The following is a 115343-nucleotide window of genomic DNA, read 5'->3' on the forward strand; positions in this document are numbered from 1 at the left end:
AGAAAGCCATAAACAACTGACGAAAGATATCAAAGCCGCTATTTTTGAAGGACGGCTTATCGCACTTTGCGGTGTCGTAGGGTGCGGTAAAACAGTCACATTGCGACGACTTCAGCAAATTCTCAAAGATGAAAACCGTGTGACGGTGGCCAAATCACTGTCGGTGGAGAAAAGCAGCATTAAGCTGGCTACGCTGATTTCTGCTCTGTTCTATGATTTGGTTCAGGATAAAGCGGTACAAATTCCCAAGCAAGGCGAACGTCGGGAACGAGAATTGCAGGAGTTGATTAAGAAAAGTAAGCGTCCCGTCGCTCTGTTTGTGGATGAAGCGCATGATCTTAATGGTCATACCCTCATCGGTTTAAAGCGTTTGATGGAAGTCGTGGAGGACGGTGGCGGGCGGTTATCCGTTATCCTGGCCGGTCATCCTAAATTGAGAAATGACTTACGCAGGCCGACGATGGAAGAAATCGGCTACCGGACAGAGATTTTCACTCTGGACGGCATTGCTGGTAGCCAGCGAGAGTATATCCAATGGTTGCTGAATATCTGTGCTTCCCCTGTGGCTGAAGGGGAGCCGATTTTGACAGAAGATGCTATTGATATCTTGGCAACAAAGTTACGTACACCACTACAGGTGCAACAACATCTGACATTGGCGCTAGAGGCTGGCTATCTTACCGGAGAACGTCCTGTTACAGCTCAATTGGTCGACAGTATCCTGTCGCGGAAACTGGATGATCTGGAACCTACATTGACACGCCACGGCTATCGTCTGAAAGATATGGTCGAACAGTTCGATGCCAAACCTGCCGAGATCAGGGCTTTATTTAATAATCAGTTGGATCCAACACGTACGGCAGAGTTACGTGATCGTATTTTGGCTGCCGGATTACCTATTTAGTATCAAAAGTTAACCATCTCATAACGAATGATTACCTTCGAGTGCATCTGGCGTTTAAAATTTTAGAGTTGCAGTTATTGTGGGTCCATGAAGATGGAATGCAGGTCAGCCCCATAAAATGCAGGTTCATTTGCAGATATTGTGGGTTTATATCTACCAATAGTTGCAGTTAGTGTGAGCCGAAAAACGCAATAAATGCAGGTTTGGCGGATTTCAAACGCAGGTTGCTACAAGTAGGGGAAAACAACTCACTACTTAAGCCCGTTTGCTCACTAGTCTAGTGGGGTGGGATTGAGGCGTCCAATCGAATACGTTAATCGTTGCAAATAGGGGGGCTGTGCATTAATGCTCCGGATAAACCTTCTCTTTATACTCACACAGGTCTTCAATAATGCACGAGCCGCAGCGGGGCTTACGCGCAATACAGGTGTAGCGACCATGGAGAATTAGCCAGTGGTGGCAATCGAGCTTAAATTCATCAGGCACCACTTTGAGTAACTTGGCTTCCACCTGATCAACATTGCTGCCGGGGGCAAAGCCAGTGCGATTACAAACACGGAATATATGGGTATCCACCGCGATCGTGGGCCAACCAAAAGCGGTATTCAGCACCACATTGGCGGTTTTCCGGCCCACACCGGGCAGGGCTTCTAGCGCTGCACGATCTTCTGGCACCTCACCTTGATGCTTCTCCAGCAATAGGCGGCAGGTTTTAATCACGTTTTCGGCTTTGGTGTTAAACAGACCTATAGTTTTGATGTATGACTTCAAGCCATCAACCCCAAGATCCAGTATGGCTTGTGGGGTGTTCGCCACAGGATAGAGTTTGGCGGTGGCTTTATTGACACTGACATCGGTTGCCTGTGCCGACAGCAGCACTGAAATCAGCAACTCAAAAGGGGTGGTGTAAACCAACTCAGTGGTCGGATGCGGGTCGTTATCCCGCAGACGGGTCAAAATGGCGACACGTTTCTCTTTGTTCATAAGGCTTTCTCTGCCGCAATATCCTGAGGTTGTGATGCCGTGATCATGGCGCTGGCTTTGCGCGCTTTCATCTTCTCATCAATGACGTATTTAGCGGCGAGCAACAATCCTAAACCAATAAAAGCCCCCGGTGGCAACATCGCCAGCAAGAACGGGCTATCCAGATGCATGACTTCAATTCGCAGCACTTTTGCCCAACTACCTAATAGCATATCGGCCCCATCAAATAGCGTGCCGTTGCCCAAAATTTCACGAAGTGAACCCAGCACGAAGAGTGCGCAGGTTGCCCCCAGCCCCATCGCCAAGCCATCGAGGGCCGACAGCCCCACCGGATTTTTTGCGGCATAAGCTTCCGCGCGACCAATCACGATGCAGTTGGTCACAATCAGCGGGATGAATATCCCAAGCGATTGGTATAAGCCAAAGGCATAGGCGTTAATCAGCATTTGCACGGTGCTGACCACTGACGCGATGATCATCACGTAGATAGGGATGCGGATTTCATTCGGTACCCAGCGGCGCAGGGCCGATACTGCCGTATTGGTACACACCAGCACCAGAGTGGTGGCTAGCCCTAAACCGAGGGCATTGGTGGCGGTAGACGACACGGCTAATAGGGGGCAGAGGCCCAGCAGTTGCACCAATGCCGAGTTATTTTTCCATAGCCCTTGGGCTAACAGGTTTTTTGCTTCACTCATTGACTCTCTCCACAGATTGGCAAACCCTCAAGATTGGCGGGCAAGGTTTCCAAATAGAGCGCGGTTTTTTTCACTGCCAGCACCACCGCCCTTGGGGTGATGGTGGCACCGGTAAACTGATCAAAATCACCGCCATCTTTTTTCACTGCCCAGCGCTTATCCTGCTCGCCATCGACGTGTTTGCCGCTGAAATGGCTAATCCAATCAGAGATTCGGATGTCAATTTTATCACCGAGGCCCGGCGTTTCGTGATGTTCCATCACGCGGCTACCCAGTACGTTACCCTGAAAATCGGCACCCACCAATAATTGGATCGCCCCAGAGTAGCCGTCCGGCGCAGTGGTCTCGATGGCGGCCGCCACCGGTTTATCGCCCTTACGCGCCAGATAGAGACGGTGAGGGGCTAGATTGCCCAGCGCAGTATTGGTGACAACGTAACATTCGGCTTGCATGTCATTATCGTAATTTTCAGCCGGAACGACCTGATCCAGCAGCGCTTTTTGTTGCAAGGCGGCCTGATGGGCGATAGTTGTCTCGGTCAAGGCATTAACCACTGCCGTCAATCCGGTGGCCCCTGCGGCAAACAGTGCCAGCGTGATACCGTGACGCTTCATTGTTTTTAGCATAATGGTGACTTATTTATCTGTACGGTTGCGTTTAGCGGCGTGATTGTGACCATAAACCCGTGGCTGGGTATAGTGGTCTATCAGCGGAACAGTAATATTCGCGAGCAGCACGGCAAAGGCAATGCCGTCGGGATAGCCGCCATAAACCCGGATTAGCCACACCAATATACCAATCAATGCGCCGAAAATCAGGCGGCCACGGGGGGTAGTCGAGGCACTGACCGGATCGGTGGCGATAAAGAAAGCGCCTAACATAGTCGCACCGGAAAACAGATGTAGCATGGGGGAGGCAAAACTTTGTGGGGCGATCATCCAGCTAATGGCGGCGCAGCCCGACAGAGCCAGCAGGAAGCTCACGGGGATGTGCCAGTGAATCGCTTTGCGCCATAATAGCAACAGTCCACCCGCCAAAAAACCGAGGTTAACCCACTGCCAACCCACGCCGGCTAAGGCTCCGCCGAAAATGGGCTGTTGCAAGATTTGCTCAGCCGGTTGTGAGCGCAAGGCGGTTTTAAAGTTATCAAGCGGTGTCGCCTGACTGATGCCATCAAAGCCAACCTGTAACTGATGAATGTCCGCACCGCTGTGGGTATAACCGGTAAAAATGGTTAAAAAACTGTCATAAAATCCGACCGAGGTGCCCTGTAGCGGCAAGGGGGGCAGCCAACTGGTCATTTGCACCGGGAATGAAATCAGCAGAACCACATAGCCGACCATGGCAGGGTTAAATGGGTTCTGCCCCAATCCTCCATAAAGTTGCTTGGCGATGACAATGGCAAACAGAGTGCCCAACACAATCATCCACCATGGGGCCAATGGTGGCAGGCTTATCCCCAATAGCAAGCCGGTCAACAGCGCGGAATTATCTTGCAGGCGAATCAGTATCGGTTGTTTGCGTAACTGCAAAACCGCCCCTTCAGCCAGTAGGGCGGTGGCCATGGCTAATGCCACCTGAATCAGGCTGCCATAACCAAAGAAGTAGGTCTGAGCGAAAATGCCCGGAATACAGGCCAGAATCACCAGTAGCATGATATTGCGGGTACTGCGTTGATTATGCGTAAAGGGGGAACTGGCAATCTGCAACCCTTTGTTCTGGGTCGGTGTTACTGGCCTGAATTTCATGAAGTTGCAACCATATGTCGAATGCTTAACTCGGCTCTTAAATGCGAGTGCTGTGCAAGCAAGTTGATCTTGCGGCATCGATACACTTAGCCGTCATGGGGGATAATATTGGTGCGCATTCTACCCTATTCAGGCGGCATGTAATACGCCTTAATCATAGGGTTATTACACCTCTAGCGAGGAAATATTAAGTTACCAACAGAAACTCATTAATAGCGCTAATTTTAAAATTTAACTTGCAATTTATATCGTGATAGTTACACGTATATAGCGGAAAACGGATTCATAGATGAGTGTGGCAATTAGTTCTTAGTATCAGAAAGATAACCCGCCCCGCTGTTTTGACGTGTTTTCTTCATCAGATCATATCTATTCAACTATCTGTAAATTAACGATTTATTAACTTTAAAAATGAGATTTAAGAAAAGCATTGGCATAATGATAGATTAATGTAGTATGCATTATAATTATATATTTTAAGAATAATGAAATGATTAACGAAGACATATTGTTTATAGAAGAGTTAATTGAGTGGATTGAAATCAATTTAGAAAAGAGACCCACATTGGATGATGTGGCGAAGATTTCGGGATATTCAAAATGGCATCTGCAACGCAAATTTAAAAGTATTGTGGGGTTACAATTAGCCTCCTATATCCGTGGGCGGGTACTGACCCGTGCTGCGGTTGTGCTGCGTATCTCGCGGCGGCCCATCATTGAGATCTCAGATGAGTTGGGTTTTGACTCACAGCAGACCTTCACCCGCACATTTAAGAAGCGTTTTGGTATTACACCCAATAGTTTTCGCCAAATGGAGCATTGGGATGTGCAGGGGATGATACCTCGCTTTGGTTTTTATCAGAATTATACGCCAGAAATCAAACGGATATCTTTGCCAGAGAAGGAGCTTGTGGGCTTTACACGGCGGTTGGGTTTTGATGAGCACAACCATTGCAGTGGTCATCATTCCTCTTGCATGGCGATGAAAGATGAAATTTTGCTCGATTTCTTTAAGGAAGTTAACTTCTCTTGCCAGCGAGTCTACTCCCTGTTTTCTGCCAAAGACAGTCAGCAAGGGCAGAATACCGTGCACTATTCGACGGCAATTGATAAAGAGAAGCGGCATGAAATTCAGGGACATCGCGAAATAGATCATATCTCTATCCCGGCGGGCGAGTTTTTGTCGATATCCCATCAGGGCAGTGCCAAAGAGTGCGTGAAATTCTCAATTTATCTGTTTAATGACGTGCTACCTAAACTGCGTGAAGAGTTTGGTGGTGGCGTTGAAATGGAAGTGATTGAGGTGGACAGTTGTCATGCCGAATCGAAAATGCGCGATATCTCTTGCAGTTACAACTATCTCATGTCGGTTAGCTGATACTCTGCCGCGCGAGCACGGCAGAGTGCGGTTCAGTCTTACATGTCATATGCGCTTTAATCTGGGTTAGCCGCTTGCGCCGCTTTCTTGGCTTTCACTCTGGCAATGGCCGCAGCTACAGCGGCTTTGCGTGGATCTTCTTCAGGCGTATCAGTGTCGAGCTTATCATCTACTGATGTTCGCTCTGCTTGCGCCGCTTTCTTGGCTTTCACTCTGGCAATAGCCGCAGCCACAGCGGCTTTACGCGGATCTTCTTCAGGCGCATCAGTGTCGAGCTTATCATCTACTGATGGTTGCTCTGCTTGCGCCGCTTTCTTGGCTTTCACTCTGGCGATGGCCGCAGCCACCGCAGCTTTGCGCGGATCTTCTACTGCTGCGTCAACCGAGATGGTGATCTGTTTTTCAGCCTGGCGCGCTCTGGCCTGAGCTTTACGGGCCTCACGGGCGGCAATCACGGCGCTGTTATCCGGTGTTTGCCCCGCTATTACACTGATCACTGCCTCTGCATTTTCAGGCTGGCGAGCTAGGCGGTTGACAGCTGCCTCGACAGTTTGCTGATCAGCATCGGTTAGTTTGACCGCCGCTTGCTTATGGCGCAACTCACGGGCTAATTTTTCCCGCGCAAGGCGGGCTTGTTTGGCCTCGAAACGGGCTTTCGCTTCAGCCGCTCGGGCGCTCTCTTGATCGAGGGCGCGTATCTCGGCCTTCTCCTGACGGTAATACTGCACCAGTGGAATATTACTTGGGCAAACATAAGCGCAAGCACCACATTCAATACAATCAAATAAATTATGATTGCGTGCCTTCTCATGCTCTTCGCCACGGCTAAACCAGTAAAGTTGTTGCGGCAATAAACCCGCCGGGCAGGCATCGACACATAAACCACAACGGATACAGGATTGCTCTGGTTCTGACAGCCCCATTTCCGCCTCAGCGGGGGCTAAAATACAGTTACTGATCTTAACAATGGGCACATCTAAACTGGGCAGGGTAAAGCCCATTAATGGCCCCCCCATAATCACCATCGGTTGGCTTTGCGGCTGAAATCCCGCCAATTTTAGCAAGTGCAGTACGGGGGTGCCAATTCTGGCCCAGAAATTCCCCGGCTTCGCTAGGGCATCGCCCGTTAATGTCACCACCCGCTCGATTAAAGGCTCATCGTCGATAATCGCCCTTTTGATCGCGACCACCGTCCCGACGTTCTGCATCAAGACGCCGATGGATGAGGAGTGCTTACCCATTGGCACTTCTTTGCCCGTCAGAATTTTGGTGAGCTGCTTGGCCCCACCGGACGGGTATTTGGTGGGCACAACCCGCAACTGAATATCATCATGGCCGAGCAGCGCCTGTTGCAGTGCTTCAATGGCTTGCGGTTTATTGTCTTCAATGCCAATCAACACCTGCTGAGGTTGCAGCAAGTGCCTTAAAATTTCGATGCCCGTGATCAGTTCATCAGCATGGTCTTGCATCAACCTATCATCGGCAGTGATGTAAGGTTCACATTCGGCGGCATTGATAATTAGTGTAGTGACGCTATTCAAGCCGCCCTGCAATTTGCTGGCGGTGGGGAAGCCCGCGCCACCTAAACCGGCAATTCCTGCCTGATGAATGCGATCCAGTAGGGCGATTTTGTCCCGCTGAAGGTAGTCTGCCCACGGCTGCTGCTTACGCCAGCGGTCTTCTCCATCGGGAGTGATATGCACGCACAATTCAGCCAGACCGGAGGGGTGCGCGGTGGTATGGGGAGCAATTGCGGTAATGATGCCGGAAGTGGGAGCATGGACTGGCACGGTGCGGCCACGGCCAACCGTCAGCGGCTGGCCCTTTAAGACGGCTTCACCCGTCCTGACACACAATTCCCCCTCAGGCCCGAGATGTTGCTGCAATGGAATGATCATTTGATCAGGCAGAGAGGCCACCCGCATCGGTACCGTGCTAGATTGCAACTTCATCTCAGGGGGATGAATACCGCCGTCGAAATCCCAAATATTGTCGCGTTGGCGGGCCGTAAACAGCTTAAACATGTTGCTCCACATCTATCATTTTCACCGGAATCATTTGCGAGGCAACTAACTGAGCAGGAATGTTCTTCACCGGGATGGTGTTCAAGTCCCACTTCCAGTTAGCGGTGGTGGTAGCAACCGGGATCATTTCAATACAATCGGTCGGGCAAGGGGCGACGCAAAGGTCACAGCCGGTGCAGAGATCCGGTAATACGGTATGCATGGCTCGGGTTGCACCGACAATGGCATCGACTGGGCACGCCTGAATACATTTAGTGCAACCGATACAGTTAGCTTCATCAATAAAAGCCACTTTACGCTGTGGATGGGCCGCCGCTTCATCGCCGTCTAAGGGGTGTGGCTCCACTGCTAGCAACTCAGCCAACTTAAGCATCACTTGCTCGCCACCGGGGGCGCATTTGTTGATCTTTTCACCATTACTGGAGACGGCTTCAGCATAGGGGCGACAACCGGGATAGCCGCATTGACCGCACTGGCTTTGAGGCAAGATGGCTTCGACCTGCTCAACCACCGGATCACTCTCAACCTGAAAACGGCGGGCAGCAAAACCCAGCACTGCACCAGAAATCAGCGCCAATGTACTTAATGCAGCAATGGCAATCCATAACGACATCATTAGAACTTCACCAATCCGGTAAAGCCCATAAAGGCCAGTGACATTAGCCCAGCAGTAATCAGCGCAATGGAGGAGCCACGGAAGGGCGCAGGAACGTCAGCCACCGCCAGCCGTTCACGAATTGCCGCGAACAGCACCATGACTAATGAGAAACCGGCAGCGGCACTGAAGCCATAAACCGCCGATTGCATGAAATTGTGAGATTGATTCACGTTGAGCAAGGCAACACCTAAAACAGCACAGTTGGTAGTGATCAGTGGCAAAAAGATGCCCAGCAAACGATAAAGCGCCGGACTGGTTTTGCGCACCACCAATTCAGTGAATTGAACCACGACAGCGATAACTAAAATGAATGCGAGTGTCCGCAAATAGACCAGCCCAAGGGGCAGCAAGATAAAACTGTTTACCATCCAGGCGCAAACCGAGGCCAGTGTCAGAACAAAAGTGGTTGCCAGCCCCATACCAATGGCGGTCTCCAGTTTTTTGGAGACACCCATAAACGGGCAGAGGCCAAGAAACTTGACCAGAACGAAGTTGTTTACCAACACAGTACCGACGAACAGGAGCAGGTATTCAGTCATTGCAGAACCTAAAAAAATAAAAGCCGCCTATTATCCAAAATTGGCGGCCTAACGACAACAGATGAAGTGCAGGGTTATTGCGATTTTAGGAGGGAAATGTGCTTAATTCCCTTATTGTTCGGTAAAAGTATGCTTCACCCGTTGCGATCGCTTGATGTAAGGGACGAAAACAGCCGCAGCTAACAGAGGCCATCCTAAAGTTCGTAATGCGATATCGTCGCTGATAGGTGAGAAAGCGAACGCTTTTAGCGCTAATAATACGGTGATGAGTAGCCAGAGAATAAACCATTTGACCAAGCGCCGCGAGCGGCTACAAAACAGCCAAATGACCCATAAAGTATAAACCCACATCAATACTGTAGTGATGACGGAGAAATACCATTGCAGCGTAAACGCTTGCGAGTTGGTCACCAGATACTCTCTCGATGCGGGCGTAAAAATCGCCATGGCATACAGCGCCAGCATTAACGTGGCACTGAGCAGAGTCACAATAAGATAGGCCAGAGGAGCCAATAACCAGCCCCCAATACGTTGATATTCTTGCGGTTGAGACATGGTAAGCCTTTTAATCTATTGACAAAAGCGATAGTCGCGCTGCGAATACCACCCATCTGAATGGGTCTAGCTTAACCCGCTAATGTGTCCTTCGTCATCTATATCAATATGGAAATACCCCGGTTGGGCACCCAAACCGGGCATGGTCATAATATTTCCGGCATAGACACGGACAAATCCAGCACCCGCTGATAGGGCGCAGGCAGTGATGGGCAGCACAAAATCATGTGGGACCCCTTTTAGGCTGGCGTCGGCGCTAATCGACAGCGGTGTTTTGGCGATACAAAGTGGCAAATGACCAAAACCGGCTGCGGTTATCTCATCCAGTTGCTGGCGTGCTTGCGAGGTGAAAGTGATTTCGCGTGCGCCATAGCCTTGAGCCAAAATGTGCAGTTTTTGCTCCAACGAGGCATCGTCTGGGTACGGCAAGCAAGGTTTAGTTGCCTTTTCGCAGGCATCGATCACCTGTTGGGACAGGGCCACTGTTCCGGCCCCACCCTCGGCAAAAGCATCACTGAGTTCGCAGGCCTGTGCACCTGCAGATAACGCATAGTCAGCTAAGAATTTCAGCTCTGCGGCGCTATCGTCAGGAAAACGGTTTACCGCCACCACCACCGGTAAACCGTAGCTTTTGGCGTTATTAATGTGCCATCTCAGATTGGTGCAACCTTCATTCAGTAGCGGAATGTTCTCGCTGAGGATCGCGGCAGGTAGCGGCTGACCGGGTTTGATATCAAAAGCCCCGCTATTGGCTTTCAGGCTGCGCAGTGTCGCCACCAATACCACGCAGGCGGGGGTTATGCCCGATTGGCGATATTTGATGTTAAAGAACTTCTCCATCCCCATATCAGAACCGAAACCGGCTTCCGTTACCACATAATCGGCTAATTGCAGCCCTAAACGGTCCGCCAGTACTGAAGAGTTGCCGTGCGCGATGTTCGCGAATGGCCCGGCGTGGATCAGTACTGGTGTCTGCTCGCTGGTTTGCATCAGTGTCGGGTGGATAGTCTCTTTCATGAGGGCTGCCATAGCCCCCGCGACACCCAGATCATCGGCGGTAATCGTCTGGCCAGTCATTGAGTGAGCCAAAATAATGCGGCCAATGCGCTGGCGCATATCTCGTCGACTTTCTGATAATGCCAAAATTGCCATCAATTCAGATGCGGCGGTTATCTCTACACGATCAGCGCGTTCAACCCCATTAGTACCACCGCCGATGCCTACCTGAATATGCCGCAACGCCCGATCATTATGATCAACCACTCGCGGCCAGAGAATCTGCTGCGGGTCAATATTGAGTAACGGCATACCCGTTTGTTGACTAAAAACTTGGCCCAAGCGCTGCTCATGATAGAGGCGCGCATCCAGCGCGGCGGCCGCCAGATTATGCGCGGCGCTGATGGCATGGATATCGCCCGTCATATGCAGGTTCAGTTTCTCCATTGGAACCACTTGCGCCGCACCGCCGCCAGCGGCTCCCCCTTTAACACCAAAAACAGGGCCGAGGCTGGGTTGACGGATACAGGCCACGCTGCGATAACCTAACCGATTGATTCCCTGACTTAAACCAATGGTCGTGACGGTTTTACCTTCCCCCAACGGGGTGGGCGTAATACTGGAGACCAAAATCAGCTTGCCCTGTGGCGCTTCAGGCCGTAGAGCACGGATATCGACTTTCGCCATATGATGACCATAAGGGATGAGATCATCAGCCGACAGCCCCAACTGCTGAGCAATCTGTTGGATCGGGAGCAAACGGGTGTCAGGGTTCACATCAGAAATAGGGGATAGGTCATCGGCAGTTGAAGGCATTGTCGGTGTCATGGCGAGAAAAAGTCCTGTTATCAGTGATAAAACGGCGGTAGCCACCACTATGGATATAAATCACCGCAAAATTATCACATAAAGAGACAGGTCATTGACGATATAAATCAATAAATGTGAAGTGACCCATGGCTAATAGAATGTTGACTTTCATTTGTTACATTTAATACTGAGCTATTAATATATGCACTTAATACTATCATCTTGCGTATTTACCAAGTGAATTGGCTGTTTCTTTTACAGTGCAAGCAAGATTTTTTTAATTATTAAAAATTACACTCTCTTACTTGATGCTGATCATATATAAAACCCCCTCTATGATACCTGCGTTATATATTATTTGACTGGTCCGGTGTTTATCTTTTTCAGCGGCCGACGTCCCTAATAATCTAGGTGGTAACGCAATTTATGGAAAACCATGTTCACTCCTCATTAGTCTGCGCAACCCGATTACTCCGTTTAGCGGGGTTAAATTCGCAAACTGTTGAGGATTTTGGTCAAAATGCTGCAATAGATCGTTCGACAATGGTGACATTAGCTTCATTGCAGCGGTATTTATCGCAATTTTCAAGTGTCACGGCGGCACGTTTTAAAGTCAGAAAACAACAATTAAATAAAATTAAGCCAGAACAGTTACCCCTCGCATTTCGTGATATGCAAGGCAACTTTATTTTATTAGCGCGATTTAATGAGCAGCAAGTATTGCTACAACACGCCCACAGCAATAAACCTGAAATCATTACTTATCAGGAGCTTGTTGAGTTGTGGAGTGGGGTGGTTATTCATTGCAGCCATTCACGTTTTAATATTCGCTGGTTTATTCCTGTTTTGCTCCAGCATCGAAAATCGCTGATCCAAGTGCTGGTGCTATCCATGTTGTTACAGTTTTTGGCACTGATTTCGCCGCTTTTCTTTCAGGTCATCATGGATAAGGTATTAGTACATAATGCGCTGACAACACTGGACGTATTAATTATTACGCTGCTGGTGGTTGGGGTATATGAGGTCGTTTTGAAATTCCTACGAGAATATATTTTTTCCCATACCACGACCCGCGTTGATATCTTATTAGGAGGTAAGCTATTTAAGCATTTAATCAAATTGCCACTCAGCTATTTTAAGCAGCGGCATGTCGGGAATATTGTCGCCAGAGTGCGGGAGTTAGATAATATTCGCGAATTCATTACCGGATCAGCCCTGACATTATGCGTGGATGTTGTTTTTACCCTCGTGCTATTTATTGTTATGTGGTGTATTTCTCCCTTGCTGAGTTCACTCATATTGGGCGTACTGCCGTTTTACTTGTTATTAGCGACGCTGACCACTCGGCCATTGCAAAAGAGAGTCGAAGTTTTGTGCGGTTGCGCGGCCCAAAATGGGGCATTTTTAACCGAAACGGTGTCTGGTGTTGAAACGGTAAAAAGTTTGGCGCTAGAGCCACAAATGCAGCAGCGCTGGGAGACGCAAACCCGTGATTATGCTGAAGCCAATTTTCGGGTTCAAAATCTGCAAAATTTCAGCAGCCAGACAGCACAGCTATTGCAAAAACTGGCGGGTGCGGGGGTCATTGTCGTTGGCGCGTATCAAGTTATGTCTGTTCAACTCAGTATCGGGCAACTGATCGCCTTCAACATGTTGGCGGTACAGGCATTAATGCCGATGAGCAAATTGGTCGATTTATGGCAACAGAGTATTCGGGCGCAAGTCGGGCTAAGGCTGATATCAGATATTTTAAGCTTACCGGTTGAGCAGGCCGTGGGTGCCGCACCGACTGATCGCCACATTCGTGGTGATATCTCTCTGCAAAATGTCCTATTCCGCTATCGCCCAGATTTAGATCCCGTACTGCGCAATTTTTCACTCTCTTTGCGGGCGGGTGAACATATTGGGTTGGTGGGGCCATCAGGTTCAGGTAAGAGCACCGTGGCCCGGCTATTACAGCGCCTCTATGTCGCGGAGCAAGGGGTCATCAGTTTTGATGGATACCCAATAGGCAATTTCTCTCCCGAATATTTAAGGCGGCAAGTGGGTGTCGTCATGCAAGAGAGCTACCTGTTCAATCGTACTGTGCGTGAAAATATTGCGCATTCACGGCCGACCGCGTCGCTCAGTGAGGTGGTGGAAGCGGCCTCTCTGGCGGGAGCGCACAACTTTATTTTGGCGCTGCCACTGGGTTACGACACCCTGCTGTCGGAGGGCGGCGCATCCCTTTCTGGCGGGCAACGTCAGCGGATTGCCATTGCCCGCACACTGCTCGCCAATCCCCGCATTCTCATTTTCGATGAGGCGACCAGCGCATTGGATGATGAGTCACAAGCCGAAGTTCAGAAAAACATGGCCCGGATTATTGCTAACCGCACGGTTATCACCATTGCTCACCGACTCTCGACCGTCAGGTATTGCCATCGTATCGGCGTCATAACCCAAGGCCAAGTCACTGAGCTGGCGAACCATGACGCACTGCTGGCGCACAACGGCGTCTATGCCCGGCTTTGGCAGCAACAGGCTGATTTTAGTCATGAGGAATCAAAATGAAGGTAATGCAAATTTTGGCTAAATCGTCGCTGATTAAGGCCATAAAACGCCGTTGGCAGCACTATTTCCCGGCTGATCGCCCCCGTGATGAATATGATTTTCTACCTGCTTATTTGGATATCGTCGAGCGGCCAATTGCACCGCTAGCACGGCGCACGGCATGGTTTCTGGTGATCACTTTGCTGCTGGTATTGATCTGGTCGATTGTTGGCAAGCTTGATATTCATGCCTCAGCCAATGGCAAAGTGATTGTTTCTGAACACTCGAAAGTTATTCAGCCATTAGAGTCAGGCGTGGTGGCGGCCATCAATGTCCGTGATGGCGACCGGGTTGACGTGGGGCAGGTGTTGATTGAGTTAAACCCGATAGGTATTGATGCGGAGCTGGAGAATATCAATAAGCAATTGATACATCGCCGATTAGAGGCAGCACGAATGGTTGCCATGCTGACTGATGATCCACAAACGCATTTTGCCGCGCCGCTTGATGCTCCTGATGATTTGCTCATGATGACTCAGGCGCTTTTACTGAAAGAGTATGACGAGGTGAATGCCGAGCTATCCCGTATGGAGAGCGAACAGGCGGTGAATCAAGCCCATATACAGGCAGGCATAGCTAACATCGCTAACCAAAAAGTATTGATGAAAAACATCCATCAACGGCTACAGGCACTGCGGACCTTAGCGAAATCCAAGTCGATCGCAGAAATTGAGCTACTGGTCCAAGAACGTGAATGGCTAAATGCGACCGCAGAAGCCAGCCGTTTTCACAGCGAGCAAGCTATTTTAGAGGCAAAAACGCTCAACTTGACGCAAACCCGCTTGCACTATTTGGCTGAAAAAAAACGGAGCTATCAAGAGCGCTTAAATAAAGCCCATGAAGTGATCAATCAATTGCAGCAGGAACAGATTAAGTTGATGGAAAAACAGCGCCAACAAAGTTTACGCGCCCCAGTAGCAGGTGTGATCCAGCAATTGGCAGTTCACACCTTGGGCGGCGTGGTGACAGCGGCTCAGCCGTTGATGGTCTTAGTGCCCGAAAACCACCAGCTAGAACTGGATGTGATGGTCCTCAATAAAGATGTGGGTTTTGTCCTGCCGGGCCAAGCAGTGGAAGTGAAGGTTGACAGTTTCCCCTATACCCGATTTGGCACACTCGCGGGTGAAGTCAAACATGTTTCGCGTGATGCAATGGAAGATCAACAGTTAGGGTTGGTCTTTCCCGCCCGCATCCGGTTGCATAGCGATACCTTAATGGTGGCGGGGAAACCCGTGCGGTTATCGGCAGGGATGGCGGTGAGCGTAGAGATTAAAACGGGTCAGCGGCGGGTTATCGACTATTTACTGAGTCCACTGCAAGAGTACCAATCAGAAGCAATGAGGGAGCGTTGATATGACGAATTCGACGTCAACTCAGGTTATTCAGCCACTTGCGGCATTAGCGCGTGCTGCGGCGTGTTTTGATCTGGCGGTTGAGCCATCCCAATTAGCCCATCAGCTGGGATTATCCCCCGAGAAGATAGATAGCATCGCGCTGTGCCGCTGCGCGGGTTGGATTGGTTTACGGGCTAGAAAGGTCTATCAACAGTTGGAGCGCTTGGGCAATCTGGCGCTGCCCATCCTGTTCAGTGATGGTGCGCAGTGGTATGTGTTGCTGGCGCTGAGTGATCACGGGGCGGTAATTTATTGTGCGACCAATGGTCAACAGCAGTCAATCAGTCAGCCGGAACTTGCCCGCTTGTGGTCTGGTGAAGCCATCTTACTGGCGAAAGCCGAGCGGCAGGAGCAGAAGAAAACCACGTTTGGTTTTGGCTGGTTTATCCCCGTGATTGCTAAGTATCGACACCAACTGCGCAACATTGTTTTGGTGTCATTGTTGCTACAGAGCATTTTGCTGGTGACACCGATGCTGTTTGAAACGGTGATCGACAAAGTCTTGGTGAGTCGGGGTGTCGGCAGCTTAATAGTGTTAGGCAGTGCGATGATTGCACTGGCGATCGCCGAACCCTGCTACACCTTTTTGCGTGGCTGGCTGTTCTCCCATCTCTCCAGTCGGGTGGGGGCAGAACTCAACACCCGCCTGTATCGCCACTTATTGGGGTTGCCGCTGGGTTACTTTGGTGCGCAACAAACCGGGCAAACGATCGCTAAAGTTCGTGAAATGGAGCAAATTCGCAGCTTTCTGACGGGATCAGCATTAACGATGCTGCTGGATCTGATTTTTGTCGGCACCTTTATCGCGGTGATGTTTTGCTACAGCAGCCAACTGACATGGATAGTGCTGTTTTCGCTAGTGTGTTATCTGCTGTTTTGGTGGGCGGTGGGCGGCGTATTACGTAAGCGGGTTGAGCGCCAATATGAAACCAGTGCACAAAACACCGCTTTTCTGACGGAAGCCATTAGCGGGCTGGAGACCATCAAAACCTCGGCAACGGAACGCCAGTTCAATCGAGGCTGGCGGCAATCATTAGCGGGCTATGTACGGGCTTCATTTGCCTGTGCACGGATGGCAAATATTGCTGAGCAAGGTATCACGCTTATCAATAAAATCACCTCGGCGATCCTGTTGTGGCATGGGGTGAAGTTGGTTTTAGCGGGGGAACTCACCCCAGGGCAATTTATCGCGTTTACCCTCTTTTCAGGCTATGTCACTCAACCTATCTTGCGTCTGGCGCAAATATGGCAAGATTTCCAGCACACGCAAGTGGCGCTGAAACGGATTGGCACTATTCTAGATTGCCCGACAGAGCCGGGGAGTGCCGGGTTGTCGTCTGGGAGTGAACGAACAGGGAGTTTGGCTTTTAAACAGGTGCGCTTTCGCTATCGACCTGACACTGCCGAAGTGTTGCAAAATCTCAATCTGGAGGTTGCGGGTGGCGAGTTTATTGGCATTACCGGGCCATCGGGTTGTGGCAAATCCACCTTAACCAAACTCCTACAGCGGCTCTATATCCCTCAGCATGGGCAGATTTTGGTTGATGGGCAGGATCTCGCCATTACGGATGCCACCTCATTACGCTGTCAAATGAGTGTGGTTTTACAAGATAGTGTGTTGTTCTCCGGCACCATCAGGGACAACATCTGTCAGTGCCGACCGACGGCAGATGAGGCTCAGGTAGAGCATATTGCCCGTCAGGCGGGCGCGCATGATTTTATTATGTCACTGCCGCAGGGGTATCAAACGCAGGTTGGGGAGCGAGGTTGTATGCTCTCTGGCGGGCAGCGGCAGCGGGTGGCACTGGCAAGGGCGTTGATGGCGGACCCTAAAATTCTGATTCTTGATGAGGCCACCAGTGCGCTGGATTATGAGTCAGAGGCGGCCATTATGCGCCAGTTGCCGGAGATCATCCGCAATCGTACTGTCATCTGTATAGCCCATCGGTTGAACACCCTGCGTCAATGTCACCGCATTGTGGTGATAAAAGAGGGGCAAGTTTTGGAGCAGGGCAGCCATCAGGCACTGCTGGATCAGGCGGGTGCTTATGCGCGATTGTGGCAATTGCAAACGGGGTGATCAACGGGGATGTTGATGGAGTCAAGTGTCCGCGCCAGAGATGGCGCGGATCTCGGCCCCAAGCTAAGCAAAGGGGCGTTTTGTTCACTCAGCGATTCAGGTGGTAATAGACTTCGTTCCAGCGAATCTCATTTTTAAATGCTGGAAGAGTGGTGTCGTTATCAATCAGCAAGAACTCAATGCCATGCATTTCAGCATACAGGCGCAGTTCATCGACACCGATGGCTTGCGAGAACACAGTATGATGCGCGCCACCCGCGATGATCCAAGCTTCGGCAGCGGTGGCCAGTGAGGGCTGTGCTTGCCAGATGGCGCGGGCCACCGGGAGTTTTGGCAAGGGGTGCGGTTGCTCAACGGTATCAACCACATTGACTAATAGGCGGAAACGATTCCCCATATCAATCAAACTGGCATTCAGCGCGGGGCCAGCTGGCGTCGAGAAGATCAGTCGCGCAGGGTCTGCTTTACCGCCGATACCCAGATGTTGCACGTCCAACAGCGGTTTCTCTTCTTTGGCAATAGAAGGGCAAACTTCCAGCATATGGGAGCCGACCACCAGATCATTACCCGGCTGGAAATTATAGGTGTAATCCTCCATAAATGAGGTGCCGCCTTTCAGGCCACTCCCCATCACTTTCAAAATACGTAGCAATGCCGCCGTTTTCCAGTCGCCTTCGCCACCAAAGCCGTAACCTTGTTGCATCAGGCGCTGCACTGCCAACCCCGGTAACTGCTTCAACCCATACAGATTTTCAAAGTTGGTGGTAAAGGCTTTAAAGCCGCCTTGCTCCAGAAAACGCTTCATGCCTAACTCAATTCGCGCCGCATCCAGCAAATTCTCGCGCTTATTGCCATTCAACTTCACCGCATCCGTCAAACGATAGGTGGCTTCATACTCCTCCACCAAGGTATCAATGTCGCCTTTGCTAATGGCATCGACCACCGCGACCAGATCACCAATACCGTAGGCATTAACGGAGTAGCCAAACTGGATTTGGGCTGCAACTTTATCGCCCTCTGTCACTGCCACTTCGCGCATATTGTCGCCAAAACGGGCCACTTTCAGCTGTTGGCTCTCCTGTTTGGCTGCCGCCACCCGCATCCATTGACCGATGCGCTGGTGGGCTTCTTTATCCTGCCAGTGGCCAGTAATTACACTGTGTTGCTGGCGCATACGGGCGCCGATAAAACCAAACTCACGGCCACCGTGGGCGGTTTGGTTGAGGTTCATAAAGTCCATGTCCATGGTTTCCCACGGAATTTGCGCATTAAATTGAGTGTGGAATTGCAGCAATGGCTTATTCAGAATCGTCAGACCACCAATCCACATTTTGGCTGGGGAGAAGGTATGCAGCCAAGTCATTATGCCGATACAGGCAGTATCGTAGTTTGCCTCACGACACAGGGCGGTAATTTCATCTGGCGTAGTGACCAAGGGTTTCAGCACCAACTTGATGGGCAGACCCGCTTCGCTGTTTAGGCTGTTGACCACCTGATGGGCATTATCCATCACTTGTTGTAGGGTTTTAGGGCCATACAGATTTTGGCTGCCGATGACGAACCACACTTCGGATTGTTTGAATACGTCCATCTGATACTCCAATTAATATATAGGGCATAAATAATATGCAGTTATAAATCAGGCCAACTATTAAAATCAGTGCGTCGCCTCAGTCACGGGGGCATAGTGCGGCTCGGCTGACAAACACCACTGCTGATAGCGCTGATAAAGCTGCTGATAGCGCACCACTTGCTCAGCATTTGGCGTCAAAGTGCGCTCAATCTGACAGGCCATATGGCGCTGCGCGGTGGGGACATCATCAAAAACGCCCGCCGCGACGGCGGCAAAAATCGCCGCACCCAGCGCACAACACTGATCCGATGCCACTATCTGTAGAGGGCGATTCATTACATCGGCACAAACCTGCATGATAACCGGTGATTTGCGGGCGATACCCCCCAATGCCAGCACGTTCTCCACCGGAATATCCTGCTGTTCAAAACACTCCATAATGGCACGGGCACCAAACGCCGTCGCAGCGATAAAGCCACCAAATAGCGTGGGGGCATCGGTGCCCAAATTCAGATCGGTAATCACCCCTTTTAAGCGCTGATTGGCATTGGGGGTGCGACGGCCATTGAACCAATCCAGCACCACGGGCAGATGGTCAAGAGAGGGATTTTTCGCCCACTCCGCCGTTAATGAGGCGAGCAGGGTGGACTCAATCTGTTTTAGCTGCGGTTGCAGTTCAGGCTGCGCCAACGCGGCTTGGCGTAGTGGCCAACTCAGCAAGCGGCTGAACCAAGCATACATGTCACCAAAAGCGGATTGACCCGCTTCCATCCCAATCCAGCCGGGGACCACGCTGCCCTCGACTTGACCACAAATACCCGCAATGGCGCGATCGCCCACCAACTTCTCATCAGCAATCAAAATATCGCAGGTGGAGGTGCCAATGACTTTGACCAAGGTATAAGGTTGAGCACCCGCGCCTACGGCCCCCATATGGCAGTCGAATGCACCACCGGAGAGGATCACGGTAGCCGGTAGCCCCAGACGTTCCGCCCATGCTGCCGTAATCAAGCCCACTGGCCGCTCGGCAGTATAGGTATCGGTAAACATGGGATAATCGAGGTCGTTAACCAGGCTGGAATCCAGCGCCGCCAAAAATTCGCGTGGCGGTAAGCCGCCCCAAGAGGGGTGCCATAAACTTTTGTGACCAGCGCTGCAACGGCCCCGCTGAATATCTTGTGGTGCTGTAGTGCCTGATAACAGAGCGGGCACCCAGTCGCACAGCTCAATCCAAGAGACAGCTGCCTCACGCACGGCTGCATCGGCGCGGGTGACATGCAAGATTTTTGCCCAGAACCACTCGGAAGAGTACACACCGCCGATATAGCGCGAATAGTCTGCGAACTCGCCGCTACGGCATAAGCGGTTGATCTCTTCGGCTTCTTCAATTGCCGTATGGTCTTTCCACAGCACAAACATGGCATTGGGATTGTTGGCAAATTCAGGGCGCAACGCCAAGACCTGACCTTGTGCATCAATGGGTGCAGGTGTTGAGCCGGTCGAGTCTACCCCGATCCCCACAATCTGCTGGCGTTGCTCGGCGGAGAGGCGACTCACCACCTGACGGATGGCTTGCTCCATTGCTTCTATATAGTCGAGAGGGTGATGGCGAAACTGGTTTTGGGCTGGCTGACAATAGAGACCTTGCTGCCAACGTGGGTAGTAGACCACTTCGGTATCGATCTCGGTGCCATGCTGACAATCAACCGCCAATACCCGGACGGAATCGCTGCCAAAATCCAGCCCGAGGGCGATGGCCTTATTTGCCGAGATGGCACTGTCTGCCGATATAACGTCGCCTGTCATAGTGGTTGCTCCTCAGATTGCAGAACACAAGGATGGATTGGCAATAGCCCATTAATTGCTAACCAAGATAGGAGCGAGCGTCCGCAAGCGGTGAGGAGTAGATAGCTGGAAGTATGCACTTTTCTGCTTCCTACAGCGTTTTTGTGATGTCAGTCAAAAGTTAGGGAGAGGTTAAATTTGCTGAATATATGGATAAATAAACTGTAATCCCTGGATGTGATAGCGCTCTACATTCTGAAGGTTAATTCACGTTAAAACTGTCATCGTCTTATCGGGTGTGGTGAGGTTAGGTGGCTTTAAATAGAGCACGTAGCCGCACTGAAGCTGAAAAACAGTATTGATAACGTTTCCACTAAAAATCGTGAGATCTGAGTGGGTGACGAATAAATAGACAAAAAATATCTCTTCCTACAAAAACAGTCCGGAGAACACTATGCATAAATTAACTAAGGCGCTGGCCGTGGTTGGGTTAGCAGCCGTTATGTCACATTCAGCTATTGCCGAGAGCATGAAGTTAGGCTTTCTGGTGAAGCAGCCTGAAGAGCCGTGGTTCCAGACCGAATGGAAATTCGCTGACAAAGCGGGCAAGGACTTGGGTTTCGAAGTGATAAAAATTGCGGTGCCCGATGGTGAGAAGACGCTGAATGCGATCGACAGTCTGGCGGCCAGTGGCGCGAAAGGTTTTGTTATCTGTACACCAGACCCGAAATTGGGGCCAGCCATTGAAGCCAAGGCCCGCAGCTATAACCTGAAAGTGATTGCTGTTGACGATCAATTTGTGAATGCCAAAGGCAAACCAATGGAGAGCGTGCCGTTAGTGATGATGGCTGCAACCAAAATTGGTGAGCGCCAAGGGCAGGAGCTGTGGAAAGAGATGAACAGTCGTGGCTGGCAGCCGGGCGAAACAGCGGTGATGGCGATCACTTCCGATGAGCTGGACACTGCACGCCGCCGTACCAGTGGGTCAATGGATGCACTGAAAGCAGCGGGCTTCCCAGAAAAACAGATCTACAAAGTCCCGACTAAATCCAATGATATCCCCGGCGCATTTGATGCGGCCAACTCGATGTTAGTGCAGCATCCTGAAGTGAAAAACTGGCTGATTGTCGGTATGAATGACAATACGGTGCTGGGTGGCGTGCGCGCAACAGAAGGTCAGGGCTTTAAAGCGCCGAATGTCATCGGCATTGGTATCAACGGGGTGGATGCGGTGAGCGAACTCTCCAAAGGTCAGGCGACGGGCTTCTATGGCTCCCTGCTACCTAGCCCAGATATTCATGGCTATAAGAGCATCCAGATGCTGCATGACTGGGTGACCAAAGATGTTGAACCGGCCAAATTTACCGAAGTGACTGATGTGGTGCTGATCACTCGGGATAACTTCAAGGTCGAGTTAGAGAAAAAAGGCTTGATGTAATTCCGTAACGCGCTATGGCGAACTGGGGGCAGGCTGCGGCTTGCCCCAATTCACTCAGCAAATCTGTCATTAATAACCATGTCATTAGCTGGGCAGTGCAACCCCACTTTATAAGGAAGCCATCATGTCAGCACTCCATTCTGCGTTACAAGCCGAGTTGGAAGCCGATCAGTCACCTTATCTGGCTTTTTGTGGCATCGGAAAAAGTTTCCCCGGTGTTCAGGCGCTGGATGATATTAGTTTTACCTGTCAAGCGGGCCAGATCCATGCCTTGATGGGCGAGAATGGTGCGGGAAAATCGACCCTGCTGAAAATTCTCAGTGGCAACTACACGCCGACGCAGGGCGAAATCCATATCCGAGGCAAAGCGGTTAACTTTACCAATACCACCGAAGCGCTCGACGCCGGTGTTGCCATTATTTATCAGGAGCTGCATCTGGTTCCTGAAATGACCGTGGCAGAAAATATCTATCTGGGCCAATTGCCGACCAAAATGGGCATGGTGGATCGCAAGTTACTGCGTTATGAATCCGCTATACAGCTCGCCCATCTGGGGCTGGACATTGATCCTGATACCCCACTGAAATATCTCTCCATCGGCCAATGGCAGATGGTAGAAATCGCCAAAGCGCTGGCCCGCAATGCCAAAATTATCGCTTTCGATGAGCCAACCAGTTCACTCTCCGCCCGCGAGATCGAACAACTGTTTCGGGTGATCCGCGAATTGCGCGCCGAAGGGCGGGTCATTTTGTATGTCTCTCACCGCATGGAAGAGATTTTTGCACTCAGCGATGCCATTACCGTGTTCAAAGATGGCCGCTATGTGCGCACCTTTGATGATATGGCCCAAGTCAATAACGACTCGTTGGTGCAAGCCATGGTCGGGCGCAATCTGGGGGATATCTACGGTTATCAGCCACGTGAACTTGGGCCTGAACGCCTCACACTGCAAGCGGTAAAAGCCATTGGCGTAAAAACACCTATCTCCCTTACCGTGCATCAAGGGGAGATTGTGGGTCTGTTTGGCTTGGTCGGTGCGGGCCGAAGTGAATTACTGAAAGGGGTGTTTGGCGGCACAAAATTGACCAGCGGGCAGGTTTTGCTGGATGGCAAACCGCTCACCATTCGTTCGCCGATTGACGCCATCACCGCCGGTATCATGCTCTGCCCAGAGGATCGCAAAGCTGACGGTATCATTCCGGTTCATTCTGTGCAGGACAATATCAACATCAGCGCCCGGCGCAAAACCTTGACGGCGGGCTGCCTGATCAACAACCGCTGGGAGCGGGAAAATGCGGCCTTACGCATTGAGTCGCTGAATATCAAAACCCCCGGTGCTCAACAGCTAATTATGAATCTCTCCGGGGGCAACCAGCAGAAAGCCATACTTGGCCGCTGGTTATCCGAAGATATGAAAGTGATCCTGCTGGATGAACCGACCCGAGGGATTGACGTCGGCGCTAAGCATGAGATCTATAACGTCATTTATCAACTGGCGAAGCAGGGCATTGCCGTGCTGTTTGCCTCCAGTGATTTGCCGGAAGTTCTCGGGTTGGCAGACCGGATCGTGGTGATGCGTGAAGGGGCGATCTCCGGTGAGTTAGACCACGGTGATGCCACTGAAGAGCAGGCGTTAAGTCTGGCGATGCTACGTACCCCCCATATTGCTACTGATGTTTATGCATCACAGAGCTGATGCCGCGCCTGCGGTTGCCTGATTGTAAAGGAGTGAACCATGTCCAGCGTTACTTTGAATTCTGATAAGAAGAGTCCGGCATCATCAAATCAGTCGCAGCCCCCACAGGATGCGCCCGCCAAAGGGGGATTCGGCTTATCCCGCATCTGGGATAGCTACGGCATGCTGGTGGTGTTCGCGGTGGTCTTTATTGGCTGCGTGATATTTGTGCCTAATTTTGGTTCTTTCATCAATATGAAAGGGCTGGGATTGGCTATCTCGATGTCAGGGATGGTGGCTTGTGGCATGCTGTTTTGTCTGGCCTCCGGCGACTTTGACTTATCCGTCGCCTCGGTGATTGCCTGCGCAGGTGTCACCACCGCGGTGGTGATCAATATGACCGAAAGCCTGTGGTTGGGGGTCGGTGCGGGTCTGCTGCTGGGGGCATTATGTGGTTTGATTAACGGCTTTGTGATTGCCCGCCTGAAAATCAACGCCTTGATCACGACTCTGGCGACCATGCAGATTGTCCGTGGCCTGGCCTACATCATCTCTGACGGTAAAGCCGTCGGGATCGAAGATGAACGTTTCTTCGCCCTCGGTTACACCAACTGGCTCGGTTTGCCAGCGCCCATCTGGATAACCATTGCCTGTCTGGCCCTGTTTGGTTTCCTGCTGAATAAAACCACTTTTGGCCGCAATACACTGGCGATTGGTGGCAATGAAGATGCGGCTCGTCTGGCGGGTGTTCCGGTGGTTCGCACCAAAATCATTATCTTTGTGTTGTCGGGGTTAGTGTCGGCAGCAGCAGGGATTATTTTGGCGTCGCGCATGACCAGTGGTCAGCCTATGACCTCGATTGGCTATGAGCTGATTGTAATCTCTGCCTGTGTACTGGGTGGGGTTTCACTGAAAGGCGGGATCGGCAAAATCTCCTACGTTATCGCCGGTATCCTAATTCTGGGGACAGTCGAAAATGCCATGAACCTGTTGAACATTTCGCCGTTCTCACAATATGTGGTGCGCGGCTTGATCCTGCTGGCAGCGGTGATCTTCGACCGTTACAAACAGCTGGCTAAGCGGACGGTATAAACCGTCGGATGGCAGAAAAATCCATAAAAATGCCCTCTGGCTCACAATTCTGTCATCACTATCGGGCGGCGTAAAATCCGCCCGATAAACTGAATAAGTAGGGTGAGTTTGCACACCAAAATCAGATCAAGGCACCAAGGAGGCTAAATGTATCATCGAATGGTTCAGGAACCGCAACCCAATCCATTGCTGCCGGGCTACACTTTTAACGCCTATCTGGTGGCCGGATTAACCCCGATTCTGGCAGACGGACCACTCGATTTCTTTATCGACAGACCGGGTGGCATGAAGGGCTATATTCTCAATCTGACCATCAAGGGTCAGGGCAAGATTTTTGACGGCGAAAATACCTTTTACAGCAATCCCGGCGACTTACTGCTCTTTCCCCCAAAAGCCTCGCACTATTATGGCCGCTCACCGAACAGTGACTGCTGGTATCACCGCTGGGTCTACTTCCGGCCACGGGCTTATTGGGCTGACTGGTTGGAGTGGCACAGTAAAACCCATGAAGTGGGGCGCTTATCATTACCCAACAATAACTTGCTGCTGGAGTTTGATCGCCTGTTTGCCAATATCGAACAGACGCAAAAGTCGGGTCGGCGTTTTGGTGAAGAGTTAGGGATGAATTTACTGGAGCGGTTGCTGTTACGGGCGATGGAGGAGGATCCCCTGAGTCCGCAGCGCATTATGGACCCGCGTGTCATTGAGGCCTGTCAGTTTATTACCGGTAATCTGGCGGGTGAGTTGCGCATTGACGAAGTAGCACGGCATGTCTGTTTGTCACCGTCGCGACTGGCGCACCTGTTCCGCGAGCAAGTGGGGATCAATATTCTGCGCTGGCGTGAAGATCAACGGGTGATTCGGGCGAAGTTGTTACTGCAAACCACGCAAGAACCCATTGCCACAATTGGCCGGGTGGTAGGGTATGACGATCAGCTCTATTTCTCCCGTGTTTTCCGCAAACGCGTAGGGGTCAGCCCCAGTGATTTCAGGCGTCGCAGCATTGAAACCAACTACCCGCAACGGAGTCTGCGCCAACCCGAATGGCGAGAAAATGGCGAGGCTATTGTGCGGGTTTAAGCCCGCGGGTCACGTTAAGCAAAAAATTACCTCTTGTCGCGGGAATCATCATGGTGTCAAATCGATTGAACGAGTGATATCAAGTAACAAAATCTCCTGAGATAAGAGGGAAACAATGGCTGAAAAAATAAAAGTGGGTCTACTGGGCTACGGCTACGCCAGTAAAACTTTCCATGCGCCGCTGATTATGGGCACACCGGGGCTAGAACTGGCAGGGGTGTCCAGCAGTGATGCCAGTAAAGTGCATGCTGACTGGCCCACAATGACGGTTGTTTCAGACCCGCAAGCACTATTTGATGATCCTTCCATCGACCTCATCGTGATTCCCACCCCCAATGACACCCATTTCCCGCTGGCCCAAAAAGCACTGGCGGCAGGCAAACATGTGGTGGTCGATAAACCTTTCACTGTGACACTGTCACAAGCGAATGAACTGAAACGGCAGGCCGAGGAGGCCGATTTACTGCTCTCGGTGTTCCACAATCGGCGCTGGGACAGTGATTTCCTGACACTCAAAACTCTACTGGCCGAAGGTGCGCTGGGAAAAGTGGTCTACTTTGAGTCTCATTTTGACCGCTATCGCCCAGAAATTCGCCAGCGCTGGCGTGAGCAAGCTGGGGCTGGCAGTGGTATTTGGTACGACTTGGGACCACATTTGCTGGATCAGGCACTGCAACTGTTTGGTCTACCAGAGACGCTGAATGTGGATTTGGGGATGTTGCGGCCCGGCGCGGAGTCCGTGGACTATTTCCATGCAGTTCTCAGCTATCCGGGACAGCGCGTTGTACTGCACGGCACGGTTCTGGCGGCAGCAGAAACGGCACGTTACATTGTGCACGGGATGCAGGGCAGCTACATCAAGTTTGGTCTGGACCCACAAGAGGATCGGCTGAAAGCGGGTGAGCGTTTACCGCAGGCGGACTGGGGTTATGATATGCGCGATGGTGTGGTGACACTGTCACATGATGGTGTTCTGGCTGAGAAGCCGCTGCTGACATTACCGGGTAATTATCCTGCTTATTATGCTGGTATCCGTGATGCTATTTTGGGCACTGCACCGAATCCTGTTCCGGCCTCAGAAGCAATTAAAGTGATGGAGCTGATTGAGCTGGGTATGGCTTCCGACCAACAGAAAAAAGCGCTGCCAGTTTCGTCAGCAAACTGAGTTTCGTCTCACCCTGAGCGCAGTTATGGAAAACTTTGGCATGTCATGGCTACAAAAATTAAAGATAGATAAATTCTTATTAGTGCTGATTTTGGTAGTGATTATCGCGTCGATCTTCCCGTGTGAAGGGGAAGTCAAAGTGTGGTTTGAGCATCTGACGACGGCAGCCATTGCGCTGTTGTTTTTTATGCACGGTGCCAAGTTATCCCGCGCGGCGATCGTCTCCGGCATGGGGCATTGGAAGTTACATCTGGTGGTGTTCCTCAGTACCTTTGCCTTATTCCCGCTGCTGGGTTTGGGCATGAATGTACTGGTCCCCGGTGTATTAACCCCGACGCTCTATCTGGGCTTCCTCTATCTTTGTGCGCTGCCCGCCACAGTGCAATCCGCCATCGCCTATACCTCGGTGGCGGGGGGCAATGTGGCTGCTGCAATATGCAGCGCATCGGCGTCCAGCATTCTCGGTGTGTTCCTATCACCGATTCTGGTGGGCATGTTGATGCAGACTCAGGGCGGTGACACCGATACCTTGCATGCGATTGGTTCCATCGTCATGCAATTGATGGTGCCATTTATTGTCGGCCATCTATCACGTCCGCTGATTGCCAAGTGGGTTGAACGCCATAAGAAGTTGGTTAATATCACTGACCGGTCATCGATACTGTTGGTGGTCTATGTGGCGTTCAGCGAAGCGGTGGTGCAGGGGATTTGGCATCAAATTGATGGTTGGTCGCTGTTGGCCATATTGGTCTGTTCGATGGTTCTGCTGACGGTAGTATTGGTAGTCAATACTTTGGCGGCACGTTGGCTGGGTTTCAATACTGCCGATGAAATCACCATTGTGTTTTGCGGCTCGAAGAAAAGTCTGGCGAATGGGATTCCGATGGCCAATGTCCTGTTCCCTGCCTCTGTGGTGGGGGTTATGGTATTGCCACTGATGATATTCCATCAGGTCCAATTGATGGTTTGTGCGGTGTTAGCACAACGCTATGCCAAGCGGGTTGCCCGAGAGCATGCTGAAAAAGAGCAAATGGCAACGAATCAGGCTGAAAGTCAGTAGTTAAGCCATAATCAAAGTAAAATGAAACAAAACGCCCGTACTTCTATGAAATACGGGCGTTTTTTATGGGGTCGTCTTAGTCATTTACCCACGAATTTTATCGCGCAGCGCCTGTTTCTCGGTTTCACTGATAAAGGCCAAGGTCAGCCCATTCTCCTGCGCCTGACGAATCTCTTGTGGCGTCAACCCCGCAGCGGGTGCCGCGACATGGTACTCATTAGCAATCTCGATACCTTGAACCGCAGGATCATCGGTATTGATTGAGGCAAGGACACCATGACGCAAGAAGGCTGCCAAAGGGTGTGTTGCCAAATCCGCGACTGTGCTGGTCTGAATATTGGAGGTCAGGCAGGACTCGATACCGATTTTGTGCTCAGCCAAATAATCCATCAATTTGATATCTTCTACCGCTTTAACTCCGTGACCAATACGTTCTGCGCCTAACTCGCGGATCGCCTGCCAGATACTTTCAGGGCCAGCAGCTTCACCTGCATGAACAGTAATGCGCAAACCCGCGTCCCGTGCACGATTGAAGTGGCTACGGAAAAGACCACCGGGGAAACCCAGCTCATCACCGGCCAGATCCAGCGCGGTAATACTGTCGCGATGCGCCAGTAAACCCTCCAGCTCCTGCAAACACGCCTGTTCACCAAAAGTGCGGCTAAGAATGCCGATCAGGCGAATATCAATATCAAAATCACGACAACCAGACGTAATACCATCAACCACCGCTTCAACGACACCCGCGACTGGCAATTGATGCTTCATTGCCATATAAAACGGTGAGAAGCGAAGCTCCGCATAGTGTAAACCCGCATTGGCGGCGTCTTCGACATTCTCATAAGCCACACGGCGGCAGGCATCGAGAGAGCCTAAAACGGCGACGCCCCAATCCAGTTTTTGCAGAAAGCTCACCAGATCAGGTTCAGTTTTGGTGATTTGTACATGCGGGCGCAGGGCATTGATCTCATCAGCAGGCAGCGACAGATTAAACTGGCGGCCTAAATCGAGAATAGTTTGCGCACGGATATTGCCATCAAGATGGCGATGAATGTCGGTCAGAGGGAGGCGGGGATCAATCATATGTGCACTCACTTTTTATCAGAAGTAGATTCTTGTGGGTAAAGTGCAGAACATTATAAAAACAAACCAATGAAAATATCCACTAAGTTGCATGAAAAAGTGACTCGTGTCACATGTGCTGATGGGGTAAAAGAGAATCAGATTCAGATGTTGCACCACTCATTAGCTGAATGGTGCTTGGAAAAATGAGGGTTACTGTGGTGGGAGAATGACCTTCACTATTTTTAACGTGCCATTTTTTTCGGCAGCGACAAAAGCTGCTTTAGCGCGTTTCATTCCTTCTTTCTTACGCTGCAGTATCATAAAATCGAGGTGTTTTGATGGCATATCCTCTTCCTCCTTCACCAATATCTATTTTGATTTCAACGGGAATGTCGAAGTCCTGATTTTCACATAATCGATCATAAAACATTTTTAGTCTTGTATTAATTGCCACGGACAAATATGCCCTAGGCTTAAACTTATTATAATGATTGGTAATTATAATATTTAATGCATTTCCTAATCGCATTAAACTTTGATAGCCTAGTTTACTGTATTCTGCTGTGGGTAATTCGAAATAGAGATCATTACGAAAATTTTCTGCCCGATCAAATTTTACCTCGTATGTATTTGCAGGAATTATAAATCCTACATCGTCATTAGAAAAACTAGATGTCCCCCCATTTTCTAACATGACAACTTCGGAGAAAATAATAATAAAATCATGATCATCAATTGAAAAATTTAGTCGGTGAAAAATGAAATCGCCATAGTTTGCAGTTATAAAATTCATGTTTTCTATTCTAGGCACAAATCCTTGTTTCCTATAAATAAATGTAACTCCTCCAAGAGAGAAGTCACATTTTATATTTATTTGATGCACAAACAGTTATAACCGACGAAACTCTGCTATTTCCCCTGCAAAAATCGGATTCCACTAATGAGTTTATCCATGCCTACTTCAACCTTACTGCGGGAGCAACCGACATTCAGCCGCAGAAAGCCTCGACCCTCTTCGCCATAGGTGAAACCGGGCATAATGGCGACTTTCTCTCTCTCGATTAGCACCTCTTGCAACTGATGATCGTCAATGTTCAGTGGCCGTAAATCTATCCATGCCAAATAGGTGGCTTGCGGTGGCTGCCAGTTTAAGCTTGGAAATGCAGTATTCAACCGCTGCGCTACATAAGCCAAATTCGCTTGCAGGTAACTGCGCAGTTCGTCTAACCAAGGAGCGGCTTGTTGATAAGCAGCAATATGCGCCACGATAGCCAGCACGGCGGGGGAAGAGAGACCATCACGGCCTTTCAACATTTGGCTGTAGGTTTCGCGGGTTTCAGTATCACTGATAAAGCCGTATGCGCCGGTTAAGGCGGGGATATTGAATGTCTTAGAGCCGGATGTAAGCAAGGCCCAAGGTGTCTGGCCCACCTCGCTCCAAGGCGTATGCACCTGATCCTCCCACGTCATATCCATATGAATTTCATCGCTAATCACTTTTACCTGATGGCGGTCACACAGCTCGGACATGTGCGCCAGCTCTTCAGGTGTCCAGACTTTACCCGTTGGATTGTGTGGGCTGCACAGTAACAATATTTTGGTCTGTGGCCGTGCCAGCAGTGCCTCCAGATGCGCCATATCACATTGCCACCGATTATCCACTTTATGCAGCGGGCAACTGAGCAACTGGCGCTGATTACCGAGAATGACTTTATAAAAAGCGTCGTAAGCGGGGGTGTGGGTAACAACATAATCGCCGGGTGCTGACCAGCAGCGAATCAACTGAGCCACCATGTAGATAACCGATGGGCCATAAACCGCCATGGAGGTATCGATGTGGCAATGAAAACGTTGCTGATACCAATGACGAATGGCACCCAGAAAATCTTCATGTTGCCAGCGGCTATAACCTAAAACACCATGTTCAATACGCTGATTAAGTGCTTGTAGAATCACGGGCGCAGTCGGGAAATCCATATCTGAAATAGTGAATGGCAGCAGATCCGCAGCGCCAAAACGGTCAGCAATATAGTCCCATTGGGTGCACCAAGTGCCGTGACGATCGACGGGGGTGGAGAAGTCAAACATGAGTATCTCGCTTATAAAATATACCCTTCGTACTTGACGCCGCTGGGGGTTAGCTGCAACGTCAATCACGTCGGGTATATCAGTATTTAAATAACTGCACTTAATGTGTGACAGCACTAGGGTGTGGCAAATTCACCATTGCTTATCAGTGAGTCTAATTCATCTTTCACCGATTGCACCTGTGGGCCAATAACAACTTGCAGGTTGTGATCATTCAATTGAATCACCCCGATCGCGCGATTGGCTTTCAATGCCTCTTTATCCACTAAATTCATGTCCTTGACTGACATCCGCAGGCGGGTAATGCAGTTATCCAGCGAGACAATATTATCCGCACCACCCAGTGCCGTTAAGATAGCCGGGGAGTTGTAGCCGGATTTGCCAGTCACTGTGCTTCCGGCCGCTTTCTCTGCATTGCTGCTGGCGGCGGTTTCATTCTCGCGGCCCGGTGTTTTGATATTGAAGTGCTGAATAGCAAAACGGAAGATCATATAGTAGGCAACAAACCAGATCCCCGCGACGACGGGCACCCAATACCACTTGGTGGCCGTACCATGCAGAATACCAAACACCACGAAATCAATGATATTGCCGTCAGTATTACCAATCGTCACTCCCAACAGCGCCATAACAGTAAAGCCCAGACCGGTCAGGATGGCATGGATTAAGTACAGGAATGGGGCGACGAACAGGAACAGGAACTCAATCGGTTCGGTTGTGCCGCCAACGACACAGGCAACCACACCAGAGATCAGCAACCCTTTAATCTTATGGCGATTTTCAGGTTTGGCACAGTGGTACATAGCCAGCGCCGCGCCCGGTAGTCCGCCGAGGAAAGCAGGCATTTTTCCCTGAGACAGGAAGCGAGTGGCACTTTCAGAGAAACCGGTGGTGGTCGGGCAAGATAATTGCGCTTGGAAGATGGTCAGCGCGCCGCTCACACTGTGACCACACACATCCATGGTGCCGCCTGCTTCAGTGAAACGAATCAGTGCGACCAATATATGGTGCAGACCGAATGGCAGCAGTAAGCGCTCGCCACTGCCGAATATCATTGGTCCAAACATACCCGCACCGTTAATCAATCGGCCTAACCCATTAATACCAGCGGCAAACCAAGGCCAGATCAGCGGGATCAACAGACCGACCAATCCGAGTACTACGGTGGTCACGATAGGAACAAAACGGGTGCCACCAAAGAAAGCCAAGGCATCCGGTAAGCGAATGGTATTGAAGCGCTCATGCAGTAAGTAAACAATGACCCCGACAATGACCGCGCCCAAAATACCTGTATCGATGGACTGAATACCTAATATATTCTGAATGTTATGGGTTTTCAGCACCAGTGAGTCGGTGGTGGGTAACACGCCGCTGGTGGTGAGGTAAAAGTTGGTTGCGAGGTTCAGCACAGCAAAACCGACGAAGCCGGAAAACGCCGCGACGCCTTTATTCTCGCGCGCCATTCCCAGCGGGATCGCGATGGCGAACATCACGGGTAGGAAGCTAAAGGCAAATGAACCTATCTTACTCATCCAGGTAAATAATAGCTGGAAGGCGGGGTGCCCAATAAAGGGCAATAGAGTGATGACATCTTTACTGCTAAGTGAACTGCCGATACCCAGCATGATCCCACAGAAGGAGAGCAATGCGACGGGCAGCATGAAGGTTTTCCCTAAACTTTGGAAAAACTCCCACAGCGTGATTTTTTGTTTTTTTACCGCTGACATAGTGGCTCCTGTTCTTAAAACACCGGATAGTGGCGATTTTTTCGTCTCCCTGTCTGGAGGTAAAATAAGATAAAACGTTTAACCCAGATAATATGAGCTGTAACTCACAATTATTGATCCTGTTTTTGTATTAGAGTAATTCATGGGATTAAACGTTTAACTTGGCTTATTTTGGGTATGACCATTAAAAAAATTACCATTACGGATGTGGCTAAATTTGCTGGCGTGTCAGTGGCGACAGTTTCGTTGGCGATCAGTGGCAAAGGACGTATCTCTCCGGCTACCGCCGATCGGGTCAATCAGGCAATTGAACAGCTAGGTTATGTGCGTAACCGTCAGGCGGCGCAATTACGCGGTGGGGAATCTGGCGTGATTGGTTTGATTGTGCGCGATATTGGCGATCCTTTTTATGCCGCCATGACTGCGGGTTTGAGTGAGGCGATTGAGGCGGAGGGAAAGCTCTTATTTCTGACGCAAAGTGGCCGGGAAGGCAAGGGGCTGCTGCGTTGTTTCGATACGCTGATTGATCAAGGGGTCGATGGGTTGGTCTTAGGCGGGGGGGCCAAACGGGAAATGGGGCTACAGGAAAAGGCCGCCGAGCATGATATCCCGCTGATTTGTGCAGCTCGTTCGAATGTGTTGGAAGGCGTAGATGTGGTGCGGCCGGACAATATGCAGGCGGCCAAAATGGCGACCGAGTTTTTGATTGGGCGTGGTCATCGGCAGATTGCCTATCTGGGTGGGCATTCACACTCATTGACACGGGCCGAGCGGCTCGGGGGCTTTTGTGCCACTCTGGTGCAGTACGGTCTGCCGTTTCGCTCTGAGTGGGTGGTTGAGTGTGATAGTCAGCAGCAAGCCGCTGCCGATGCCGCAGAGACATTATTACGCCATCATCCCAATGTGAGTGCCATTGTTTGTCATCAGGCGTCAGTTGCTCTCGGGGCCTATTTTGGTATTTTGCGCACGGGCAGAACTATTGGTAGTGCAGGGGTAGACACTTATCTCGACCAGCAAGTGGCCTTAATCGGATTTGGTGATGTACCGGAAGCGGAACTCACTGAGCCACCATTGACCTTTATCACCAGTTCCGCGCGAGAAATTGGGTACAGTGCAGGGCAACGATTGCTCCAGCGCATCGCGGGGGTTGATCTACAACTGCAAAATGTCATATTACCGCCGGTGCTGATCCGTCGAGGATCAGCTTGAAGGGCGGTGATCGCTGAGGCGCCTACTTACCTCATTATATATTTGTCGTTAATTTATCGAACCAGCGTTCTTATTCCTTAAATACATCACTTCAGTATTCTATTTGTTTGTTGAAATGATAATTTAATCTTTTTTGTTTTCACCTTTATATTAATAATGGTTGTTGGCATTAACTACCTGTGCTGATATAGAGTTTTTATAAAGTCTATTTCATTAGAAATAGTATTTCGGCCATCAATATATTTATGGGTGATATATGAAAAGAATATTATTCGCTATTGTTATCTCTTCGGTAGGAACAGTTTATGCTGCGTGTAAGCTACCTGATAATATTGGAAATAAAGATTTTATTATGGAAGTCTCGGACTCTTACGGCCCAAGTAACCCTATGGCAGGCAATGTCTATAAAATGCAATATCGCGGTGATGGTAAATATAATTACAAAGTGCTAAATAATGGGAGTAATTATACTGGTAAATATAAGTACGAAAAGGTCGCAGATAATATTGGGATTATTAGCTCAAAAGAGATGTTTGGTACTGACCTCACCCAATACACACTGACATTGATGTGTGACAACGCCAATTCAGGTGTCTATTTTTATCAGCAAAGTGATGGGGTTGCAGGGAGCCGCTCCAACACCTCACGCTACTTTTTATTAAATTGACGTGTAGCTCATTAAATTGATGTGCTATCAGCGATAGTCGCCGTTCGGTAAATTTCGGCAGGTATTGATCGGTGCAACAGGATAAAAAAACGGAGCCATCAGGCTCCGTTTAGTTGATAACTTAAAATGCTTACTGTGCCGGAACCGCTGGCGCAGGTGCATCTTGTGGCTCGTCGCCAGTATCTTCTTCAGCAGGTGCACCGCCGAACATACCGAACAGGCCAACAAACTCTTGTAGTGACATTTTCTGGCCATTCAAATCAACTTGGTTATCAGCAAAGTGAATGCTGCTGCTGATAACATCGTCTTTAGTGGTGGTCAGCTTAAACATCTGGCCCATGGCGGCAACACCTTGAACCTGCTGTTGTGCCAGTTTTTGTGCTTCTTCTGGGCTGTAGCCCTGCAACTTCGCGGCCTGAGTGGTCAATTCGGTCGCCATCGCCATCGGGATGGTCAGTGTTGCATCGACTTTTTTCACTGACTGAGCCAACAGGGGTTCGCTGCCAGCTTTAGCTTGTGATGGATCCATCAGATCAACATTCAGGGTGAAGGTACTTTCCCCTTTGGCATTTTTCCAGCTCAGTGGCGCAATGCTAAATGTTGGGCTGCCTTTCAGCAGAGCAGGGAGTTTAGCAATCAACATCTCAGTCATCTCTTGCTGATAAGCTTCAGCATCAAGATTCTCACCAGCTTGAACGGCTTTCAGCGCCTGCTGATTATAGGCGGCAGTAAATTGCTTCAGGCTTTGGCCATCCAAACGGTCAAAGGTAAAGGCCAATTTGCCAGAACCAAAATCACTGCCCTGAACTTTCAGCGCGTCTAAGGTATAGGTCAGCTTGCCGTTCAAGTCTTTATCGGTTTCACCTAATTGGGTGTTCAGGTTAAAGCCAACCAGTGTCGCGGTCTCTTTACCATCAAGACTGAAACTGATTTGTTTGATGCCCAGTTGCTGATCGCCAATGCTGAGATCAAACTTACCCATGCGGCTATCACTTTTCAGGACCAGACCTTGGACGCTGAACTGCTCAACTTGATCCCACTGATTTTTACTGGAGAAAACGATATTGTCGCTGTTACCGCTCATTTTCACATTGCGCAGATCACGGGAGACATCAGCATCAATCTTGGCACCAGAGAATTTCACGCTGGTGGTATTTTGCTGATAATCGATTGGAACAAAGGTAATGGCAGAAGAGGTATCACCGCCATAAGAGATGCGTGAGTCTGCAGTAAACGGTGATTGACCCTTGGTGACTTCAAACAGCTTTTTCAGCGCCGGGGTATTGGCAAGCTCGGTATGTACCGATGCCATGCTCGGAATCAGGTTGAATTTCTTCAATTGTGCTAACGGGAATGGGCCGTGATCGATAGTTTCGATGAAAGCGATTTCATCACCGTCTTTTAAGGCTTTTTCACCCTCGACGCTGCTATCTGCTTGCAACACATAACGAACCTGACTGGTGAACAGACCGCGCTGGTAATCTTTATACGCGAGTTTCACTCCGGCTTTCGGTAGCAAGGTACGGATCTGCCCGTTGGCATTGTTAACCAGTTCGCCCATACGCTGCTCAATCAGTTTGCCGGTATACCATGAGGCTCCAGTCCATGCTGCGCCAAGTACGACAATGACGCTGACAGCCACTAACGATTTTTTCATTGTTCTGTTCATCCTTTTCTAATACACCAAATTCACTGTGTTGATCACGGAAATGAGTTACTGGTTAAATATCACCAAAGATTAATATAGATCAAACTCACCGAGTACAAAGACTATTGATTCGATAACTCTCTAATGCGAGTTCGAAATCTAACTATCGAAACGGCAAAAAGCCAGTAATTGACAACAAAATGAGTAACTTTGTTCATTCTGCGTTGTAAACCCGCGCAATAGTGCCTGTTCCTTGCACAGTGACCGGTGATTCATTAGCCGGTATAAAACAGGATTCACCCGGTTGCAGAGTGATCTCCTGTTGTTGTTTTTGCAGCACGGCCTGCCCTTGAACACAGAATATAATAGCAGCACTGTTTTGCGCTAACGCCTGAGGAGCAGGGGTTAATGTGTGTAGAGAAAAGGCAAAATCGTCAACGGGAATGGGGAAGACTAACTCATTATCCTGCTGCTGGGGTGCTGTTAACAGGGTATCAGCTGGTTTTGGGATAAATTGCAGATTGGCCATTAACTCGGGAATATCGATAAATTTCGGTGTTAGTCCCGCACGTAACACGTTATCTGAGTTAGCCATGACCTCTAATGCCACACCGTCCAGATAAGCATGTGGGGTTTCTGCATACAGGAACATCGCTTCGCCAGGTTGCAACGTGACGACGTTCAGCAGCAGAGGGGAGAACAAGCCGCTGTCTTCAGGGTAAAAACGCGAAATACTGCGAATGGTATCCCATGGCTCACCCAATTGGTTATTTAATGCCGCTTTCAGGATGGCAAGTGCGCGCGTTTTCGGTTCTCCCGCCATACTCAGTAAGCTGGCAAAGAGTGTGGCAAGATGCTCAGTATCCGGTTCGCGCAAAAATGCGGCGATATCGGGATGTGCTGCGGCCAGCGGCGGGAGTAATTCCTGAATATCTTCCAGTGTACGGAAACCATTCATAGCCTGAAAAGGGGTTAGAGCATAGACCAGCTCAGGTTTATGGTTTGCATCTTTATAATTTCGTTCGGCTGCATCCAGCGGAATTCCAGCCTGATTCTCTTTTGCAAAACCAATTTCGGCGGCGGTTTTACTTGGGTGAACCTGAATTGACAACGGCTGAGCGGCACAGAGCACTTTAAACAGGAAGGGGAGTTCGCCAAAGTGCTTGAACACGTCATGACCCAAATTGGCTTCAGGATCTTGCTCGATCACCTCACGCAATGAATGCCATTGGCCACTTGCATCAGCCACCTCAGAGCTGCTCTTGGGATGAGCACCCATCCACAGTTCAGCCATCGGTTTACCTTGCGGATTGGCCATGCCATAAAGCTTTGTCAGCGCATCCGTACTGCCCCAAGCATAGTTTTGTACTGCATTCTTCATTTTTTGCATGTTTAAGATCTGCCACTCGTTAAGGGCCACAATTAGGGAGAAACCCATCAGCCATCTTGTATGACAATTTGGCAAATCCCCGTGCCCGAGAAAAATAGTCCCTTAGTAAACAATGGGGGTCAAGGGGTTGCAAGTAGTAATGCTATCCGTCTCGCAGGTTGGCATCACAAATGGTAGAAATGCGAATCAATCGCATAAAGGTGGCGATAAATATGTCATGATAAGGTTCATGTTGCCTAGGAGGCGACATAACAGACTTCAACCTTTCAGTGACAAATGCTAAGGAGGTAGTGATGGTGACGACTCGCAGTGAAAAAGACTCCATGGGGCCTATCGATGTACCGGCAAACCAGTTATGGGGCGCACAAACCCAACGCTCGTTAGAACATTTTCGCATCTCACAAGAGAAAATGCCGACGGCGTTGATCCATGCTTTGGCGTTGACCAAACGGGCTGCGGCGAAGGTCAATAGGGATCTGGGATTGTTACCTGCCGACCGAGCGGAGGCCATTATGCGTGCTGCCGATGAAGTGTTGGCTGATCGCCATTCTGGCGAATTCCCGCTATCTATCTGGCAGACTGGGTCTGGCACTCAGACCAACATGAACATGAATGAAGTGTTGGCTAACCGCGCCAGTGAGTTATTGGGGGGCGAACGGGGAAATAACCGCTTGGTGCATCCCAATGATGATGTTAACAAGAGCCAAAGTTCAAATGATGTATTTCCAACGGCAATGCATGTCGCGGCTGTTATTGGATTAAAAAAAGATCTGCTACCTGAGCTAAAGATATTGCAGGGCACGTTGGCGGAAAAAGCACTGGCCTATCGCGATATTGTGAAAATTGGCCGGACACATTTACAAGATGCGACACCATTAACATTGGGGCAGGAGATCTCAGGCTGGGTGGCGATGTTAGCCCACAGCACACAACATATTGAATCTGCGATCCCCCATCTCTGTGAGTTGGCGCTTGGGGGGACTGCCGTCGGCACTGGCCTGAATACGCATCCAGAGTATGCCGTGCGTGTGGCAAATGAGATTGCGGCGCTGACACATCAACCATTTATTACTGCACCGAATAAATTCGAGTCATTAGCCACTTGTGACGCATTGGTTCATGGTCATGGTGCATTAAAAGGCTTGGCGGCGTCGCTGATGAAAATTGCCAATGATGTGCGCTGGCTATCTTCTGGTCCTCGTTGCGGCATTGGTGAAATCGCTATTCCTGAGAATGAACCGGGCAGCTCCATCATGCCGGGTAAAGTGAACCCGACACAATGTGAAGCCATGACCATGCTGTGTGCTCAGGTGATGGGTAATGACGTGGCGGTCAATATAGGTGGGGCATCCGGTAACTTTGAGCTGAATGTGTTCCGCCCACTGGTTATCCATAACTTCCTGCAATCAATTCGCTTACTGGCCGATGGTATGCGGGGCTTTAATGAGCATTGTGCGGTAGGTATTGAGCCAAATCGAGATCGCATTACGCAGCTACTGAATGAGTCACTGATGCTAGTTACCGCCCTGAATACTCATATTGGTTATGACAAAGCGGCTGAGATTGCTAAAAAGGCCCATAAACAAGGATTAACACTTAAAGCCGCCGCCCTGGAGTTAGGTTATCTGACAAGTGAGCAGTTCGATGAATGGGTCAGGCCGGAAGATATGGTCGGAAGCATGAAGTAATGATCACTTTGGGAGCTTATAAGCGCCGGATTGGACCCGGCGTTTTTCATTTCGCTTCTTCAATATACAAATATAATCTTGGCACCAACAGCCGCAACGGCTTGGCATCTGGCTTGTATTTATGCTTAATTTGGCGGACATCGTAGTTGGTTAACTCACCTAATTTGGGCAATTCAACCATTGATTGAGACTGACAAAAAGCAATCAGTGGCATAGGGCAGGGGTGTTGTACCTGCTTTTGTTGCTCTTGATACCAAACTCGCGCGATAGGCTGCACTTTAACTGGCCGCTTTATCTTCAACTTTGTTTTTTCCGGCAAGCGATGAATATCGTTGATTTCGACGCTAATTGACTCTACCCATTGTTCTCGGGTGAAAGGTGGCACGGCCCGACCTGCATTCAGGCTTTTGTCTAACTGCACCAATATCTCTTCGCGGGTCACATTCTTTATAATATGTTTGTTAGCCCAACCAAAACGCACTGAACTGGGGTTTAATAGCGGCGTGATCGTGCGATAAGTATTCAGAGTGATCAGCCCATGCAAATGAGTATGCACAAATTCGAAACGCTGTTCACTGGGTAGCCCTGACTCGACCGTGATGATCTGTTCTAATTCGGTCTTTAACTGATTAATTTCACGAATGGTATTTTGGCATTCACTCAATTGATTATCTGTCACAGAGAAACAGAGTACACCGGGGAGGCGTAGGGCGGCTTTGCTACTGGTATTTTGCCCTTGGTGGTGAAGGAATAGCCGCTGATAATGTTGTAACCCCAGATCTCTGGCTTGATGGCCCACAGTCGCTGTTACAGCAATTTGCTCGATGGGGTTATGCTCGGTACCTTTCTCAATTTCAGGTAGCGAAAATACCCGGGCAGCAAGCAAAGGAAGATCAATGAGTTGCTGGTGGAGGAGCTGCAATTCAATCTCCAGTGAAGCAAATCGAGTATTTAAGCGTTCTATCAAATCATACTTGTTCATTGTCTTTTCTAATTAAAGTTATTTTAGTTACAACATACATTATGTGACGCCAATAAAAAAGCGACCTTTGAAAGCAAAGTGTTGCCATTAATGAATCGGACATATGCAGGATTGAAGGGTCTTAACAGGAACGTGGGGCAGGGATTGAACACAAAAAGGGCTTTGATTGACGTGAATTTTTCCAAGGAGAGTAGCGAAACACTCAAGACTAAATACCCAACAAATGACATTTAGCCTTGAGTGATGAATCAAATATTAGGCCAATGCTTTGGCTTTGAGTTGCATGTATTCACTTTCAGTGATCGTGCCTTCATCCCACAATTTTTTGGCGTCAGCAATCTGTTCTGCCGGTGATTTACCCGCAACATGACGAATATAATCATTGGTTTCAGCGACTGATTTTTGCACCGTCGCACGATAACGCTGTGCCATACCTTTGCCACGAGTGACCAGATAAATAAGCGAGGTCAGTAGTGGGATAAACAGCAAGAAGATAATCCAAATTGCTTTATAAAAACCATTTAGCTCATGGTCCCTGAAGAGGTCAGAAATGACCTGAAACAGGATCAGTAAGTAAGCAATGAAAAAGAAAATCGAAAAGGTGGTCGCCAGAATATCCCAAAGCGTAAGAAAGTGACTGGTCATAATGCTCTCCTGAAATGACATAAATTAAGGAAATGTTCACCGTGAAAAAATTCCTAGTTACATTATATACTTAATTTACATTTCGACATTTTTATTTAGAACATTAAATTCTCGCGGCTTCTGGCAATTTACGTAGCCGCTGCCCCACATATAACGCGAGTAATAACATCGTTGCGATAAAGGCGACAACCCCCGCCCAGCCTAAATTAAGCCAGAAAATACCGCCTAAAGTTCCCGCGACACTCGATCCGGCATAATAGCAAAACAGATAAAGTGACGACGCCTGTGCTTTCGCTCGGCGAGCGCGACGACCAATCCAGCTACTGGCAACCGAGTGAGCGGCAAAGAAGCCGGCCGTAAATATCATCATGCCAATAAAAATAGTGATGACGGGCGGGAAAGCGGTAATAGTAACGCCAATGAGCATCATCCCAATCGAGGCCAATAAAATCGGCCCACGACCATAACGGCTGGTGAGGGAGCCAGCTTTAGGCGAGCTATAAGATCCCGTCAGATAAACTATCGATAATAAGCCCACGACGGCTTGGCTAAGGTAATAAGAGGTGGGGCGGAAATGTTTCGACGCGGGAAGAATACGCCAAAACAGGCAAGCAGCAGCTAAAGCAAATAAGCCAATCACCGCCAGCGCGATACGCCATGAAAAGAAATCACTGAGTACCCCGGTGATCAGGCGACCACTCATCCCACCAATGGAGTTGCCGCTGATATATAAACCCATAGACAGTGCAACGAAACTCGGGTGAATCTCCTCACTGAGGTAGGTCATTGCTACGGCAGCCACCCCGCTGAGGGACAAACCAATCAATGCCCGCATCAGCAAAATACCGTGCCAACTGGTCATAAATGAGCAAATAAGGGTACAGATTGCCGCCAACATCAGCGCGATCACCATCACTGACTTGCGCCCGACCGCATCCGAAAGAGGACCGGTAAACATCAGCCCAAAAGCCAACATCCCCGTTGCCGCTGAAAGCGATAAACTGCTGGCAGCCGGTGAGATATTGAAATCCTGCGAGAGCAGCGGCAGGATTGGCTGCACGCAATAGAGCAGGGCAAAGGTGGCTAATCCGGCTGAAAAGAAAGCCAGTGTCACGCGAATAAACTGGGGCGTACCCCGTTGAATATAAGGGCGTTTCGATAAACGGGTCACATCGGGTGCCGATACTGAAGAGGTGGCATCATCATTTGCTGCGGGCGCTGGCGCTACGGTCGCCGTGGTGCGCGAAGAGGTGGTCACGGTATTTCCTTATCATTTACACAATCAAAGACACTTTTTCGCCAAACCATTTTGCAAAAAACAATTTTGCCAAAAAAACACGGGCGCTAACCACTAAACAGCTTAATAACGGGATCATAGAAATAGCTGAGTTTTTTGTCTAATATATTAATTATTACAAATAAGACGTTAAACATATCAATGGAACTCAATGAGCATTGAACTCAGGCACTTACGCTACTTCATTGCCGTGGCTGAAGAGCTGCACTTTGGTCGTGCGGCAGAACGGTTACGTATCTCTCAGCCGCCGCTGAGCCAGCAAATTCAAATTTTGGAGGAGCAAATTGGTGCGCGATTATTCGACCGCAACAACCGCAATGTCAGCTTAACTCAAGCCGGTACTCTGTTTTTAAAAGAGTCCTATCAAATTCTGGCGCAGGTAAACTCGGCATCAGAAAAGGCAGCACGGCTGCATCGTGGAGAGTCCGGCGAGCTGACCATCGGTTTTACCTCATCAGCCCCCTTTATTAGCGTGGTCTCTAAAAACTTACGCGCATTCCGCCAATTACACCCGCAAGTCCATATCAAGATGCAGGAGGTCAATACCAAGCAACAAATTGAACCGCTGCTGGATGGGCGACTGGATCTGGGTGTGATGCGAAATACACGGTTGCCAGATGCACTGCAATATCGATTGCTGCTGCGTGAGCCCTTGGTTGCGGTGGTCCACGAAGATCACCCATTAGCTTCACTGCCTCAGGGGAGTGTCAAATTTAGCTCACTGGCGGAACAGCCTTTTGTCTTCTTTTCGCGTGAGGTGGGGACTGCGCTGTATGACGAGATCCTCACGCTGTTAGCGCGGGCGGGCATCACACCTTATATTACGCAGGAAGTCGGGGAGGCGATGACCATCGTGGGATTGGTCTCTTCCGGTTTAGGGGTTTCAATCTTGCCCGCCTCATTTACTCGGGTAAAAGTGGATGGAGTGAAATACTTGCCCTTGGCAGAAGCCAGTGCGACGACCGAAGTCTGGTTAGTTAACCACAAACACCGACCTGTTACCGCCCCAGCAGAAGCACTGATTCGCCTGATGGTGGCTGACATCATTTAATGCACGGGCCATATACCGTCTAAATAACCCGCATTTCGTCACCGGAAATCGGTGATTATGTGCAGTAAATCACATAACTAATCAAATAGTTGACGTCATATGCCAAAAGCCCCAACATAGCCGATAATCTTTATTTAGAAGCGCGAAAAATACTCGGTTGGCAGAGAAGGAGCCGGTTTAGTGATTACGGATGGACAGCCTGGGCATATTGATCAAATCAAGCAGACCAATGCAGGGGCCGTTTATCGGCTAATTGATTTGTTCGGCCCAATATCACGCATTGAACTGTCTAAGCGGGCGCAATTGGCCCCCGCCAGTATCACTAAAATCGTGCGAGAGCTGGTTGAAGCGCATCTGGTTAAAGAGACTGAATATCAAGATGTGGGTAGCCGTGGGCGGCCTGCCATTGGTTTAGTTCTAGATACCGAAGCTTGGCATTACGTCTCTGGGCGTATCAGCCGTGACTTTATCACCCTCGCATTGCGCGACCTCAGTAGCAAACTGGTGGTTGAAGATCAGATTCCATTACCTAATAGCCACCCGGAACCGCTGCTAAATCGTATTCTCAACGAAGTGGATCGCTTCTTTATCCGGCATCAAGAAAAGCTTGAAAGGCTAACGGCTATCGCGATTACCATGCCGGGCATCATTGATGCGCCAGCCGGTATTGTGCATAAAATGCCGTTTTATGATGTGAATGAAATGCTCCTTGGCCCCGCGCTAGAGCAGCGAACGGGACTGCCGGTCTATCTGCAACACGATATTTGCGCCTGGACCATGGCAGAAGCGCTATATGGTGCTTCGCGAGGATGCCAGAATGTGATTCAGGTAGTGATTGACCATAATGTGGGTGCTGGGGTGATTACCGCTGGCAGGGTATTACATGCCGGCAGTCGCAGTGTGGTCGAGATTGGTCATACCCAAGTTGATCCCTATGGCAAACTTTGTTATTGCGGTAATCATGGGTGCCTTGAGACGGTCGCCAGTATTGAAAATATGCTGGAAATTGCGCAACAGCGATTAAACGGCTCCATGAGTTCTTTATTACATAGCACACCATTGAGTGTTGAATCTTTATGTGATGCTGCCTTGGCGGGCGATCAACTCGCTAAAGATATTATATTGGGCGTAGGCCACAGCGTTGGGCGAATTGTTGCCATTATGGTCAATTTATTTAATCCAGAAAAAATTCTAGTGGGTTCGCCACTCAATAAAGCGGCCTCTATTTTACATCCGGCAATTGCATCTTGTATTCGCCAACAAGCACTGCCTGCATACAGCGATAATATCCTTGTTGAACCAACCGCATTCTTTAATCAGGGCACTATGCCCGGTGCCGCATTAGTCAAAGAAGCACTGTATAACGGTTCATTATTAGTGAAACTGCTACAAGGCTAACCTATTAACACTAATAATTAAGAGTTAATTATTAGTGGGTATGTCTAATGTACCTCGCCTATTAATAGCTATTATTCGTTAAAAACCTCTCTCAGTTCGGCAAAACCTTGCGCTAACGCAAGCTGTCCGATGTCGGCATCGCCTAGACTTTTATCCATGTTGCCTATTTCGCTAATGTTAAGCGAAAAGATGTAAGTCTGCGTGGCCAGATTTCGGAGTATTGTTATGTTAACGCGAGTATTTGTGACGGGCACTGACACCGCTGTGGGTAAAACTGTGGTGTCACGGGCTTTACTTCAGGCCCTAAGCCAAAATGGCAGAACAGCGGCGGGCTATAAACCCGTCGCGACAGAGAGCAAAGAAACACCCGATGGATTGCGTAATCAGGATGCGCTGATTTTACAGGCGTCGTCATCCATTGAGCTTAATTATCAGGAAGTTAACCCATTCCCGTTGCAAGCGGATGTTATCCATGCTTGTTCGGATACGCTGATTAATTACGGCGATATGACGGAAGGGTTACAGCGCTTATCTGCTAAAGCGGATACTGTGGTAGTCGAAGGCTGTGGTGGCTGGAAAGTCATGATGAATGACCAACGTTTCTATTCTGACTGGGTAATACAGGAACAATTACCGGTTATTTTAGTTGTCGGCATTAAGTTGGGCTGCATCAACCATGCTTTATTAACGGCACAAGCTATTATCAATGATGGATTACCATTATTAGGCTGGGTCGCGAATCGTATTAATCCTGGATTAGCGCATTATGCTGAAACAATCGCCATGCTACGTGAGCGTTTACCAGCACCACAGTTAGGGCAATTACCTTATTTGCCACATCCGGAAGAAAAGCCATTGGCAAAATATTTAGATTTGTCCGTAATCAGTCAATAATTTAATTACCCCGTCGATTGGGGGGATTAAGTGAATAATAGTCTGACGTCAATGGCCTATTTTAACGTGAATGATATACCGATATTGGGCGTAGCCAGCGCGCAATGGTTGTCGAAATAACGCAAGATAATAGCAAACCGGGGAGTAGGGTATATTCACCGGTCATTTCGCAAACCATTAATGCGGCCATAATCGGGGCATGAGTGGTAGCCGCCAACAGAGTTGCCATTCCGGTCAATGCCATTAACAACGCAATGTTGTCGCCGAGAGCGGGCCACCAAGCAAACATCTGCCCACATAACATGCCTAAAGCGGCACCAACAAACAGTGTCGGGGTAAATACGCCGCCCGGCGCGCCCGAACCGCTGCTCGCAAGCACGGCCAATAACTTGCATATCAGTATTCCGCCAATCAATAAAACCCCCGGTGGTGCAGTCAAGAATGACTGGACGACACTGTAGCCATTGCCCCAGACCTGCGGAAAAATCAGCGATAATAGCCCGACGATGATTCCCCCTAGCGCCAGTTGCAACGGGGGGGACAGGTTAAGTGAGCGAAAAGCATGCCCACTGGCAGTCATGGCTTTGAGAAATAATGGCCCACAAAAACCGGCTAAGAGTCCCAAGAGTGCCATCAGGAAATATTGTATCGGCCAAGGCGATGGCAGGGCTTCCATTTGATAAAGCGTTTCCTGACCACCATGCAACAAATTGGTGGTGAGCAAAGCACTGACGGCCGCAATCACCACGGGTCCGAGGGAGGCCAGCATTAAGGTGCCAAATAAGATTTCGGCAATAAACAGACTGCCCGCTAATGGTGCATGATAGGCGCTCGCCATCCCCGCCGCCGCACCACAAGCAACCCAAAGTTTCCACTCACTCGGTTTGGCATAGCGCTGCGCAAAAACCGAGGCAAATAGGGCCGCTAATAGCACCATCGCGCCTTCGCGACCAATGGCACTGCCGCTAGAAACCACTAATAAGGAGGCGAAAGATTTGACCAAACTGGCAGAGACATCTAATCGCCCATCACCAATTTCAATGGCTTCCATATAATCCGTCGGCGCACTGGGCTTTTGCTGCTGATAGCGTTGATATGCCCACAGTAATGTCCCGGCGGCCAAACCACCCAATGCGGGGGTTAATGCCCGCCGCCAGCCAGAAATCGACGACGCTGCGGCCACCAAACTGCCATCGGTTCGAGCGAAGAGTAGCCACTCTAGCCCCAACATGGCCTGATGAAATAACCAGACGATCAATGCGGCAATCATGCCCAGCATGATTGAAATCAGCAGTCGGCGCAGCATGGCGCGATAGTAATAGAGATGAGCAGGCCGTTTCATGCGGCGTTGTTGACTGCCATAAAGTCACTGGCTGACATAACGAGACAAACCTCTTTTTTAGCGCGATGGACAAAGTGAGATAGACAGATTGTTACTGGCTATCAATTGAATGACCAGTGAATCTTTATCAATGTGGCGAATAATATCGACAAAACAGCGCTATCAATAAAACATGATTATCAATAAAACAAAAGGGCGCACCAAAAGGCACGCCCTGACGGGGGTACGACACGAGATTACTCGCCGTTATTTATACGGGTATAAATAATTTTCTGGGTATCATTCTCGCAATGCCCAACCACTTGACCACCCGCTTGCTCCACCTGATCATTCGGCACGATATCCAGTTTAAAACCAGATTCAGGGACGCCATTACTGATAATCTTCTGTGCGATCTCCGCCTTGACGCTTTCGCAAGATGCCAGCGCAGCCAGCGGCGCGAGAGAGAATAACAAGGTGCTAATAATAAGCGTTTTTTTCATCATAAAATCCTTATGTGGATGAACAGTTTGCCTAGCGAATTGATCCCTAAACTCACCTTAAATGATAACTCAGATCCCTATAACCTCAAGTAAATCTGAGTTATAGCTATCATTTACGGATTAATCTGACGACCGGATAAGCGGTCAAGGCAGCGCTCAGTATTCGGCTCCCAATAGGCGTTTAAATTCTCACTGCGATTGCAGCTATCTTTCGCATCTTCAGCACGATCAAATTTATCGAAATTCTTTTCTACCCGATTATTCACTTTGCCGCGCAGACGATGATTATCATCCCACTGCTGTTGGCTTTGGCGCGCTTGCTCTTTGGACATCGGATCATTGTTTCCACCCACAGAAACGCAAGTGCTGCCCTGAGTACAGTTTGCCGATTGTGCCAATGCAGGAGTTTGCCATGTCAGCGGCAATGCCAACAGGGCGACCGGTAGAAAAACGCGGATCAGGCGTGGCAGGCTATTTATTTTCATCGTCTTAAGTCCCTTATCAGTCGGTGATGTTAAATCATCATGTAATTTACTGGCACGCTATCAGCGAATAAAAATTATATCACTGCTTGTGGCAGATAAACTAGTCGGCGACAACCTGACTGCGGGTAGGTAAAGTAACCTAATGCTAATTGAGAATGTTTGTTTAAATAACAATACGTTGATTACGATATAAAGAGATCTGAGCATGTTAAAAACGTCGCTACTATTTTTTTTCACCGCTTTAGCTGAAATTATTGGCTGTTTTTTACCTTATTTATGGTTACGCAAAGGGGGCGCAATTTGGTTATTGTTGCCTGCAGCAGCGAGCTTGGCGATGTTTGTTTGGTTACTCACCCTGCATCCTGCCGCGAGTGGGCGAGTCTATGCCGCATACGGTGGGGTCTATGTGGCAACAGCATTAATTTGGTTACGCGTAGTCGATGGCGTGAAACTTTCGGTCTTCGATTGGATAGGTGCAGGTGTTGCGCTGGCAGGGATGTTGATTATTGTGGCAGGTTGGCGAGTCAATTAGGCCTAGTGGAAGCGAAGCTATAAAAACCGACATTTTACTCTTATCGAAAGTACTAATGAATACTGATTCAGTGATATCAGTCGTGTGAGAGAAACTATTAATAAATGGAGTTAACATTACAACAAATATTAAGGCGAACGATACTGAACACCGTTCGCCTTAGCCTACCTAAATATGGCGAATCGCTCCTCCGGTAAGGCAGGAACAACTCTATTTTATGGGTGAATCCCGATGTCTCCAATATCAACACATGTACCGTCTGTGAAACAAATTATCTCTGCGTTTGCGATGGTTGAGAAAGCACCTGCAGCTAAAATTAAAGCAAATAAAAAGTTCTTCATAAAAAATCCATTTAAGTAAGTTGCTATCCCAGCGACTAAGCTGAGGGTGGAAAAAAATAGTAGCACGTAAAAGTAACTCGAAGTGCTTTATTAATATTTATTTACACTATAACATTGGTTGGTAATATTTATTTGGAATTTGGTGTGATGGTTAAAAATTAAAGTTCTTTATGCCAGGAATTACTGATACGACCAGGTGTGAAATGCGACACATATAGAAAACTCTATTAAATCACAAAGTTAAAATTCATTAAACTCAGTAAGTTATTGCTGTCACACATATCTCAGTTGGGCTGAAAATATATTAATCTTACGGGTGCTATATCTGATTTTTTACCCGTCCATAACTGGGGGGATCAGGATTTTGGGGAGTAACGTTATAAATACAGTCAAAATCTCCAGTTATTCGATGCATTAAAATATTAACTTTTAGCGATCGACTTTTATTTGATAGTTGAAATATCATCCCCATCCAAGATGAGAAGATTCTTTTAATGCATTTACCACAGCACCTGATTGATTCGCAATCACTAAGATTTTGTATGACGGATACAATAAAAATCACTTAAAGACAGAACCAAATGATTTTATTTTGATGAAATGTCTCATCTTTTTTTATCTTCCGCCGATTAATTAAAGTGAGTCACCCATAAACAGAGAATAAAAATGGTTATAAGTACAGGTCTGCACAGTAGCTCGTTAAATACAGAAAATCGATCTGGTAAGTATCATTCCAGTAATGATATATCTTCGCAGATTCAGGACATACAAGACAAGATTTCAAAAATCATGGAGCGTATGAGCAAAGGAGAATCCCTGTCAAAAGAAGAGCAAAGAGAATTGCAAGATCAACTGACGATGCTCTATGAGCAACTTGTTCAGTTAATGCGAAAGCAGGCTGAAGAAGGCGAAGACAAAAAAAATCACGGAGCAGATAAAACTGATATCAAAATATCCGTTACGCCAAAACTAACAAATATTGATGTTTTTGCCTGACATTTCCCAAAACGTAGTCACTCAGTCGTCCTCCAGTATATTATATAAGTGGAAATACGGCACACAAGGCGAGGCTGAAATGCGTCACGGAAGGTGAGGGGAAGCGGTCGAGACAAAAATTTTGCAGCTTCGCTCCCATTAGGCCAATTAAGGGCGGGGTGGTGAACACCCCAGCCTGAATATCATCTCTATTTAACTTTCGCGGTGAATACTCAGCCCAGCAAAAGATTGGCTGACCGGCATCATTTCCAGCGAGTTAATATTGACGCGTGCGGGCAGCGTGGCAACCCAATATACCGCTTCAGCGATATCTTCGGGGATCAATGGATTAGCGCCATCGTAGGTTTTATTCACTTTGTCACCATCGCCTTTAAAGCGCACCGCTGAAAACTCCGTGCCACCTACCATACCTGGCTCAATATCCGTCACACGAATACGGGTGCCGTGCAGATCGGCGCGCAGGCCCAGACTGAATTGCTTAACGAAAGCTTTGGTCGCGCCGTAAACATTCCCCCCGGCATACGGCCAGTTAGCGGCGGTAGAGCCAATGTTAATCACGTGGCCCACATTACGCTCGACCATCGCGGGCAACAAGGCACGAGTCATATTCACCAAACCTTTGGTGTTGGTGTCAATCATGGTATCCCAATCGTCAACATTGGCTTTGTGGGCCGGTTCCAGCCCTAATGCCAGCCCCGCATTGTTCACCAGCAGATCAATATTTTTCAGCTCAGCAGGCAGTTCATCAATAACCTGTTGAATCGCCGCACGATTTCGTACATCTAACCGAACAATATGCAACTTATCGCCCAGCTCATCTTTTAGCTCATCCAGCCGCTCCTGACGACGACCCGAGGCGATAACCTGATGACCGTGGCTAATAAATTTGCGGGCGATAGCCTCACCAAATCCGGAGGTCGCACCTGTAACGAAAACGATCATATGCATTCCTTATTTTTCATTGCCAAAAATATCATTGATATGATTAACATACGCTTAATTTAAGATGGAAGCGCTTGCGGGTTTTCAACGTCTGGACGGCCGCTGACGTACCTCATCACCCGTATTAGGGTTAAGTGTTAATGTATCGATTATCGATAGTAATGCGACCACGCCAATCACCACAAACGCTATCTGGAAATTTTCCAGTGGGATGGTGCCCTCACGATAGGGGTGAAACCACTCGGCAACCCGTAGAGCCAGCGCCCCAATGGCGATTCCCAAGCCCATTGAGAGCTGCTGCGCCATGTTGGAGAAGGTGTTGGCGCCGGACATTTTCGGCGCTGGCACCTCGGAATAGGCCAAGGTATTGAGTGCAGTAAACTGCATAGATCGCGTTAATCCACTGATAAAAAGGAGCAGGACTATCAGCGCATGGGGTGTCTCAGGTGTCATCAATGCATAAGCAAAGATGGTGACGGCATTCAGTAAACCATTGACCAGCAGTGTAGGGCGGAAACCAAAGCGGTACAGGATTGCGGAGGTAAAAGGCTTCATCGCCAAGTTGCCCGCAAAAACCGCCAAGACCAGATTTTCCATAAAGAAAGCACCTGCCACCAACAGCGGCAGAGCCGAACCACGCATTGCTGACTGGCTCATAATTTACGCCTTGGGGAAGGCCGGTAATATATTGATTTAGATGGGAATGGCTGGAAAATATTGAGCAGTGGAATCACGTTTCAAATCCGGAAAATTCTCTCACATATTTTGAGCATACCGGATCGGGGCGGGATTAAAAAGAAGTTATTAGCCAGAGGGGATATCAATAGTGCTGAATAATGCCGGTGTGATATGGAAAGAAAAGGGCTGTAGAAATAACAGCCCATATTGATATCAACGTGCTCAATTTCATGATTATTTTTTCTTGTAGACATCGGCTGTAGCATGAATTTTTGTATTGGTATTGGCGGATGTTACAACAAAATAATCACCACCCAATTCATCGGCCTTTTTAGATAGCTCTTCTTTGGCATCACTTGGTGCCAGTTCACCAGCCGTGACAATAGTGCCAATTTTTTCATATTGGCCGGGACTTTTGCTCAGTTCATCTTTAGTTAACAATTCGGCGGCGATAGCGCCGGAAGAGAATGCACCCAACAGAACTAACATCGTCATTGCTTTAAATAGTTTCATAGTAATCCTCGGTTCAAAGATATTGATAACCATGTGGAGCCTATTTGTATAGAAGTATAAGTATTGTTGTCATCACTGGTTTTATCCAGTTTGTGGCGTATCTTTCGGATTGTTGAACATTGAGGGTTGAGATCGGGCGTTATCAAGATAAACCTGAACCAGTAATGACAGCGCCCAAAACCCCAGATTATGCCTATCGCCATGATGGTGCGCATAATGTATATTATGTTAAATTGAATATGGCGATACGCACCCCGCGTTTGGCCTGTGGTTCTGATGCTGCTCACCTCTTCTTTCTTCTTGTTTTGTTAGCAGTTTAAAACTAAATGATAAAATCGGCCGATCGCGCTACATGAATTCTGTGCTAATGGCAGCACCATAAGGCGCAGAATCCACCCAGCTTAACCGATACAAACACCCCATCTAACACTCGCACACCAACTAACTCTGCGATTTCACTCGCGGTGCATTATCAAGTTGCCTAATCGATGGTGTAAAACTGGTGGCAATAGTCGCTATCACCACAGCCATGGCTGAGGCCAGTAAAACTGTCGAGCTACCAAAACGCATAGCAAGTGGCCCCGCAGCCAGTTCGCCGACGGGAATGGCAATAAATGAGCCTAAAGCATCATAAGCATAAACACGCGCAAGTTTTTCGGGCGGAATATGCGTTTGTAGCGAATTCGCCCACACCACGCCAAATTGCCCAAAACCGACCCCAGCAATAAAAAATCCGCCCATGAGAATGGCTGTCGAAGAGATCATACTGAGGAGAATAATCGGGACAGCACTCAGTGAAACCAATACCACACCCACCAACAGATCCCGCCGTGGACGCCATCGCAGCGCAATAAATGATCCGAAAATCAGACCGATACTTTGCGCGGCCACAATCATTCCCCACCCTACTCGCCCAAATGAGGCGTCCGCCACGATGGGGCCAAGGATCATCACTACGCCGCTGAAAGCCGCATTAACAATGGTGAACTGGACAACGATTGACCAGACCCATGAGCGAGCAATGAACTCTTTCCAGCCATCACGCAGATCCTGCAAGATATTGGTGGTTGATTCGAGAGACAATGCCGGGTTGGTTCGAACAAAGAAATAGAGCGGCGCGGCGGCGGCAAATCCCAAAGCATCAACAGCCAAGCCCCATCCCGGCCCAATTGTGCTGGTCAAAACACCCCCTAGCGAAGCACCAATGATCGTGCCTGCATAGATTCCCACTTGGATAAAGGCATTCGCTGCTCGGAGGTGAAATGCGGGGACGGTCTGTGGAACCATTGCCGAAGAGGCTGGCAGTGCAATGCCAGCGGCGGCACCATTAATGGTGCCAAGGAGAGCCAATCCCATGATGGTGGCTGTTCCGTCGAGCACTAACCAAGCAACCACCCCTTGGGATAAGGCGGCAATGGTCGATGATGACAGCAGAACAAGACTTCGGGAATACCGATCCGCAAGTACGCCACCAATCAATAAGAAGGCGACATTGAAAATAGAACGGGCGGCGACAACCAGACCTAAATCCGCAGCGGAACCGCCGATATCCAGCACGGCAAAAGCCAAGGCAATCGGCGCGATGCCATTGCCCAACACGGTGAGAAGACGGGCAAAAAATAGGTTTCTAAAGGGCGCATAATGAAACAAATGTCGGGAGTATGGCGCTGTTGCAGGTGTATTCACTCACTTTTCTCCGAAAATAACTCAATTTTTGCTCGGCTATGAGTGCTACCTTTTAATGCCGCTCATTTATAAGCACTATTGTTTATAAAGACTATTATTTATAAATGCTATGTTACCTCGTATTTCTATGAATACACTCATTATTCATCTGGAACAAATTGAAACCGTTGTTTAGTATGTATGTATCCCGTCTTCGCCATTAGCCAATCCTAACTCTATGAAAAAAATAATTAAGCGGCTGGAGATCATTAAAAGCGCCATTGAGCTTGAAGATGATGACATTGTCCGCCAGCAACTTCCCTACCTTAAAAGTGAAGCTGAAGATGCCGCGCTGGTGTTTATTGTCATGGCGATTGAGCAGGGAAAATTCAGTGACGCGCTGAAAGCCATTTCGGCGTGGCTGAACAACAAACATGGCGTGACACAGTGGCAGGATCTCGAATTGGCTGCCTGCAAACTGGAGCTGAAAGCGCTGGAGGAGCAGTTACGCGAGTTAATCGATAAACGAAATGAGCGGATTCAGTTGCTCGATGACTTTAACGATCTCTACCATGTCCGCCTTGGCCCGATCACCAAACAGATCCTGAATTTACGCAAGCAGTTGGCGGAGAGCACCCTGCGCAAAGCCGAGGCAGAAGCCCGCCGCAAAGAGCGCGACTATCGCAACTGCCAGCAATATATTGCTCAGGCCATCGATGAGTTGGCGGCGTTAAAGCAGCGCTGGCTATCGCTCTCCCCTATTTCCAGCGAAACCATAGCGATACGTCAACAGATCCAACAACAAACCGAATTGGTGACCTCACTGCTGGCCGAAATCCAAGAGCTGGAAAACAGCTTTTATTCGCGCAATACCGAATCAACCCGCAAAGCCCGTGAAGAGGCAAAAGAGAAATACGAAAGCTATCAGGAGCAGCAATATGATGCTGAGCAGCGGCATGACAGTGATCGAAAACTCTCTTCTGATCAGCGCCTTGAGCTAAAACGCTTGTGGCGGCAAGCCAGTCGGCTATGCCACCCCGACTTAGTGGCGGATGAGTTTAAAGAGAGAGCGCATCAGTTGATGGTCCAGCTCAATCAAGCTCGCCAACGAGGTGATTTCGCGGCGATCCATACTTTGCTGGAGAGTTTGAAGCAGGGGCTTGAGCCGCTGATGGCGAGCGACTGTATTGATGATCTTGAGCGACTTCGCCGGAAAATCAATGAAGTGAGAGACCAAATTGATGCCATGCTGCGCGAACTGGCTGAGTTGGAAGGCCAAGAGTCTTGGCGACTCGTCACCTCCCATGCCAATAAAGATGAGTGGTTCAAATCACAAGAGAAAGTGTTATCCAAGATCCTCAACAGTCTGGAGCAACAACTCGAAGAGGCCGCCTCAGAGGTATTTCAATTCTGCGGGAGTATGAGATAGTAGAAATTGCCTAAACTCTGCGGCAATGATGCGCATGATTAAGTTCGTCTTCATTCTCAAATAAGGTCATCAATGATGAAAGATAACGAATACCAGCCCCCGAAGGTCTGGAGTGAAAACAGTGAAAGCGGTGGTGTGTGGTCTAAGATCAATCGGCCCACTGCTGGCGCTCGATATGAGGCCACCCTGCCCGTCGGCAAACATCCCCTCCAGCTCTACTCTATGGCAACCCCCAATGGGCAGAAAGTCACCATTCTGCTCGAGGAGCTACTGGCACTCGGCGAGAAAGGGGCAGAATACGATGCACACTTAATCCGCATCAGTGAAGGCGACCAGTTCTCAAGTGGCTTTGTTGCCGTCAACCCCAACTCAAAAATCCCTGCGCTGATGGACCATTCAACGCCCACGCCAGTTAGGGTGTTTGAGTCAGGTGCGATTCTGCTCTATCTGGCCGACAAATTTGGTCATTTCCTGCCGAAATCCCACGCGGGCAGAACGGAAGCCCTGAATTGGCTGTTTTGGCTACAGGGTGCAGCCCCCTATTTGGGCGGCGGTTTTGGTCATTTTTATCACTACGCGCCGGTGAAAATTGAGTACGCGATTGACCGCTTCACCATGGAAGCCAAGCGCCAACTCGACTTGCTCAACACCCTGCTGAAAGACCGCGAGTACATCGCCGGTGATGAGTATTCGATTGCCGATATCGCCATCTGGCCTTGGTACGGCAACTTGGTGCTGGGCCTGCAATATGAAGCGGGTGAGTTTTTGGATGTAAAATCCTACACCCATCTGCTGCGCTGGACCGAAAATATCGGCAAGCGCCCCGCGGTACAGCGCGGCCGCATTGTTAACCGCACGTGGGGTGCTCCCGAAGAGCAGTTGCCAGAACGGCACGACGCCTCAGACTTCGATCGTTTGAAGTAATCTCAGAAAAGTACGCTGGGGAAACTCACCAGCGTACTGACTCTCCGCTAATTCCTTCACTGACAATCTCTCGCGATGGCTATTGATTAGCTAGCCAGGGCGATGTTGTGCTCCAGAAAATGATATCAGCGCCGAGATAATCTTCTGCGAATTGAACAAACTCCTCCTTGCTGAATGGCTTACCTGTCTCTGGATTTTTGTAGGTCAAGGTTGGCTCCTGCACTGCCATGGCAACCAGAGCCAGCTTACTTTTATATTGGTTGAAGAACGGATATGAGTTCTTCATTTGTGCCTTGCGCTTGGGAACAATATCCGGGCCGCCAAGCCCAATGTTGTTGGCACTGGCGAACTCAAACAATCGCCCCATGTAGTTGTGGTCGTTGTTCCATTCACACGGCCAGAAATTAACATATTGCACCACATGTGATTTGGTGAAGACCTTACGTGCAAAGGCGAGATTTTCCATTTCACTGGCGAAATAGTTATCACAGGAAAATCCCTTAGGTAGCCTTTTTTCATCCAGATCAATAGCTGTTTCCGGTAGGTTGACACCATAGACTCGGCCATCGAAGCGCTCTGCAATCGCGGCCAATAGAGCCTGATAACGGTGGCGCACAGCGGGGTCCCACTGTTGTGCCACCCAACCGGAACCCATGGGTTTCCCTTCACCCGGATTGTCGAATTGAGGCGAAATTCCACCACCGTACTGGGCATCATTCATCAAATAATCAGGTACATATCTGGCATTTTGCTCGAAAAATCGATCCTGTATCTGGATGAAAAGTTTTTTGTTGGCTGTCTTGAGACGTGCCAGATCCTGCTCAATCTGTGAGAAGTCATATTGGTCCTTCTCCGGCTCGAGTGACCGCCAATTATAAACGATCTGTGCGCCGCCAATGTCGCTACGCGCTATAATGATTGAGGCCGACTCGAGGTCACCAGAACTGGTATAGACAAAATTTTCGGGCGTTTTAGCCAATACGGAGAGTGTCGTAGCAAGCAGTGTGACTGCAACAATGGACCTAATGTTTATGGTCACGAGATTTTTCCTTTTTGAAATTTGATCCCTAGCCGTTTAGCCAGACGATGGAGGTTGCCGGTATCCAGATTGAGCGCCCGCGCACAGGCCGACCAATTTTGGCCATTCGCTTCCAGTGTTTTGCTGATCAATTGCCGCTGAAAATCGCGGGTGGCTGAGGAGAGATCGATGGCCGTCAAATCCTGTTCATCACTTAACGTCATCAGGGTAACAGGCCGCGTCACGGTAGCGGAAATGTTAAATAAGTCAGCCCGGAGGGAATAAGATTCAGCCCCCTGCTGTGAGGCGCGGGCCAATACGGCGGCGCGATAAATGGCATGTTCCAGTTCTCGGACATTGCCCGGCCAACTGTAACTCTCCAGCATACCCAGTGTTTCGGCGGGTATTCCCAGTTGATTCAGCCCCAGTTTTTTTCGGATGCGCTCGACAAAAAAGCCCGCCAGCAGGACGACATCCCCTTTTCTCTCCCGCAATGGCGGAACATGGAGCGGAAACACGCTGAGCCGATGAAAGAGGTCAACACGAAACTGCCCTGCTATCACTGCCTGTTTCAGATCGCAATTGGTCGCCGCAATGATCCGCACATTAACTCGCTTGGAGCTGTCATCACCCACGCGTTGCAGATCACCATATTGGATCACCCGCAGTAATTTGGCCTGAAGCACCAGTGACAGCTCACCAATCTCATCCAGAAACAGTGTGCCGTGATCCGCAATTTCAAATTTACCGGTGCGGTCATGGATGGCCCCAGTAAAAGCGCCCTTCACATGACCAAACAGTTCACTCTCAGCCACATTTTCAGGTAAAGCGGCACAGTTTAAATAGATCAGTGGTTTGGCCGACCTTGGCGATAAGTGGTGAATGGCTTTGGCGACCAACTCCTTACCCACACCCGTCTCACCCGTAATCAGCACATTCAGCTCTGAACCCGCCACCACACCGATCTCATGCTTCAGTTGCGCTATCAATGGCGAGAGGCCAATCATTTCGTCTTCCGCGTGTGGCATCGGCGGTTTTGGGCTGTTGAGTGCAGACTCCGTCGGTAAAGCCTGCTTCTCTAATGCATCCACCAACAGCGCATTATTGAGTGCCGAGGAGGCCAATGCACCAATCAATTTCAGTTCTTCATCGCTAAAGCCATCAAATTGCTGCGGATTCATGCTGTCGAAAGTCAGTGCGCCAATCAGCTCCTGATCCGCAAACAGCGGCAGCCCAATGCAAGCATGGACTTTCAACTCATCGTGACCGGGGATCAGACCATCATAGGGATCAGGTAGATGGCTGTCGGTGGGAAAGCGCACCACATTTCCCGCGCGGGCAATGGCTTCAAGTCGGGGGTGAGATGAGAGCGAAAAACGCCGACCCAGCACATCCGGCGATAAACCATCAATCGCCAAGGGGCGAAATAACTGCTGTTCATAGCGCAGCAGCGCTGAGGCGTCACACTGCAATAATTGCCGCAGACTGCTAATCAGCGTCTGAAAACGATCCTGCCCGGATAGGCCGCTCTGAAGCTCAATGGCGATTTGTGCCAGAGACTGGATGGATAAGCTCATGGTGTGTCATTCCGACAGAGTGTTAGTCGATATGACAATACAGAGCTTGTGTCATAATGACTAATGTTAATTTTTTACTCAGTAAAATCAGTGTGATATGAGTTGGCATAGCCTTTGCATTCTAAGGTGAGGGAAATCATTCACTTTGAGTAAGGTACAGTTCATGGCAATTCAGGTTAAAAATAATATCAAATGGGTTGGGCAACGTGATTGGGAAGTTCGCGATTTTCATGGCACTGAATACAAAACTCTAAAGGGTACCAGCTACAACAGCTATTTGATCCGCGAAGGAAAAAACGTGCTGATTGATACTGTCGATCAGAAATTCGGGCGAGATTTTGTCGCCAATTTAGAGCGGGAAATCGACCTGAATGCGCTCGATTACATCATTATTAATCATGCGGAAGAGGACCATGCCGGTGCATTAACCGAGTTGATGGCCCGCATCCCCCAGACGCCCATCTACTGCACCACCAATGCAATCGACTCGATTAATGGCCATCACCACCACCCTGAGTGGAATTTCATTACCGTCAAAACCGGCGACACCTTGGATATCGGCAATGGCAAGCAACTGATTTTTGTTGAGACGCCGATGTTGCACTGGCCAGACAGCATGATGACCTACATCACAGGTGATGCAGTACTGTTCAGTAATGATGCTTTTGGTCAGCACTATTGCGATGAGCATTTGTTCAATGATGAAGTTGACCAGACCGAGCTTTATGAGCAGTGCGCCCGCTACTATGCCAATATTTTGACACCGTTTAGCCGACTGGTGACGCCCAAAATCAATGAAATTCTGGGGTTCAATCTGCCCGTGTCAATGATTGCCACCTCTCATGGCGTGGTTTGGCGTGATAATCCGACCCAAATCGTGGCGAAGTATCTCGAATGGGCGGCCGATTATCAGGAAGATCGCATCACGATTTTCTATGACACCATGTCAAACAATACCCGAATGATGGCCGATGCCATTGCTCAGGGCATCCACGAAACCGACCCCGGCGTGGCGGTTAAAATCTACAATATTGCTCGCCACGATAAGAATGAAATTCTGACGCAAGTGTTTCGGGCAAAAGGCGTGTTGGTCGGCTCCTCCACCATGAATAATGTGATGATGCCAAAAATTGCAGGCATGTTGGAAGAGCTGGCAGGGCTGCGTTTTCGCAATAAAAAAGCGGCGGCATTTGGCAGTTTTGGTTGGACTGGCGGCGCAGTTGACCGCATTCAAACCCGACTGATGGATGCCGGATTTGATATCTCCCTCTCACTAAAAATGAAGTGGCGGCCCGATATCGATGGGTTAGAAGAGTGCCGCGAGCATGGGCGTAAGATTGCCCGCGAATGGGCACTTCACCCGCTGGTTCCTCTCTCATCCCCTGAGTCCGAAGCCACAGTGATCACGCTACCCAAAAGTAACGCCGAGAGTAATGGTGCACAAACCGAGGTGGCGGTCTCTATGCAGTCAATGCAGTGCAGCGTTTGTCAGTGGATCTATGATCCCGCACTGGGCGAGCCGCTGCAAGATGTCGCGCCCGGTACAGGCTGGGAAAATGTCCCTGAATACTTCCTCTGCCCTGAGTGTGGGCTGGGAAAATCTGTGTTCGACCCACTGTGAGCGAGGCGGTTATGAGTGAAAGTATCACTATTATTGGATCAGGATTTGCCGCCCGTCAGGTGGTTAAAAACCTGCGTAAACTCGCGCCTCAAGTGCCTATCCAGATGATCGCCGCCGACAGTGGCGTGGATTATAACAAACCGGATTTGAGTCACGTGTTCAGTCACCAGCAGAGTGCGGACGATCTGACCCGTCTGTCAGCCGAACAGTTTGCGGCTGACAATAACCTCACTCTGCTCATTGACACCCCCGTGACCGCCATCGATCGGCAGGCAAAGCAGATTGTGTGCGGCGATCACACCTTTGGCTATCACCAACTGGTGCTGGCGATGGGGGCGGCCGCCATTGTCCCCACGATACCGGGTCATGAGTTGATATTCACTTTCAACAGCCAACATGAGTATCGGCAACATCAGGAGAGCTTGCAGCAAGCGCGGCGTATTTTGGTGTTAGGTGGCGGATTGATTGGCGCAGAGTTGGCGATGGACTTACAACGCGGCGGCAAGCAGGTAGTTCTGGTGGATAAAGCCCATCACCTGCTCGCCTCCGCCATGCCAGTGGAGATCAGCAGCCGATTGCAGCATCGCCTCAGCCAAATGGGTATGACTCTGGCGTTTAATCAGGAGTTACTCCGCGTGGAGCAATGCGCCGATGGGCTACGAGTGGTGTTGAGTGGCGGGCAAGTTTACCTCGTTGATGCGGTGATTGCGGCGATCGGCTTAGCCCCTGAAACCGCCCTCGCTGCTGCTGCGGGCCTTGAGACGCAGCGCGGTATTCGGGTTAATAATCAATTGCGCACCTCTGATCCCGCGATCTTTGCTCTGGGTGATTGTGCGGAGATTGAGGGGCGGGTTCTGCCCTTCTTGCAGCCCATCTTGGTGGGCGCGATGACACTGGCAAAAAATCTGTTGGGCGGCGCGGAGTGCCTGACTCTGCCGCCGATGTTAGTCAAAGTCAAAACACCGGATCTGCCACTCTATTTCGCCGGGGAAGCTAGCCGTGGTGATCTCCACTGGGCGATCACCCTAACACCACAGGGCATGGTGGCCCGTGGTGTCGATGACGCGCAGCAGTTACGGGCTTTCGTGGTGACTGAGGCACAAACGCAGCTCGCGTTTTCGCTGCTACGTGAACTGAGCGCTTAATATCCAACTCATTTACACCGCAGTGAAACTCACAATGCTATCCCTCCGCCCCCGTCATAGGGGGTTTTTCCTGCAATTTTCATCACTTCTGCACCAAGAGTCACAAAGGGCGCGCGTCGGCTGGCGTAGATAATCCCGCCCGCTTGGGCGCGTACCGCTTTGACGGTATCGGTGATCGGGTCAATGATTTCGGCCACCACTTCATTCTTGCCTACCCACTCACCCGGTTGACGTAACAGCAGCAGAATGCCACTGGCGGGCGCACTGACAATTTCACCCGCCGTAAACGGCAACATCACAATCTCCCGCTGCGGCATGGCAGGCGCTGGCCCCGTAATTGCGCCTCGGTGCTGCAAATAGTGATAAATGCGTTCGGCATCCGCACTGGCCAGTGCATGGCTCACATCCTGTTGCCCGCGCAATTCGACCGTCACCGCCATGCAGGCGGGGGCCAGTTGAGTGAGACTCGGGTGCTGCGCCGCCAGCCGATGCCACGGCAAACCGCAAGCTTCATCGAAAGAGCCGCCCCCACTGTCTTGTGACAACAGCACGGTGTCGATAGCCAAAAACTGTGCCAGTGTCTCCACCTGATCACGCCAAGCGGGATCGGCATACAGATGTAAGATGGCGTGATCGTCACAATGGAGATCCAGCACCAGATCAGCATCACAGGCCAACTGCAACAGATGTTGGCGGATGGCGACCACCTCACTCGGGGCTGGCAACTCATGCAGTGCCGCCACCATCGCGGCGCGGATTTGTTGCCGCAGCCATTTTTCGTCGCCCGGACGCTTTGCCTTATCTGACAGGATGGATGCCAGCCGAGGCTCTGCCAAGCGGGCCAGATCAGGAAAATCGCGGTTGAAGTTACGGCCACTGACCAGATCGAAACGGCCAATTCCACTGTTCAGCAGCACCTGCGCGATACCTGCCGGGTTTGCCAGCGGCACGATAATGATTTCACTCTGAATTTCGCCGCGCCGTTCCGCCTGACTCAGTAATCTTTTAAGATAATGTAAAACCAGCATGCCGGGCAGTTCATCGGCATGGAGACCGGCTTGCAGGTAAATTTTTCCGCCAAGACCCGGCTGGCCGAAATGAAAATGGGTTAATTGACGCTGCCCACTGAGGGCATGTTCAGGTAACTTATGATGATTGATTTTCATTGGACGTCCTATCTGTGGAAAAGAAAGCCCGGCTTGACCGAATTGACAAAAAAATCCTTGAAATACTGAGCCAGGATGGCCGCATCTCTTATCAGAAGCTGTCTGAACAGGTCAATCTGACCGCGCGCCCCTGTCTGGAGCGAGTGAGGCTACTGGAGCGCGCCGGTATTATTCGTGGCTACAGCGCTCTTATTGAGCTGCCGGAGCCGGAGCACGCCTTTGTGATTCAGGCACAAATTGCCCTTGCTGATCACGGTCAGTCTCAAGCCGCTTTCGAGCAAGAGGTGCGCAAAACACCCGAGGTGCTGGATTGCTGGCTGGTCGGCGGCAGCTTTGATTTTCTGCTGCGCATTGGCTGCCGCAACATGGAGCACTACCGCTTGCTGGCCGATAACTGGCTGACCAGCAAAAAATTTCGGGTCGATAAAATCGTCACCCTGACCGAGTTACAGGTGATCAAGCGATCTTGACTCTGGCTGTTCAATCGTGGCGGGCAAAGGCGAGCCAGCGCCGTTCTGCCCGCGAAAACAGAAAAATCAACATAAAAGTACAGAGCAGATAGAGCGCGGCGGCCATCAGAAATGGGATAAACGGCGAATAGGTCGAGGCATAGAAAGCCCGCGCCACACCGGTGATATCCAGCAAGGTGACGGTGCTGGCTAATGAGGTGGCATGGAGCAGAAAGACCATCTCGTTATTCAGCGCCGGAATACCACGCCGCAGTGTGGCGGGCAGCACCAGCCGACGAATAATCTGCCCCTGACTCATGCCAAACGCCTCGCCCGCGACCCACTCCTGACGTGGAAACGTCACCATCATGCCCGCCAGCAGTTCCGCGACATAGGCGCTGGTATTGAGCACCAGAGCTAGCGTGGCGCAGAAGGTGGCATCGCGGAACAGTAGCCAAAACGGTTGATCGTCCTGCCAGCCTAGCTGCACGATGTCAAATTGCGACAGGCCATAGTAGATCAGCATCAGTTGCAGATAGAGCGGCGTACTGCGGAAGAAGTAGGTGATGCTGCGGATCAGCCAAGAGAGTGGCCGTGGACCAAATGCCTGCCCGACTGCCATCAACAGCGCCAGCAACATGCCCGGCACCACTGAGAGTAAAAACAGTTTGGCGGTCATCGCCAAGCCAGTGGTATCAGAGCCGTCGCTGTATAAAAAGGTTGGCGCGGCTTCCAGCATAGTTTGCAAGTTCATCAGCGCGCCCTCGCCGCAGTGGAGGTCGATAGCGCATAGCGCCGCGCCAACAGGCTAAAGCCCCAGCTAGAGAGTGCAGTAATGACCATGTAGATCATCGCCACCAAGAAGTAGAACAAGAACGGTTTTTGTGTCGCGCGCCCTGCCTGCTCTGCCAGCCACACCATATCTTCCAATCCCAGAATGGAGATCAGTGCTGACGCCTTCATCAATCCCAGCCAGTTATTATTGATGCCCGGAATGGCAAAACTGAGCATCTGCGGCAGCATAATACGGCGGAACACCTGCGCTGGGCGCATTCCGTAGGCCACCGCCGCCTCTAGCTGGCCGCGATCCACCGTTTGAAATGCCCCCCGGAAGGTTTCGGTGTAATAAGCGCCGAACACAATACCAATCGCCAACACACCAGAGATAAAGGTGTTGAAGCGCACTGGCCCCAAGCCGAGTAAGCCGAGGAAACCATTCACCAGCATTTCGCCGCCAAAGAACAGCAGCAGCATAATCACCAGCTCAGGGATACCCCGCACCAGTGTGGTGTAGCCAGTCGATATCCAGCGCAGCCAGCGCGGGCCAAACAGTTTGATCACCGCATTCATCAGCCCGAGGGTGAGTGCCACCGCTAATGAAAGCAGCATCACACACAGTGATAACCCTGCGCCCTGAGCCAGTAATGGCAAATAGTCTATGACCATTATCGGCCTCCCGTCGGGTTTGGCTTGATCAGGCGACTCAGGTGACCATCACGCTGAGTCGCCATCAACATCTTGGTGGCGGTAAAAATCCTAGTCGCCGTAAATATCAAAGCTGAAATATTTCTTCTGGATAGCGTCATAGGTACCATCAGCGCGGATAGCTTTAATTGCGCCATTCAGGGCATCGCGCAGTGCCGGGTTCTCTTTGCCGACGGCAATACCCACGTCAGAGGAGATGGTTTCATCTTGGATAACCGGGCCAGCGAAAGCAAATTTCTGCCCGCGTGGCGTGTCGATAAAGCTACTGGCGGCCTGAATGTTATCTTGCAGCGACGCATTAATACGACCGGACAGCAGATCCAGATAGACATTATCCTGATTGGCGTAAGAGACGATTTTCACCCCCTGTCCACTCCAATGTTTTTTCGCGTAGGTTTCATGAATCGATCCGGTCTGCACGCCGACGGTTTTGCCTTTCAGGCTCGCCACCTCCGGTAACAGCGGGCTGCCTTTACGCGCAACTAACTGCGCCGCACTGCGATAGTAGCGGTCAGTAAAATCGACCTCTTTTTTGCGCTCATCCGTGATGCTGAGTGACGCAATAATGGCATCGAATTTGCGGGCGTTGAGAGCAGCAATCATACTTTCAAAGGGCTGCTTCACGAAGACACATTTGGCGTGCAGATTGTCACACAGCGCATTGGCGATATCGATATCAAATCCGGTGATCTCACCACTGGGGGAGAGCACGTCAAAAGGAGGATACCCCCCGTCGACACCAAAGCTGATGGTCTCAATCGTCTGAGCCGCCACCGGAGCAGAGAGCATCGGTGCAGAAAGTATCAGGCCAGTAAGCAGTGCCGCTAATGTCTTTTTCATGGTTAAGATCCCGGTGTTGGCAAGTGGTGATAAACGGAAAATCCTTAGAAACCGTCACTCATTAGAATCGAAGCGAGAGGCAGGTCAAGCCGCCATCCATTTTTTTAAATTCACTGGTATTGAGTTGGATGATGGGCATCCCCAGTTTTTCAATTTGCGCCAAGGTGTCAGGATAACCCTGCGGGGTAATCAGCGTATCATTGATCCATAAGGTATTACCGGCGTAGGACTCCGCTTCAGGAATCACAATGGTATCAAACGCGGCAAAGGCCGGATGGTGCTGGTAATCTTCCGTCAGCAGCAAAGTGTTGCGGCCTACATAGTTAACAATGGATTTCAGGTGCAGTCCGGCACTCACTTCAATGGCGGTCACCTGATAGCCATAGCGCGCTACCGCGCCAGTAAACTCATCAATGCCCGCCTGATCCGTGCGGGACGTTAGCCCAATGAAGAATTGCTTATCCACCAACAGCACATCGCCACCATCAAGGTGACCGCGCTGGCTCATACGAAACACCGGGCGATCCGTGAAGAGCGGCTCGATGGTGTCCACCTCCCCCTGACGACTCGGCGCACCGGGGTGAGTGATCACCGCCAGTTCTGGCATCACCACGGCGGTATCTTCAACAAAGTGCGCATCGGGGTAAGCGGGAGCCGCAGGTAAAATCGTCACTTTCAGCCCCAGTCGCAGCAAGGTATCCACATAAGCCAAAAACTGCTGACCGGTGGCCGCGATATCCGGTGCGCCCAGTTGGGAAGTGGTCTGGCCGCTACCACAGGTTTCTGCGGGGAGTCTGGCGATGGCTTGAGTAAAGTGCATAGGCGATTCTCTTGATTGGATGGGAGCAAAGGTGTTGATCTGATTATTAAACAGATAGTGTCACCAATCAGGTTGAATCAGCCCATTGCCGCTATACATTTACGCTGTATATGACTTTGAGGGCGACCTATTCCGCTGTTGCACATATAATGAGTTAATGAATGATTTAAATCGCGAAGGACGCTAAATGAAGAGATTACTGGTAGTAATGATTGCGCTGATCCTGTTTGGCTGCGCCAATAGCGGCCATGTCGGGGTCAGCGGCGGGTCGAGCGGGATCTCCAGTATCAGCATTGGCACGGGCGTGCGGCGCTAAAGAGGAGAACTCCGCCGCCTGTGCTTTGAGTACACGCTATCTGCCTGCGAACCTATTGATGTCCATCACCTTTCATCACCCGCCTCCCTTGCTGATCAATGACGATGTCCCCATCCTCTTTGCTAAATGGCCCCTGTTGCGGGTCAGGTAAAATGTCCAGCACCGCCTCCGAAGGTCGGCACAGTTTCGTGCCAACCGATGTCACGACAATCGGCCGATTGATCAACATGGGGTGCGCCAGCATGGCATCAATTAATTCATCATCAGTGAATGTCTCATCGGACAGACCCAGCGCCTCATAAGGCTCTACATTTTTACGCAACAGCGCACGGGCAGTGATCCCCATATTCAAAATCAAAGTCACCAGCTCATCCCGTGAAGGGGGTGTTTCAAGGTACAAAATCACGGTCGGTTCATTGCCGCTGTTACGGATAAGTTCCAGCGTATTACGCGATGTTCCACAGGCCGGATTGTGATAAATAGTGATAGCTGACATAACTCACTCTCTTATTTCAGGTGGCATTACACCACGCCAAAGGATAAACGGATCGCCAAAGCGGCCAGTGTGACAAAGAGCACTGGCAGCGTCATGATGATGCCGACACGGAAATAGTAGCCCCAAGTGATGGTGATATTTTTTTGTGCCAAAACATGCAGCCACAGCAAGGTTGCCAAACTGCCGATGGGGGTAATTTTCGGCCCAAGATCGCTGCCAATAATATTAGCGTAGATCATCGCCTCCTTGACGACGCCCGTGGCAGTGCTGGCATCAATCGACAGTGCGCCGATCAGTACTGTTGGCATGTTATTCATCACCGATGACAGTATCGCCGTCAGGAATCCCGTCCCCATCGTCGCTCCCCACACACCATAATGGGCAAAGGTATTGAGCACGTCGGATAAGATAACCGTAAGCCCGGCGTTGCGCAGGCCATACACCACCAAATACATCCCCAGCGAGAAAATCACGATTTGCCACGGCGCTTCTTTCAGCACTTTTCCGGTATCAATCACCTGACCCCGACGAGCAACCCACCAGAGAATCAGGGCGGCAACCGCAGCCACCGCACTGACGGGCACGCCAAGTGGCTCGAGAACAAAAAAGCCCACCAGTAACAGAGCCAAAACCACCCAACCCGTTTTGAAGGTGCGCATATCGCGGATAGCTTCACGGGGGCGTTTTAGCTTCGACACATCATAAGTTGCGGGAATATCTTTGCGAAAGAACAAATGGAGCATCGCCAGAGTGGCAATGATGGCGGCAATATCGACCGGCACCATAATAGAGGCATACGCGTTAAAGCCGAGCTGGAAAAAGTCGGCGGAGACGATATTCACCAGATTGGAGACAATCAGTGGCAAACTGGCGGTATCGGCAATAAACCCCGCCGCCATGACGAAGGCCAGCGTGGATCCTCGGCTGAAACCCAGTGCTAAAAGCATCGCAATAACAATGGGGGTCAGGATCAATGCGGCACCATCATTGGCGAACAGGGCTGCAACACAGGCACCCAGCAGGATGATGTAGGTGAAAAGCCAACGGCCTCGCCCCTTTCCCCAATGGGCAACATGCAAAGCCGCCCATTCAAAAAATCCTGATTTATCGAGTAACAGGCTAATGATGATCACCGCGATAAAGGTCGCGGTGGCATTCCAGACTATCTGCCAGACCACGGGAATGTCACCAACATGGACAACTCCGGTGAGCAAGGCCATTGCTGCCCCCATGGCTGCACTCCAACCGATGCCCAGCCCCTTGGGCTGCCAGATCACCAAGATTAAGGTCAAAATAAAAATTGCACCGGCCAGCCACATAACACGCTCCAAAAAAACATATCTGTAAAATCGAATATATTAAGGTAAATTTTTAACGTCTACTGACAGACACCGTGACTCTGTTGCAAGCGTTTCACGAGCTGGGCAACTTCGACAAACTGGCACTCTGACGCCTGCGCAAGGATATTGGCCGCCCAAACCGCCAGATGGGGGGATAGCCGATAGTAAATCCATTTCCCCTCACGGCGATCCAGCAAAACGCCGGACTCGCGGAGCATTGCTAGGTGGCGTGAGATCTTCGGTTGTGCTTCCTGAATCGCCGTGGTGATATCACACACACACAACTCGCCAGTTTCCCGCAGTAATAGCAGGATGCTCAGACGTGTCTCATCGGAGAGTAGTTTGAAAAATTGAAGCGGTGTTAGCTGAGGCATATAAGCTCCCTTTGTCAGGAAAAAATCATACTCTGTAAGGTGAGCATGTCAATAACACATTTGATTAAACGAATGTGTTCGCATCCCAAGGCGCGGTCGCCCCTTCACACAATGAGCTATCAATCGCTTGGTCATGATCCTCACAGGTGCCCAAGACACCTGTTTTACTTAATTCTGATGCACCCTACTCTTTACCTCCCCCAGTCTCCTCCATTGAGAACCTTGCTGAAATCGCATCTCGCTCGTAGCCTTGTCGCTGAGTCAAAATAGTGTACAGCTCTGGGCGACGGCCATAGATCCAGCGCCGCCCGGTGCTGAGTGGGATCAAACTGAGATCTAACTGCGCGGTGACCATCATGTCAGCCGCCGCCCATGTCTCCTCAATAATGCGGCCATAAGGGTCGAGAATCATGGCATTACCGGTGCGCACCTCATCATCATCCGCGCCAATACAATTGCTGAATAGGATAAATAGGCCATTATCATGGGCGCGCGCCGGTAACCAACGCATCAGCCATTCCCGACCATTGACGCCACGAATCGCAGCGGCCATCTCCTCTTCTCTTTCCGCACGTTGCTCCCACAGCAATACCGGAATGGGCTTCATCCCATACGGGCTACGCGAATTTGTCCCGCCAGTCTGATGTGGCGCTAATAGGATATCAGCCCCCAATAACGTGGTCGCACGAACATTCTCGACCAGATTATTATCCCAGCAAATGAGAATCCCCACTTTAACGCCCCACGGGGTGTCAAAAACCGTGTAAGCATCCCCGCTGCTGATCGCCGGATGCTCAAATGCATGTAATTTCCGATGCGTATGGAGAGAACCATCGGGCATACAGGCCACATAGGCATTATAGAGCCGCCCGTCGTCTGCCAACTCAATCAGCCCCACGCCAATCAACATCTGATGTTTCACCGCCAAAGCGCGGACCAAGGCAATCGAGGGGCTGCTGTCAATCGGTTCAGCTAAGGCGGTGACTTGATCCGCCGTCAGCTTAGGGACATGCCAATAGCCGGTAATGCACATCTCGGGAAAAGCCAATATTTGAATATGTTGCAAGGCCGCTTGCTCAATGTATTTTTCAATCACTAACAGATTATATTGCTTATTATTGGCTTGATGCTGGAACTGCACGGTTGCTGCTGCTATTAATTGTGACGTTGTCACGATAACCTCCAAAGAATATCACCCGCTGATTTTTATCATTGGTATTACAGCAGCCCTATTGATAACTTTATAATGAATGATTTTCCTTTATTGATTACCAATTGGAATGGAATGGGATGAACATCAAGCTGCTAAAAGCCTTTGTGATGCTGGCGAAAACGGGGAGCTATCGTGAGTCAGCGCAAGCGCTTTACATGACACAACCCGCACTGACCAAGCAGATTAATTTGCTGGAGTCGCGACTCAATATTCGCCTCTTTTCTCGTGGTCGCCATGGCGCGATGCTCACCCCCAGTGGTCAGCAATTGCTGGCGCAGGCGGAGAAAATGGTCAATCAATCTGAGTTGTTCTTGCAACAGGCGGCACGGGTGGCGAAGGGGATTGAGGGCTTTCTTGCCATCGGTTTTGGATTATCGACGTTCTATCTTGCCCCCCACTTTATCGCAAAATTTAGGCCGCAATTTCCCGACGTGGCGATCACGCTGGAGGATATTCCCTCTGCGCAGCAAATGGCGCTGTTAACCCAAGGTGAGTTGCAGATAGGTTTTGTTCGTCGCCCTCCTAGAACGCCCTTGCACTTTCATCCCCTATTCGAAGATCGTTTGGTGCTGGTGACACCGGAAAAAAACGCGCTAACGCCTGATGAGTGGTTAACCCGTCTGCCATTATTACGCCTCTATACTGAGCGAGGGCGTGGACTCAATACACAAATTGATCTCTACTTGCAGTCCAACCTGCTCGATATCGCGGTGATACAAGAAGTGGAAGATATCCAAACCATACTGGCGCTGGTGATTGCTGGCCTAGGGGTAGCCCTTTTGCCACAAAGTGTGGTGCATATCGCCCCGCCGACCATCAACCTCATGCCGCTCAAGGGGGATGCACTCAGTTGGCAAGTTGGTATTGCTTGGAATGACGCCATTTTGGATTTGGTACGCGATAATTTTATCAAAATGGCGATCAGTGAACGGTGCCCGCCCGTTAGCGGAACGGCGGCTCATTAAAGGTGCGTAATTTGCGCGAGTGCAGTTGATCCCCCTCTGCCCGCAGCAAATCTATAGCCCGAATACCAATCTGTAAGTGCTCAGAAATCGCCCCTTCATAGAAATGGTTGGCCTGCCCCGGCAACTTGATTTCACCATGCAGCGGTTTATCCGACACGCAGAGCAAGGTGCCATAGGGCACGCGGAAGCGATAGCCTTGTGCCGCAATGGTGGCACTCTCCATATCTACTGCCACGGCACGACTTAAACTGAAGCGTAGCGCGGAAGCAGAAAAACGCAGCTCCCAGTTACGATCGTCTGATGTCACCACGGTGCCCGTGCGCAGCCGCTGTTTGACCTCGACGCCCGGCATTCCGCTAACCGCTTTGGTGGCGTCATAGAGTGCCCGTTGCACCTCGGCGATACTGGGGATCGGAATGTCCGGCGGCAGCACCGCATCCAGCACATGGTCGTCACGCAGATAAGCATGGGCCAGCACATAATCACCAATGGCCTGACTTTCACGCAGCCCACCGCAGTGGCCGATCATCAACCACGCATGGGGCCGCAACACCGCCAGATGATCACAGATGGTTTTGGCATTCGATGGGCCAACACCAATATTCACCAGCGTGATGCCATGCCCACTCTCGGCGATTAAGTGATATGCCGGCATCTGATGTTTTTTCCACGCCAGATCAGAGGTGGTTCTTTCTGGATCGGCATTTTCCGCCGTGATGTAGCTGCCCCCGGCGCAGGATAACGCTTTGTAGGGGCTGGTCGGGTCTAGAATTTGCTCACAGGCCCAACTGACAAACTCATCAACGTAGCGGCTGTAATTGGTAAACAGAATATAGGGCTGAATATGTTCTGCTGGCGTGCCGGTATAGTGTTTCAGTCGCGCCAGTGAGAAATCGGTGCGCAGCGCATCAAAATGCGACAACGGAAAATCAGCAGAGTCGGTATCAATACCGTCGGTGATGGCATCGCCGATTTTCGCTAGATCGGTGATCGGGAAGTGCTGCGCCAGCCCTGCCGTCATTGAGCGGTCAAGAATCAGGTCGGAACCATCGATCACAAAGGGATACGGCATCTCTTGTTGTGACGGTGTCACTTCAAACACTGCACCATACTCACTCTCCAACAGAGTCAGTTGCTCGGTCAGGTACTCCCGAAACAGAGTTGGCCGCGTCACCGTGGTGCTGTATTGGCCGGTGCGCGAGAAACGACCATAGGCGCGAGTGCGTTGATGGTCGCGGAATCGCCCATCCCAACTGACACTCAGTTGCGGATAGGAAAACAGCCCCTTGGCTCGCTCGCCCACATCTGGCAGCGCGCCGTCACGGATAAAGGCGCTGATAGCATCACGTAATGCCGCCAGCGCCGACTCATATAACGTCTCCAGTCGATCAATCGCCTCGGTGGCCGAGAGATGAGTTGTCACTTGTGATTGATTCAAGATAACTCCTTTCAATTCAATACGCGTAATGGCGGTGATGAGTTTACCCAATAACCCTATACAGAAATACATCAAAATGCGCTATTTAGCCGCAAATTTATCAATCGCACCCCGCCGACTTTTATCACCCAAGGCGTTTTTTTGTCCATTTTGTCGCTATAAACAACGGGCGATTTTGCCACTTGTTCCGGCGTTTGATTTACCCGCATTAGCCCTAAAATAGAGGCTGTCGCAGATAACACATTATTTTCTGCCTTGAGCTTCATTACAAAGGTCTCTTTTGCGTGGCGAAATCATTTTTACGCAGTGGTAGTTTGGACGATATTCTGGCGTTGGGCGAAAACGGGCAACCGGTTTATGCTTCAGCGCTTCAGATCAGAGAGGCATTGCGCCTTAAAAAACAGCAGCATATTGCTGATTGCCTCGCCATTCCTCAGCTCAATGAGCAAGGCGACCGCATTGACTGGTATGCCCCCATTGAAGGTAAAGTGACCTCATGGATCGCGGCCAGTCATGCAGAACGTAAAGCCGCGATTAAGCAGCTCTCTGCCTGTCTCTCCAGCGCCAATGACTTGTGCCAACGCGCGCAAAAATCAGATAAAGCGGCTCAACGGCTCTTCGGTGTCCTGCTCGCCAAAACCCTGCAATTCCCTGATCAGAGTTATGTCTATTTAGTGGCGGGGAAGCCGGTGCTCACCTTCTGGGGCTTTGTCAGTCAGGATAAAAAGACGCGCACCGATCCACTCGATTGCTTACGTCAAACCGCCGACATTATCGAGCCGCCGATCACCACCCTGAGTGCCGCGCCGCTGGCGCCGGTTGCCCCGCCGGTAGCTGCTGTCGTCGAGTTGCCCCCTGAACCAGAGCTCCCTCCTGCGCCGCTGCCTACCCCTGTTGCAGAACCGACACCTCCGGTGGAACCAGTGAAAAAAACCGTTCGCTGGCTGCGATTCAGTTGGGTTCTGCCAGTATTGGCACTCATTATCGCATTGATAGTGCAATTCAGTGGCGGAATGACGGAAAAGGCCACGGCGGCCCCGGAGGTCAAAGCGGCGGTGGTTGAGTCGCCAGCGGCTGAAGAGCCAAAAACGGAAGAAAAAACCGCGCCCGCGGAGCCACCAATGCCTGCTAAGCCACCCATAAAAGTGGCCGCGCCCGCCGTCAAAATTATCCCACCGCTGCTGGAACCCCAGCTCCCGCTGGATAAAGCCACTGTGGCTCCTGCCCCCATCGCAGCTGAAGAGGCCGTCGCCCCTGAGCTAAGTGCTGCGGAGAGTAAAGGTGCGCTGATCTTACCTTCCGATGCGGTCAAAGTGGGTTCAACGGCCTTCCTGAATGGCAACTGGCGTGTCAGCCCAGACATTAAAGCCGCCCGGACAGGCAAAGCGCCGAGTCTGAGATATCAGATTAAAAACGGCAAAGGCACGGTAAAAATCACCCATGGCGATAATGTCACTTGCCGCGCAAACATTACTGCCGGACTGATGAAGTCAGGCAATTTGGTGATCAATAGCCGTTATAAGGCGCAGTGTAGTGATGGCTCTAAATATCAAATACCGGAGATCGTCTGTAAGCAAGGTTTGACCGGCGTTGCCGAGTGCAAAGGCCGTTACGACGCCAATACAACCCTTCCCATGACGATGAAGCGTGAGACTAAATAATATTATGCTGGCAACGATCACTGATTTTAAACAGAAAATCACGCTTATTCAGGACAGTGGCATCCAGTTTCTGGACTTCGCGTTAAAGCCCGAATTCGATACTGAGCTGCCGAATAAATTTGTGCGCAAAAGTGCCAACGGCCCACTGCTGCGCTTGAATTACCATGCCCATAATGGCAAATACTCACTGATGATGCCGGGTGCTGCGCCTGAGATTGTTAAACCTGAATTTAGCTTTCCTCTGGAACAGTCGCTCAAGCTGCTGAACAAAATTTGGCTCCCCCTGCCATTTTTGCGCTTTAATCCCCCGCGCACCTTTGTTAATGGGCCAGACAACTGGGCCAGAGTGCAAATTTTAGTGTTGGACACGCCGGATCAAGATGGCAATACCCTGCGCGTCACCATGGCTTTTGATACCAAAGCCTATCCTGAAGGTCACGCCAATGAGTCCTTGGCCCCCAATGAAAATGACATCAAAACAGGTTTAGGTTTTGCGCTGGCCTACCACAATGAAGAGCTGGCAGAGTTCCTCGATTTGACGTGGGTTGACGGCTGGCTACGTGAAGTCTTTACTCAACAAGCGAGCGAACAAGAGGCGCGAACCGCACGGCATATCACCGCGTCGTTGCGTGAGTTTGAGTATCAAGCGCACTATCTTAATTTGTTGGAACTGCTGGGCAGCCAGATTGGCGTACCCGAGATCAAAATCAATACCAGCACCTTGCAAGAGCCGGTCGTCAATGTTGATCTGATTCTGGATGTGGGTAACTCCCATACTTGCGGAATTTTGGTGGAAGATCATGCCGATGAGAGTAACGGGCTAAAACAGACTTATGAGCTACAAATTCGTGATTTGAGCGAGCCTCACTCTCTGTATAACGAATTGTTTGAAAGTCGGGTTGAGTTTGCGCAGGCGAAGTTTGGTAAGCAGAATTTCTCCGTCGAGAGTGGTCGTGATGATGCCTTTATCTGGCCCTCAATAACTCGTGTTGGCCGCGAAGCTAGCCGTATGGCGCTGCAACGATTAGGCACCGAAGGATCTACTGGCATCTCCAGCCCACGTCGCTATTTGTGGGATGAGGAGAGCTATGCTCCGGGCTGGCGTTTCAATGAAACACAACACGGAACGCAGACACAGGAATCTCCGGCGACGGCATTGCCGTTGACCTATCTGGTGAATGATGAGGGTCAACCGCTGTATGGCCTGCCCGTGGATGAACGGCTACCGGTATTTGCCCCCCACTACAGCCGCAGCTCATTGATGACATTTATGCTGTCAGAGCTGCTGGCGCAAGCGCTGATGCAGATCAACAGCGTGGCGCAACGTCTGAAAATGACCCATGCCAATGCCCCACGCCAATTGCGAGCGATCATTCTGACCCTGCCCTCTGCCATGCCAAAACCGGAGCGCGAGATTTTCCGTCGTCGAATGCATGAAGCTATCGCCTTAGTCTGGAAATCGATGGGCTGGCATCCGGCAGATGAAAGTTTTGTCTCGGAGCAAGATCGCACCAAAAGCCAAATTCCAGTGCCGAGTGTGCAGATGGAGTGGGATGAAGCGACTTGTGGCCAGATGGTCTATCTGTATAACGAAACACAGGTTAATTTTGGCGGCCGCACTGCCGCCTTCTTTGCCAGCATGGCACGGCCCGATAAGCAGCTTGAAGCGGGCGAAGTGGCCGGAAAAACCGTGCGGATCGCCTCGATTGATATTGGTGGAGGCACCACGGATCTAGCGATTACGCAGTACTGGCTGGATGATGGCATTGGCAACAATGTCAAAATCAGCCCGCGCCTACTGTTCCGCGAAGGCTTCAAAGTGGCAGGTGACGATATCTTACTGGATGTCATTCAGCTCTATATTTTACCCGCCCTTCAGGCGCGGTTGAAAAAAGCAGTTGTCGCCAACAGTGATGTGCTGATGGATAAACTCTTCGGCAATGATGGCAGGATGGACGGGCAATCGACACTGCGCCAGCAAGCAACATTGCAGATCTTTATGCCAGCAGGCCGGGCCATTCTGGAAGCCTATGAAAACTTTGACCCGCTGGACGCCAATGCTGAGATTGAAGCCAGCTTTGGCGAGCTAATACAGCAACGCCCGACACAGAAAGTGCTGGATTACATTAACAGTGAAGTTCAACGCGAACTGCCCGCCGACGCGGAGGAATTTGATATTTTGCAGGTGCCGTTGGTACTGAAACTGAGCAAATTGCACGGCGAGTTTTTGTCTCACCGGATGAGCATTACGCAAAACCTGCGTTCGCTGTCTGAAGTGGTTTCGCTCTATGCTTGTGACGTGTTGCTGTTAACTGGCCGCCCTTCGCGCTTCCCCGGCATTCAGGCGCTATTCCGTCATCTGCAACCTTTGCCCAATAATCGTATTCTCGCGCTGGATGGTTACCATACCAGTGATTGGTATCCGTTTAATAAGCATGGCCGTATCGACAACCCGAAATCCACGGCGGCGGTAGGTGCGATGCTCTGCTTGCTGGCACTCGATTTGCGATTGGCTGGTTTTTACTTCAAAGCGGGCGATTTCCAACCCTACTCAACCATCCGCTATCTGGGCATGTTAGACAGCAGTGACGCGCTGACCGAAGAGAATGTCTACTATCGTGATATTGATCTGGATAGCCGCGATTTTGCTTTGCCAACTGACGCGCATTTTGAGGTCCGAGGCGCATTGTGCCTCGGATTCCGACAGCTTGATAATGACCGCTGGCCCGCATCGCCGCTCTACACCCTCTCCATTGTTGATCAGGAGCTGGCCCGGAAAGTCGCCGGTGACAGTGTATTGCAGGTGAGATTGAAACTGACGCGGGGCGAGAGTCAAGGTGTGGATAACAAGCAAACTGATAATGGCCCAGAGCGTTTTGAGATAGCCGATGCCGTGCTACAAGATGGTAGCCGTGTGCCGCCGCACCATCTGCGCCTCAAGCTAAACACATTAGCCAGCAATGGCTCAGCATCAACCCATTATTGGATTGATAGTGGGAGCGTATTTAGAAAATGAAATCATTAACCAATAAACAGCTCAATCGCCAGCTTCTGCAAGTCACGCAAGGCATTGACCAAACGATTGATTGGATCAGTCATGCGCGCCAACACGCTATGCGCTTAGATATCGAAGCGGATCTTTTAACCATCAAGCTGCGCCGTCACCGCAATAAAGCGCGTCAGTTGTCAGACGCCGCCCTAACCGCCATCAGCATCGGTTTTTTGGGTCACTCATCCGCTGGCAAACAGCACCTGATTTCTGCGCTGGTCGCGGAGGGTAATGGCCGTCTGGAGACCACACTTGGCGGCAAAAATCTCGATTTTTGGCAACAAATCAAGCCGGGATATCAGGCCAGTGGTGTGGTGACCCGCTTTAGCCATCAGGCGACCATCACGGATGAAAGCCATCCGGTACGACTATCCTTACTGAGTGAAGTGGATATTGCCAAATTAGTTGTCGGGGCATTTCTGCTGGAGAATCATCAGGATGAGCAACGACATTCACTGGATGAACAGCATATTGCCGACCATTTACAGCAACTGGTTATGCGCCGTCAGCCCGTCGCCATCGCGGGGGTCAGCAGTGATGATGTGATTGGACTTTGGGATTATCTGACCCGCCATGATGCGCCGCGTCAGAAGAGACTAGAGACGCACTTCTGGCCTGCTGCCGTTGAGTTAGCCCCCTATCTCAGCATTGAAGACCGCACCCGTTTATTCTCCGTGCTGTGGGCAGAAAATCCTTCATTGACAGATGCTTATCGTCATTTTGCGTACACACTGCAACATTTGGGTGGCGCAACACAATTACTGGCCCCCCTCAGTGTGTTAGTCGATGATATGTTGCTGCCAGCCAATGGCATCATGAATATCGCCACCCTCGATGACCTGAACACTCCGGCTGATACTCACCTCCAAGTGCTGCCATGGGTGAACAATGAGGTGGCCGATTCAGTGACGTTGTCACTGGCTGAATTAACCCTGTTGACGGTCGAGTTGCAGATCCCATTAGCGATGCCCGCGACTGAAAGTCCATTTGAAACCGTCGATTTATTAGATTTCCCCGATTTTAGCGACACCTTCAATGCATCTACGCCTCTTGAGCACCGCCCTTATCCGCAGGCGGCGTCGCTATCACGGGCTAAAAACGCGTACTTACTGGAGCGCTACACTGATCAACAGCAGATCAACCTGCTGCTGGTCTGCAATGCCGCGACTCAACGCGCAGAGGTCAAGGCGGTCGGTAAAGCGCTGGATTATTGGGTTAAACAGACACAGGGTGAAAATGCTCAAGTCCGCGCCCGCCGGAACCCAGGGTTAATCTGGGCGCTCACCCCGTTTGATCAGCGCATAAGTTCAGATCATCCCGTGACGAATGCGACCAGTCACGACCAAGCGGTGCAACGTTATGTCGGTAACCCCGGCGATAGCTGGGGCACCCTGCTGGCATTGGATGCCCGTGGTGTTGAGCGAATGGTCACTTATCTGGCCAAAGAAATTCAGCGAGGTATCAAAACTGAGCGGATCAACGAACAACTCATTGAACTACAACGGGAATTGACCGATAACCTGCTCTCGGGGTGGATGCCGTCGGAGAGCAGTGAATCACAGCAAAAACAGCAGATTGCCGAAACTTTGCTCAAAGCATTGCAGACTCGCACGGGCCTCCACGGCGAGTTACTGGAGCGGTTGCTGCCCTCCCGCGATGAGTTACGTTGCCTCTATTTACAGCAGCAAGACTCTCGACAGCAGCCAAATCGAGCGGCTGAATTGAGTGCCACTGCGGTCAATAGCGAACCTTTCAGCATCGGTATTGATATCGACTTATTCAGCGACCTGCCCCTGTCGCCTGAAGTAGAGACCGCCAAAACAGCAGCAGTCGGCCAAGATTATGAAACCGATTATGCGGCAAGTGTGCAGCGCTATTGGATCAATCACCTGCGGCAATTACCCGATAATGGCCCACTGATTGAGCTGCTGGGGATCACTAAACCGACCATTGAGCTACTGGTGGCTGAACTCATTACTGCCAGCATCCGATTGGATATTGCTGGGCAGTTGGTCACTATTTTGGCCGACAATGAGCAAGTTGGCCTGCATCGCGAAACCAAAGCGGACCGTCAGGTCTCGCGCGCACTGACCATTCTGGGTGACTTTGTGGCTTGGCTCGGTTTCTTGCAAATCAGTGAAGCACAGCGCCCTGATAGCCGAATCAATCGTGGCGCTAAGATCTTTGCTCAGCCACCACAATCAGCCACCCCACTGGGGGCATCTCAACGATTAACGAAATTAGCCCTTACCCCGACCAATAATACGGCATTTTATATTTATGACTGGCTGGTTGGCTTAGGTGAAATCATTATTCATAACGAGGGATATTCCGCCAGCAGTGAAATGACGGCGCAACAGCGCGAGCAACTGGCGGCAATTTCTAGGTTGTTCAACACAAATTAAGTTCAAAGCAGATTAAGATCGTTCACATCGGATTAATCATGCTATTCACTCCCGACCCTGCGCAGGGAGTGAATAGCACTAATGAGAAAATTAAAAATCTGAAGGTGACAGCATGGATAGTTACAGAATCAGGAGGTATTTTTCGACTAACGCATACAAAATAGCGGCGGTTTCAATATCAACCTCACCATCGTAATTGCTCGGCCTAAAGTGTAATTGAAATGCCCGCACCAGATATTGGTAGCCAGCTTCACTGCTGGCAATACTGGCATCATAACCATAAGTGCCAAAATGCGTGACCAATTCATCTTTTGCCGGCAGCCCCTCCTCAGTAAATTCCTGAATAAACTTCTCTTTGGTATCGATGTCATACCAAGCACCAATGCCCTCTTCATACAACTCTTGCCAAGGGAACATGGGGCCGGGGTCACTCTTGCGAGTCGGAGCAATATCAGAATGGGCCACGACATTGACTGGAGTGATATCGGGGTAGCGTTGTAGGATATTGGCTGCCAGTTGTTTCACGGCGGCAATCTGTTCGATGGGATAAGGGGGGAAATCCCAAACGCCCTCTTTATCACTCGCCAAATTAACGATTTCAATACCAATGGACGTGTCATTAAGATTAGTGCGCTCAGCCCAGCTACTAACCCCCGCATGCCATGCTCGTGCATTTTCATCCACCAAGTTAAATATCCGCATATCGTTAAATCCGGCGTGGATATAACCTTCATCAGTGATGTCTGGCACCAAATATTGAACACTGACGTTATCACCTGTGAGGGACTTTACTGAGCCTTCAAAGTTTTCAGCAGTGTAATGCAAAACTAAGAATCGCACTCGTGAGTTAAACGATTTAACAGAACGAAAACTATTATAGTCAATCATATACATATGAAACTCCTTGTGGCCTTAATATCAGCCAATCTATATTAATGAGTCCTATTCATTTCTTTTCATCCAGATAAAACAGCTAATGTCCAAAAAACCTATCTTTAATTCAAAATCACAACGCTCTGAGAACAATAATCCCAGGTGTGTTTTTGACATATGGCACAAAGGTTGAATCAACGACTTTCATGTTTTTCTTCATTGAAGATGCATTGCGCAGCACTGCGCCATTGGGGGTCATGATAAAAATCCCTGTATGAGTAACATCCAACCCTTTAATTTTGGTGTAAATACCAATGTAGTCACCCGTTTTTAAATGACTTATAACCTCATCATTGACAAACTCAGCAGGGATATAACTGACATCCCGTTTAACAATGCCTAACGTCGGGATGAACTCACTGCCATTCTCTCTTTGATTCAAATATTTAGTCACAACCACGGTGTGAGAGCTAATTTGTGCTGTGACATCTCGGGCATTTAAAGGTTGTCGGTGCGACCAATCAGTAAAAAAATGTTTTCGATGCGTGTAACTAATGTCATTATTAATATAGCGTGTACTGATCAGTTTTTTAAAAAAGTCAGACTCACTCCCCGATTGACGTAATGCATTAACATAATCGAGGTAGGTAAAACAATCCAATCCGTCGAAATTCACAACTAACTTCTCAGGTTCCGTGGGTGAACCGATAAGAACATCCGCTTTATAAGGGGTTCCTAAAAACTCAGCAGACACTCGGTTAATTATTTCACTTTGATGGGTGGCATCAACATTTTTTACCTGTGTTTCTATTATATTGGCAATTCGGTTTGTGGTGTAATTATCAATGTTAGCAGTCTCAATAGTACTATTTTTTGCACTACATCCCACTAAAGGCGCAACTAAAATAACAGTCAATAATTTATGCATAAGTCCCTTCTGCACTCTTAATCCAAGATCAAAAATCAATAATCCAAGATCAATCCAAGTTCCAAACGACTGCTTAATCACAATCTACGAGACTTTATTTTAATGTTTAATTTTTAAACATTGCGTCAACAAAACATGACTTGATAGATTTGGTGTGTTATGGAAAATAACAAAGATGACTCTCTTCCAGAAAAAAAATACACCTTTTGTTACCAATGAAATTAGTTTGTAAAAACTATTTTCCACTTTAAAATATGAATGGTAATTTACTATTTCAGTATCAGAACAAAAATTAGTAAGTTATATTTAAAGAAATAGAGTAGAAATAACAAAAATAATAAGCCAGATAACAAAAATCACTTCATTAAAATCATTTCTAAGCTTGCGTCATATAATTTACCCGTCTACGGTTAAAATACTCATTCATACAAGACGGCTATTGAATTATGATTAGTAACACCGCAAATAAATTACAGGAAGAATTATTGGACTCCCGGTTTGGTTCTCAAGCCTCTCGCCATATTGCAGAGTCCACACATTTCCCTTTAAAAGAGATGCGTGATGATATTGCTTTTCAAATTATTAGTGATGAACTTTTTTTAGATGGTAATGCACGCCAAAATTTAGCCACCTTTTGTCAAACTTGGGATGATGACTACGTTCATAAGTTAATGGATCTTTCCATTAATAAAAACTGGATTGATAAAGAAGAGTATCCGCAATCAGCGGCCATTGATTTACGTTGTGTCAATATGCTGGCTGATCTCTGGCATGCACCAAAATCAATTAACGGGCAAGCCACAGGAACCAACACCATAGGTTCATCCGAAGCCTGCATGTTAGGGGGCATGGCGATGAAATGGCGCTGGCGTAAAAAGCAATTGGCTGCGGGTAAACCCATCGACAAACCTAATCTGGTCTGCGGCCCTGTTCAGGTGTGCTGGCACAAATTTGCACGTTATTGGGATGTCGAAATCCGTGAGATCCCCATGGAACCGGGGAATTACTTTATGGATGCGAAGCGTATGGTTGCTGCTTGTGATGAAAATACCATAGGGGTAGTCCCGACTTTCGGCGTGACCTATACAGGAAACTATGAATTTCCTGAACCTCTGCACGAGGCCTTGGATAAGCTACACAAAGAGAAAGGGTTGGATATTGATATCCATGTGGATGCCGCGAGTGGTGGTTTCCTCGCACCGTTCGTTGCATCAGAGATCAAATGGGATTTTCGCCTCCCCAGAGTGAAATCCATCAGCGCTTCAGGACATAAATATGGTTTGGCCCCACTGGGTTGCGGCTGGGTTATCTGGCGTGACCAAGCTGCGCTACCCGATGAACTGGTCTTTAAAGTTGATTATCTCGGTGGGCAAATAGGTACTTTTGCTATCAATTTCTCCCGTCCTGCCGGACAAGTTATTTCTCAATATTATGAGTTTATCCGATTGGGCCGTGAGGGTTATACCAAAGTTCAGCAAGCTGCCTATCAGGTCGCGCATTTCTTAAGCCAGACGATTGCACCACTGGGGCCCTATGAATTTATTTGCACAGGTGACCCTAAAGAGGGATTACCCGCCGTGTGTTTTAAAATTAAAGAGGGGGCTAAAACGGGTTATACCTTGTATGACCTCTCCGAGAGATTAAGGCTACGAGGTTGGCAAGTGCCTGCATTTACACTGACTGGCCATGCCAGTGATATTGTGGTGATGCGAATTATGTGTCGTCGTGGATTCGAAATGGATTTTGCCGCACTGTTAGTGGATGACTTTAAATGTTCACTCCAATATTTGCATGAGCACCCCGAACTCCATGGCGTGGCCCACCAGAATAGCTTCAAGCACACATAGAGATTGCCGATTTAATTGCCAAAATTAAAGGATGGATGTCTATGACAAATAATCAGCTCAAGCCTGTGGCCCAAAAGAAGCTCGGTATCGCCACACTGGCTATTATGAATATTGTTGCCGTTGTCAGTTTAAGAGGTTTACCTGCTGAAGCTGAATACGGATTAAGTTCTATTTTTTATTATATCTTCGCTGCCATTTTCTTTCTTATTCCAGTCTCTTTGGTGGCAGCTGAATTAGCAACTGGCTGGCCCGAGAAAGGGGGTGTTTTCCGCTGGGTCGGCGAAGCATTTGGCCCACGCTGGGCATTTTTAGCGATGTTTATGTTATGGATAGAAGTCACCGTTTGGTTCCCGACAGTATTAACTTTTGCGGCGGTTGCCCTCGCTTTTACCGGCCCAAATCAGCGCTGGGATGAAGCGTTATCCGCCAATAAATTCTTTGTGCTGGGTATTGTATTAATTGTCTATTGGCTGGCGACCTTTATTGCATTTAAAGGGGTCGCCACCTTTGCCAAAGTCTCCAAATGGGGTGGTGTTATCGGCACTATCATTCCGGCTATTATTTTGATTATTTTGGGATTCTCTTACCTATTTGGCGGCGGGACACCACAGATAACGCTGACATGGGATGAAGTCATTCCCGACTTTACTAATTTTAACAATGTTGTTTTGGCCGCAAGTATTTTCCTGTTCTATGCCGGTATGGAAATGAATGCGATTCATGTTAAGGATGTGGAGAATCCTAATCGTAATTATCCCATCGCCATTATGTTATCTGCATTCGGGACAGTGATTATTTTTGTATTCGGCACCCTTGCCATCGCATTCATTATCCCGAAAGCCGACATTAATCTAACCCAAAGTATTCTGGTCGCTTATTCAGATATGTTTCGATGGGCCGGATTACCTTGGCTCAGCCCTGTCATGGCTATCGCTCTGGCTATCGGGGTATTAGCAGGAGTGGTAACCTGGGTCGGTGGCCCTTCAACTGGGTTATTGACCGTGGCAAAAGCGGGCTATTTGCCTCGGTGGTGGCAACATACTAATAAGAATGACATGGCAACACATATTTTATTATTACAGGCGCTCATCGTCTCACTGCTATCAATAATTTTTGTGATTTTACCTTCAGTGCAAGCGGCATTCCAAATCCTCAGCCAATTAACCGTAATTCTGTATCTTATTATGTATATTCTGATGTTTAGCTCAGCTATTTATCTGCGCTACAGCCAATCACAGCGCCCTCGCCCTTATCGAATTCCTGGTGGTGATATTGGCATGTGGATAATTGGTGGCGCTGGATGGATTGGCTCAATAGTGGTTTTCCTACTCAGTTTTGTTCCGCCGAGTCAAATTGCCATTGGCAGCCCAAAAACTTATGTCGGTATATTAATTATCGCCACCCTATTCTTCTTTATCTTGCCACTCCTGATTTATGCAGCGCGTAAACCTCATTGGCGTGATGAAAAAACGGATTTTGCCCCTTTTACTTGGCAAACGGCAAATAGCCATCCCGGCCTTCCCGCAGAGTCGCCAATGGTTAAGAGCGATATTACCGCTGATGGTCAAAACCCGGTTTTAATCTCTGAAAAAGCAGAACAATAAGCTAGCCGACAATGGTAATTCACTGTGGAGTGGGATGATGAAACCTGACTTAAAAGTATTGCAACACAGCGTCAATAAAGCGCATCGGCAATATTCAACTACTGAGGGTGGCAGTAATGCCAATTATATTCCCTATCTGGCCAGTGTCCCTTCGACATTAGTCGGCTTGGCGGTCGTGACCACTGATGGTGATATTATTGCGGCGGGTGATACTGAATATCGTTTTGCCATCGAATCTATCTCTAAAATAGGGACACTCGCGCTGGCGCTGGAAGATATTGGCCCCAAAATGGTACAAGAAAAAGTCGGTGCTGATCCTACGGGTTTGCCGTTTAATTCAGTCATCGCACTCGAATTACATCAAGGAAATCCACTATCGCCGTTGGTCAATGCCGGTGCAATGTCCACCGTGAGCATTATTCAAGCCAATGATAAAGAGACTCGTTGGAAGAATATTCTGCAAATCCAGCAACAATTATCCGGGGCGCCCATTAGCTTGTCCGACGATGTCAACCAATCAGAACAAACAACGAATTTCCACAACCGTGCAATCGCCTGGTTACTCTATTCTGCCGGGACGCTGTATTGTGACCCGATGGAGGCTTGCGAAGTTTATACCCGTCAATGCTCAACGTTGCTGAATACGATTGAGCTGGCGACTATTGGCGCAACTTTTGCCGCTGCTGGTATTAATCCTATCAGTAAGTTACGGGTACTTACGGCCAGCCACATTCCCTTTATTTTGGCCGAGATGACCATGGAGGGCTTATATGGCAGCTCAGGTGACTGGGCATACAATGTCGGTCTACCGGGAAAAAGTGGTGTCGGAGGGGGAATATTAGCGGTGGTTCCTGGTGTTATGGCTATTGCGGGTTTTTCACCGCCATTAGATCCTATCGGTAATAGTGTTCGCGGGCAAAAAATGGTAGCTCACGTAGCAAAATCGCTGGGATATAATCTGTATAAAATGTGATGCAAAATGGGTAACGATATTAAGTTGGCCGTTATCGCTGATATGCCGCTAACGACCCCTATTCTCAGAAAAGTGCGGCGATGAGTTACGCCAGTGGTAACTTTAAGCCAATAGTAACTTTTGCAATTCAGCTAATGAACTGACTTGATAGCGAGGTGAGATATTATCATCCAGTGCAGCCCCATGCATATTGAGCCAGCAGGTATCAATGCCTGCATTAATACCGCCTTGAATATCTGAGTGGAGGTTATCACCCACCATCAGGATCTGTTCTTTCGCCGGATGATTCATTAAATTAAAAGCATACTCAAATATCGCAACATCAGGTTTAGCCGCACCGACTTCCTCAGAAATAATAAGTGGGGAAAAGATATCTTTTAAACCCGTGCGCTCTAAACGGAGGGTTTGCAACCCGGTAAAACCATTGGTAATGATGCCCATCTTCACTTTACCACTCAGCGCATCAACCAATTCACGTGCGCCGGGTAGCAATGAACAGATATCAGCCATCGCCACTAAAAACTCACTGTTCAGGCGTGTCGCTGCTACACCTAATTTTTCCGCCCACATTTCAAAACGGGTGTTTTGTAATTCGGTAGCAGAGATCTTTCCGTCTTGATAATCAACCCACAGCGGTTTATTCACCAGTTGATAATGATCGAAATCCTGCGCGGAGAAATCCACATTAAAGCGCGAAAACATCAGCTTTAGCCCTTGATATGCATCAAAGTGAAATAATGTTTCATCCGCATCGAACAATATCCATTGGTATTTCATGACTCTTATCTCTCTGACATCATTAGGCGCGCTATGGTAGCGACTATTGCCGCTCAGCTCAAGCTACACAGCCCTTCCCACTAAAGTAAACAGCACTCATTATCCTATAAGCAGTGCTGCGGAAATATCACGGTTTATCGCAATCGTCGTCTCGCCGGTGATGAGCGGGACATCAAATACGGCTAATATTTTGCGGTTAATCTCAACCAGAGCATCATCGAGTTTAACCTCCATATCTGTCGCAATATCAACCAACTTCTCACGTTCCCAAGTGTCACGAGAAATAAGTAACTTCAAGAATGTGACTGTGCTATCAGCCAAATTAGCCGAGATGGCCGCCATTGACTGTGGATTAATCTCTTCCGGAGTCTGGGCAACAACGTTATCGGTGACAAACAGATTTTCAAGCAGTTTGACCAATTCCAGACTTTCATTTTTTAGCAGATTAATCCGATCGGTATTATTAATCACTTCGGACGTTGGCGACGGTAGACTTAATGTCATTGGCGTCGCTCGGCTATCAAGGTCGGTATAAACTAGCTTGCTGTCTAAGGCAAAACGCTTATACACACGTTCAAGGAATTTAACCTCTTGCGGGGTGATGGTTCCCTCAACTTGAATTAAATGTGCCAGAAAACGCGCAATAGCCCGACGATTCTCCAGCGAGAGCGGCTCAAGATTATTTTTCAGCGCTAACAAGGTGTTATTCTTTCTGATGCCCGGTTGCAGATAGGCTTTTAGGCGCATACGCTGACCCGGACTCAGATAACCCCAGGCATCAATGTGTCGAGTCAGAACCATCGATTCAGGCTCGCCGATAGAGCCATCGACCATGACTGCAGCACAAGCCAGCTCCACCGCCAACATTGTGACACGATATGCGGCAAAGGTCGCAGACTCCGCCACCATCGATTCGATAGGAAAGAGTGCCACGGTATCTTGCAACACCGGCGTGCGGTTATCCGCTCTGACATCAGGTTCAATGCCAACTTGCAATGAGGCCAGTGCAAAAGTCAGTGCCATCACCTGACTGCGGGTGATGCGCTCCAAGGGTTTAGTGCCACACGCGGTGCTGAGTCGAAGAAAAATCTCTTCAAGGGTAATCAGTAACAGGCCATAACCCACTCTGGCTTTGATACTTTCTAATTCGGTTTTTAATGCCACGGACCACAATGGCATTGGCATTAATAACTGCCCTTCCAGCGACATTTTTTTCTTTGGGTTAACACTGGCAAAGCGGTTATAAATATCGAGATCCTGCTGACATGTTTCAAATATTGCCCGAAGTTTATCTCGGTGTGCTTTACACACGGCGACATTCGGCAGTTCACCCATTTGCTGGAAAAACTCTTGCCCCATTAACCCCGCAGAAGCAGGACGATAAAATATCAGTAACTTGGTTTTATTAACGGGTAATAAAAATCCATCACCATATTTCTCACGATAACGTTGCTGGAAGAGTGAGGAAAAAATATCAGCGCAATGGGCCATCGAAATATTTTGGTTTATTGCCGGATCGGCTTCGCCCCAAGCTAGCGCCCAAGCGGCGGGTAAGGGTTTCTGGTCAATGGCTAACTGCCCTAACCCAACCAGCAATGCCAGTGGCAGCTCCGTTGACGAATCACGAGTGGGTGGTGGAGGTGACAAATAGAGTTTCTCCTCGATATTCACTCGAGAGAGATAAACTAATAAATTCTGTGCGTAATGGTTGAAGGCGTTATTTTTCCCATAAATGCTTAATAGACGGTTAATCTCCGCCTCAAGCTTGGGCAGTTCTCTTTTCGCCACGGGATCTATGGCGGCATCAACCAGTATTCGGTGCTCTAGCCCATAGAAAAATAAGAAAACATAGCCAATGTGTGCCGTGGGCGATTTACGGCCTTCGGCTAACCACTGCAAATAGGCTCGCCTCGCCTCCGGTGAGCATGTCGAGTAGTCAGGCGCATTATCAATCAGGGATAATGAGGTATCGACCTCTTGTTCCGCGACATCCATTGAGGGATTAATAAATGCAGGCTCGGCACCAGTACGGTTACTTTTATATTTATTACCAATATAAATCATGCCATCCGGCAAATTGATTCCAGCAACAACAGCCAGCTCACCGGGACGCAGCCATGATGCGCGAGCTAAGGAACCACGGGATATTTCGGACTTTTTCGCGTCAGACTTCTTGTTCTCTTCCTCGGGTGGATTTGAGGTAGCGTTATGACTGTCAGTGGTATTCTCAAGTTCCAACTGCGAAGGGGTTAGCGGGTAATCGCCCAGATCGGGGATGGCTGCCGTTTTCTGCATGTCAGTGTTAATCACTGGACCGAGGCGGGGCTTAGCCCCTTTGAGGTTTTGCCAAACAAAAAAGAGGCATAAAATAGCCGCACTCAGTGCAATCCACGCTTCTCTTGGGATACCCGTGATCAGCCCTAAAACGACTATCAGTAGGATAACCCAGCCAGTACCGGTAGATTTTTTCTTCGCCACGATGCTTTATATGCCCCTATCTTAAACTGGTCATTTTTATACTGCCGTTAATGGCAATTTTTAATAAAAAAGTCTTTTACACATTATTTAATTTTTATAAAAGCACAGTAAAAACCCTTAATTTGTACTTAAGTCAAATTTATAGGTTAAATAATAAGTCAGTGTTTTAATTTAAATATTATTTGCACATCAATACAGTAGGCTGAAGTCCCTAATAAAGCAATTATGCCAGTTGATTATGCATTCAGCTAGTAAAGTCTCTACCGCTATGGCATAAATTCCGTCGCTTTTGGCTAGCCCTATCTGTGTTTGGGGAAAATAGAATTATTGGGTTTTATTACTGACCGTTTGTGTTCAGACAATGGATTTCGAAGCCCGCAATAATAGGTATTGATGGTATAACCCGGCGCTAAATACCCCAGCAATGACACTGACATGGCGGCGTTTTCTCGGTAAAAACTAAAAATCCCGGCCATTGCTGCACCGGGATAGTCTAGCTGAAACGGATGACGATTTATTTAATCGCCATCGCATCGCGCATCGTAAAGAACAGATCCGTTTGATCCGTCAGCCCTACGACGTTGGCGGCGTGTGGCCCGTAAGCGGCGATACGTAATTGTGTACCGGTGTGCCCCTGCGAATCATCTTCAGAGTTACCATAGCTTATCGCCATGACAGCACCATCTTTGGTGGTTAATGCTTGGGTCAAGCCCGGCGCTTTAGCATCAGCTTCGATAATTTGGCTGGAGTGTGCGTGGTCCGCCGTCACAATCACCAATGTATTTCCGTCAGCACGAGCAAACTCCAAGGCTTTTTGCACCGCTTCATCCAAATCGACGGTTTCGCCAAACTGGCCGCAAGGATTAGCTGCGTGGTCTTGCTTATCAATTGATGCCCCTTCTACTTGCAAGAAGAAGCCCTTCTCATTGGTTTTCAGTAGGTCAATCGCTTTTTCAGTCATAACAGCCAATGTTGGGACGTCTTTGGTTCGCTCGGCATTGTTCTCACAAACCACCGGCGGTTTGTCCAAATTGCCGTGGTAGGAGGCTTTCGGCCCCTGCCAGCGCACCGGCATATTGCCAGGGCTGAACAACCCTAACAGGGGTTTTTGTTGGTCTGCTTGCTTGATGGCATTCAGGTCATCAAGATTTTCGACAATCACATAACCACGGGCCAAGGCTTGGTCACGTAAGGATTTGTCTTTCCATTCGCCGGCTTTGGCAACTTGACTGAAGGATTTAGCGCCGCCCCCTAAAGTGACATCAGCACGCCCGGCGATCATCTGCTCGGTAATGGAGCCGCGCCCACCATTTTCCAGTGCATTGGTGCCGCACTTCTCACTGGTCTCTTCAGGGCCGTAGCACTTTCTCCCAGTGACGTGAGCAAACTGCGCCGCCGGTGTGGCATCTTGCAACTCCGCCGTAGAGACGTTACCGGTCGCTTTACCCGCTTTCTTAGCCAGTTCCAACAAAGTGACGTGATCTTTCCCAAACACATCGACACCCAGAGCACCATTATAGGTTTTCACGCCGGATGACCATGCCGTAGCAGACGCGGCGGAGTCAGTCACGTAATCCGGTTTTTGCGTTTTCTTGTCTAATGAATAGTGGGTGTATTGCCCTGTCAGTGGTAGTGCATCGATCCCTTTAAAGAAACCGCCCGCCCCCATGGCATAGTTACGTGCCGAGGTAATTTCTGAATCCCCCATGCCATCACCAATCAGTAAAATGACATTTTTTACTGTTTTGTTGGAGAGTGAATCACGCAGCGCTTGAGTTTGATCGCCCGTCAGGCGACGCGCACCTCCCAATTGTGTGATATCGCCTTGGGCACTGCGATCATATAAACCCGTGGCGGCAGCAACAGCATTGGGTGTCAACAGGGTGCTGCTTAGCATCAGGGCGGATAGCGCGATCACGGATAATGGATGGCGACGGATAAAAGGGGATTTGCGGTTCTGCATCAATATAATTCCTTGTTGTAAAACAGTAATACAATTTGTATTAATTGGTTACAACGGATACTAGAACAGACGAATGACGCTTTTATGACAGTCGCGATTAATTATTTTCCCTTATTCTTTCAGCCTCCCCCTGACACTCTCTTTACGGTAGCACCATAGGCGCTAAATCAAACCGCCGTTGGCACGCAGCACTTGCCCATTGATCCAGCCGCCATCTTTACCCACCAGAAAGGCCACTGCGGCCGCAATATCTTCTGGGGTGCCCAATCTTTCCAGTGGTGCCATTTTTGCCATTTTTTCAATCAGTTCCGGTGATTTTCCGTTGAGGAATAGGTCCGTCGCGGTTGGCCCCGGAGCCACTGCGTTGACCGTAATATTACGACCCCGTAACTCTTTTGCCAGAATTGCCGTCATGGTTTCAACCGCCGCTTTGGTTGCGGCATACACCCCATATTTTTCCAGTTTCAACCCCACCACACTGGTCGAAAAGTTAACAATGCGACCTCCGGCTCTGAGGCGTTTAGCCGCTTCCCGCATCCCGTTAAAGCTCCCTTTCAGATTAATGGTAATCTGGCGATCGAAATGCGCATCATCACTGTCGGCAATCGCACTGAGAGACATGATCCCGGCATTATTGACCAGCACATCGACACCACCAAACGCCGCTTCCGCCGTCGCAAAAAGTTGTGCCACGGCGGCGGCATCACTGATATCCGCTTTCGCACTCAAGGCATTACCGCCCGCTTGCTGAATTTTGCGTACCAATGCTTCAGCTTCACTATCGCCTCGTGAATAGTTGATTAGCACGGTGTAACCATCCTGCGCCAAACGTTCCGCGATGGCCGCACCAATTCCCCGTGATGCCCCAGTGACAATGGCAACCTGCTGAGTGGTATTCACCATGATATTCTCCTAAATCTACGTTTAATAATGAGTGGTGATTCATTGGCTGCCATTAATCGATGTGGAACATGTCAGCTCAAATCCGCAAACAGAGAATGCCACTTTTACTGTTTCGGATAATCCCCTATTATTCGATAATACTATCCGAATAAAGCGAACAATAACGTGGACAGAATAGATGCAATGCGGGTGTTTATCAGGGTAGTAGAGCAGCGCAGTTTTACCCAAACCGCACAAGATTTAAACTTGCCGCGCTCCACAGTGACGGATGCTATTAAGCAGCTTGAAAAGCGCTTAAATGTGCGTTTATTACAGAGAACGACCCGTCATGTCAGCCCCACACTGGATGGGGAGGCTTACTATCAACGCTGCCTGCGAATTATTGCCGACATTGAAGATGCTGAAATGGCATTTGCCCACGCTAAACCGCGCGGTTTGCTGCGAATCGATGTGCAGGGCACATTGGCCCGCCATTTTGTTCTGCCTCAGTTACCTGATTTCATTGCTCAATACCCTGATATTGAGTTATTTATCAGCGAAGGAGATCGTCTAGTCGATCTGATTCGCGAAGGGATTGACGGGGTATTGCGGGTCGGTAATTTGCAAGACAGCGATATGGTCGCCCGCCGAGTCGCCCTGTTGCCACAAGTCACCTGTGCAGCACCGCAATATTTAGAGCAGCATGGCACTCCAGAGTTGCCGACCCAGTTGAGTGGACACCAAATGGTCGGTTTTCGCTCCAGCGCTACGGGCGGATTGCTGCCACTTGAGTTTAGTTCCCACTCGTCGTTGGGTGCTTATCCAACAGTAAGAAGTGCGCACTCTTTATCAGCGCCACATTTATCGTCTGAAACTCTACAAGTGAAATTACCGGCAGTTTTATCAGTCACTGGCGCTGAAAGTTTCGTGGCTGCCGCGCGATTGGGCTTGGGGATGATTCAAGTGCCGCGCTATCACATAGCGCCTGATTTAGCCGCAGGAACACTGATTGAGATACTGCCCGAATTCCCACCACCGCCGATGCCCGTCTCTTTCTTGTATCCGCACAGTCGCCAGCTTTCGCCACGCGTGCGCATTTTTAGTGATTGGCTAAGTCAGCTATTTCTTACCGCAGAGATAAAAGGATAGTGACTAGCATCAGCAGCCGAGCTACCCAGCCCGGCTGCGGCCACGGATTAAGGCGCTTTCTCGACGGATTGATAAATATCGATATCAAAGTAGCCGTCGGTCATGCCGTCATTGAGGTAGACCTCATAACAGGCCCCCTCCGCCGGGCGATAACCACTTTGCGGCAGATGCTGGTGATACAACTCACTCCAGGCTTTAGCGTAGTCATCATCGGTCACACGGGTGTGGTACACCGCATACACCCCGCCGGGGATCTCTTGCAGTGTCAGTTGATCACTGAGTGGTGCTGGCAAAACATAGTCATCATCGACAGACAAGGAAATATCAGCGCGTAATTCAGCAGGCGGATTGGTTTCTGGGTTGTCCCAGTAGAGTGCCAACCACTCTTTCGCGGGGATCTGATGTTGGGTGTAGAGCGATGAAAGTTGGTTAAAACCTAATGGGATCGTCTCGTGGTAAGGGCCAATGAGCCGGATACTAACGACTTTTTTCGGCTGTTTTTCCACTATCTTAAATGTCATATCGTTACCTCGACTTAATGATTGCAATGAAGATTAAGTGACTAAAATTACGATTTCATATGCATACTGTTTATTTGTACAGTATAGCGGGATTTTATGACATTTGATTAGCTTTTAACCTGAATTTGCGAAGAACTTCGCAAAAAATCATCCGCTTGCTCAAGTTGGAGATGGCTGAAAACTGGGATACCGTGGCGGCGCAACAGTGCGGTGGTAACTCCCTCACCAGCACGTTGAGTGCCGCTAAAATGACCATCATAGATACGGCTACTGCCGCAAGATGGGCTACCTTCCGTCAAGATGGCCAATGTGCAATGGTGCTTTTGCGCCAATTCCAGTGCCTGATAAGCGCCTTGCAGGAATTCACGGCTGACATCATTGCCCCACTGCTCAATCACCCGCGCCTGCCCTTGCAGCACAGCCTCACCGTTGCCTTGCTGAATTTCTGCGGGTGGACGGGGGACCGGCATTCCGGCAGCCAATTCAGGGCAAACCAACACCAAGCGCCCTTCGTCCTGCCAGCGCTGAATAATGTCATCACTAACAGAGAGCGCACTGCCGTTATAGCGTACCGGTTTTCCCATCAAGCAGGCGCTGATCAGGATACGTGCAGGTTTCGATTCCGATTCCACGTTGTTATCAACCTTAATGAATATTCTGCGGCAAATAAAAATGCTGATAATAAGCCACCATCCTAACGGCTAATTGCGGTTTCGCCCACCCTGACCCGATCAATAAACTTTCTGGGTTATGCGATTGTCATCACGATAAGAGCCAATTTTTAACTTCGTGCCATGATAGGCATCTTTTGGAACTCTATTTCATGCAATAATTATCAGCAGAATCTTTATCAGCCAATGGCAGCAATATTGCGGAGAGTTATGGATACGTTTTTTATTGATCGGATGGCTACGCCGCAGGGCGAGTTGGTACTGATTGCAGACGAAGAGAATCGGTTACGTGCCATTGATTGGACCGACCATTATGAGCGCCTAATGAAGTTGCTGCGCAATCACTACCGCGAGAATACCTTTACGCTGGTTGAGAAACGCAATCCCGGTGGGCTGAGTGAGAGTATGCAGCGCTATTTTGCTGGTGAGCTGAGCATCATTGACGATTTACCGGTTAAAACCGCCGGGACTGATTTTCAGCGTCAAGTCTGGCAGGAGTTGCGGAAAATTCCCTGTGGCGCAACCATTACCTATGGTGAGTTGGCAAAAAGAATTAACCGCCCGACGGCGTCGCGTGCTGTTGGCATGGCAAATGGCTTGAATCCTATCTCGATCGTGGTTCCCTGCCATCGCGTGATCGGCCAGCAAGGTGCATTGACGGGTTACGCTGGCGGAGTGGAGCGAAAACGCTGGTTATTAATGCATGAGGGTTATCTTTTAGGATGCTAACTATTCTTGCACTTATCAGATGCAAGAAAAGATGTTAAAATTGACGCATATCAATATTATTGGGAATACCCTATGATCCCGGAAAAACGCGTAATCCGACGTATTCAGTCTGGTGGTTGTGCAATTCACTGTCAGGATTGCAGTATCAGCCAGCTCTGTATACCGTTTACCTTAAATGAACATGAGCTGGATCAGCTCGACAATATCATTGAAAGGAAAAAACCTATTCAGAAAGGACAGGCGCTGTTTAAAGCAGGTGATGAACTCAAATCCCTGTACGCCATCCGTTCCGGGACCATAAAAAGTTATACCATCACCGAAGAGGGTGACGAGCAAATCACCGGTTTCCATCTGGCGGGCGATCTGGTCGGTTTTGATGCTATCAGCAATTTGCAGCATCCTAGCTTTGCGCAGGCGCTGGAAACCTCGATGGTTTGTGAGATCCCATTTGATACGCTGGATGACTTATCTGGCAAAATGCCCAACCTGCGTCAGCAGATGATGCGCCTGATGAGTGGCGAGATCAAAGGCGATCAAGACATGATTTTGCTGCTGTCGAAAAAGAATGCAGAAGAGCGTTTGGCGGCCTTTATCTATAACCTCTCGCGCCGTTTTGCTCAACGTGGCTTCTCTCCGCGTGAATTCCGCCTCACCATGACACGGGGTGATATCGGTAACTATTTGGGTCTGACAGTAGAAACCATCAGCCGCTTGCTGGGTCGTTTCCAGAAAAGCGAAATTCTCAGTGTAAAAGGTAAATACATCACCATTGAGAATACCGAAGCTCTGGGCAAGTTAGCGGGTAATCCAAGACCTACCCTGTAGTGCTATTGTTGACCAGATCAATTTAATTGGTCTGGTTCTCTCTCCCACCTATCCTCTTTCACTTTCATGGTTTACTCTTTAACTAACATACTGTTAATTCACGGTTGTAAGGAGACTCTATGGCAAAGTATCAGAATATTCTGGTTGCTATTGACCCCAATCAGGATGATCAACCTGCATTAAGACGTGCAGTTTACCTTGTGCAGCGCAATGGCGGCACAATCAAAGCATTTTTGCCTATTTATGATCTGTCATATGATATGACCACCCTGCTGTCGCCTGATGAGCGCACCGCAATGCGTAAAGGGGTTATTAGCCAGCGTTCAGCTTGGATAAGTGAGCAGTGTCGGTTTTATCTGGATGCCGGTATCCCAATTGAAATCAAAGTGGTGTGGCATAACCGCCCCTATGAAGCCATTATTCAGGAAGTCCTGAAAGCCAAGCACGATTTGTTGCTGAAAATGGCGCATCAACATGATCGACTGGAATCCATCATCTTTACGCCAACTGACTGGCACTTATTGCGCAAATGTCCCTGCCCCGTCTGGATGGTCAAAGATCAGCCTTGGCCGGAGGGTGGCACCGCGCTGGTGGCCGTCAACCTCTCAAGCGAAGACCCACTTCATGACCCGCTCAATCTGCGGTTGGTCAAAGAGACCCTCGAACTCGCCGAGAACGTCAACCAAACTCAAGTACATTTGATTAGCGCCTATCCGGTCACGCCGATTAATATCGCCATTGAGCTGCCTGATTTTGACCCGAGTGTCTATAACGATGCTATTCGTGGTCAGCATTTGGTGGCGATGAAAGCCTTGCGCCAACAGTTTGGCATTGATGAGAAATTCACACACGTCGAAAAAGGCTTACCTGAAGAGGTTATTCCTGATTTGGCTGAGCATTTACGGGCGGGTGTGGTGGTACTAGGGACGTTAGGGCGCACCGGGTTGTCTGCCGCCTTTATCGGCAACACCACAGAACATGTGATCGACCATCTTAAATGTGATTTGTTGGCGATTAAGCCAGAAGGATTTACCTGCCCGATAGAAGGCAATGAGGATCAGGATGATACTGAATAAATTCTCTTCCCCACGCTCTCACTATTAAGTAAAAAAAAGGGCCACATCATGTGGCCCTTTATCTGCACTACGGAATCATTACAGCGCGCGTAAAATGGCTTCTACGCTATCTTTGGCATCGCCAAATAACATCTGAGTATTATCTTTAAAGAACAATGGGTTTTGCACGCCAGCATAGCCGGTGTTCATTGAACGTTTAAAAGCAATGACACTCTGCGCTTTCCACACTTCCAACACCGGCATACCCGCAATTGGGCTGCGCGGATCTTCCAGTGCGGCTGGGTTAACCGTGTCGTTGGCACCAATTACCAGCACCACATCCGTGCTTGGGAAATCATCATTGATTTCATCCATCTCCAGCACCACGTCGTAAGGGACTTTCGCTTCAGCCAATAACACGTTCATATGACCAGGCAGACGACCCGCAACTGGGTGAATACCAAAGCGCACTTTGATCCCACGAGCTTGCAGTTTTGCCGTGATTTCAGCCACAGGATATTGTGCCTGCGCGACCGCCATGCCATAGCCTGGAGTGATGATCACTGAACTTGCATTTTTCAGCAGATCAGCCACTTCTTCCGCATTGGTTTCGCGATATTCGCCCATCTCTTCGGCATTACCGGTAGAGGAGCCATCGGTGCCGAAACCACCGGCAATCACGCTGATAAACGAGCGGTTCATCGCTTTACACATGATGTATGACAGGATCGCACCAGAAGAACCCACCAAAGCACCGGTCACGATCAACAGATCGTTGCTCAGCATGAAACCCGCCGCCGCCGCTGCCCAACCGGAGTAGGAGTTCAGCATCGACACCACTACTGGCATGTCTGCGCCGCCAATCGAGGCCACCAAATGCCAACCAAAACCGAGCGCAATCACAGTCATCAATAACAACGCGACTACTTGCAGAGCAAGGCTATCGGTTTTGACGAACAGAATCATCAGTAAGAATGAAACAACCAGCGCCACCAGATTCAATTTATGGCGTTGTGGCAGCATCAGCGGCTTGGATGAGATAATCCCGCGTAATTTACCAAAAGCGACAATAGAGCCGGTAAATGTTACCGCACCGATAAAGATGCCCAAGAACACTTCGGTCAGATGGATGTTCACCATCACCGCATCCATGACGGTCGTGCCGTGATCCAGATAGCTGTTGAAGCCAACCAGAACCGCCGCCAGACCCACGAAGCTGTGCAGAATCGCCACCAGTTCTGGCATTTCGGTCATTTCGACTTTCTTCGCCAGATAGATACCAATGGCACCACCAATCACCATGGCAATAATAATCCAAGCAACATTACCGGAGTCCGGCCCAAGAATGGTGGCGATAAGCGCGATAGCCATCCCTGCCACACCGAAGCTGTTACCTTGTTTGGATGTTTCGTGGCGCGACAGCCCAGCCAAACTGAAAATAAATAAAATCGCAGCAACTATGTACGCAGCTGTAACGAGACCACTAGACATCAGTTACCCCTTTATTTTTGTATAACATTATTTTTATTCACTCAGCGTTATCAACTCAGTTTTTAATAATCTAGGTTTTACAAAACTCTGATTTTACAAAACTCGGATTTTATAAAACTTAGTTTTTACGGAACATTTTCAACATACGCTGGGTGACAGTGAAGCCACCAAAAATGTTGATGCTAGCAATCAGCACGGCAATAAAGGATAAGAAACTCACCCAGCCACCATGACCAATCTGCAACAATGCGCCGACGACGATAATGCCGGAAATGGCGTTAGTCACTGACATCAATGGGGTATGCAGCGCATGGCTGACATTCCACACCACGTAATATCCAACCACACACGCCAGTGCAAAGACTGTAAAGTGAGATAAGAACTCTTTCGGGGCCACATTCGCCAACCAACCAAACAGCACAATCGCCAGTGCCATCATGATGTATTTAGGCCATGGTGATGTCGGTTTAGCCTCTTCTTTCACAATCGGCGCGGCTTTCGCTGCCTGAGGCTGCGCTGACACCTGAATAGGCGGCGCAGGCCAAGTCACTTCACCGGTTTTCACCACAGTCACACCGCGAATCACGGTATCTTCGAAATCAATGTCAATCTCGCCATTTTTCTCTTTGCAGAGTAATTTCAGCAAGTTAACAAGGTTGGTTCCGTATAGCTGGGATGATTGAGTCGGTAAACGGCTAGGTAAATCAGTATAACCAATAATTTTTACGCCATTCTCGGTGACGGTCACTTTATCGGCGACGGTCAATTCACAGTTCCCCCCGGTTTGCGCGGCCAAATCGACAATCACGCTGCCCGATTTCATTGATGCCACCATCTCTTTGGTGATCAATCGCGGCGCGGGTTTGCCCGGAATCAAGGCGGTGGTGACGATGATATCCACTTCAGCGGCTTGCGCGGCAAACAGCTCCATTTCAGCTTTGATAAAGGCTTCCGACATGACTTTCGCATAGCCATCACCACTGCCCGCTTCCTCTTCAAAATCCAGCTCGAGGAATTCAGCGCCCATACTCTGGACTTGTTCTTTGACTTCCGGACGGGTGTCAAAAGCACGGACAATGGCACCCAAGCTCCCTGCCGCACCGATAGCTGCCAATCCGGCAACACCCGCGCCAATAATGACCACTTTCGCCGGAGGAACTTTACCGGCTGCGGTGATTTGCCCGGTGAAGAAACGGCCAAACTCGTGAGCTGCTTCAACAATGGCGCGATAACCCGCGATATTCGCCATAGAGCTAAGCGCATCCATGGATTGTGCACGAGAAATACGCGGCACTGAATCCATCGCTAACACAGTCACTTGGCGCTCGGCCAGTTTTTGCAGCAACTCTGGGTTCTGAGCTGGCCAGATAAAGCTGACCAAGGTGCTCCCGGCACGCATCAGTGCAATTTCTTCCTCAAGGGGCGCATTCACTTTGAGGATAAGGTCGGATTGCCACACATCGGTGGTATCCGTAATGGTGGCACCCGCTTCCTGGTACGCTGCATCGTCAAAACTGGCTAAATGACCAGCTCCGCTTTCAATCGCCACGGTGAAGCCTAATTTCAGCAGTTGTTCCACCGTTTTCGGCGTTGCTGCGACACGGGCTTCATTGGCCAACCGCTCTCTTGGTACACCAATACGCATAATGTTCCCTTTTACCTGTCTTTGATGATGAGTATTGCCATCCTGCCTATAGACTGACAAACCTGCTTTGCTATAGCTCCCTATAACCTACTGAAAATGTGACTGATGATCCATATCTGTATGTGCTTCTGATGCAGTTTTTGCACTAAAACTGGCAGGCGGAAAGAACTCTCTATATTTCACTATAAAAATTATATTTACTAGCGGCTTGTCCTGCAACTTTGCGCAAGAATAACCACTCTCGCGATAATCAGGCAGCCCAGTCATGGCGCGGCATTAGGTTAGAAAAATGTAAATAAACAGCACTTATGACGTTAAAGCCATTATTCGTAAAGCTTATCCAGATTCTTAATGTAAAGTCCCAATGGCGAAACTTCAGTATTCATATACTAAGTCATATAAATTGCTGAGACACCCGCCATTATTACATGTAATAATCATCCGCTATTCTGTTACACATCAATTGTTCCGCACGTATCAACGTTAATGCGCAAGGCGAAAGGATTTTTTATGAAGCTGAAATACACGATCATCGCGTCGGCATTGCTATCACTCACTGCGCTTTCTGCTGCACATGCGGCAAAAGAACTCGCACCAGAGCAAGCAGCAGCCATTAAGCCATTTGATCGCATTACCATTACTGGCCGATTTAATGCAATCAATGAAGCAGCTGATGCGGTATCCCGCCGAGCTGATAAATTGGGTGCAGACTCCTTCTATATTCAGGATATCAACAGCAACAATAATGGCGGCAACTGGCGTGTAACGGCCGATGTTTATCATAACGATGCACCGGAAGTGAGCAAAGAGGCCCAGTATCGTGACTTTAACGGTGTGAAAGAGTTGCCAAAAGCAGAAGCTTTTGCACTACAACCTTATGACACCGTTTCAGTCAGCGGCTTCTTCCGTAGCCAGCCTGATATTAACGATGCCATTTCTAAAGCCGCAAAAGAGAAAGGCGCTTACTCTTTCTTCATCGTGCGTCAGGTTGATGCGAACCAAGGCGGCAACCAGTTTGTGACCGCTTATATCTATAAAAAAGATGCGGCAAAACGTGCGGTACAAAGCCCGGATGCTATTCCTGCGGATTCAGATGCGGGCCGTGCTGCATTGGCAGCGGGTGGCGCAGCAGCAGCCAATGTTGAAATTCCAGGTGTGGCCTCTTCAGGGACACCAAGTGCTGATGTCGGCCGTTTCTTCGAAACGCAATCATCAACCGGCAAGCGTTACACCGTCACCTTGGCGGATGGCACGCAAATCCAAGAGTTGAGCAACACCACCGCTGCGCAAATGGTGCCGTTTGACTCCATTAGCTTCAGTGGTCACTACAACAGCATGACCGACGTCTCTCATGAAGTCGCGAAACGCGCGGCGGCTAAAGGGGCGAAGTATTATCATGTGACTCGCCAGTGGCAGAACCAAAGCGGTGGTAACCTGAGCGTCAGCGCTGACTTGTTCAAATAATCGTTTGATTGTCACGATAAGCACAGTAAGGGCAGCCACGCGCTGCCCTTTTTTATCACTCCCTCTCATGCTCTTTTCTCTCACCAACATTGACTGAATAATTTTTTGCCTAAATCGCATAACTAATCATTGCATGATGGCTTATCACTCCGTAAAATCCCCCAAAAATTCGGGCCTATTATCTGTCAAATATTGATCAATTCGCCTCATATAATGCTGTTTACAAGCCAGTAACCATTCATTAATACGCAAAATCAGGAACCCTAATTGGAAAAAAAACTTGGCCTGACTGCGCTCACCGCGCTAGTCCTCAGCTCTATGCTGGGTGCAGGTGTCTTCAGCCTGCCGCAAAATATGGCTGAAGTTGCCAGTCCGGCGGCATTACTTATTGGTTGGAGTATTACTGGCGTCGGGATCATTTTTCTGGCGTTTGCCATGTTATTGCTGACGCGCCTGCGCCCTGAACTGGATGGCGGCATATTCACCTACGCCAAAGAGGGGTTTGGCGACTTGGTCGGCTTCTTTTCTGCATGGGGATACTGGCTGTGCGCGGTGATTGCCAACGTATCTTATTTAGTGATTGTTTTTGCTGCACTGAGCTTTTTTACCGATAAATCGGGCAGTGTGATCTTCGGTGAGGGCAATACTTGGCAAGCACTACTGGGTGCCTCCTTCCTGCTGTGGTTAGTTCACGCGCTGGTTTTACGGGGCGTTCAAACGGCGGCCAGCATCAATATGGCGGCAACACTGGCAAAACTGTTGCCCATTGGCGGCTTTATCATTTTGGCCGGTTTTGCTTTCAGCCTCGATACATTTAGCTTTGATTTTACCGGGATTGCCCTGCACACGCCGGTTTGGCAGCAAGTGAAAGACACCATGCTGATTACTCTGTGGGTCTTCATTGGTGTAGAAGGTGCGGTGGTGGTCTCTGCCAGAGCGCGCAACAAGAGAGATGTTGGCCGTGCCACTATGTTGGCGGTCATTTCGGCGCTCTGTGTTTACTTGCTGATTACCCTACTGTCTCTCGGCGTGGTGCCACGTGCTGAGTTAGCGGGTATGCGCAACCCCTCAATGGCGGGCATTATGGTCGAGATGATCGGCCCTTGGGGAGAGGTGATTATCGCCACGGGGCTGATTATTTCGGTGTGTGGTGCTTATCTTAGCTGGACCATTATGGCGGCTGAAGTGCCGATGGTTGCGGCTAAACACGGCGCATTCCCTAAAATATTCAGTCATCAGAATAAGCATAATTCACCGGCAAAATCACTGTGGCTAACCAACTGCGCAGTGCAAGCGGCGCTGGTTCTGATCTGGCTGACAGGCAGCAACTACAACACGTTACTCACGATTGCATCGGAAATGATTCTGGTACCCTATTTCCTGGTGGGCGCTTTCTTATTCAAAGTGGCGCTGAAACGTCAGGACTGGCGTTTGATTCTGGTTGCCAGTGGTGCTTGCTTATATGGTTTATGGCTGATTTATGCCGCCGGATTGGTGTATCTGCTGTTGTCCGCGCTGCTCTACGCCCCCGGACTGCTGGTGTTTATTTATGCACGCAAAGGCCACGAAGGGCTTCGGCTGCTGAACAAAGTGGAGCGTGTGGCGATTTGTCTGGTATTGGTGGCGACCCTTCCCGCGACCTGGTTCATGATGCACTGAAGGAATAAAATGGGCAGTTGATCACTCAAATGGGCAGATGTTGCGTGGCTTTACAGCCCGACAGCCTCTGTCCATCTGAATAATAGGTATCGAAAAACAAAGACTAACTATTTTCTGCGCCAGATAAATCCACAGATAAACATTCGCCCTTCTGACTTAGCCCCATCGAAAGCGGGAATTTTTGCTTAATCATACCAAGCTGAGCCGTTTCCAAAGGGTAAGGCAGTTGGACATCCAACAGGATTATCCCTTGCTGTTCGGCTAATCGAATCAAGCGAATAATATTGGTTTCATCACTGAGTTGGGTGGACAAGACCTGTAGCGCCAAAGCCGTTAGCCGCTCTTGAGGCGTCTTCTCTAATTCAGCTTTCGACTTTACCACCATCCCAAAAATCGGCATGACACCATAAATCGCATCAATGAAACCCCAGCGTTTTTTGCATGACGCTGCCAGAAAATCCGTGTAATCGAAGCAAATTTTTTCACTGTGCGCTGACGCACTGGTGTTTTCGCCACTCATCCTTCAGTCCTTAGCTGAACGATACAGCTATTCATTAATCAGCGGTATTGAGATATAAACGATGGGCGCAACTAAATAGAGATGACGATACAATCACTTGTATTAATATAATGAAATGGCTCGCCTGTTGTCTAGCAATCCGTCATCAGCATTAATAACAAGTTGTATAGATTACGTGCATGGTATTGCATCGAACAGCAGGCTATCCTGAATTCCGGCCACTTTTATAAACTGAAAAACATGACAAAAATAGTTTTTGTAGAAGACGACCCTGAGGTCGGAAAACTGATCGCAGCCTATCTTGGCAAGCATGATATTGATGTGTTTATTGAGCCTCGCGGCGACACAGCCCAAGCGGTTATCGAACATCAACAACCCGATCTGGTGCTACTTGATGTGATGTTGCCCGGTAAAGATGGGATGACACTCTGCCGTGATCTGCGACCCCATTATGACGGCCCGATAGTATTACTGACCTCGCTGGACAGTGATATGAACCATATCCTCTCCCTCGAGATGGGCGCTAATGACTATATTCTGAAAACGACTCCGCCCGCCGTATTGTTAGCACGATTACGTTTACACCTGCGCCAATACCATCAGAAGCAGCCGAAGGAGATCATGAGTCCGCCGCTGACGGGCCATAATGCCATCCATTTTGGCTTACTTTGCATTGACCCGGTGAATCGGCAAGTCAATCTCAGCGACGAAGAGATTACCTTATCGACCTCTGATTTTGATTTACTGTGGGAGTTGGCCACCCATGCCGGAATCATCATGGATCGCGAAGCGCTACTGAAAAATTTACGGGGCGTCAGTTATGACGGCATGGATCGCAGTATTGATGTGGCTATCTCGCGTCTTCGCCGCAAACTCTACGACAACGCCCTCGAGCCATTCCGGATAAAAACAGTGCGCAACAAAGGCTATCTGTTCGCCCCCAATGCCTGGGAGTCCGTGCAGCAATGAGAAAGCTATTTATCCAGTTTTTCTTGCTACTATTCGTCTGCTTTATGGTGATGGCGATGCTGGTTGGGCTGGTCTACAAAGTCACGGCTGAACGTGCGGGTCGCCAGTCATTGGATGATCTGATGAAAAGCTCACTGTCATTGATGCGCAGTGAGCTGCGCGAGATTCCGCTAAAAGATTGGAACAAAACCATCGCTACATTGGATTTAAATCTCTCTTTTCAATTGCATATAGAGCCTCTTGATAAGCGAGATCTGGGTGAGCGATTGAATAAGCGTCTACGGGCGGGTGAAATCATTGCTTTGGATGATGAATATACCTTCCTGCAACGTATTCCCCGTAGCCATTACGTCCTCGCCGTTGGCCCAGTGCCCTACCTGTTTTATCTGCATCAAATGCGACTGTTGGATTTAGCCCTGCTTATCTTGATTGGCATGTCGTTAGCGTTGCCAGTGTTTCTTTGGATGCGGCCTCATTGGAAAGATTTGCTCAAACTGGAGAACGCGGCCCAACGGCTGGGGGCGGGTTATCTTGACGAACGAACGCATTTTGACCCCACCTCCAGTTTAAGTCGCTTAGGGCTGGCGTTTAACCAAATGGCCGACAACATCAGCAAATTGATTGTCAGCAAAAAAATGCTTATTGACGGCATCGCTCATGAGCTGCGCACGCCACTGGTCCGTTTACGTTATCGTTTGGCGATGAGTGATAACCTGACTGAAAGTGAACAACAGGCGTTAAATCACGATATTGGTCAGTTAGAAGCCCTGATTGATGAGCTGTTAACCTATGCTCGTCTGGATCGTCCGCAAGTCTCCCTGAATCTAGAACCGATAGATTTACCCACGTGGTTAACGGCAAAAGTGATGGATATGCGCATGATTCATCATGAGCGAGAGATCGAGCTTGATATCCCTCATCGCGGGGACTTTGGGGACGTTGACCTGCGGTTGATGGAGCGTGTATTGGATAATCTAGTCAATAATGCACTCCGTTACTCGACTAAACGACTGCGAATTGGATTGTGGTTTGATGGTGACAACGCCTGCTTGCAAGTTGAAGATGATGGGCCGGGCATCCCACTCGAAGAGCGCGCTCGGGTTTTCGAGCCTTTTGTTCGCCTCGACCCCAGTCGGGATCGTGCGACCGGAGGCTGTGGATTAGGTTTAGCCATTGTTCACTCCATTGCACTGGCGTATCAGGGGAGTATCTCCGTCGATGCCAGTTCATTGGGTGGAGCCAGCTTCCGCTTTTGCTGGCCAGTCAAAAACCGTCAGTCGCTGCCCGTCGAGCAAGATGATTAATACGATTTGTACCAATAATGTGATTAGCTCTAAAAATACAATTTGCCTATCCGATTGATGGAGTTTTCTATGACCACGGCTTATCAGCACCTGCGTACTACTTTCACTCGCCTTTCCCGCTTTGAGCATCTGTCGGCGATCGCCGGATGGGATATGCAAACCATGATGCCCCCAAAAGGTAATCTTGCGCGCTCAGAAGCTATGGCTGAGCTAAATGTGTTGCAACATCAAATCCTAACGACCAAGCAGGTCGGTGAATGGCTGAAGCAGGCTGACCAAGAAGCGCTGAATGATATTGAGCTGGCCAATTTGCGCGAAATGCGCCGCCATTACAGTAATGCTGTTTTGCTGCCCGAAGCATTGGTCGAGGCAAAATCATTGGCCGGAGCCAAATGCGAACATGCCTGGCGGCAACAACGTATTGCTAATGATTGGCCCGGTTTTGCAGAAAATCTGCGTGAAGTGGTCAAACTGAGTCGTGAAGAAGCCGCGATTCGTGCTCAGGCTGCCGGAACATCCGGTTATGACGCCCTGCTAAATTTGTACGAACCGGGGACGAACAGCGCTGATCTGGACCGTATCTTTGGTGATCTCAAACAATGGCTACCGGCGCTATTGCAAAAAGTGACAGCCAAACAGGCTAGCGAATCCTGTCTGATTCCACAGGGGCCATTTGAGCTGGAAAAACAGCGTCAACTGGGGCTGAGTGTGATGAAAGTGCTGGGTTTTGACTTTGATGGCGGCCGAGTGGATGTCAGTGTCCACCCATTCTGCGGTGGTGTTCCCCAAGATGTTCGCATCACTACCCGTTATAATGAGCAAGAATTCCTCAGCGCACTGATGGGTATTGTGCACGAAACAGGTCATGCCCGTTACGAGCAAAATTTGCCACGTGAATGGTTAGGGCAACCCATTTCCCATGCGCGTTCAACCGCCATTCATGAGTCTCAAAGCCTACTGTTTGAAATGCAATTAGCCCGCAGTAACGAATTTCTACAAGTGATTCGCCCGCTGGTTGTACAGCAATTTGGTGAGCAGCCAGCATTAGCCGAGCAAAATTTCATTGCCTTAAATCAGCGCGTCAAAACCGGTTTTATCCGGGTTGATGCTGATGAAGTGAGCTATCCAGCTCATGTCATCTTGCGCTATGAAATTGAAAAAGCTCTGATCAGCGGTGAAATCGAAGTGGATGACATTCCTGAGCTGTGGAATGAGAAAATGCAGCAATACCTCGGGATTAATACGGAAGGTAATTATCGCAACGGCTGTATGCAAGATATCCACTGGACAGATGGGGCTTTTGGCTACTTCCCGACTTATACATTGGGGGCGATGTATGCAGCACAATTATTCCAAACAGCTCGTGATACGATTCCCGGATTGGATCAGAGTATTGCCAATGGCGATCTCAGCGCCCTCTTCAACTGGTTGCAACAGAATATCTGGCAACATGGCAGCCGTTACCCAACAGCAGAGTTGATCACCAAAGCCACGGGTGAACCACTCAATCCGCGATTTTTCCGCCAACATTTAGAGCGCCGCTATTTGTAAGCGACCCCACTAAAACACGCGCCCGACTTCTTCCCCCAAGTCGGGCCTTTCCATCCTGAGAAGCATAAATCCCACTTAATTTCAAACGACTATGCTGGGGCATAAGTGTGCTTATTTAAGGGGAAACCATTTGTATGTTGTAACTAAAGTGGTTGAAAAAGGGGCTGACTGAAATTCTTAGCAAAATGTCTCCAGCGGTGAGAACTGGCGGATCGTAAAGACGCCGTCAATCCCTCCCTGGAGGCTCGAGCCGCGCCGTCCGTGGCTCGGACGCTTTACTCTTCCGACAGCCCTCACCGTTTCAGATCGAGTCATTAGGTTTTTTCAGCAGTCTTCGATTGCTGTTATATCGTGCCTGTACAATCGGTTACATGCCGAAACCAATGACTCACGGAAGGGATTAGGGATTTCCTCTACTCTTATTTCAACGACCCACCGGGGCCGATATACAGACAGAAAACTGAGGAATAAATCATGAAAACAGTATTAGCTCTGATTGTTGCCGCAACCTTGGGTATCTCCTCTGTCGCATTTGCCGCCGACACTGTCGCCCCACCTGTTGCACCCATGGCGACAACGCCGGCAGCGCATAGCGCCCCAGCTAAAACCGTGCATCACAAGAAAGCTACAAAATCGATGAAAAAAATGGATAAAGCAGCCCCAATGCAAAAAGCGCAGGCTGCCAAAAAACACCCTAAAAAAGCGGCGCACAGCAAATCTGCCCCGGCCGTTGTACCGGTCGCGAAATAGCCCGGTTTAACTTGGGAAAGCTGAAACTGGCTCTTCGCGATTAAGCTGTAACAGCTGATTCACTCAACACCCGGTTTTCCGGGTGTTTTTTATCAGGAGTGCTGATAATGCTGCGCCGTTATTTATTCGAAATCACTTTGGCTACACTGGTGATGTGCGGGCTGATCGCACTATTTTTTTATTTATAGGGGTTTACGCGTCAATTAAGATTGGTGAGCTCATTACGTTTTCAGGCTAATGATAATAAAGCGGCCCATACAGCTCTAAATTATCGGAAAATCAATTACTGACAACATACATCATGGCTAATTATGTCTATAGTTAGCGGTAGCAGAACCTATGATTATCAGTTTAATCAGCAAGGTATCAGGTGTTTTGGTAGATAACCCCTTAGTCGGTAAATAAAGGCAAGGCTAATAATTTATGCGTTTATCTTCGTTGCTTCTGTTGAGTTTATTACCTCTTTCTATCTCTACAGCGCTAGCCCTGCCCTCAGCGGATAAGTCAGATGATGACAGCGCTATTGCGGATCAAACCACCCTGTTCTTCGGCAAAGATGATCGCACCGCCATAACGAGCAGTAATCAATGGCCATGGCAAGCCATTGGACAAATCGAAACTGCCAGTGGCAACCTTTGTACGGCAACATTAATCTCCCCTCACCTCGCACTCACCGCAGGCCATTGCGTACTGGCCCCACCGGGTAAGATTGATCCTGCTATTGCCTTGAGATTTATTTCTGATAAAGGCCAATGGAAATATCAAATAACAAAACTGGAAACGCTGGTGGATGCCAAATTAGGCAAAAAACTCAAACCTGATGGTGACGGCTGGATTGTTCCCCCGGCAGCGGCGGCCTATGATTTTGCACTCATTCGTTTAACGAGCAAGAAGCCGATTCCGATTAAGCCATTACCACTGTGGAATGGAACCGCCATTGAATTGACACAAGCGCTTAAACTGGTTGGCCGCAAGATAACTCAGGCAGGTTACCCTCTCGACCATCTGGAAACGCTCTACAGCCATGAAGATTGCTTGGTCACTGGCTGGGCGCAGCAGGGCGTACTATCACACCAATGCGACACATTGCCAGGTGATAGCGGCTCACCACTGATATTAAAAAACGGCGAGGATTGGTCTTTGATTGCGATTCAAAGTTCCGCTCCCGCCGCTAAAGATCGCTATCTTGCTGATAACCGAGCATTGGCGGTCACTGCCATTAAAGGCCGATTAAAAACGATCATTGATAAAGCAACCAAAACAGCCAAGTAAATTGGCTGTGAGTTGACTCAATAATGGCTGCTCTGATTATTGCCCTTTACTAACAGACTGGGGTGTTTGGTTGAATTTAAAAACAAAAGTCCCCCCTAATGCGGCGGCATATCGACTTAATGTCGTAAGGTTTGGAGAGATAATGCCTTTCTCCATACGGCTGATATTTTGCTTCTTCAGCCCCGCGCGATGGGCGACCTCTTCTTGTGTCAGATTGCATTGCTGGCGGGCAGCTTTCAGCTCAGTCATCATGGCTTGCCGAATCTGCAAATCTGTATAGGCCTCATTCACCTGAGGATTTTTTAAAGCAGCGGTCTTAACCTCAGATAATGGGATAATGTCAAAATCATCATGTTTTTTCATGACTGCAATCTCCGTTTGAGTTCCTTCATACGCTGATAGGCTAACATCAGTGTCCGTTTTGGAATTTTTTGCGTCTTCTTTTGTAAAAAGTGAATGATATAAACCTGCCGGCCCGCTTGGTGAAAGAAAAAGCCACGACCAATCCCCTCTTTCGCACTCACTCGCAGCTCTTTTAGGCCTTGCCCAATATCGCGAATCTCCGGCTCCCTCAACTCATGTCCATATGCCTCAAGCTCATCCATAGCTTTAATCAAAGCCGCCTGAATCCCTGCGGGTAACTTAACCAACTCTCGTTGTGCTAATTTTAACAAACTAATCTCATACATAAGCAATCCATGCTCCGGAAAAAACTCTAACAAATTCACCATATGTAATCAAATATGGTGACCTAAAATCAGACAAACTTTGAGCAAGCCGCCAATTTTCCGAAGCAGATATACCTGTCGTTCACGATGCTAAGCAATAACACCGCAGCCGTGTGGCACAGTTAATTTGCGGCTCTCGATAGACTTCGCATCAAAGCCGCGAGATTGCATTGATTACATAACAAAAGTAAAAATAGAATATATGAATCATATGGATGATGAATTTAATGAAGGGAACGAGCGAGGGGTTTAATGCATAAAAAATCCCGCGTTTAAATCAATAGTGATCCAGACGCGGGAGGGTATTCATCATCAATCAGACAGAAAGTTGTTCGATCGTTTGTAAAATACGTTTGTCAGAAATGGGATATAACGTCCCTAGCTGCTGGGCAAACAGGCTGACACGCAGTTCTTCAATCATCCAACGCACTTCTTTCACCTCGTCATCCTGCTGGCGTTTTGGTGGCAGCTTATTGAGCCACTGCTGCCACATTTTTTGCACATGCTCTATTCGCTGCATTTGTGCACGATCACGATGCGGGTCTATCGCCAGTTTCTCCATCCGACGCTCGATGGCTTGTAGATAGCGCAAGGTATCCGGTAGACGTTTCCAGCCATTATTGGTCACAAAACCGCGATAAATCAGGCCACCTAGCTGGGCTTTGATGTCCGAAAGCGCCAATGCCTGCGAGATATCTACCCGCCCTTTCAATCGCTTATTAATGCTGAATACCGTGGTTAGAATCTGTTCAACTTGCTTGGCGATTTCGACGACGGTCTCATTCAGCTCAGCGCGTACTTTTTCCTGTAGCTGGGCAAAATCGGCCTCCTGCCACACTGGACCACCATACTGGGCGACGAGTTTATCTACGCCACAGGCGATGCAATCATCAATCAGATCCATCACTTTGCCATAAGTATTGAAATAGAGTCCGAGCTTGGATTTATTCGGCAATTTCTCATGCAAATACTTAATCGGTGAGGGAATATTCAGCAGCAATAGCCGCCGAGTCCCCTGCCACATGGCCTGTTGTTGCTGAACTTCAGTATCAAATAAGCGGATCGCGACACTCTCTTTTTCATCCACCAATGCCGGGTAGGCTTTCACTTCATATCCGCCACGGCGCTGCGTATAACAAACAGGCAGATCGCCAAAGCTCCAGATATGTAAGTCATTTTGTTCAATACCGTCATCGGCAACAGCGGAGAGTGTTTCCTGTACTTTTGCGTGCAACTGCAACTTCAGGGCCGCGAGATCTTTACCTTCACGAAGTGTCCGATTTTTATCATCCAGCACCCGGAAGGTCATTTTCAGATGATCTGGCACTTGTTCCCATTGCCAGCTATCACGTGACACTGTCACACCGGTCATGCGCCGTAGCTCGCGCTCCAATGCCTCTAGCAGGTCAGTTTCCAGTGGCGTGACCCGCGCAAGGAAGGCCTCGGCATAATTGGGGGCCGGGACAAAATTGCGCCGTACCGGCTTGGGCAGTGACTTGATCAGCGCAATGACCAGTTCACGTCGTATCCCTGGGATCTGCCAATCAAAACCCTGCTCCTGAACTTGATTCAGAATCGGCAACGGAATATGCACGGTCACCCCATCAGCATCCGTACCCGGCTCAAATTGGTAGGAGAGCCGCAACTTAAGCGCTCCTTGATACCAAAAATTAGGGTAATCCAGCGGGTTAACTTTGTTCGCGCCATCTTTGATAAGCATGGTTTTTTCAAAGTTCAAGAGTTCCGGCTGGGTCTGGCTGGCTTTCTTCCACCAATTATCAAAATGGCGGGCAGAAATAACATCACGACCGATTCGCTGATCATAGAAGTTAAACAGCGTCTCATCATCCACCAGAATGTCGCGCCGACGGGATTTGTGTTCTAGCTCCTCCACTTCGGCCAGTAGTTTTAGATTAGCGCGGAAGAAGGTATGACGAGTTTGCCAATCCCCCTCCACCAAGCCGTGGCGAATAAACAACTCACGGCATAGCGGCGGGTCAATCGGGCCGTAATTGATTTTACGCTCAGTGACGATCGGCAAGCCGAATAAGGTGACTTTCTCGCTGGCCATTACCGCACCCTGCGCCTTCTCCCAATGCGGATCGCTGTAATGGTGTTTCACCAAATGCTGGGCTAGGGGTTCAATCCACTCCGGTTCGATGCGGGCAGCAATGCGCCCCCATAGGCGGCTGGTTTCGACCAGTTCGGCCACCATGCTCCATTTCGGCGGTTTTTTGAATAAACCGGAGCCTGGGAAGATGGCAAATCGCGCATTTCGTGCACCGGTATACTCTTGCTTATCAACGTCTTTCTGGCCGATATGGGATAGCAAGCCAGTCAGTATCGCGGTATGAACACTGCGGTAATCCGCCGCAACGCTATTGACCGGGATCCCCAGCTCTTTCACCACCTGACGCAGTTGAGTGTAAATATCTTGCCATTCGCGTACACGCAGATAGTTCAGGAAGTCGCTACGGCATAATTTGCGAAATTGCGCCGATGACAGCTCTTTTTGCTGCTCTTTCAGATAGTCCCATAGATTAACAAAGGCAAGAAAATCAGAGTCTTTATCTGCAAAACGGCGGTGTTTTTCATCCGATGCCTGCTGCTTATCCATCGGACGTTCGCGGGGATCTTGAATCGATAACGCCGAGGTGATAATCATCAACTCCCGCACGCTACCACTTTTCTGCGCTTCCAAAACCATACGCGCCAAACGAGGATCGACCGGCAATTGCGCCAACTGACGGCCTAGCGGAGTGAGCTGCTGATGACCATTTTCGGCGGTTTGTATCGCACCCAGCTCTTCTAGCAACCGCACACCATCTTGGATATTGCGTTTATCCGGCGCTTCCACAAATGGGAATGCCGCAATATCCCCCAGACCCAGTGAGGTCATTTGTAGAATCACGGAGGCCAAATTGGTGCGCAAAATTTCCGGATCAGTAAATTCTGGGCGCGAAAGGAAATCCTGCTCCGAATAGAGACGGATACAGATACCATCCGATACACGGCCACAGCGGCCTTTGCGCTGATTCGCCGAGGCTTGAGAAACTGGCTCAATCGGCAGTCGCTGCACCTTAGTGCGGAAACTATAGCGGCTGATGCGGGCTGTACCGGGATCGATAACATACTTGATGCCGGGCACGGTCAGTGAGGTTTCGGCCACGTTAGTTGCCAGCACAATCCGCCGCCCGTGGTGGGACTGAAACACCCGATTCTGCTCGCTATTTGATAAGCGCGCATAGAGTGGCAGCACTTCGGTGTGGGGCAAGTTTTGCTTGGTGAGCGCATCAGCGGTGTCGCGAATCTCACGTTCGCCGCTCATAAAGATCAGAATGTCGCCGGGGCTTTCATGGCTCAGCTCATCTACCGCATCAAAAATGGCCTGTAACTGGTCGCGTTCAACATCATCCGCATCATCCACAATGGGCCGATAACGAACTTCCACCGGATAGGTACGGCCTGAGACTTCAATGATCGGCGCATTATTGAAATGCTTGGAGAAGCGCTGCGGATCGATGGTCGCCGAGGTAATAATGACTTTCAGATCAGGGCGTTTGGGTAATAACTCGCGCAAATACCCCAAGATGAAATCGATATTCAGGCTGCGTTCATGGGCCTCATCGATAATCAAGGTGTCATATTGCATCAGCAGACGATCCTGCTGAATCTCAGCCAGCAAGATACCGTCGGTCATCAACTTAACCAGCGTATTCTCGCCCACTTGATCGTTAAAGCGCACTTTATAGCCGACACAACCACCTAGCGAGGTGTCCAGCTCATCGGCAATGCGGTTAGCCACGGTTCGAGCTGCCAGCCGCCGAGGCTGGGTATGACCGATCACCCCTTTCACGCCGCGCCCCAGCTCCAGACAAATTTTGGGGAGCTGAGTCGTTTTACCTGAGCCAGTTTCACCCGCGACAATCACCACCTGATGATCACGAATGGCATTAAAAATGTCTTGTTTCTTCTGGCTGACCGGCAAATTTTCGGGATAAGTGATGGCCGGACAGGCCGCACGACGACTCGTCACACGCTGCATTGCGGTAGCGATTTCAGCTTCGATTTCGCGAGTCATGGCCTCAACGGCCTCGGGATTATTGACTTTTCGTGCGCCTTGCAGCCGACGCCGCAGGCGTTGTTGGTCACGGAGCATCAACTCACCGAGTTGGGAGGATAATGCTGCGAGCGAAGATTTCACGTTCAGTATTCCTTGTTACGATGCGGCTGCCACCGATGGCGTCAGCCCAATGATTTTATGCTATGAATTTGATTCTCGGATATTTTTTATTAATCGGTATCAATCTGTTATCCGTCGAGACGCGGTTAGCAATCCAGCGTTTTTACTCTATAAATCTCTACCTGATATGGTAACACAGCCAAGGATTACGCCGTAACCCAGCCAGCATCTCTTGGTGATTATCATCGTTCAATAAAATCGAACAAAGAACGCAAAATATTGCGCTATCCATGGTAGGAAAATATGCATAAAGTATATCTCATTGAAAGGGCGACTCGCCTAAGTCTCTGTTACCTGTTAAGGAATTACGATGAGCAAAGTTCTGGTTCTGAAATCAAGCATTCTGGCAACCTATTCTCAGTCCAACCAATTGGCTGACTTTTTTGTTGAACAATGGCAAGCCGCCCACGCAGGTGACGAAATCACAGTACGTGATCTGGCTGCTCAACCGATTCCTGTGTTAGATGGCGAGCTGGTTGGCGCGCTGCGCCCTTCAGATGCGGCACTAACACCACGTCAACAAGAAGCTCTGGCACTGTCTGATGAGTTGATTGCTGAATTGCAGGCTAACGACGTGATCGTGATGGCTGCACCTATGTACAACTTCAATATTCCGACTCAACTGAAAAACTATTTTGACCTGATTGCCCGCGCGGGTGTGACCTTCCGTTACACCGAGAAAGGCCCAGAAGGTCTGATCACTGGCAAACGTGCCATTATCTTGACCAGCCGTGGCGGCATTCATAAAGACACCCCAAGTGATCTGGTTGTGCCTTACCTGCGCCTGT

General features: G+C 49.4%; 98 protein-coding genes and 1 pseudogene (2 of these 99 running past the window's edge). 45 read left to right on the forward strand and 54 right to left on the reverse strand.

What is annotated here, in order from left to right:
* Positions 1-904, forward strand: partial view of an ExeA family protein gene (locus tag HRD69_RS15440; protein ID WP_032813729.1) — the 3' portion only. The gene continues 68 nt to the left of window position 1, outside the view; 904 of the gene's 972 nt are visible here — the last part of the coding sequence; its start codon lies beyond the left edge, outside the window; it ends in the stop codon at positions 902-904.
* A gap of 342 nt (positions 905-1246) precedes the next feature.
* Here HRD69_RS15440 and nth read toward each other — a convergent pair whose 3' ends face one another.
* Genes nth through rsxD form a run of 4 tightly spaced genes read right to left on the reverse strand, consistent with a single transcriptional unit; the run spans position 1247 to position 4334 of the window.
* Positions 1247-1888 carry an endonuclease III gene (gene nth / locus HRD69_RS15445; RefSeq protein ID WP_032813727.1) on the reverse strand — a complete coding sequence of 214 codons (642 nt, stop codon included), beginning with the start codon at positions 1886-1888 and terminating at the stop codon, positions 1247-1249.
* Entirely contained in the window at positions 1885-2586 is a 702-nt protein-coding gene (locus HRD69_RS15450) for an electron transport complex subunit E (protein WP_032813724.1), read from the reverse strand. Before HRD69_RS15450 ends, nth begins: the two co-directional genes overlap by 4 nt.
* Positions 2583-3212: an electron transport complex subunit RsxG gene (rsxG, locus tag HRD69_RS15455; protein WP_004874408.1), complete on the reverse strand. Its 630-nt coding sequence runs from the start codon at positions 3210-3212 to the stop codon at positions 2583-2585. Before rsxG ends, HRD69_RS15450 begins: the two co-directional genes overlap by 4 nt.
* Before the next feature lie 9 nt (positions 3213-3221).
* Complete coding sequence (gene rsxD, locus HRD69_RS15460) at positions 3222-4334, reverse strand: electron transport complex subunit RsxD (protein ID WP_004874407.1); 1113 nt, start codon at positions 4332-4334, stop codon at positions 3222-3224.
* A gap of 490 nt (positions 4335-4824) precedes the next feature.
* Between rsxD and HRD69_RS15465 the strand changes: the two genes are divergently transcribed.
* Positions 4825-5712, forward strand: coding sequence for a helix-turn-helix domain-containing protein (locus tag HRD69_RS15465; protein ID WP_004874406.1), 888 nt, complete (start codon positions 4825-4827; stop codon positions 5710-5712).
* A 56-nt stretch (positions 5713-5768) separates the two neighbouring features.
* Here the strand turns inward: HRD69_RS15465 and rsxC are convergent, their stop codons facing one another.
* From rsxC to HRD69_RS15490, 5 genes are all read right to left on the reverse strand, one after another.
* Positions 5769-7736, reverse strand: a complete 1968-nt coding sequence (rsxC, locus tag HRD69_RS15470) for an electron transport complex subunit RsxC (protein ID WP_032813723.1) — start codon at positions 7734-7736, stop codon at positions 5769-5771.
* On the reverse strand, positions 7729-8352 hold the full coding sequence (gene rsxB / locus HRD69_RS15475; protein WP_004874404.1) for an electron transport complex subunit RsxB: 624 nt from the start codon (positions 8350-8352) through the stop codon (positions 7729-7731). Before rsxB ends, rsxC begins: the two co-directional genes overlap by 8 nt.
* Positions 8352-8933 carry an electron transport complex subunit RsxA gene (gene rsxA, locus HRD69_RS15480; protein ID WP_013649928.1) on the reverse strand — a complete coding sequence of 194 codons (582 nt, stop codon included), beginning with the start codon at positions 8931-8933 and terminating at the stop codon, positions 8352-8354. Before rsxA ends, rsxB begins: the two co-directional genes overlap by 1 nt.
* A gap of 111 nt (positions 8934-9044) precedes the next feature.
* On the reverse strand, positions 9045-9488 hold the full coding sequence (locus HRD69_RS15485; protein ID WP_004874403.1) for a DUF2569 domain-containing protein: 444 nt from the start codon (positions 9486-9488) through the stop codon (positions 9045-9047).
* A 66-nt stretch (positions 9489-9554) separates the two neighbouring features.
* Positions 9555-11312, reverse strand: a complete 1758-nt coding sequence (locus tag HRD69_RS15490) for a formate--tetrahydrofolate ligase (RefSeq protein ID WP_032813720.1) — start codon at positions 11310-11312, stop codon at positions 9555-9557.
* 408 nt (positions 11313-11720) lie between these two features.
* On the opposite strand from HRD69_RS15490, the gene HRD69_RS15495 reads away from it, so the two are divergent.
* The 3 genes from HRD69_RS15495 to HRD69_RS15505 are packed head-to-tail and all read left to right on the forward strand — an operon-like array spanning position 11721 to position 17360.
* Positions 11721-13847 carry a peptidase domain-containing ABC transporter gene (locus HRD69_RS15495; RefSeq protein ID WP_004874401.1) on the forward strand — a complete coding sequence of 709 codons (2127 nt, stop codon included), beginning with the start codon at positions 11721-11723 and terminating at the stop codon, positions 13845-13847.
* The gene (locus HRD69_RS15500) at positions 13844-15238 is read left to right on the forward strand and encodes an HlyD family type I secretion periplasmic adaptor subunit (protein ID WP_032813718.1); all 1395 of its coding nucleotides are present in this window, start codon (positions 13844-13846) and stop codon (positions 15236-15238) included. The genes HRD69_RS15495 and HRD69_RS15500 overlap by 4 nt, the downstream gene beginning before the upstream one ends.
* A 1-nt stretch (position 15239) precedes the next feature.
* The gene (locus HRD69_RS15505; RefSeq protein ID WP_004874399.1) at positions 15240-17360 is read left to right on the forward strand and encodes a type I secretion system permease/ATPase; all 2121 of its coding nucleotides are present in this window, start codon (positions 15240-15242) and stop codon (positions 17358-17360) included.
* Between the two features lie 88 nt (positions 17361-17448).
* On the opposite strand, the gene araA is transcribed toward HRD69_RS15505, so the two are convergent.
* Both araA and HRD69_RS15515 read right to left on the reverse strand, forming a co-directional pair.
* Complete coding sequence (araA, locus tag HRD69_RS15510; RefSeq protein ID WP_032813716.1) at positions 17449-18951, reverse strand: L-arabinose isomerase; 1503 nt, start codon at positions 18949-18951, stop codon at positions 17449-17451.
* A 66-nt stretch (positions 18952-19017) separates the two neighbouring features.
* On the reverse strand, positions 19018-20739 hold the full coding sequence (locus tag HRD69_RS15515; RefSeq protein WP_004874397.1) for a ribulokinase: 1722 nt from the start codon (positions 20737-20739) through the stop codon (positions 19018-19020).
* A 433-nt stretch (positions 20740-21172) separates the two neighbouring features.
* Here HRD69_RS15515 and HRD69_RS15520 point away from each other — a divergent pair, with 433 nt between their 5' ends.
* The 6 genes from HRD69_RS15520 to HRD69_RS15545 all read left to right on the forward strand — a co-directional run bounded on the left by HRD69_RS15520 (position 21173) and on the right by HRD69_RS15545 (position 28228).
* Entirely contained in the window at positions 21173-22156 is a 984-nt protein-coding gene (locus HRD69_RS15520; RefSeq protein WP_004874396.1) for an arabinose ABC transporter substrate-binding protein, read from the forward strand.
* Between the two features lie 124 nt (positions 22157-22280).
* Entirely contained in the window at positions 22281-23852 is a 1572-nt protein-coding gene (gene araG, locus HRD69_RS15525; protein WP_004874395.1) for an L-arabinose ABC transporter ATP-binding protein AraG, read from the forward strand.
* A 39-nt stretch (positions 23853-23891) separates the two neighbouring features.
* Positions 23892-24923 (forward strand): L-arabinose ABC transporter permease AraH, encoded by a 1032-nt coding sequence (gene araH, locus HRD69_RS15530; RefSeq protein WP_032813714.1) that lies wholly within the window; start codon positions 23892-23894, stop codon positions 24921-24923.
* Between the two features lie 147 nt (positions 24924-25070).
* Complete coding sequence (gene araC / locus HRD69_RS15535) at positions 25071-26003, forward strand: arabinose operon transcriptional regulator AraC (protein WP_032813713.1); 933 nt, start codon at positions 25071-25073, stop codon at positions 26001-26003.
* Positions 26004-26118: 115 nt separating this feature from the next.
* Positions 26119-27168: an oxidoreductase gene (locus tag HRD69_RS15540; protein WP_004874392.1), complete on the forward strand. Its 1050-nt coding sequence runs from the start codon at positions 26119-26121 to the stop codon at positions 27166-27168.
* Between the two features lie 40 nt (positions 27169-27208).
* On the forward strand, positions 27209-28228 hold the full coding sequence (locus HRD69_RS15545; protein ID WP_032813746.1) for a bile acid:sodium symporter family protein: 1020 nt from the start codon (positions 27209-27211) through the stop codon (positions 28226-28228).
* Positions 28229-28312: 84 nt separating this feature from the next.
* On the opposite strand, the gene add is transcribed toward HRD69_RS15545, so the two are convergent.
* The 4 genes from add to malX form a co-directional block, all read right to left on the reverse strand.
* Positions 28313-29311, reverse strand: a complete 999-nt coding sequence (gene add / locus HRD69_RS15550; RefSeq protein ID WP_004874390.1) for an adenosine deaminase — start codon at positions 29309-29311, stop codon at positions 28313-28315.
* A gap of 286 nt (positions 29312-29597) precedes the next feature.
* Positions 29598-30176 (reverse strand): hypothetical protein, encoded by a 579-nt coding sequence (locus HRD69_RS15555; RefSeq protein WP_244262985.1) that lies wholly within the window; start codon positions 30174-30176, stop codon positions 29598-29600.
* A 26-nt stretch (positions 30177-30202) separates the two neighbouring features.
* Positions 30203-31381 (reverse strand): MalY/PatB family protein, encoded by a 1179-nt coding sequence (locus HRD69_RS15560; protein WP_004874387.1) that lies wholly within the window; start codon positions 31379-31381, stop codon positions 30203-30205.
* Between the two features lie 116 nt (positions 31382-31497).
* Positions 31498-33108 carry a maltose/glucose-specific PTS transporter subunit IIBC gene (gene malX / locus HRD69_RS15565; protein ID WP_004874386.1) on the reverse strand — a complete coding sequence of 537 codons (1611 nt, stop codon included), beginning with the start codon at positions 33106-33108 and terminating at the stop codon, positions 31498-31500.
* Between the two features lie 177 nt (positions 33109-33285).
* Here malX and malI point away from each other — a divergent pair, with 177 nt between their 5' ends.
* Together malI and HRD69_RS15575 are read left to right on the forward strand one after the other, a co-directional pair.
* Positions 33286-34317, forward strand: a complete 1032-nt coding sequence (malI, locus tag HRD69_RS15570) for a Mal regulon transcriptional regulator MalI (protein ID WP_004874385.1) — start codon at positions 33286-33288, stop codon at positions 34315-34317.
* Positions 34318-34573: 256 nt separating this feature from the next.
* The gene (locus tag HRD69_RS15575; protein ID WP_145567770.1) at positions 34574-34984 is read left to right on the forward strand and encodes a hypothetical protein; all 411 of its coding nucleotides are present in this window, start codon (positions 34574-34576) and stop codon (positions 34982-34984) included.
* A gap of 130 nt (positions 34985-35114) precedes the next feature.
* On the opposite strand, the gene HRD69_RS15580 is transcribed toward HRD69_RS15575, so the two are convergent.
* Positions 35115-36641, reverse strand: coding sequence for a YdgA family protein (locus tag HRD69_RS15580; protein ID WP_032813709.1), 1527 nt, complete (start codon positions 36639-36641; stop codon positions 35115-35117).
* Between the two features lie 205 nt (positions 36642-36846).
* On the reverse strand, positions 36847-38022 hold the full coding sequence (gene manA, locus HRD69_RS15585; protein WP_004874382.1) for a mannose-6-phosphate isomerase: 1176 nt from the start codon (positions 38020-38022) through the stop codon (positions 36847-36849).
* 293 nt (positions 38023-38315) lie between these two features.
* On the opposite strand from manA, the gene fumC reads away from it, so the two are divergent.
* Positions 38316-39710 carry a class II fumarate hydratase gene (gene fumC, locus HRD69_RS15590; RefSeq protein ID WP_032813707.1) on the forward strand — a complete coding sequence of 465 codons (1395 nt, stop codon included), beginning with the start codon at positions 38316-38318 and terminating at the stop codon, positions 39708-39710.
* A 46-nt stretch (positions 39711-39756) separates the two neighbouring features.
* Here the strand turns inward: fumC and tus are convergent, their stop codons facing one another.
* The 3 genes from tus to HRD69_RS15605 all read right to left on the reverse strand — a co-directional run bounded on the left by tus (position 39757) and on the right by HRD69_RS15605 (position 42595).
* Positions 39757-40692, reverse strand: a complete 936-nt coding sequence (tus, locus tag HRD69_RS15595; RefSeq protein ID WP_004874380.1) for a DNA replication terminus site-binding protein — start codon at positions 40690-40692, stop codon at positions 39757-39759.
* Positions 40693-40947: 255 nt separating this feature from the next.
* Positions 40948-41337, reverse strand: a complete 390-nt coding sequence (locus tag HRD69_RS15600) for a PLDc N-terminal domain-containing protein (protein WP_032813705.1) — start codon at positions 41335-41337, stop codon at positions 40948-40950.
* A 103-nt stretch (positions 41338-41440) separates the two neighbouring features.
* A complete protein-coding gene (locus HRD69_RS15605) occupies positions 41441-42595 on the reverse strand; it encodes an MFS transporter (protein WP_004874378.1) in 1155 nt (384 codons plus the stop codon).
* A 190-nt stretch (positions 42596-42785) separates the two neighbouring features.
* Here HRD69_RS15605 and HRD69_RS15610 point away from each other — a divergent pair, with 190 nt between their 5' ends.
* From HRD69_RS15610 to bioD, 3 genes are all read left to right on the forward strand, one after another.
* Positions 42786-43685, forward strand: a complete 900-nt coding sequence (locus tag HRD69_RS15610; RefSeq protein WP_004874377.1) for a LysR family transcriptional regulator — start codon at positions 42786-42788, stop codon at positions 43683-43685.
* 180 nt (positions 43686-43865) lie between these two features.
* On the forward strand, positions 43866-45083 hold the full coding sequence (gene mlc, locus HRD69_RS15615; RefSeq protein WP_004874376.1) for a sugar metabolism global transcriptional regulator Mlc: 1218 nt from the start codon (positions 43866-43868) through the stop codon (positions 45081-45083).
* Positions 45084-45308: 225 nt separating this feature from the next.
* A complete protein-coding gene (gene bioD, locus HRD69_RS15620) occupies positions 45309-45977 on the forward strand; it encodes a dethiobiotin synthase (RefSeq protein WP_004874375.1) in 669 nt (222 codons plus the stop codon).
* A 61-nt stretch (positions 45978-46038) separates the two neighbouring features.
* On the opposite strand, the gene clcB is transcribed toward bioD, so the two are convergent.
* The 3 genes from clcB to HRD69_RS15635 all read right to left on the reverse strand — a co-directional run bounded on the left by clcB (position 46039) and on the right by HRD69_RS15635 (position 48286).
* Positions 46039-47319 (reverse strand): voltage-gated ClC-type chloride channel ClcB, encoded by a 1281-nt coding sequence (gene clcB, locus HRD69_RS15625; protein WP_004874374.1) that lies wholly within the window; start codon positions 47317-47319, stop codon positions 46039-46041.
* Between the two features lie 236 nt (positions 47320-47555).
* Positions 47556-47801, reverse strand: coding sequence for a DUF1161 domain-containing protein (locus HRD69_RS15630; RefSeq protein WP_032813703.1), 246 nt, complete (start codon positions 47799-47801; stop codon positions 47556-47558).
* 113 nt (positions 47802-47914) lie between these two features.
* Complete coding sequence (locus tag HRD69_RS15635) at positions 47915-48286, reverse strand: DUF1283 family protein (RefSeq protein ID WP_004874372.1); 372 nt, start codon at positions 48284-48286, stop codon at positions 47915-47917.
* A 205-nt stretch (positions 48287-48491) separates the two neighbouring features.
* Between HRD69_RS15635 and HRD69_RS15640 the strand changes: the two genes are divergently transcribed.
* Both HRD69_RS15640 and HRD69_RS15645 read left to right on the forward strand, forming a co-directional pair.
* The gene (locus tag HRD69_RS15640; protein WP_004874371.1) at positions 48492-48818 is read left to right on the forward strand and encodes a YnfA family protein; all 327 of its coding nucleotides are present in this window, start codon (positions 48492-48494) and stop codon (positions 48816-48818) included.
* Positions 48819-49825: 1007 nt separating this feature from the next.
* Positions 49826-50155 (forward strand): FlxA-like family protein, encoded by a 330-nt coding sequence (locus HRD69_RS15645; RefSeq protein WP_032813701.1) that lies wholly within the window; start codon positions 49826-49828, stop codon positions 50153-50155.
* Positions 50156-50347: 192 nt separating this feature from the next.
* Here HRD69_RS15645 and ydfG read toward each other — a convergent pair whose 3' ends face one another.
* The 4 genes and pseudogenes from ydfG to HRD69_RS15665 all read right to left on the reverse strand — a co-directional run bounded on the left by ydfG (position 50348) and on the right by HRD69_RS15665 (position 53974).
* Positions 50348-51097, reverse strand: a complete 750-nt coding sequence (gene ydfG / locus HRD69_RS15650) for a bifunctional NADP-dependent 3-hydroxy acid dehydrogenase/3-hydroxypropionate dehydrogenase YdfG (protein ID WP_004874369.1) — start codon at positions 51095-51097, stop codon at positions 50348-50350.
* Positions 51098-51181: 84 nt separating this feature from the next.
* Positions 51182-51724, reverse strand: a pseudogene (locus tag HRD69_RS15655) (MFS transporter); the annotation flags it as partial.
* 285 nt (positions 51725-52009) lie between these two features.
* Positions 52010-52288 carry a DUF1471 family periplasmic protein YahO gene (gene yahO, locus HRD69_RS15660; protein WP_004874367.1) on the reverse strand — a complete coding sequence of 93 codons (279 nt, stop codon included), beginning with the start codon at positions 52286-52288 and terminating at the stop codon, positions 52010-52012.
* 441 nt (positions 52289-52729) lie between these two features.
* A complete protein-coding gene (locus HRD69_RS15665; RefSeq protein WP_032813699.1) occupies positions 52730-53974 on the reverse strand; it encodes an MFS transporter in 1245 nt (414 codons plus the stop codon).
* A 217-nt stretch (positions 53975-54191) separates the two neighbouring features.
* Here HRD69_RS15665 and HRD69_RS15670 point away from each other — a divergent pair, with 217 nt between their 5' ends.
* Together HRD69_RS15670 and yghU are read left to right on the forward strand one after the other, a co-directional pair.
* Positions 54192-55382, forward strand: a complete 1191-nt coding sequence (locus tag HRD69_RS15670; protein ID WP_004874364.1) for a hypothetical protein — start codon at positions 54192-54194, stop codon at positions 55380-55382.
* Between the two features lie 75 nt (positions 55383-55457).
* A complete protein-coding gene (yghU, locus tag HRD69_RS15675; RefSeq protein WP_032813697.1) occupies positions 55458-56306 on the forward strand; it encodes a glutathione-dependent disulfide-bond oxidoreductase in 849 nt (282 codons plus the stop codon).
* A 79-nt stretch (positions 56307-56385) separates the two neighbouring features.
* On the opposite strand, the gene HRD69_RS15680 is transcribed toward yghU, so the two are convergent.
* Together HRD69_RS15680 and norR are read right to left on the reverse strand one after the other, a co-directional pair.
* Positions 56386-57345 (reverse strand): hypothetical protein, encoded by a 960-nt coding sequence (locus HRD69_RS15680; protein ID WP_032813695.1) that lies wholly within the window; start codon positions 57343-57345, stop codon positions 56386-56388.
* Positions 57342-58901 carry a nitric oxide reductase transcriptional regulator NorR gene (norR, locus tag HRD69_RS15685; RefSeq protein WP_004874361.1) on the reverse strand — a complete coding sequence of 520 codons (1560 nt, stop codon included), beginning with the start codon at positions 58899-58901 and terminating at the stop codon, positions 57342-57344. The genes HRD69_RS15680 and norR overlap by 4 nt, the downstream gene beginning before the upstream one ends.
* Before the next feature lie 163 nt (positions 58902-59064).
* On the opposite strand from norR, the gene norV reads away from it, so the two are divergent.
* Both norV and norW read left to right on the forward strand, forming a co-directional pair.
* Positions 59065-60522, forward strand: a complete 1458-nt coding sequence (gene norV / locus HRD69_RS15690) for an anaerobic nitric oxide reductase flavorubredoxin (protein ID WP_004874360.1) — start codon at positions 59065-59067, stop codon at positions 60520-60522.
* An 11-nt stretch (positions 60523-60533) separates the two neighbouring features.
* Complete coding sequence (gene norW / locus HRD69_RS15695; protein WP_004874359.1) at positions 60534-61667, forward strand: NADH:flavorubredoxin reductase NorW; 1134 nt, start codon at positions 60534-60536, stop codon at positions 61665-61667.
* Between the two features lie 29 nt (positions 61668-61696).
* Here norW and HRD69_RS15700 read toward each other — a convergent pair whose 3' ends face one another.
* A complete protein-coding gene (locus HRD69_RS15700) occupies positions 61697-62833 on the reverse strand; it encodes a succinylglutamate desuccinylase/aspartoacylase family protein (protein ID WP_004874358.1) in 1137 nt (378 codons plus the stop codon).
* Between the two features lie 14 nt (positions 62834-62847).
* Between HRD69_RS15700 and HRD69_RS15705 the strand changes: the two genes are divergently transcribed.
* Positions 62848-63303, forward strand: coding sequence for an Lrp/AsnC family transcriptional regulator (locus HRD69_RS15705; RefSeq protein ID WP_004874357.1), 456 nt, complete (start codon positions 62848-62850; stop codon positions 63301-63303).
* A 10-nt stretch (positions 63304-63313) separates the two neighbouring features.
* On the opposite strand, the gene HRD69_RS15710 is transcribed toward HRD69_RS15705, so the two are convergent.
* From HRD69_RS15710 to HRD69_RS15725, 4 genes are all read right to left on the reverse strand, one after another.
* The gene (locus HRD69_RS15710) at positions 63314-64036 is read right to left on the reverse strand and encodes an ABC transporter permease (RefSeq protein WP_004874356.1); all 723 of its coding nucleotides are present in this window, start codon (positions 64034-64036) and stop codon (positions 63314-63316) included.
* Complete coding sequence (locus HRD69_RS15715; protein WP_032813692.1) at positions 64036-64728, reverse strand: ABC transporter permease; 693 nt, start codon at positions 64726-64728, stop codon at positions 64036-64038. The genes HRD69_RS15710 and HRD69_RS15715 overlap by 1 nt, the downstream gene beginning before the upstream one ends.
* A gap of 90 nt (positions 64729-64818) precedes the next feature.
* Positions 64819-65607, reverse strand: a complete 789-nt coding sequence (locus HRD69_RS15720; RefSeq protein WP_004874355.1) for an ABC transporter substrate-binding protein — start codon at positions 65605-65607, stop codon at positions 64819-64821.
* Positions 65608-65668: 61 nt separating this feature from the next.
* Positions 65669-66427 (reverse strand): dimethylarginine dimethylaminohydrolase family protein, encoded by a 759-nt coding sequence (locus tag HRD69_RS15725; protein ID WP_004874354.1) that lies wholly within the window; start codon positions 66425-66427, stop codon positions 65669-65671.
* A gap of 187 nt (positions 66428-66614) precedes the next feature.
* Between HRD69_RS15725 and HRD69_RS20740 the strand changes: the two genes are divergently transcribed.
* Entirely contained in the window at positions 66615-66743 is a 129-nt protein-coding gene (locus tag HRD69_RS20740) for a hypothetical protein (RefSeq protein ID WP_004874353.1), read from the forward strand.
* A gap of 52 nt (positions 66744-66795) precedes the next feature.
* Here HRD69_RS20740 and arsC read toward each other — a convergent pair whose 3' ends face one another.
* The 4 genes from arsC to HRD69_RS15745 form a co-directional block, all read right to left on the reverse strand.
* Positions 66796-67239: a glutaredoxin-dependent arsenate reductase gene (gene arsC, locus HRD69_RS15730; protein ID WP_004874352.1), complete on the reverse strand. Its 444-nt coding sequence runs from the start codon at positions 67237-67239 to the stop codon at positions 66796-66798.
* A 26-nt stretch (positions 67240-67265) separates the two neighbouring features.
* On the reverse strand, positions 67266-68558 hold the full coding sequence (locus HRD69_RS15735) for an arsenic transporter (RefSeq protein ID WP_004874351.1): 1293 nt from the start codon (positions 68556-68558) through the stop codon (positions 67266-67268).
* A 59-nt stretch (positions 68559-68617) separates the two neighbouring features.
* Complete coding sequence (locus HRD69_RS15740) at positions 68618-68953, reverse strand: metalloregulator ArsR/SmtB family transcription factor (protein WP_032813690.1); 336 nt, start codon at positions 68951-68953, stop codon at positions 68618-68620.
* A gap of 184 nt (positions 68954-69137) precedes the next feature.
* Positions 69138-70127 (reverse strand): nitrilase family protein, encoded by a 990-nt coding sequence (locus HRD69_RS15745; RefSeq protein ID WP_032813688.1) that lies wholly within the window; start codon positions 70125-70127, stop codon positions 69138-69140.
* A gap of 116 nt (positions 70128-70243) precedes the next feature.
* Here HRD69_RS15745 and HRD69_RS15750 point away from each other — a divergent pair, with 116 nt between their 5' ends.
* Complete coding sequence (locus tag HRD69_RS15750) at positions 70244-71131, forward strand: LysR family transcriptional regulator (protein WP_050413184.1); 888 nt, start codon at positions 70244-70246, stop codon at positions 71129-71131.
* On the opposite strand, the gene HRD69_RS15755 is transcribed toward HRD69_RS15750, so the two are convergent.
* A complete protein-coding gene (locus HRD69_RS15755; RefSeq protein ID WP_032813740.1) occupies positions 71109-72569 on the reverse strand; it encodes an AMP nucleosidase in 1461 nt (486 codons plus the stop codon). The genes HRD69_RS15750 and HRD69_RS15755 overlap by 23 nt on opposite strands.
* Before the next feature lie 71 nt (positions 72570-72640).
* Entirely contained in the window at positions 72641-72835 is a 195-nt protein-coding gene (locus tag HRD69_RS15760; RefSeq protein WP_032813685.1) for a hypothetical protein, read from the reverse strand.
* 18 nt (positions 72836-72853) lie between these two features.
* On the opposite strand from HRD69_RS15760, the gene HRD69_RS15765 reads away from it, so the two are divergent.
* Genes HRD69_RS15765 through HRD69_RS15775 form a run of 3 tightly spaced genes read left to right on the forward strand, consistent with a single transcriptional unit; the run spans position 72854 to position 79684 of the window.
* Positions 72854-74230 carry an SrfA family protein gene (locus HRD69_RS15765; protein WP_004874347.1) on the forward strand — a complete coding sequence of 459 codons (1377 nt, stop codon included), beginning with the start codon at positions 72854-72856 and terminating at the stop codon, positions 74228-74230.
* 4 nt (positions 74231-74234) lie between these two features.
* Positions 74235-77246: a virulence factor SrfB gene (locus tag HRD69_RS15770; protein WP_004874346.1), complete on the forward strand. Its 3012-nt coding sequence runs from the start codon at positions 74235-74237 to the stop codon at positions 77244-77246.
* Positions 77243-79684 (forward strand): putative virulence factor, encoded by a 2442-nt coding sequence (locus tag HRD69_RS15775; RefSeq protein WP_032813682.1) that lies wholly within the window; start codon positions 77243-77245, stop codon positions 79682-79684. Before HRD69_RS15770 ends, HRD69_RS15775 begins: the two co-directional genes overlap by 4 nt.
* Positions 79685-79804: 120 nt before the next feature.
* On the opposite strand, the gene HRD69_RS15780 is transcribed toward HRD69_RS15775, so the two are convergent.
* Together HRD69_RS15780 and HRD69_RS15785 are read right to left on the reverse strand one after the other, a co-directional pair.
* On the reverse strand, positions 79805-80578 hold the full coding sequence (locus HRD69_RS15780; protein ID WP_032813679.1) for an N-acetylmuramoyl-L-alanine amidase: 774 nt from the start codon (positions 80576-80578) through the stop codon (positions 79805-79807).
* Between the two features lie 112 nt (positions 80579-80690).
* On the reverse strand, positions 80691-81485 hold the full coding sequence (locus tag HRD69_RS15785; protein WP_004874343.1) for a DUF1460 domain-containing protein: 795 nt from the start codon (positions 81483-81485) through the stop codon (positions 80691-80693).
* A 446-nt stretch (positions 81486-81931) separates the two neighbouring features.
* On the opposite strand from HRD69_RS15785, the gene gad reads away from it, so the two are divergent.
* The 3 genes from gad to glsA are packed head-to-tail and all read left to right on the forward strand — an operon-like array spanning position 81932 to position 85909.
* On the forward strand, positions 81932-83332 hold the full coding sequence (gene gad, locus HRD69_RS15790; protein WP_004874342.1) for a glutamate decarboxylase: 1401 nt from the start codon (positions 81932-81934) through the stop codon (positions 83330-83332).
* 35 nt (positions 83333-83367) lie between these two features.
* Complete coding sequence (gene gadC / locus HRD69_RS15795; RefSeq protein WP_004874341.1) at positions 83368-84936, forward strand: glutamine/gamma-aminobutyrate antiporter GadC; 1569 nt, start codon at positions 83368-83370, stop codon at positions 84934-84936.
* A gap of 37 nt (positions 84937-84973) precedes the next feature.
* Complete coding sequence (gene glsA, locus HRD69_RS15800; RefSeq protein WP_032813674.1) at positions 84974-85909, forward strand: glutaminase A; 936 nt, start codon at positions 84974-84976, stop codon at positions 85907-85909.
* A 102-nt stretch (positions 85910-86011) separates the two neighbouring features.
* On the opposite strand, the gene yjjG is transcribed toward glsA, so the two are convergent.
* The 4 genes from yjjG to HRD69_RS15820 form a co-directional block, all read right to left on the reverse strand.
* Positions 86012-86686 carry a pyrimidine 5'-nucleotidase gene (gene yjjG / locus HRD69_RS15805; protein ID WP_004874339.1) on the reverse strand — a complete coding sequence of 225 codons (675 nt, stop codon included), beginning with the start codon at positions 86684-86686 and terminating at the stop codon, positions 86012-86014.
* 99 nt (positions 86687-86785) lie between these two features.
* Positions 86786-89164, reverse strand: coding sequence for a tellurite resistance TerB family protein (locus HRD69_RS15810; protein ID WP_004874338.1), 2379 nt, complete (start codon positions 89162-89164; stop codon positions 86786-86788).
* Positions 89165-89678: 514 nt separating this feature from the next.
* Complete coding sequence (gene phoA, locus HRD69_RS15815) at positions 89679-91127, reverse strand: alkaline phosphatase (RefSeq protein WP_004874337.1); 1449 nt, start codon at positions 91125-91127, stop codon at positions 89679-89681.
* A 162-nt stretch (positions 91128-91289) separates the two neighbouring features.
* Positions 91290-92030: an SDR family oxidoreductase gene (locus HRD69_RS15820; RefSeq protein WP_004874336.1), complete on the reverse strand. Its 741-nt coding sequence runs from the start codon at positions 92028-92030 to the stop codon at positions 91290-91292.
* 165 nt (positions 92031-92195) lie between these two features.
* Here HRD69_RS15820 and HRD69_RS15825 point away from each other — a divergent pair, with 165 nt between their 5' ends.
* Complete coding sequence (locus HRD69_RS15825) at positions 92196-93158, forward strand: LysR family transcriptional regulator (RefSeq protein ID WP_004874335.1); 963 nt, start codon at positions 92196-92198, stop codon at positions 93156-93158.
* Positions 93159-93205: 47 nt separating this feature from the next.
* Here the strand turns inward: HRD69_RS15825 and sbmC are convergent, their stop codons facing one another.
* Positions 93206-93679 (reverse strand): DNA gyrase inhibitor SbmC, encoded by a 474-nt coding sequence (gene sbmC / locus HRD69_RS15830; protein ID WP_032813671.1) that lies wholly within the window; start codon positions 93677-93679, stop codon positions 93206-93208.
* A gap of 107 nt (positions 93680-93786) precedes the next feature.
* The gene (locus HRD69_RS15835; RefSeq protein ID WP_004874333.1) at positions 93787-94263 is read right to left on the reverse strand and encodes a 2-thiouracil desulfurase family protein; all 477 of its coding nucleotides are present in this window, start codon (positions 94261-94263) and stop codon (positions 93787-93789) included.
* A 297-nt stretch (positions 94264-94560) separates the two neighbouring features.
* Here HRD69_RS15835 and ogt point away from each other — a divergent pair, with 297 nt between their 5' ends.
* The 3 genes from ogt to uspE all read left to right on the forward strand — a co-directional run bounded on the left by ogt (position 94561) and on the right by uspE (position 96980).
* Positions 94561-95079, forward strand: coding sequence for a methylated-DNA--[protein]-cysteine S-methyltransferase (ogt, locus tag HRD69_RS15840; RefSeq protein WP_032813666.1), 519 nt, complete (start codon positions 94561-94563; stop codon positions 95077-95079).
* Between the two features lie 72 nt (positions 95080-95151).
* Entirely contained in the window at positions 95152-95904 is a 753-nt protein-coding gene (locus tag HRD69_RS15845) for a fumarate/nitrate reduction transcriptional regulator Fnr (RefSeq protein ID WP_004874331.1), read from the forward strand.
* A gap of 119 nt (positions 95905-96023) precedes the next feature.
* Entirely contained in the window at positions 96024-96980 is a 957-nt protein-coding gene (gene uspE, locus HRD69_RS15850; protein ID WP_004874330.1) for a universal stress protein UspE, read from the forward strand.
* Positions 96981-97058: 78 nt separating this feature from the next.
* On the opposite strand, the gene pntB is transcribed toward uspE, so the two are convergent.
* Entirely contained in the window at positions 97059-98450 is a 1392-nt protein-coding gene (gene pntB, locus HRD69_RS15855) for a Re/Si-specific NAD(P)(+) transhydrogenase subunit beta (protein ID WP_032813665.1), read from the reverse strand.
* A gap of 118 nt (positions 98451-98568) precedes the next feature.
* The gene (gene pntA, locus HRD69_RS15860; RefSeq protein WP_004874328.1) at positions 98569-100095 is read right to left on the reverse strand and encodes a Re/Si-specific NAD(P)(+) transhydrogenase subunit alpha; all 1527 of its coding nucleotides are present in this window, start codon (positions 100093-100095) and stop codon (positions 98569-98571) included.
* A 510-nt stretch (positions 100096-100605) separates the two neighbouring features.
* Here pntA and ydgH point away from each other — a divergent pair.
* A complete protein-coding gene (gene ydgH, locus HRD69_RS15865) occupies positions 100606-101559 on the forward strand; it encodes a DUF1471 family protein YdgH (protein WP_032813664.1) in 954 nt (317 codons plus the stop codon).
* A 267-nt stretch (positions 101560-101826) separates the two neighbouring features.
* Positions 101827-103218 (forward strand): amino acid permease, encoded by a 1392-nt coding sequence (locus HRD69_RS15870; RefSeq protein WP_004874325.1) that lies wholly within the window; start codon positions 101827-101829, stop codon positions 103216-103218.
* Positions 103219-103321: 103 nt separating this feature from the next.
* Here HRD69_RS15870 and HRD69_RS15875 read toward each other — a convergent pair whose 3' ends face one another.
* A complete protein-coding gene (locus tag HRD69_RS15875) occupies positions 103322-103738 on the reverse strand; it encodes a hypothetical protein (protein ID WP_004874324.1) in 417 nt (138 codons plus the stop codon).
* A gap of 240 nt (positions 103739-103978) precedes the next feature.
* On the opposite strand from HRD69_RS15875, the gene rstA reads away from it, so the two are divergent.
* The 6 genes from rstA (at position 103979) to HRD69_RS15900 (ending at position 109584) form a co-directional block, all read left to right on the forward strand.
* Positions 103979-104707 (forward strand): two-component system response regulator RstA, encoded by a 729-nt coding sequence (rstA, locus tag HRD69_RS15880; RefSeq protein ID WP_032813663.1) that lies wholly within the window; start codon positions 103979-103981, stop codon positions 104705-104707.
* Positions 104704-106011, forward strand: a complete 1308-nt coding sequence (gene rstB, locus HRD69_RS15885; RefSeq protein WP_032813661.1) for a two-component system sensor histidine kinase RstB — start codon at positions 104704-104706, stop codon at positions 106009-106011. The genes rstA and rstB overlap by 4 nt, the downstream gene beginning before the upstream one ends.
* 69 nt (positions 106012-106080) lie before the next feature.
* Entirely contained in the window at positions 106081-107562 is a 1482-nt protein-coding gene (locus tag HRD69_RS15890; RefSeq protein WP_032813660.1) for a carboxypeptidase M32, read from the forward strand.
* A gap of 474 nt (positions 107563-108036) precedes the next feature.
* Positions 108037-108312, forward strand: a complete 276-nt coding sequence (gene asr, locus HRD69_RS15895; RefSeq protein ID WP_004874320.1) for an acid resistance repetitive basic protein Asr — start codon at positions 108037-108039, stop codon at positions 108310-108312.
* 107 nt (positions 108313-108419) lie between these two features.
* Positions 108420-108500, forward strand: a complete 81-nt coding sequence (gene ydgU, locus HRD69_RS20880) for a small membrane protein YdgU (protein ID WP_455433213.1) — start codon at positions 108420-108422, stop codon at positions 108498-108500.
* A 235-nt stretch (positions 108501-108735) separates the two neighbouring features.
* Positions 108736-109584 (forward strand): trypsin-like serine peptidase, encoded by an 849-nt coding sequence (locus HRD69_RS15900; protein WP_004874318.1) that lies wholly within the window; start codon positions 108736-108738, stop codon positions 109582-109584.
* Positions 109585-109620: 36 nt separating this feature from the next.
* On the opposite strand, the gene HRD69_RS15905 is transcribed toward HRD69_RS15900, so the two are convergent.
* The 3 genes from HRD69_RS15905 to hrpA all read right to left on the reverse strand — a co-directional run bounded on the left by HRD69_RS15905 (position 109621) and on the right by hrpA (position 114516).
* A complete protein-coding gene (locus tag HRD69_RS15905) occupies positions 109621-109947 on the reverse strand; it encodes a helix-turn-helix domain-containing protein (protein ID WP_032813658.1) in 327 nt (108 codons plus the stop codon).
* Positions 109944-110273 carry a type II toxin-antitoxin system RelE/ParE family toxin gene (locus HRD69_RS15910; RefSeq protein ID WP_004874316.1) on the reverse strand — a complete coding sequence of 110 codons (330 nt, stop codon included), beginning with the start codon at positions 110271-110273 and terminating at the stop codon, positions 109944-109946. The genes HRD69_RS15905 and HRD69_RS15910 overlap by 4 nt, the downstream gene beginning before the upstream one ends.
* Before the next feature lie 355 nt (positions 110274-110628).
* Positions 110629-114516, reverse strand: coding sequence for an ATP-dependent RNA helicase HrpA (gene hrpA / locus HRD69_RS15915; RefSeq protein WP_004874315.1), 3888 nt, complete (start codon positions 114514-114516; stop codon positions 110629-110631).
* 349 nt (positions 114517-114865) lie between these two features.
* Between hrpA and azoR the strand changes: the two genes are divergently transcribed.
* Positions 114866-115343 carry the 5' portion of an FMN-dependent NADH-azoreductase gene (gene azoR / locus HRD69_RS15920; RefSeq protein ID WP_004874314.1) on the forward strand. The gene runs 128 nt beyond the window's last position, so the window shows 478 of its 606 coding nt (coding positions 1-478); its start codon is at positions 114866-114868; the stop codon falls past the right edge of the window.

Origin of the sequence: Yersinia mollaretii ATCC 43969 (genome assembly GCF_013282725.1) — a bacterium.
Taxonomy (GTDB): Bacteria; Pseudomonadota; Gammaproteobacteria; order Enterobacterales; family Enterobacteriaceae; genus Yersinia; species Yersinia mollaretii.

Bases quoted from the DNA above. Each gene is read 5' to 3' on its own strand.
- HRD69_RS15495 (WP_004874401.1), top strand. From the start codon at position 11,721: ATGGAAAACCATGTTCACTCCTCATTAGTCTGCGCAACCCGATTACTC.
- asr (WP_004874320.1), top strand. From the start codon at position 108,037: ATGAAAACAGTATTAGCTCTGATTGTTGCCGCAACCTTGGGTATCTCC.
- yahO (WP_004874367.1), bottom strand. From the start codon at position 52,288: ATGAAACTATTTAAAGCAATGACGATGTTAGTTCTGTTGGGTGCATTC.
- HRD69_RS15640 (WP_004874371.1), top strand. From the start codon at position 48,492: ATGTTAAAAACGTCGCTACTATTTTTTTTCACCGCTTTAGCTGAAATT.
- HRD69_RS15775 (WP_032813682.1), top strand. From the start codon at position 77,243: ATGAAATCATTAACCAATAAACAGCTCAATCGCCAGCTTCTGCAAGTC.
- HRD69_RS15545 (WP_032813746.1), top strand. From the start codon at position 27,209: ATGTCATGGCTACAAAAATTAAAGATAGATAAATTCTTATTAGTGCTG.
- arsC (WP_004874352.1), bottom strand. From the start codon at position 67,239: ATGTCAGCTATCACTATTTATCACAATCCGGCCTGTGGAACATCGCGT.
- norR (WP_004874361.1), bottom strand. From the start codon at position 58,901: ATGAGCTTATCCATCCAGTCTCTGGCACAAATCGCCATTGAGCTTCAG.
- araG (WP_004874395.1), top strand. From the start codon at position 22,281: ATGTCAGCACTCCATTCTGCGTTACAAGCCGAGTTGGAAGCCGATCAG.
- HRD69_RS15485 (WP_004874403.1), bottom strand. From the start codon at position 9,488: ATGTCTCAACCGCAAGAATATCAACGTATTGGGGGCTGGTTATTGGCT.
- HRD69_RS15900 (WP_004874318.1), top strand. From the start codon at position 108,736: ATGCGTTTATCTTCGTTGCTTCTGTTGAGTTTATTACCTCTTTCTATC.
- HRD69_RS15505 (WP_004874399.1), top strand. From the start codon at position 15,240: ATGACGAATTCGACGTCAACTCAGGTTATTCAGCCACTTGCGGCATTA.
- norW (WP_004874359.1), top strand. From the start codon at position 60,534: ATGAGTGAAAGTATCACTATTATTGGATCAGGATTTGCCGCCCGTCAG.
- norV (WP_004874360.1), top strand. From the start codon at position 59,065: ATGGCAATTCAGGTTAAAAATAATATCAAATGGGTTGGGCAACGTGAT.
- bioD (WP_004874375.1), top strand. From the start codon at position 45,309: ATGTTAACGCGAGTATTTGTGACGGGCACTGACACCGCTGTGGGTAAA.
- add (WP_004874390.1), bottom strand. From the start codon at position 29,311: ATGATTGATCCCCGCCTCCCTCTGACCGACATTCATCGCCATCTTGAT.
- HRD69_RS15835 (WP_004874333.1), bottom strand. From the start codon at position 94,263: ATGGGAAAACCGGTACGCTATAACGGCAGTGCGCTCTCTGTTAGTGAT.
- HRD69_RS15760 (WP_032813685.1), bottom strand. From the start codon at position 72,835: ATGAAGCTCAAGGCAGAAAATAATGTGTTATCTGCGACAGCCTCTATT.
- ydfG (WP_004874369.1), bottom strand. From the start codon at position 51,097: ATGATCGTTTTCGTTACAGGTGCGACCTCCGGATTTGGTGAGGCTATC.
- HRD69_RS15720 (WP_004874355.1), bottom strand. From the start codon at position 65,607: ATGAAAAAGACATTAGCGGCACTGCTTACTGGCCTGATACTTTCTGCA.
- HRD69_RS15575 (WP_145567770.1), top strand. From the start codon at position 34,574: ATGAAAAGAATATTATTCGCTATTGTTATCTCTTCGGTAGGAACAGTT.
- rstA (WP_032813663.1), top strand. From the start codon at position 103,979: ATGACAAAAATAGTTTTTGTAGAAGACGACCCTGAGGTCGGAAAACTG.
- HRD69_RS15600 (WP_032813705.1), bottom strand. From the start codon at position 41,337: ATGACCAGTCACTTTCTTACGCTTTGGGATATTCTGGCGACCACCTTT.
- HRD69_RS15750 (WP_050413184.1), top strand. From the start codon at position 70,244: ATGAACATCAAGCTGCTAAAAGCCTTTGTGATGCTGGCGAAAACGGGG.
- rsxB (WP_004874404.1), bottom strand. From the start codon at position 8,352: ATGATGTCGTTATGGATTGCCATTGCTGCATTAAGTACATTGGCGCTG.
- HRD69_RS15630 (WP_032813703.1), bottom strand. From the start codon at position 47,801: ATGAAAAAAACGCTTATTATTAGCACCTTGTTATTCTCTCTCGCGCCG.
- rsxC (WP_032813723.1), bottom strand. From the start codon at position 7,736: ATGTTTAAGCTGTTTACGGCCCGCCAACGCGACAATATTTGGGATTTC.
- malI (WP_004874385.1), top strand. From the start codon at position 33,286: ATGACCATTAAAAAAATTACCATTACGGATGTGGCTAAATTTGCTGGC.
- uspE (WP_004874330.1), top strand. From the start codon at position 96,024: ATGGCAAAGTATCAGAATATTCTGGTTGCTATTGACCCCAATCAGGAT.
- HRD69_RS15710 (WP_004874356.1), bottom strand. From the start codon at position 64,036: ATGAACTTGCAAACTATGCTGGAAGCCGCGCCAACCTTTTTATACAGC.
- pntA (WP_004874328.1), bottom strand. From the start codon at position 100,095: ATGCGTATTGGTGTACCAAGAGAGCGGTTGGCCAATGAAGCCCGTGTC.
- HRD69_RS15735 (WP_004874351.1), bottom strand. From the start codon at position 68,558: ATGTGGCTGGCCGGTGCAATTTTTATTTTGACCTTAATCTTGGTGATC.
- rstB (WP_032813661.1), top strand. From the start codon at position 104,704: ATGAGAAAGCTATTTATCCAGTTTTTCTTGCTACTATTCGTCTGCTTT.
- HRD69_RS15785 (WP_004874343.1), bottom strand. From the start codon at position 81,485: ATGCATAAATTATTGACTGTTATTTTAGTTGCGCCTTTAGTGGGATGT.
- HRD69_RS15820 (WP_004874336.1), bottom strand. From the start codon at position 92,030: ATGGTGAATACCACTCAGCAGGTTGCCATTGTCACTGGGGCATCACGG.
- HRD69_RS15770 (WP_004874346.1), top strand. From the start codon at position 74,235: ATGCTGGCAACGATCACTGATTTTAAACAGAAAATCACGCTTATTCAG.
- HRD69_RS15450 (WP_032813724.1), bottom strand. From the start codon at position 2,586: ATGAGTGAAGCAAAAAACCTGTTAGCCCAAGGGCTATGGAAAAATAAC.
- HRD69_RS15910 (WP_004874316.1), bottom strand. From the start codon at position 110,273: ATGTATGAGATTAGTTTGTTAAAATTAGCACAACGAGAGTTGGTTAAG.
- araA (WP_032813716.1), bottom strand. From the start codon at position 18,951: ATGGACGTATTCAAACAATCCGAAGTGTGGTTCGTCATCGGCAGCCAA.
- nth (WP_032813727.1), bottom strand. From the start codon at position 1,888: ATGAACAAAGAGAAACGTGTCGCCATTTTGACCCGTCTGCGGGATAAC.
- HRD69_RS15845 (WP_004874331.1), top strand. From the start codon at position 95,152: ATGATCCCGGAAAAACGCGTAATCCGACGTATTCAGTCTGGTGGTTGT.
- gad (WP_004874342.1), top strand. From the start codon at position 81,932: ATGATTAGTAACACCGCAAATAAATTACAGGAAGAATTATTGGACTCC.
- rsxD (WP_004874407.1), bottom strand. From the start codon at position 4,334: ATGAAATTCAGGCCAGTAACACCGACCCAGAACAAAGGGTTGCAGATT.
- gadC (WP_004874341.1), top strand. From the start codon at position 83,368: ATGTCTATGACAAATAATCAGCTCAAGCCTGTGGCCCAAAAGAAGCTC.
- HRD69_RS15500 (WP_032813718.1), top strand. From the start codon at position 13,844: ATGAAGGTAATGCAAATTTTGGCTAAATCGTCGCTGATTAAGGCCATA.
- HRD69_RS15635 (WP_004874372.1), bottom strand. From the start codon at position 48,286: ATGAAAATAAATAGCCTGCCACGCCTGATCCGCGTTTTTCTACCGGTC.
- HRD69_RS15560 (WP_004874387.1), bottom strand. From the start codon at position 31,381: ATGTTTGACTTCTCCACCCCCGTCGATCGTCACGGCACTTGGTGCACC.
- HRD69_RS15715 (WP_032813692.1), bottom strand. From the start codon at position 64,728: ATGGTCATAGACTATTTGCCATTACTGGCTCAGGGCGCAGGGTTATCA.
- HRD69_RS15645 (WP_032813701.1), top strand. From the start codon at position 49,826: ATGGTTATAAGTACAGGTCTGCACAGTAGCTCGTTAAATACAGAAAAT.
- yghU (WP_032813697.1), top strand. From the start codon at position 55,458: ATGAAAGATAACGAATACCAGCCCCCGAAGGTCTGGAGTGAAAACAGT.
- HRD69_RS15540 (WP_004874392.1), top strand. From the start codon at position 26,119: ATGGCTGAAAAAATAAAAGTGGGTCTACTGGGCTACGGCTACGCCAGT.
- HRD69_RS15465 (WP_004874406.1), top strand. From the start codon at position 4,825: ATGATTAACGAAGACATATTGTTTATAGAAGAGTTAATTGAGTGGATT.
- rsxA (WP_013649928.1), bottom strand. From the start codon at position 8,933: ATGACTGAATACCTGCTCCTGTTCGTCGGTACTGTGTTGGTAAACAAC.
- HRD69_RS15520 (WP_004874396.1), top strand. From the start codon at position 21,173: ATGCATAAATTAACTAAGGCGCTGGCCGTGGTTGGGTTAGCAGCCGTT.
- HRD69_RS15700 (WP_004874358.1), bottom strand. From the start codon at position 62,833: ATGAAAATCAATCATCATAAGTTACCTGAACATGCCCTCAGTGGGCAG.
- pntB (WP_032813665.1), bottom strand. From the start codon at position 98,450: ATGTCTAGTGGTCTCGTTACAGCTGCGTACATAGTTGCTGCGATTTTA.
- HRD69_RS15875 (WP_004874324.1), bottom strand. From the start codon at position 103,738: ATGAGTGGCGAAAACACCAGTGCGTCAGCGCACAGTGAAAAAATTTGC.
- glsA (WP_032813674.1), top strand. From the start codon at position 84,974: ATGAAACCTGACTTAAAAGTATTGCAACACAGCGTCAATAAAGCGCAT.
- HRD69_RS15725 (WP_004874354.1), bottom strand. From the start codon at position 66,427: ATGCACTTTACTCAAGCCATCGCCAGACTCCCCGCAGAAACCTGTGGT.
- sbmC (WP_032813671.1), bottom strand. From the start codon at position 93,679: ATGACATTTAAGATAGTGGAAAAACAGCCGAAAAAAGTCGTTAGTATC.
- ogt (WP_032813666.1), top strand. From the start codon at position 94,561: ATGGATACGTTTTTTATTGATCGGATGGCTACGCCGCAGGGCGAGTTG.
- HRD69_RS15490 (WP_032813720.1), bottom strand. From the start codon at position 11,312: ATGACACCGACAATGCCTTCAACTGCCGATGACCTATCCCCTATTTCT.
- malX (WP_004874386.1), bottom strand. From the start codon at position 33,108: ATGTCAGCGGTAAAAAAACAAAAAATCACGCTGTGGGAGTTTTTCCAA.
- tus (WP_004874380.1), bottom strand. From the start codon at position 40,692: ATGAACAAGTATGATTTGATAGAACGCTTAAATACTCGATTTGCTTCA.
- HRD69_RS15580 (WP_032813709.1), bottom strand. From the start codon at position 36,641: ATGAAAAAATCGTTAGTGGCTGTCAGCGTCATTGTCGTACTTGGCGCA.
- clcB (WP_004874374.1), bottom strand. From the start codon at position 47,319: ATGAAACGGCCTGCTCATCTCTATTACTATCGCGCCATGCTGCGCCGA.
- ydgU (WP_455433213.1), top strand. From the start codon at position 108,420: ATGCTGCGCCGTTATTTATTCGAAATCACTTTGGCTACACTGGTGATG.
- HRD69_RS15610 (WP_004874377.1), top strand. From the start codon at position 42,786: ATGAGCATTGAACTCAGGCACTTACGCTACTTCATTGCCGTGGCTGAA.
- HRD69_RS15780 (WP_032813679.1), bottom strand. From the start codon at position 80,578: ATGTATATGATTGACTATAATAGTTTTCGTTCTGTTAAATCGTTTAAC.
- HRD69_RS15670 (WP_004874364.1), top strand. From the start codon at position 54,192: ATGAAAAAAATAATTAAGCGGCTGGAGATCATTAAAAGCGCCATTGAG.
- araC (WP_032813713.1), top strand. From the start codon at position 25,071: ATGTATCATCGAATGGTTCAGGAACCGCAACCCAATCCATTGCTGCCG.
- HRD69_RS15905 (WP_032813658.1), bottom strand. From the start codon at position 109,947: ATGAAAAAACATGATGATTTTGACATTATCCCATTATCTGAGGTTAAG.
- yjjG (WP_004874339.1), bottom strand. From the start codon at position 86,686: ATGAAATACCAATGGATATTGTTCGATGCGGATGAAACATTATTTCAC.
- rsxG (WP_004874408.1), bottom strand. From the start codon at position 3,212: ATGCTAAAAACAATGAAGCGTCACGGTATCACGCTGGCACTGTTTGCC.
- fumC (WP_032813707.1), top strand. From the start codon at position 38,316: ATGGTGACGACTCGCAGTGAAAAAGACTCCATGGGGCCTATCGATGTA.
- phoA (WP_004874337.1), bottom strand. From the start codon at position 91,127: ATGCAGAACCGCAAATCCCCTTTTATCCGTCGCCATCCATTATCCGTG.
- HRD69_RS15890 (WP_032813660.1), top strand. From the start codon at position 106,081: ATGACCACGGCTTATCAGCACCTGCGTACTACTTTCACTCGCCTTTCC.
- manA (WP_004874382.1), bottom strand. From the start codon at position 38,022: ATGCAAAAAATGAAGAATGCAGTACAAAACTATGCTTGGGGCAGTACG.
- HRD69_RS20740 (WP_004874353.1), top strand. From the start codon at position 66,615: ATGAAGAGATTACTGGTAGTAATGATTGCGCTGATCCTGTTTGGCTGC.
- HRD69_RS15515 (WP_004874397.1), bottom strand. From the start codon at position 20,739: ATGACAGGCGACGTTATATCGGCAGACAGTGCCATCTCGGCAAATAAG.
- ydgH (WP_032813664.1), top strand. From the start codon at position 100,606: ATGAAGCTGAAATACACGATCATCGCGTCGGCATTGCTATCACTCACT.
- araH (WP_032813714.1), top strand. From the start codon at position 23,892: ATGTCCAGCGTTACTTTGAATTCTGATAAGAAGAGTCCGGCATCATCA.
- HRD69_RS15740 (WP_032813690.1), bottom strand. From the start codon at position 68,953: ATGCCTCAGCTAACACCGCTTCAATTTTTCAAACTACTCTCCGATGAG.